The organism is Sphaerisporangium sp. NBC_01403, from assembly GCF_045040145.1.
GTDB lineage: Bacteria > Actinomycetota > Actinomycetes > Streptosporangiales > Streptosporangiaceae > Sphaerisporangium > Sphaerisporangium viridialbum.
This window is the reverse complement of sequence record NZ_CP109534.1, coordinates 1,325,462-1,440,804: the sequence shown is the minus strand read 5'-3', so window position 1 is coordinate 1,440,804 and position 115,343 is coordinate 1,325,462. Positions and strand designations below refer to the sequence as shown.

Annotated in this window: 94 protein-coding genes (2 of these 94 running past the window's edge); 49 read left to right on the top strand and 45 right to left on the bottom strand. The window is 71.5% G+C overall.

The window, feature by feature from the left end; translation table 11 throughout:
• From OG589_RS06150 to OG589_RS06125, 6 genes are all read left to right on the top strand, one after another.
• Positions 1-586, top strand: the final stretch of a protein-coding gene (locus OG589_RS06150) for a serine/threonine protein kinase (protein WP_405146967.1). 1,124 nt of this gene lie to the left of the window's left edge; the window shows 586 of its 1,710 coding nt (coding positions 1,125-1,710); its start codon lies off the left edge, out of view; its stop codon occupies positions 584-586.
• 206 nt (positions 587-792) lie between these two features.
• Entirely contained in the window at positions 793-2,325 is a 1,533-nt protein-coding gene (locus OG589_RS06145; RefSeq protein ID WP_405151971.1) for an acyl-CoA carboxylase subunit beta, read from the top strand.
• Between the two features lie 4 nt (positions 2,326-2,329).
• Positions 2,330-4,309, top strand: coding sequence for an acetyl/propionyl/methylcrotonyl-CoA carboxylase subunit alpha (locus OG589_RS06140; RefSeq protein ID WP_405146965.1), 1,980 nt, complete (start codon positions 2,330-2,332; stop codon positions 4,307-4,309).
• A complete protein-coding gene (locus tag OG589_RS06135) occupies positions 4,306-5,112 on the top strand; it encodes an enoyl-CoA hydratase-related protein (protein WP_405146963.1) in 807 nt (268 codons plus the stop codon). The genes OG589_RS06140 and OG589_RS06135 overlap by 4 nt, the downstream gene beginning before the upstream one ends.
• A gap of 74 nt (positions 5,113-5,186) precedes the next feature.
• Positions 5,187-6,845: an acyclic terpene utilization AtuA family protein gene (locus tag OG589_RS06130; RefSeq protein WP_405151970.1), complete on the top strand. Its 1,659-nt coding sequence runs from the start codon at positions 5,187-5,189 to the stop codon at positions 6,843-6,845.
• A 43-nt stretch (positions 6,846-6,888) separates the two neighbouring features.
• A complete protein-coding gene (locus OG589_RS06125) occupies positions 6,889-7,392 on the top strand; it encodes a DinB family protein (RefSeq protein ID WP_405146961.1) in 504 nt (167 codons plus the stop codon).
• Between the two features lie 104 nt (positions 7,393-7,496).
• On the opposite strand, the gene OG589_RS06120 is transcribed toward OG589_RS06125, so the two are convergent.
• On the bottom strand, positions 7,497-8,774 hold the full coding sequence (locus OG589_RS06120) for an RNA-guided endonuclease InsQ/TnpB family protein (RefSeq protein ID WP_405146960.1): 1,278 nt from the start codon (positions 8,772-8,774) through the stop codon (positions 7,497-7,499).
• A 32-nt stretch (positions 8,775-8,806) separates the two neighbouring features.
• On the opposite strand from OG589_RS06120, the gene tnpA reads away from it, so the two are divergent.
• From tnpA to OG589_RS06090, 6 genes are all read left to right on the top strand, one after another.
• On the top strand, positions 8,807-9,223 hold the full coding sequence (gene tnpA, locus OG589_RS06115; RefSeq protein WP_405146958.1) for an IS200/IS605 family transposase: 417 nt from the start codon (positions 8,807-8,809) through the stop codon (positions 9,221-9,223).
• A 113-nt stretch (positions 9,224-9,336) separates the two neighbouring features.
• Positions 9,337-10,665: an IS630 family transposase gene (locus OG589_RS06110; protein ID WP_405146956.1), complete on the top strand. Its 1,329-nt coding sequence runs from the start codon at positions 9,337-9,339 to the stop codon at positions 10,663-10,665.
• Between the two features lie 35 nt (positions 10,666-10,700).
• The gene (locus OG589_RS06105) at positions 10,701-11,018 is read left to right on the top strand and encodes a DUF397 domain-containing protein (RefSeq protein WP_405146954.1); all 318 of its coding nucleotides are present in this window, start codon (positions 10,701-10,703) and stop codon (positions 11,016-11,018) included.
• A gap of 93 nt (positions 11,019-11,111) precedes the next feature.
• On the top strand, positions 11,112-11,354 hold the full coding sequence (locus OG589_RS06100) for a hypothetical protein (protein WP_405146953.1): 243 nt from the start codon (positions 11,112-11,114) through the stop codon (positions 11,352-11,354).
• Positions 11,355-11,425: 71 nt separating this feature from the next.
• Positions 11,426-12,277 (top strand): helix-turn-helix domain-containing protein, encoded by an 852-nt coding sequence (locus OG589_RS06095; RefSeq protein ID WP_405146951.1) that lies wholly within the window; start codon positions 11,426-11,428, stop codon positions 12,275-12,277.
• Between the two features lie 74 nt (positions 12,278-12,351).
• Complete coding sequence (locus OG589_RS06090; protein ID WP_405146949.1) at positions 12,352-12,609, top strand: hypothetical protein; 258 nt, start codon at positions 12,352-12,354, stop codon at positions 12,607-12,609.
• 3 nt (positions 12,610-12,612) lie between these two features.
• Here OG589_RS06090 and OG589_RS06085 read toward each other — a convergent pair whose 3' ends face one another.
• From OG589_RS06085 to OG589_RS06075, 3 genes are read right to left on the bottom strand one after another with little or no spacing between them, the layout of a single operon-like run.
• Positions 12,613-13,998: an aspartate aminotransferase family protein gene (locus OG589_RS06085; protein ID WP_405146948.1), complete on the bottom strand. Its 1,386-nt coding sequence runs from the start codon at positions 13,996-13,998 to the stop codon at positions 12,613-12,615.
• Position 13,999: 1 nt separating this feature from the next.
• Positions 14,000-15,166, bottom strand: coding sequence for an SRPBCC family protein (locus tag OG589_RS06080; RefSeq protein ID WP_405146946.1), 1,167 nt, complete (start codon positions 15,164-15,166; stop codon positions 14,000-14,002).
• Positions 15,163-16,827 carry a phytoene desaturase family protein gene (locus tag OG589_RS06075; protein ID WP_405146944.1) on the bottom strand — a complete coding sequence of 555 codons (1,665 nt, stop codon included), beginning with the start codon at positions 16,825-16,827 and terminating at the stop codon, positions 15,163-15,165. The genes OG589_RS06080 and OG589_RS06075 overlap by 4 nt, the downstream gene beginning before the upstream one ends.
• A 190-nt stretch (positions 16,828-17,017) precedes the next feature.
• Between OG589_RS06075 and OG589_RS06070 the strand changes: the two genes are divergently transcribed.
• From OG589_RS06070 to OG589_RS06050, 5 genes are all read left to right on the top strand, one after another.
• Positions 17,018-18,208 (top strand): spermidine/putrescine ABC transporter substrate-binding protein, encoded by a 1,191-nt coding sequence (locus OG589_RS06070; protein WP_405146942.1) that lies wholly within the window; start codon positions 17,018-17,020, stop codon positions 18,206-18,208.
• Positions 18,205-19,092 (top strand): ABC transporter permease, encoded by an 888-nt coding sequence (locus OG589_RS06065; RefSeq protein WP_405146940.1) that lies wholly within the window; start codon positions 18,205-18,207, stop codon positions 19,090-19,092. Before OG589_RS06070 ends, OG589_RS06065 begins: the two co-directional genes overlap by 4 nt.
• Positions 19,089-19,922, top strand: coding sequence for an ABC transporter permease (locus OG589_RS06060; RefSeq protein WP_405146938.1), 834 nt, complete (start codon positions 19,089-19,091; stop codon positions 19,920-19,922). The genes OG589_RS06065 and OG589_RS06060 overlap by 4 nt, the downstream gene beginning before the upstream one ends.
• Before the next feature lie 76 nt (positions 19,923-19,998).
• Positions 19,999-20,646 carry a PadR family transcriptional regulator gene (locus tag OG589_RS06055; RefSeq protein ID WP_405146936.1) on the top strand — a complete coding sequence of 216 codons (648 nt, stop codon included), beginning with the start codon at positions 19,999-20,001 and terminating at the stop codon, positions 20,644-20,646.
• A gap of 170 nt (positions 20,647-20,816) precedes the next feature.
• Entirely contained in the window at positions 20,817-21,506 is a 690-nt protein-coding gene (locus OG589_RS06050) for a class I SAM-dependent methyltransferase (protein WP_405146935.1), read from the top strand.
• Between the two features lie 73 nt (positions 21,507-21,579).
• Here the strand turns inward: OG589_RS06050 and OG589_RS06045 are convergent, their stop codons facing one another.
• The 5 genes from OG589_RS06045 to OG589_RS06025 all read right to left on the bottom strand — a co-directional run bounded on the left by OG589_RS06045 (position 21,580) and on the right by OG589_RS06025 (position 29,467).
• Positions 21,580-22,677 (bottom strand): leucine-rich repeat domain-containing protein, encoded by a 1,098-nt coding sequence (locus tag OG589_RS06045; RefSeq protein WP_405151969.1) that lies wholly within the window; start codon positions 22,675-22,677, stop codon positions 21,580-21,582.
• A 68-nt stretch (positions 22,678-22,745) separates the two neighbouring features.
• Positions 22,746-23,912 (bottom strand): FAD-dependent monooxygenase, encoded by a 1,167-nt coding sequence (locus tag OG589_RS06040; RefSeq protein ID WP_405146933.1) that lies wholly within the window; start codon positions 23,910-23,912, stop codon positions 22,746-22,748.
• A gap of 174 nt (positions 23,913-24,086) precedes the next feature.
• Entirely contained in the window at positions 24,087-27,209 is a 3,123-nt protein-coding gene (locus OG589_RS06035; RefSeq protein WP_405146932.1) for a BTAD domain-containing putative transcriptional regulator, read from the bottom strand.
• A 79-nt stretch (positions 27,210-27,288) separates the two neighbouring features.
• Positions 27,289-28,458 (bottom strand): acyl-CoA dehydrogenase family protein, encoded by a 1,170-nt coding sequence (locus OG589_RS06030; protein ID WP_405146930.1) that lies wholly within the window; start codon positions 28,456-28,458, stop codon positions 27,289-27,291.
• Between the two features lie 358 nt (positions 28,459-28,816).
• Entirely contained in the window at positions 28,817-29,467 is a 651-nt protein-coding gene (locus OG589_RS06025; RefSeq protein WP_405146929.1) for a TetR/AcrR family transcriptional regulator, read from the bottom strand.
• A gap of 147 nt (positions 29,468-29,614) precedes the next feature.
• On the opposite strand from OG589_RS06025, the gene OG589_RS06020 reads away from it, so the two are divergent.
• Both OG589_RS06020 and OG589_RS06015 read left to right on the top strand, forming a co-directional pair.
• Entirely contained in the window at positions 29,615-32,158 is a 2,544-nt protein-coding gene (locus OG589_RS06020) for an acetate--CoA ligase family protein (protein ID WP_405146927.1), read from the top strand.
• Between the two features lie 184 nt (positions 32,159-32,342).
• Positions 32,343-33,011, top strand: coding sequence for a hypothetical protein (locus OG589_RS06015; RefSeq protein WP_405146925.1), 669 nt, complete (start codon positions 32,343-32,345; stop codon positions 33,009-33,011).
• A 145-nt stretch (positions 33,012-33,156) separates the two neighbouring features.
• On the opposite strand, the gene OG589_RS06010 is transcribed toward OG589_RS06015, so the two are convergent.
• The 6 genes from OG589_RS06010 to OG589_RS05985 form a co-directional block, all read right to left on the bottom strand.
• The gene (locus OG589_RS06010) at positions 33,157-33,573 is read right to left on the bottom strand and encodes a ferritin-like domain-containing protein (protein ID WP_363919921.1); all 417 of its coding nucleotides are present in this window, start codon (positions 33,571-33,573) and stop codon (positions 33,157-33,159) included.
• Positions 33,574-33,693: 120 nt separating this feature from the next.
• The gene (locus OG589_RS06005; RefSeq protein ID WP_405146923.1) at positions 33,694-36,000 is read right to left on the bottom strand and encodes a glycosyltransferase family 39 protein; all 2,307 of its coding nucleotides are present in this window, start codon (positions 35,998-36,000) and stop codon (positions 33,694-33,696) included.
• Positions 35,997-37,214, bottom strand: a complete 1,218-nt coding sequence (locus tag OG589_RS06000) for a glycosyltransferase (RefSeq protein ID WP_405146921.1) — start codon at positions 37,212-37,214, stop codon at positions 35,997-35,999. The genes OG589_RS06005 and OG589_RS06000 overlap by 4 nt, the downstream gene beginning before the upstream one ends.
• A 63-nt stretch (positions 37,215-37,277) precedes the next feature.
• The gene (locus OG589_RS05995; protein WP_405146919.1) at positions 37,278-38,660 is read right to left on the bottom strand and encodes an ATP-binding protein; all 1,383 of its coding nucleotides are present in this window, start codon (positions 38,658-38,660) and stop codon (positions 37,278-37,280) included.
• Positions 38,660-39,376: a response regulator transcription factor gene (locus OG589_RS05990; RefSeq protein ID WP_405146917.1), complete on the bottom strand. Its 717-nt coding sequence runs from the start codon at positions 39,374-39,376 to the stop codon at positions 38,660-38,662. The genes OG589_RS05995 and OG589_RS05990 overlap by 1 nt, the downstream gene beginning before the upstream one ends.
• Before the next feature lie 34 nt (positions 39,377-39,410).
• The gene (locus tag OG589_RS05985; RefSeq protein WP_405146916.1) at positions 39,411-40,949 is read right to left on the bottom strand and encodes a phytoene desaturase family protein; all 1,539 of its coding nucleotides are present in this window, start codon (positions 40,947-40,949) and stop codon (positions 39,411-39,413) included.
• A 93-nt stretch (positions 40,950-41,042) separates the two neighbouring features.
• Between OG589_RS05985 and OG589_RS05980 the strand changes: the two genes are divergently transcribed.
• From OG589_RS05980 to OG589_RS05970, 3 genes are all read left to right on the top strand, one after another.
• Entirely contained in the window at positions 41,043-41,990 is a 948-nt protein-coding gene (locus tag OG589_RS05980; RefSeq protein ID WP_405146914.1) for a pseudouridine-5'-phosphate glycosidase, read from the top strand.
• Positions 41,991-42,914 carry a carbohydrate kinase family protein gene (locus OG589_RS05975; protein ID WP_405146912.1) on the top strand — a complete coding sequence of 308 codons (924 nt, stop codon included), beginning with the start codon at positions 41,991-41,993 and terminating at the stop codon, positions 42,912-42,914.
• 120 nt (positions 42,915-43,034) lie between these two features.
• Positions 43,035-44,825, top strand: coding sequence for a hypothetical protein (locus OG589_RS05970; protein WP_405146911.1), 1,791 nt, complete (start codon positions 43,035-43,037; stop codon positions 44,823-44,825).
• Between the two features lie 58 nt (positions 44,826-44,883).
• Here OG589_RS05970 and OG589_RS05965 read toward each other — a convergent pair whose 3' ends face one another.
• From OG589_RS05965 to OG589_RS05940, 6 genes are all read right to left on the bottom strand, one after another.
• The gene (locus OG589_RS05965; RefSeq protein WP_405146909.1) at positions 44,884-45,342 is read right to left on the bottom strand and encodes a GNAT family N-acetyltransferase; all 459 of its coding nucleotides are present in this window, start codon (positions 45,340-45,342) and stop codon (positions 44,884-44,886) included.
• A gap of 10 nt (positions 45,343-45,352) precedes the next feature.
• Positions 45,353-45,634 carry a hypothetical protein gene (locus OG589_RS05960; protein WP_405146907.1) on the bottom strand — a complete coding sequence of 94 codons (282 nt, stop codon included), beginning with the start codon at positions 45,632-45,634 and terminating at the stop codon, positions 45,353-45,355.
• A gap of 82 nt (positions 45,635-45,716) precedes the next feature.
• Positions 45,717-46,889 carry an acyl-CoA dehydrogenase family protein gene (locus OG589_RS05955; protein WP_405146905.1) on the bottom strand — a complete coding sequence of 391 codons (1,173 nt, stop codon included), beginning with the start codon at positions 46,887-46,889 and terminating at the stop codon, positions 45,717-45,719.
• Between the two features lie 5 nt (positions 46,890-46,894).
• The gene (locus OG589_RS05950) at positions 46,895-47,923 is read right to left on the bottom strand and encodes a hydroxymethylglutaryl-CoA lyase (RefSeq protein WP_405146903.1); all 1,029 of its coding nucleotides are present in this window, start codon (positions 47,921-47,923) and stop codon (positions 46,895-46,897) included.
• Positions 47,920-49,947 (bottom strand): acetyl/propionyl/methylcrotonyl-CoA carboxylase subunit alpha, encoded by a 2,028-nt coding sequence (locus OG589_RS05945; RefSeq protein ID WP_405146901.1) that lies wholly within the window; start codon positions 49,945-49,947, stop codon positions 47,920-47,922. Before OG589_RS05945 ends, OG589_RS05950 begins: the two co-directional genes overlap by 4 nt.
• A gap of 2 nt (positions 49,948-49,949) precedes the next feature.
• On the bottom strand, positions 49,950-51,530 hold the full coding sequence (locus tag OG589_RS05940) for a carboxyl transferase domain-containing protein (protein ID WP_405146899.1): 1,581 nt from the start codon (positions 51,528-51,530) through the stop codon (positions 49,950-49,952).
• A gap of 85 nt (positions 51,531-51,615) precedes the next feature.
• Here OG589_RS05940 and OG589_RS05935 point away from each other — a divergent pair, with 85 nt between their 5' ends.
• From OG589_RS05935 to OG589_RS05925, 3 genes are all read left to right on the top strand, one after another.
• A complete protein-coding gene (locus tag OG589_RS05935) occupies positions 51,616-52,212 on the top strand; it encodes a TetR/AcrR family transcriptional regulator (protein ID WP_405146897.1) in 597 nt (198 codons plus the stop codon).
• A 178-nt stretch (positions 52,213-52,390) separates the two neighbouring features.
• On the top strand, positions 52,391-53,374 hold the full coding sequence (locus OG589_RS05930) for an ATP-binding cassette domain-containing protein (RefSeq protein WP_405146896.1): 984 nt from the start codon (positions 52,391-52,393) through the stop codon (positions 53,372-53,374).
• 3 nt (positions 53,375-53,377) lie between these two features.
• Positions 53,378-54,250, top strand: coding sequence for an ABC transporter permease (locus tag OG589_RS05925; protein ID WP_405146894.1), 873 nt, complete (start codon positions 53,378-53,380; stop codon positions 54,248-54,250).
• A 195-nt stretch (positions 54,251-54,445) separates the two neighbouring features.
• Here OG589_RS05925 and OG589_RS05920 read toward each other — a convergent pair whose 3' ends face one another.
• The gene (locus OG589_RS05920; RefSeq protein ID WP_405146892.1) at positions 54,446-55,822 is read right to left on the bottom strand and encodes a hypothetical protein; all 1,377 of its coding nucleotides are present in this window, start codon (positions 55,820-55,822) and stop codon (positions 54,446-54,448) included.
• 205 nt (positions 55,823-56,027) lie between these two features.
• Here OG589_RS05920 and OG589_RS05915 point away from each other — a divergent pair, with 205 nt between their 5' ends.
• Entirely contained in the window at positions 56,028-58,241 is a 2,214-nt protein-coding gene (locus tag OG589_RS05915) for a thiamine pyrophosphate-dependent enzyme (RefSeq protein ID WP_405146891.1), read from the top strand.
• A gap of 90 nt (positions 58,242-58,331) precedes the next feature.
• Here OG589_RS05915 and OG589_RS05910 read toward each other — a convergent pair whose 3' ends face one another.
• From OG589_RS05910 to OG589_RS05890, 5 genes are all read right to left on the bottom strand, one after another.
• A complete protein-coding gene (locus tag OG589_RS05910; RefSeq protein ID WP_405146889.1) occupies positions 58,332-58,901 on the bottom strand; it encodes a TIGR03086 family metal-binding protein in 570 nt (189 codons plus the stop codon).
• 28 nt (positions 58,902-58,929) lie between these two features.
• Positions 58,930-60,075, bottom strand: coding sequence for a magnesium and cobalt transport protein CorA (locus tag OG589_RS05905; protein ID WP_405146887.1), 1,146 nt, complete (start codon positions 60,073-60,075; stop codon positions 58,930-58,932).
• A gap of 67 nt (positions 60,076-60,142) precedes the next feature.
• Positions 60,143-60,613 (bottom strand): nuclear transport factor 2 family protein, encoded by a 471-nt coding sequence (locus OG589_RS05900; RefSeq protein ID WP_405146885.1) that lies wholly within the window; start codon positions 60,611-60,613, stop codon positions 60,143-60,145.
• A gap of 57 nt (positions 60,614-60,670) precedes the next feature.
• The gene (locus OG589_RS05895; protein WP_405151968.1) at positions 60,671-61,102 is read right to left on the bottom strand and encodes an amidohydrolase family protein; all 432 of its coding nucleotides are present in this window, start codon (positions 61,100-61,102) and stop codon (positions 60,671-60,673) included.
• 6 nt (positions 61,103-61,108) lie between these two features.
• The gene (locus OG589_RS05890) at positions 61,109-61,552 is read right to left on the bottom strand and encodes a hypothetical protein (protein WP_405146884.1); all 444 of its coding nucleotides are present in this window, start codon (positions 61,550-61,552) and stop codon (positions 61,109-61,111) included.
• Positions 61,553-61,756: 204 nt separating this feature from the next.
• Between OG589_RS05890 and OG589_RS05885 the strand changes: the two genes are divergently transcribed.
• Positions 61,757-62,434, top strand: a complete 678-nt coding sequence (locus OG589_RS05885) for a M50 family metallopeptidase (protein WP_405151967.1) — start codon at positions 61,757-61,759, stop codon at positions 62,432-62,434.
• A gap of 57 nt (positions 62,435-62,491) precedes the next feature.
• Here OG589_RS05885 and OG589_RS05880 read toward each other — a convergent pair whose 3' ends face one another.
• The 4 genes from OG589_RS05880 to OG589_RS05865 all read right to left on the bottom strand — a co-directional run bounded on the left by OG589_RS05880 (position 62,492) and on the right by OG589_RS05865 (position 71,059).
• The gene (locus tag OG589_RS05880; RefSeq protein WP_405146882.1) at positions 62,492-65,056 is read right to left on the bottom strand and encodes an AAA family ATPase; all 2,565 of its coding nucleotides are present in this window, start codon (positions 65,054-65,056) and stop codon (positions 62,492-62,494) included.
• 15 nt (positions 65,057-65,071) lie between these two features.
• Positions 65,072-65,575: a fibronectin type III domain-containing protein gene (locus OG589_RS05875; protein WP_405146881.1), complete on the bottom strand. Its 504-nt coding sequence runs from the start codon at positions 65,573-65,575 to the stop codon at positions 65,072-65,074.
• A gap of 121 nt (positions 65,576-65,696) precedes the next feature.
• Entirely contained in the window at positions 65,697-69,878 is a 4,182-nt protein-coding gene (locus OG589_RS05870) for an AAA family ATPase (RefSeq protein ID WP_405146879.1), read from the bottom strand.
• A gap of 53 nt (positions 69,879-69,931) precedes the next feature.
• Positions 69,932-71,059: an exonuclease SbcCD subunit D gene (locus OG589_RS05865; protein WP_405146877.1), complete on the bottom strand. Its 1,128-nt coding sequence runs from the start codon at positions 71,057-71,059 to the stop codon at positions 69,932-69,934.
• A gap of 214 nt (positions 71,060-71,273) precedes the next feature.
• Here OG589_RS05865 and OG589_RS05860 point away from each other — a divergent pair, with 214 nt between their 5' ends.
• The 4 genes from OG589_RS05860 to OG589_RS05845 all read left to right on the top strand — a co-directional run bounded on the left by OG589_RS05860 (position 71,274) and on the right by OG589_RS05845 (position 76,479).
• A complete protein-coding gene (locus OG589_RS05860) occupies positions 71,274-72,770 on the top strand; it encodes an alpha/beta hydrolase family protein (protein WP_405146875.1) in 1,497 nt (498 codons plus the stop codon).
• A 124-nt stretch (positions 72,771-72,894) separates the two neighbouring features.
• Positions 72,895-74,340, top strand: a complete 1,446-nt coding sequence (locus tag OG589_RS05855) for an LCP family protein (RefSeq protein ID WP_405146873.1) — start codon at positions 72,895-72,897, stop codon at positions 74,338-74,340.
• 309 nt (positions 74,341-74,649) lie between these two features.
• The gene (locus tag OG589_RS05850; protein ID WP_405146871.1) at positions 74,650-76,239 is read left to right on the top strand and encodes an FAD-binding oxidoreductase; all 1,590 of its coding nucleotides are present in this window, start codon (positions 74,650-74,652) and stop codon (positions 76,237-76,239) included.
• 36 nt (positions 76,240-76,275) lie between these two features.
• Positions 76,276-76,479, top strand: coding sequence for a hypothetical protein (locus OG589_RS05845; RefSeq protein ID WP_405146869.1), 204 nt, complete (start codon positions 76,276-76,278; stop codon positions 76,477-76,479).
• 34 nt (positions 76,480-76,513) lie between these two features.
• Here OG589_RS05845 and OG589_RS05840 read toward each other — a convergent pair whose 3' ends face one another.
• The 7 genes from OG589_RS05840 to OG589_RS05810 all read right to left on the bottom strand — a co-directional run bounded on the left by OG589_RS05840 (position 76,514) and on the right by OG589_RS05810 (position 87,855).
• Positions 76,514-77,725, bottom strand: coding sequence for an enolase C-terminal domain-like protein (locus OG589_RS05840; RefSeq protein WP_405146867.1), 1,212 nt, complete (start codon positions 77,723-77,725; stop codon positions 76,514-76,516).
• A 187-nt stretch (positions 77,726-77,912) separates the two neighbouring features.
• On the bottom strand, positions 77,913-79,289 hold the full coding sequence (locus tag OG589_RS05835; RefSeq protein ID WP_405146865.1) for an MFS transporter: 1,377 nt from the start codon (positions 79,287-79,289) through the stop codon (positions 77,913-77,915).
• Between the two features lie 128 nt (positions 79,290-79,417).
• Positions 79,418-80,596: a VWA domain-containing protein gene (locus OG589_RS05830; protein ID WP_405146864.1), complete on the bottom strand. Its 1,179-nt coding sequence runs from the start codon at positions 80,594-80,596 to the stop codon at positions 79,418-79,420.
• 127 nt (positions 80,597-80,723) lie between these two features.
• Positions 80,724-83,222 carry a DUF5682 family protein gene (locus tag OG589_RS05825; protein WP_405146863.1) on the bottom strand — a complete coding sequence of 833 codons (2,499 nt, stop codon included), beginning with the start codon at positions 83,220-83,222 and terminating at the stop codon, positions 80,724-80,726.
• Positions 83,223-83,454: 232 nt separating this feature from the next.
• Positions 83,455-84,519, bottom strand: a complete 1,065-nt coding sequence (locus OG589_RS05820; protein WP_405146861.1) for an AAA family ATPase — start codon at positions 84,517-84,519, stop codon at positions 83,455-83,457.
• Between the two features lie 61 nt (positions 84,520-84,580).
• Entirely contained in the window at positions 84,581-86,314 is a 1,734-nt protein-coding gene (locus tag OG589_RS05815; protein WP_405146859.1) for a DUF5691 domain-containing protein, read from the bottom strand.
• The gene (locus OG589_RS05810; protein WP_405146858.1) at positions 86,311-87,855 is read right to left on the bottom strand and encodes an SWIM zinc finger family protein; all 1,545 of its coding nucleotides are present in this window, start codon (positions 87,853-87,855) and stop codon (positions 86,311-86,313) included. Before OG589_RS05810 ends, OG589_RS05815 begins: the two co-directional genes overlap by 4 nt.
• A gap of 430 nt (positions 87,856-88,285) precedes the next feature.
• Between OG589_RS05810 and OG589_RS05805 the strand changes: the two genes are divergently transcribed.
• A complete protein-coding gene (locus OG589_RS05805; protein ID WP_405146856.1) occupies positions 88,286-88,636 on the top strand; it encodes a VOC family protein in 351 nt (116 codons plus the stop codon).
• 173 nt (positions 88,637-88,809) lie between these two features.
• On the opposite strand, the gene OG589_RS05800 is transcribed toward OG589_RS05805, so the two are convergent.
• The gene (locus tag OG589_RS05800) at positions 88,810-89,676 is read right to left on the bottom strand and encodes a site-specific recombinase (RefSeq protein WP_405146854.1); all 867 of its coding nucleotides are present in this window, start codon (positions 89,674-89,676) and stop codon (positions 88,810-88,812) included.
• 280 nt (positions 89,677-89,956) lie between these two features.
• Here OG589_RS05800 and OG589_RS05795 point away from each other — a divergent pair, with 280 nt between their 5' ends.
• The 6 genes from OG589_RS05795 to OG589_RS05770 all read left to right on the top strand — a co-directional run bounded on the left by OG589_RS05795 (position 89,957) and on the right by OG589_RS05770 (position 95,433).
• Positions 89,957-91,273 carry an MFS transporter gene (locus tag OG589_RS05795; RefSeq protein WP_405146852.1) on the top strand — a complete coding sequence of 439 codons (1,317 nt, stop codon included), beginning with the start codon at positions 89,957-89,959 and terminating at the stop codon, positions 91,271-91,273.
• 37 nt (positions 91,274-91,310) lie between these two features.
• Positions 91,311-91,964: a cupin domain-containing protein gene (locus OG589_RS05790; RefSeq protein ID WP_405151966.1), complete on the top strand. Its 654-nt coding sequence runs from the start codon at positions 91,311-91,313 to the stop codon at positions 91,962-91,964.
• Positions 91,965-92,107: 143 nt separating this feature from the next.
• Entirely contained in the window at positions 92,108-93,208 is a 1,101-nt protein-coding gene (locus tag OG589_RS05785) for a HesA/MoeB/ThiF family protein (RefSeq protein WP_405151965.1), read from the top strand.
• A 61-nt stretch (positions 93,209-93,269) separates the two neighbouring features.
• The gene (locus OG589_RS05780; protein WP_405146851.1) at positions 93,270-93,398 is read left to right on the top strand and encodes a hypothetical protein; all 129 of its coding nucleotides are present in this window, start codon (positions 93,270-93,272) and stop codon (positions 93,396-93,398) included.
• A gap of 164 nt (positions 93,399-93,562) precedes the next feature.
• Complete coding sequence (locus OG589_RS05775) at positions 93,563-94,225, top strand: DUF6879 family protein (RefSeq protein ID WP_405146850.1); 663 nt, start codon at positions 93,563-93,565, stop codon at positions 94,223-94,225.
• On the top strand, positions 94,222-95,433 hold the full coding sequence (locus tag OG589_RS05770) for a hypothetical protein (protein WP_405146849.1): 1,212 nt from the start codon (positions 94,222-94,224) through the stop codon (positions 95,431-95,433). The genes OG589_RS05775 and OG589_RS05770 overlap by 4 nt, the downstream gene beginning before the upstream one ends.
• 72 nt (positions 95,434-95,505) lie before the next feature.
• Here OG589_RS05770 and OG589_RS05765 read toward each other — a convergent pair whose 3' ends face one another.
• On the bottom strand, positions 95,506-96,285 hold the full coding sequence (locus OG589_RS05765) for a TNT domain-containing protein (protein WP_405146848.1): 780 nt from the start codon (positions 96,283-96,285) through the stop codon (positions 95,506-95,508).
• 408 nt (positions 96,286-96,693) lie between these two features.
• Here OG589_RS05765 and OG589_RS05760 point away from each other — a divergent pair, with 408 nt between their 5' ends.
• Complete coding sequence (locus tag OG589_RS05760) at positions 96,694-98,235, top strand: aldehyde dehydrogenase family protein (RefSeq protein ID WP_405146846.1); 1,542 nt, start codon at positions 96,694-96,696, stop codon at positions 98,233-98,235.
• A gap of 78 nt (positions 98,236-98,313) precedes the next feature.
• Here the strand turns inward: OG589_RS05760 and OG589_RS05755 are convergent, their stop codons facing one another.
• The gene (locus OG589_RS05755) at positions 98,314-101,424 is read right to left on the bottom strand and encodes an AAA family ATPase (RefSeq protein ID WP_405146844.1); all 3,111 of its coding nucleotides are present in this window, start codon (positions 101,422-101,424) and stop codon (positions 98,314-98,316) included.
• A 17-nt stretch (positions 101,425-101,441) separates the two neighbouring features.
• Positions 101,442-102,128, bottom strand: coding sequence for a hypothetical protein (locus OG589_RS05750; protein ID WP_405146842.1), 687 nt, complete (start codon positions 102,126-102,128; stop codon positions 101,442-101,444).
• A gap of 272 nt (positions 102,129-102,400) precedes the next feature.
• Here OG589_RS05750 and OG589_RS05745 point away from each other — a divergent pair, with 272 nt between their 5' ends.
• Both OG589_RS05745 and OG589_RS05740 read left to right on the top strand, forming a co-directional pair.
• The gene (locus tag OG589_RS05745; RefSeq protein WP_405146840.1) at positions 102,401-103,393 is read left to right on the top strand and encodes a pirin family protein; all 993 of its coding nucleotides are present in this window, start codon (positions 102,401-102,403) and stop codon (positions 103,391-103,393) included.
• 36 nt (positions 103,394-103,429) lie between these two features.
• Positions 103,430-104,179 (top strand): SDR family NAD(P)-dependent oxidoreductase, encoded by a 750-nt coding sequence (locus OG589_RS05740; protein WP_405146839.1) that lies wholly within the window; start codon positions 103,430-103,432, stop codon positions 104,177-104,179.
• A gap of 60 nt (positions 104,180-104,239) precedes the next feature.
• Here OG589_RS05740 and OG589_RS05735 read toward each other — a convergent pair whose 3' ends face one another.
• Positions 104,240-105,499 (bottom strand): nucleotide sugar dehydrogenase, encoded by a 1,260-nt coding sequence (locus tag OG589_RS05735; RefSeq protein WP_405146838.1) that lies wholly within the window; start codon positions 105,497-105,499, stop codon positions 104,240-104,242.
• Positions 105,500-105,639: 140 nt separating this feature from the next.
• Positions 105,640-105,834 (bottom strand): hypothetical protein, encoded by a 195-nt coding sequence (locus tag OG589_RS05730; RefSeq protein WP_405146836.1) that lies wholly within the window; start codon positions 105,832-105,834, stop codon positions 105,640-105,642.
• 31 nt (positions 105,835-105,865) lie between these two features.
• On the opposite strand from OG589_RS05730, the gene OG589_RS05725 reads away from it, so the two are divergent.
• The 4 genes from OG589_RS05725 to OG589_RS05710 all read left to right on the top strand — a co-directional run bounded on the left by OG589_RS05725 (position 105,866) and on the right by OG589_RS05710 (position 111,266).
• Complete coding sequence (locus OG589_RS05725) at positions 105,866-106,825, top strand: ice-binding family protein (protein WP_405146834.1); 960 nt, start codon at positions 105,866-105,868, stop codon at positions 106,823-106,825.
• Between the two features lie 372 nt (positions 106,826-107,197).
• Complete coding sequence (locus OG589_RS05720; protein ID WP_405146832.1) at positions 107,198-109,231, top strand: DUF4082 domain-containing protein; 2,034 nt, start codon at positions 107,198-107,200, stop codon at positions 109,229-109,231.
• Between the two features lie 128 nt (positions 109,232-109,359).
• Positions 109,360-110,508, top strand: coding sequence for a dTDP-4-amino-4,6-dideoxygalactose transaminase (rffA, locus tag OG589_RS05715; RefSeq protein WP_405146830.1), 1,149 nt, complete (start codon positions 109,360-109,362; stop codon positions 110,506-110,508).
• Positions 110,509-110,510: 2 nt separating this feature from the next.
• Positions 110,511-111,266, top strand: coding sequence for a GNAT family N-acetyltransferase (locus OG589_RS05710; RefSeq protein ID WP_405146828.1), 756 nt, complete (start codon positions 110,511-110,513; stop codon positions 111,264-111,266).
• An 8-nt stretch (positions 111,267-111,274) separates the two neighbouring features.
• Here the strand turns inward: OG589_RS05710 and OG589_RS05705 are convergent, their stop codons facing one another.
• Positions 111,275-112,240, bottom strand: a complete 966-nt coding sequence (locus OG589_RS05705; RefSeq protein WP_405151964.1) for a glycosyltransferase family 2 protein — start codon at positions 112,238-112,240, stop codon at positions 111,275-111,277.
• A 213-nt stretch (positions 112,241-112,453) separates the two neighbouring features.
• On the opposite strand from OG589_RS05705, the gene OG589_RS05700 reads away from it, so the two are divergent.
• The 4 genes in view from OG589_RS05700 to OG589_RS05685 are tightly spaced (at most 15 nt apart) and all read left to right on the top strand, a layout consistent with a single transcriptional unit that may run on beyond the window.
• A complete protein-coding gene (locus OG589_RS05700; protein WP_405146826.1) occupies positions 112,454-113,521 on the top strand; it encodes a glucose-1-phosphate thymidylyltransferase in 1,068 nt (355 codons plus the stop codon).
• Entirely contained in the window at positions 113,518-114,495 is a 978-nt protein-coding gene (rfbB, locus tag OG589_RS05695; RefSeq protein ID WP_405146824.1) for a dTDP-glucose 4,6-dehydratase, read from the top strand. Before OG589_RS05700 ends, rfbB begins: the two co-directional genes overlap by 4 nt.
• Positions 114,496-114,510: 15 nt before the next feature.
• Positions 114,511-115,263, top strand: coding sequence for a class I SAM-dependent methyltransferase (locus OG589_RS05690; protein ID WP_405146822.1), 753 nt, complete (start codon positions 114,511-114,513; stop codon positions 115,261-115,263).
• On the top strand, positions 115,253-115,343 hold the 5' portion of the coding sequence (locus OG589_RS05685; RefSeq protein ID WP_405146820.1) for a fatty acid desaturase. It continues 902 nt past the right edge of the window; the window shows 91 of its 993 coding nt (coding positions 1-91); its start codon is at positions 115,253-115,255; its stop codon lies beyond the right edge, outside the window. Before OG589_RS05690 ends, OG589_RS05685 begins: the two co-directional genes overlap by 11 nt.

Here is a 115,343-nt window from a genome sequence, read left to right as displayed (position 1 = left end):
CGCGACGGCCGCCGAGGTGTCGCCCACCCCGCCTCCGAGCCACACCGGGAAGCCCACGACGCGGGCCAGGATCAGCCAGTCCCCGCCCCAGAGGCCCGCGTCCCCGGGGCCGTCCACCCGGGCGCCGTCCCCCACCCCGACGGCCAAGCCGACGCCGAAGCCGACGCCCACCCCGAAGCCGACGGTCTCGCCGACCGCGAAGCCGACACCGACGCCCACCAAGAAGCCCACGTCCACCCCCAAGCCGAGCGCTCCGGCGAAGGCGAACCCGAACACGCCGGCCGGGGTGTGCGGGGCGGGGTACAAGACCATCGAATCGCACGGCCTCGGCAGCGCCACGGTGTACCTGCTGTACAACGGCGCGGCGGGGAAGAACTGCGTCGTCACGATCTCGAAGTACATCATGACGCAGAAGATCAGGATGAGCGCCGTGCTGCAGGTCAAGGGCGGCGCCTCGGACGACGACACCGGCAGCTACGCGGAGTACGCGGGCCCGATCAGGCTGGCCGCCTCGAAGACCTGCGTGATCTGGGGCGGCGGGTACGGCACGGCCAACTGGAAGAGCGGCTGGTCGCACTGCGGCTGACGCCGGATCACCGCGGCTTGACGGCCCACCTGCCTCCGCCGAACCAGCCCGATTCCTCGCGACGCGCGCCACGAGCAGCCCTCCTGGCGAGCCGGAGCGCCCGCCCGATGTACTACCTTCTGGGGCACCGGCAACCACGGGAGTGATGCGTGATCGACAGCCGTCTCGACACCGCGAGCGCCGACTTCCAGGCGAGACGGGCCGCCATGCTCGCCAAGCTCCGCGACCTCGCGTCCGAGCAGGCCAAGGCGGTGGCGGGCGGTGGCCCCAAGTACGTCGAGCGCCACCACCGGCGCGGCAAGCTGCTCGCCAGGGAGCGTGTCGAGCTCCTGGTGGACCCCGACTCGCCCTTCCTGGAGCTCTCGCCGCTCGCCGCCTGGGGCACCGACTTCCCCGTGGGCGCGAGCGTGATCACCGGCATCGGGGTGGTCGAGGGGGTCGAATGCGTGATCGTCGCGAGCGACCCGACCGTACGGGGCGGGTCGTCGAACCCGTGGACGCTGCGCAAGACGCTGCGGGCGTCGGACATCGCGCTGGAGAACCGCCTGCCGCTGATCAACCTCGTCGAGTCGGGCGGCGCGGATCTGCCGACGCAGAAGGAGATCTTCATCCCCGGCGGCCGGATATTTCGTGATTTGACCCGGTTGTCGGCCGCCGGCATCCCGACCATCGCCCTGGTGTTCGGCAACTCGACGGCCGGGGGCGCGTACGTCCCGGGCATGAGCGACCACGTGGTCATGGTCAGGGAACGCGCCAAGGTCTTCCTGGGCGGGCCCCCGCTGGTCAAGATGGCCACGGGCGAGGAGTCCGACGACGAGTCGCTGGGCGGCGCCGAGATGCACGCCCGCGTCTCCGGGCTCGCCGACCACCTGGCCCTGGACGAGCACGACGCGCTCCGCATCGGCCGCCGCGTCGTCGGCCGCCTCAACCTGCGCAAGGCGGGCCGCACTTCGGGCGCACGGCCTCCGCTGTACGACGAGGAGGAGCTTCTCGGCATCGTCCCCGAGGACCTCAAGATCCCCTTCGACCCGCGCGAGGTGATCGCCCGCGTGGTCGACGGCAGCGAGTTCGACGAGTTCAAGCCGCTGTACGGGGCGAGCCTGGTGACGGGGTGGGCCAGCCTGCACGGGCACCCGATCGGCATCCTGGCCAACGCCCGAGGCGTGCTGTTCAGCGAGGAGGCCCAGAAGGCGGCGCAGTTCATCCAGCTCGCGAACCGGTCGCGCACTCCCCTGGTCTTCCTGCAGAACACCACCGGCTACATGGTCGGCAAGGACTACGAGCAGGGCGGCATCATCAAGCACGGCGCCATGATGATCAACGCGGTGTCCAACTCCACCGTCCCGCACCTCACCGTCGTCATGGGCGCCTCCTACGGGGCGGGCAACTACGGCATGTGCGGGCGGGCGTACGACCCGCGCTTCCTGTTCTCCTGGCCGAGCGCGAAGTCCGCGGTCATGGGCCCCGCGCAGCTCGCGGGAGTGCTGTCGATCGTCGGGCGCGCGTCGGCCGAGGCACGCGGCCAGGTGTACGACGAGGAGGCCGACGCGGCGATGCGGCAGATGGTCGAGGCCCAGATCGAGTCGGAGTCACTGCCCTTCTTCCTGTCCGGGCGCCTGTACGACGACGGGGTGATCGACCCGCGCGACACCCGCACCGTCCTCGGCCTGTGCCTGTCGGCCATCGGCGAGGTTCCCGGCGCCCCCGCCCCCGCCGGTTTCGGCGTCTTCCGGATGTGAGCGAATGATCAGACGACTGCTGGTGGCCAACCGGGCGGAGATCGCCCGCCGCGTCTTCCGCACCTGCCGCGACCTCGGCATCGAGACCGTGGCGGTGTTCTCCGACGCCGACGCCGGCTCACCGCACGCCGCCGAGGCCGACCACGCCGTACGGCTGCGCGGGGTCAGGCCCGCCGACACCTACCTCGACGTCGACGCGATCGTCTCGGCGGCGCTGAACGCCGGGGCGGACGCCGTCCATCCCGGCTACGGGTTCCTCTCGGAGAACGCCGCGTTCGCCAGGGCCGTGCTGGACGCGGGCCTGACCTGGATCGGCCCGAGCCCCGCGGCCATCGCCGCGATGGGCTCCAAGATCGAGGCCAAGGTCCTGATGGCCCAGGCCGGGGTGCCCGTGCCGGCCTCGGTGATCCCGGAGTCCCCCGAGGCCGGGGAGCTCGTGTTCCCTGTGCTGGTGAAGGCGTCGGCCGGCGGCGGCGGGCGCGGCATGCGCGTCGTGCGCGACCCGGCCGAGCTGGACGAGGCCGTGGCGGCGGCCCGGCGTGAGGCGCTGTCGGCGTTCGGGGACGGCACCGTCTTCGTCGAGCCGCTCCTGGAGGAGGCCAGGCACATCGAGGTCCAGATCCTGGCGGACGCCCACGGCACGGTGTGGACGCTCGGCGAGCGCGAGTGCTCGATCCAGCGCAGGCACCAGAAGGTCGTCGAGGAGACCCCTTCGCCCGGGGTGTCCCCCGGCGTGCGCGACACGCTCTTCGAGGCCGCCGAGAGGGCCGCCAAGGCGATCGGCTACGTCGGCGCGGGCACGGTCGAGTTCCTCGTCAAGGGGGACACCGTCGCGTTCCTGGAGATGAACACGCGGCTCCAGGTCGAGCACCCGGTGACCGAGTGCGTGTACGGCGTCGACCTGGTGCGCCTGCAACTGGAGGTCGCCGAGGGCGCCCGCCTGCCCGCCGAGCCGCCGGAGCCGCGCGGCCACGCCATCGAGGTGCGCCTCTACGCCGAGGACCCCGCGAGCGACTGGCGCCCGCAGAGCGGCACCCTCCGGCTGTTCGAGGTGCCGGGCGTCGACGCCCGCTTCCAGGTGCCGGGGCTCACGAGGGAGACCGGCGACGGCGGCCCGGCGGCGTACGGCCTGCGGCTGGACTCGGGGGTCGAGAGCGGGTCGGAGGTCGGCGTGCACTACGACCCGATGCTGGCCAAGGTCATCGCCTGCGGCCCGAACCGGGCCGGGGTGGCGCGGCGCCTCGCGAGCGCGCTCGCCTGCGCGCGCGTCCACGGCCTCATCACCAACCGCGACCTGCTGGTGGGCGTGCTCCGGCACGAGGCGTTCCTGGCGGGTGACACGCACACGGGCTTCCTCGACCGGTACGACGTCGCCACCCCGGCCGTGCCGCCCGTACCGCTGCTCGCCCTGGCCGCGGCTCTGGCGCTGGCCGCCGCCAACCGCGCGGCGGCGAGCGTGCTCGGCGGGCTGCCGAGCGGCTGGCGCAACGTGCCTTCCCAGCCGCAGCGCACCGCGTTCGACGGTCCCGGCGGCCGGGTCGAGATCGCCTACCGGCTCACCCGTGACGGGCTGGCGGCCGAGGGCTTCGACGACGTGACGCTGGTCTCCGCGACCCCCGGCGAGGTCGTCCTGGACGTGGCCGGGGTCGTGCGCCGGTTCGCCGTCGCGGGGTACGCCGACGCCGTCCAGGTGGACTCGCCGCTCGGCTCGGTGTGGCTCGTGCCCCTGCCGAGGCTGCCGGAGCCGGTCGTGTCGATCCCCCCGGGCTCCCTGCTCGCCCCCATGCCGGGTACCGTTCTGCGCGTCGAGATCACACCGGGAGCGGCGGTCACAGCCGGGCAGCCGATCCTCACCTTGGAGGCGATGAAGATGGAGCATCAGATCTCCGCTCCGGCGGCGGGCGTCGTCTCCGAGCTCAACGTGACGCCGGGCCGCCAGGTCGAGGCGGGAGCCGTGCTCGCCGTGATCGAGGAGTCCCGATGACGGCTCTGGTCCACCACGAAGCGCGCGGCGGCGTCGCCACGATCACGCTGGACTCGCCGCACAACCGCAACGCGCTGTCCGTGCGGCTCCTCGGCGAGCTGGAGCGCGCGCTGCACCACGCCATCGGCGACGAGGGCGTCCGCGTGATCGTGCTGACCGGCACCGGCCCGGTCTTCTGCTCGGGCGCCGACCTGAAGGAGCAGGCGCCCGCCCAGAACGGCAGGCCGCACGACGCGCCGGTGACCGCCTCGTTCCCGGAGATCATGAGCCTGGTCTGGGGCAGCCCCAAGCCGGTCATCTGCCGCCTGAACGGCACCGCCCGCGCCGGCGGCCTCGGGCTGGTGGCCGCGTGCGACTTCGCGATCGCCCCCGACTCGGCGACGTTCGCCTTCAGCGAGGTACGGCTCGGCGTGGTGCCCGCCATGATCTCGGTGACCGTGCTGCGCCGCCTCGACCCGCGCGCCGCCGCGGAGTACTTCCTCACCGGAGAGGTGTTCGGCGCCGCCCGCGCCGCGGAGATCGGGCTGCTGACCCGGGCCGTCCCCGCCGAGGAGCTCGACGCCACCGTCGCGCACTACGCCGGCATGCTGCTGCGCGGCGGCCCGGAGTCCCTCGCGATCACCAAGCAGCTCGTCCGCACCGTGCCCGGCATGTCGGTGGACGACGGCATGCGCGAGATGGCGAGGCTCTCCGCCCAGCGCTTCACCTCCCCGGAGGGCCAGGAGGGCATCCGCGCCTTCATGGAGAAGCGTCCCGCCTCCTGGATCCCTGAGCCCGGGTCCGAAGGGGACACGGCCCCGTGACGGGCGCCGCCGGCCCGCTGCGCATCGCCAACTGCAGCGGGTTCTACGGCGACAGGCTGTCGGCCGCCAGGGAGATGGTCGAGGGCGGGCCCATCGACGTACTGACCGGCGACTGGCTGGCCGAGCTGACCATGCTCATCCTCGCCGGCAACCGGCTCAAAGGCCGGCCAGGGTACGCGCGCACGTTCCTTACCCAGCTGGAGCAGGTGCTCGGCACGTGCGCCGACCGGGGCATCAAGATCGTGTCGAACGCCGGAGGGCTCGACCCCGCCGGGTGCGCGCGGGCGGTGAGCGAGCTGGCCGGCCGTCTCGGCGTCGCCGTGCGGGTGGCCCACGTGACCGGCGACGACCTCATCGGGCGCGACCTCGGCGTCCTGCTCGACCCCGGTGACCCGCCCGGCTCCGGCGAGAGTCCGGGGTCCGCGGCGCTCACCGCGAACGCCTACCTCGGCGGCGAGCCGATCGCCGCCGCGCTGGCGGGCGGCGCCGACGTGGTGGTGACCGGCAGGGTGACCGACGCGGCGCTGGTCACCGGCCCTGGCATGTGGCGCTACGGCTGGGGCCCTGGTGACCTCGACGCGCTCGCCGGGTCCGTGGTCGCCGGGCACATCATCGAGTGCGGCTGCCAGGCGACCGGCGGCAACTACGCGTTCTTCACCGAGGTGCCCGACCTCGCGCACTGCGGGTTCCCGATCGCCGAGCTGCACGCGGACGGCTCCAGCGTGATCACCAAGCACCCGGGCACGGGCGGGCGGGTGTCGGTGGGCACGGTGACCGCGCAGCTCCTCTACGAGATCGGCTCGCCCCGCTACCTCGGTCCCGACGTGACCGCGCGCTTCGACACGATCGAGCTGGCCCAGGCCGGGGACGACCGGGTCAGGGTGTCGGGCGTCAGGGGCGAGGCGCCGCCGGACACGCTGAAGGTCGCGCTGAACCACGTCGGCGGCTACCGCAACACGATGACGCTCGTGCTCACCGGCCTGGACATCGAGGCCAAGGCCCGCCTGGCCGAGGAGGCCGTCTTCGCGCGCGTCCCGAGGGAGGCATTCGACCAGGTGCACGTGGAGCTGACGCCGCTCGCGAGCCCTGCGGCCCCCGCGCCGGTGGCGCTGCTGCGCGTCACGGTGATGGACGCCGACCAGCGCCGGGCGGGGCGCGCGTTCTCCTCCGCGGTGGTCGAGACCGGGCTGGCGAGCTATCCCGGCTTCTACGGGCTCACTCCCCCGGGCGACGCCTCGGCGTACGGCGTCTACCGGCCCGCCGCGGTGCCCCGCGCCGCCGTACGGGCGGAGGTGTGGGAGGGCGGCGAGCGGGTCTGGCTCCAGCCCGCCCCCGTGAAGGCCGCCGGCGCGACGGTCCCGCCCCCGCCGGAGGACGGCGCGACGGATCGTACCGAGGGCGATCGGCCCACCGTGCGGCACGCGCCGCTCGGCACGGTCGCAGGAGCCCGGTCCGGCGACAAGGGGGGCGACGCCAACCTCGGCGTCTGGGTCCGCACGGCCGAGGAGTACGCCTGGCTGGAGGGGTTCCTCACGGCCGGCCGGCTCAGGAGCCTGCTCCCCGGCACGGCCGCGCTGGAGGTCGAGCGGCACCGCCTGCCCAACCTGCTCGCGCTGAACTTCGTCGTGCGCGGCCTGCTCGGCCGGGGGGTGGCGGCCAGCCCGCGCATGGACGCCCAGGCCAAGGCCCTCGGCGAGGAGCTGCGGGCCTGCGTGGTCCCGATGCCCTTCTGAATCGATTGGACACGGCTGCCCCGGGTCTAGCAGGCTCACGCGCATGACACGTACAGACGTGCCCGCGACCTGGGACGAACGCACCATGCTGACGACCTTTCTCGACTACACCCGGGCCACCGTCCACGCCAAGTGCGAGGGGCTGTCCGAGGAGCACGCCAGGAGCGCCCCCCTGCCCGGCTCGCCGCTGATGACCATCAGCGGCCTGGTCAACCACCTGCGGTGGGTGGAGTACTCCTGGATCCAGGTGCGGCTGCTCGGCGAGGAGGATCTCGGGCCCTGGACCGACGAGGACCCCGACCGCGAGATGCGCATCGCCGTCGAGACGCCGCTCGCGGAGATCCTCTCGGAGTACGAGGCGCAGTGCGCCCGCTACCGCGAGCTGGTGGCCTCGCTCGACCTGGACACGCCGGCGAAGGAGCCGATCAGGGACGGCACGCACGTCACGCTGCGCTGGATCCTGCACCACCTGATCGAGGAGACCGCCCGGCACAACGGCCACCTGGACATCCTGCGCGAGATGGCCGACGGCGTCACCGGAGACTGACCGCCCGTACGCTCCCGTCCGGCGCGCGCGTGCCCGCGAGCCTACTGTTTTGACCTCCTCCCCGGCCTGAAGTGGAGGCCGGGGATTCTCCCGTCGCGTCGCGGTTAAGCGGCGCGCGGGGGTTGACGCTTCACAGACCGGGTAACCCCGAGGTCTCCACGCCCTGACACCGCAAGCCCTGCGGTGTTGCTGATGTTGATCGCGGCGTTGGTGTCGGCATGGCCGACCCACCCGCACGCGGGATTCACGCAGGCGAACACGGTTCCGTTGCGGCTGGCCCGGTCGCGGTGACCGCACCGGTGGCAGGTCTGTGAGGTGCCCGGCGCGGGAACCTTCACGACCTGCCCGCCCCGGTCAGTGGTCTTATATTCGAGCAGGGTGACGGTCCGGCCCCACGCCTCACCGCTGATCGACCGGTTCAGCCCCGCCTTTTGGGCGACGTGCTTGCCCGGGGCCTCGACCGTGCCCTTGGCGGATTTGACCATGTTGAGGATGGCGAGTTTCTCCACCTTGATCACAGCGAACGTGCCGGCGAGTTCGGTGGTGGTCTGGTGCTGCCAGTCGACGGCTCTGCGCTTGGCTTTCGCGCGGAGCCGGGCGATCTGGTCGTAGGTGCGCTGTTCGCGTCCCGAGGGGCGGGTCTTGCTGGGCCGGGCCGCGCGCTGACGGGCCGACTTCTTCTCCAGGCGGCGCAGGTGTTCGGCCTCGCCGTCGGTGAGCCAGGGGCCGTGCTCGCGCATGGTCCCATCGGACAGGGCCACCGCGACCGTGATGCCCCGGTCGATCCCGACTGGCTCGCCCTGGTGCGGGGCAGCGGGTTCGACCAGGGTTTCGGTGCGGAACACGATGCTCCACCCGAACGCGTCTTTGACCAGGCGGGCTCCGGTCACCTTCCCTGCAGGGGAATTCTTTCCGACGCCGGGTAGGTTTCTGGTCCACCGGAACCGGACCCGGCCCACCATCGGGAGGGTGAGCTGTCCCCACTTGGCCGACAGGCGGACGATCCGCATGTTGCGGACCTGCGGCACGTCGACCGCCAACCGAGGCCGGTTCTTCTTGGACTTGAAGGTGGGCCGTTTGGCAGGGTGGTCGGGGTTGAAGAAGTTCTCCCACGCCTGCCGATACGTTTTCAGGACGGCTTGGGCTGCCTGGGCGGGCAGGGCCGCCAGGAACGGGAAATCCGTGCGGGCTTGGCGGATCGCCTGATCGGCCTGGGCCAGGGTCGGCCTTCTGCCGGGGAAATGTGTCCAGTAGGCGTGCAGGCAGTTCCATATGGTGATCGCGGCGGACGCCTGCTGGTCCAGGAGGGCGAACTGGTCGCAGGTCAGCTCCAGGCAGGCTTTATGCCCGCGCTGCCGCTTGACCGACTCCTGCCCGCTCATGACCATAATCCTACCCGATCTAGTATTGGGTTATGGCCGAATACAGCGACATAAGGACTGGCAGGCACTGTGTCTTCCTGCTGCACGCTCACTTGGTTTTCGTGACCAAATTCCGGCACCGGGTGTTCACCGACACCCACCTGACCCGCATGGAAGAGATCATGCGGGTCGTGTGCGCGGACTTCGAAACCGAACTGACCGAGTTCAACGGCGGGGACAACCACGTCCACCTGCTGGTCAACTTCCCGCCCAAGGTCGCCCTGTCCAAGCTGGTCAACTCACTGAAGGGGGTGGCGTCCCGGCGGATGCGCCAAGAGTTCCCCGACCTGGCCGCCCACTACTACCGGGCCAACAAGCTGTGGTCGGGGTCCTACTTCGCCGGGAGCGTCGGCGGTGCGCCGTTGTCGATCGTGCGCCAGTACATCGAGCAGCAAAACCGCCCGGCCTAGAGCACGCTCGGGCCTGGCGGCCCTCCCGCGCGGGCCTTCACCCTCGGCCTGAAGGCCGGAGCACTAGTGTCGTGCACCTGAAATCTGTCGGATAATTTCTTATCCTGATGTGTATGAGGCATCCAGGTCCGTCTGCGGTACCGATCGAGTTAACCGATGCTGAGCGTGCTTTGCTGTGCGGCCTGACGGCGCAGGCGTCGGAACTGGCGAGCCGCGCGAAGATCGTGCTGGCTTGCGCCGAGCCCGGGGCCAGCAACGCTGAGGTGGCACGGGAACTCGGTATGAGTGTGGCGACGGTCCGCCGGTGGCGAATCGCCTTTGCCGAAGGCGGGACACAGGCCCTGCTCGACAAGCCCCGGACGGGGCGGCCGAAGGCTGAGCTGACGGTGAGCGACGAGGAACGCGCGACGCTGCAGAGATGGGCACGCCGGGCGAAGTCCTCGCAGGTCCTGGCGATGCGCTCGCAGATCGTTCTGGCATGCGCGGCGGGAAAGGACAACAAGCAGATCGCCGCGGAGTTGCGGGTCCACCCCGACACGGTGTCCAAGTGGCGTACCCGGTTCCTGCGGCTGAGGTTGGAGGGGCTGATGGATGAGCAGCGGCCGGGCCGGCCGCCGTCCATCAGCCTGGACCAGGTCGAACAGGTCGTGGTGGCGACGCTGGAGCAGACCCCCAAGGACGCCACGCACTGGTCACGCACCTTGATGGCCCAGCGCAGCGGACTGAGCAAGTCGACGATCGGGCGGATCTGGCGGGACTTCGGCCTCAAGCCGCACCAGGCCGTTACCTTCAAGCTGTCGACCGACCCGCTGTTTGTGGAGAAGGTCGTCGATGTCGTAGGCCTGTATCACAACCCGCCCGAGCGGGCGGTGGTGCTGTGCGTGGATGAGAAGTCCCAGATCCAGGCCCTGGACCGGTCGCAGCCGGTGCTGCCGATGATGCCGGGCATGCCCGAGCGGCGGACCCACGACTACGTGCGCAACGGGATCACCAGCCTGTTCGCCGCGTTCAACATCGCCGACGGGACCGTCATCGGCGAGTTGCACCGCCAGCACCGGGCTGCCGAGTTCAAGAAGTTCCTCGCCACGATCGACAAGGCGGTGCCGACCGAGCTGGACATCCACCTGATCTGTGACAACTACGGCACCCACAAGACCCCGGCGATCAAGGCGTGGCTGGCCCGGCATCCCCGGTTCCACATGCATTTCACCCCGACCGGGTCCTCGTGGATCAATCAGGTCGAGCGGTGGTTCGGCTTCCTGACCGACCAGTTGATCAGGCGCGGAGTCCACAAAAGCGTCCAGCCTCTGGAGAAGGACATCCGCACCTGGATCGATCAGTGGAACGACAACCCACGCCCGTTCGTGTGGAAGAAGACCGCAGAGGAAATCCTCGAATCCCTCGCCCGATATTGCCGACGGATTTCTGGCGCGGGACACTAGCCCGCATTCCGGTAGCCACACCTCGTGGAGGACGAATGGACCTGTATCCAGCCGGTGGCGAGCGGCCCAGGGACGGCGGGAGCGGGGACGGCGTGTGGCGCGGGTCGAGTCACGGCTTCGAGGGCGGCCACCGCGTCGAGGTGACCGTCCTCGACCAGGCCGCCATCAGGGAGGCCGCCGAGCGGGGCGAGCTCGGGGCACTCGGCGGCGCGCACAAGGCCGGGTACGACAGGCTCTACGTCCTGCGCGACTCCAGGAATCCCGACGGCCCGAGGCTCTACTTCACCCCGGCCGAGTGGGAGGCGTTCCGCCTCGGCGTGCTCGACGGCGAGTTCGACGCACTGGGCGAGTGAGGACGTACCGCCCACCGCCTCCCACTCAATCCTCATGCTCTACAATTGCGCGCAATTGCGGCCATTTCTGGCGCTTCCGGGGAAGGGACATTCATGCGTCTGCGGTTTCTCGGCTCTACTTCGGAGGCAGGCGCCTGCCCGTCGCTGTACGAGACCGATCGGGGCACGATCGTCGTCCAGGGACTCACGCTCACCGACCCCGACGCACGGGCGGACCTGCGCCATGTGCTCGACGGGGAGTCCGCCGTCGAGGTACCGCGCGAGCTCCTCATGGAGATCGCGCGCGAGGTGCTCTTCCCGGCGGGGCCGGACCGGCGCGTAACTGATCACGAATAGCGAGATCCCTATGGCATGATCGCGTCCCCAGGTCTACCCTCATGCGAGTCCGATGCCGACTGGAGGTGGGCGTGAGCGGCTTTCAGCAGGCACGCATCGACCTTGGCGCCCAGCTCCGGCAGCTGCGCGAGGCGGCCCAGCTGTCCGGCAAGGATCTCGCCGCGCGCCTGGGCTGGCAGGCCTCCAAGGTCTCGCGCATCGAGAACGCCCGGCAGAGCGCCACCGAGGACGACGTGGTGGTGTGGTGCCAGGCCGCGCAGGCGCCCTCCGAGGTGGTCGACGGCCTGATCGCCCAGGCCGTGTCGCTGCTCGAACGCCAGGACTCCTGGCGCCAGCGGCACAAGAGCGGGCTGGCCGCGCTCCAGGAGGACATCCGCGACCTGGAGTCGCGCACCAAGCTGTTCCGGGTGTTCGAGCCGGGCGTGGTGATCGGCCTGCTGCAGACGGCGGAGTACGCCCGCAACATCTTCACCAAGGTCCGCCGCCTGTACGGGGCGTCCGACGACATCGACGCCGCGATCAGGGTCCGCATGCGCAGGCAGGACATTCTGTACGATCCGGCGAGGCGGTTCCGGTTCCTGCTGCCGGAGGCGGTGCTGCGCTACCGGCTCGCGCCCGACGACGTCATGCGCGGCCAACTCGACCGGCTGCTGGCCGTCACCACCCTGCCCAACGTGGAGTTCGGCGTCATCCCCTTCTCGGCTCAGTTGCCGTCCGCCCTGCTCAACGGCTTCTGGATCTACAACGAGGCCATGGTCGGCGTCCCGACCAGGACCAAGGACCTCGTGCTGCGCGACCCCGAGGACGTCGCCTTCTACGCGAGCGCGTTCGAGGATCTGTGCGAGGTGGCGGTGTTCAGGGAGGGCGCGCGCGAGGTGATCGTCCGGGTGCTCGTCGACTTCGCCCAACAATCTGCCCAGTAGCCCGACAATTGCTTGCCGATCACCGCAAGATCATGCAATCCTTACCAGCCATGGGTGACGTGGAGGTGAGGCACATGCTGGACACCATGTCCTGTCTCGAGCAGTTCGCCTTGGCGACCCGCCGGCACATCGACCTCTCCGTGCAGGTCCTCGGCGGCGCCCCCGGCGCGGTCCGCGTCCGCAACCGCTTCAGCGACACGCTGAAGGAGGTCGTCACCTGCACTCCTGAGGGCGCCTTCCTCACCTCGTGGGGCTACCGGCTCGGCACCGTCGACGGCATCGACGACGCCGCCGCCCGTCTCGCGTACCTCCTCGCCGCGCTGCCCGCCTGACCGTCAGCGGGGCCGCAGGCTCGCCGCCATCCGTTCGAGGTTCCCGACGAACCGCCGCACGTCGGCCTCGGAGTGCTGGACGGACACCGTCCACTGCTCGCACTTGCCCCACGGAGGCAGGAACACCCCGCCGTTGTGCTGGAAGAGCCAGTGCGCGTTGCCCCACTGGTCGGGGTACTCCGCGAAGTCCCGGTAGTCGAGCAGCGGCCGGTCGTGGAAGACGACCGCCCCCTTGGCCCCGTACGACCGGACGTAGCCGGGCAGGCCGTGACGGCGCAGCACGTCCTCGGCGCCCTCGGTCATGACGCGCCTGAGCCTGTCGAAGTGCCGGTACGCGTCGTCGGTCAGGATGCCGAGCAGCACGGCGCGGGCGGCGGCCATCGTCAGCGGGTTGCCGTTGAAGGTGCCGACCTGCTCGTACGTGCCGTCCGCGATCATGTTCATCAGCTCGGGGACCCCGCCGATCGCCCCGCACGGCACCCCGCCGCCGAGCGCCTTGGCCAGGCAGATCAGGTCGGGCACCACGCCGGACCACTGCGTCGCGCCGCCCGCCGAGACGGCGAGGCCGGTCTTCACCTCGTCGAACGCCAGGTAGGCGCCGTGCCGGTGCAGCAGGTGCCTGAGCCCGGCCAGGTAGCCGTCGGGCGGCGGGATGAGCCCGATGTTCATCATGATGGGCTCGATGATCATGCCGGCGATCTCGCCGGGGTTCTCCACCAGCAGGCGCTCGACCGCGGCGAGGTCGCCGAACGGCGCCACCAGCGTGAGCTGCGTGAGGGCGGGAGGGACGGCCCGGCCCACCGGCACGGAGTAGGGACGGCCGGCGGGACCGGCCTGCTCCGGGTCCGGGTACACCGACACCTGCACGCTGTCGTGGTGCCCGTGGTAGGTGCCCTCCACCTTGATGATCTTCATGCGGCCGGTGGCGGCCCGCATCAGGTGCACGGCGTCCATCGTCGCCTCGGTGCCGGAGTTCCCGAAGCGCCACAGCGGCAGCCCGAACCTGCGGGCCAGCTCGCGGGCCACCACGACGGCGTCCTCGGTGGGCTGGGCGAAGTGCGTGCCCCTGCGCACCCGGTCGGAGACGGCCTCGACGATCGCGGGGTGGGCGTGGCCGACGAGCCCGACCCCGAAGCCCCCGTGCAGGTCGACGTAGGAGGTGCCGTCCACGTCCACGACCCGGGAGCCGTCGCCGTGGGAGATCCACACCGCGCCGGGCGGCGCGTCCTGCCAGTTGGAGGCCACGCCTCCGGGAAGCACGTCGGCGCACTCCCTCCTGACGCGCTGGGACTCCGCCGTGCGTTCGAGGAAGACCGACTCCTCCTTGGCGATCAGACTGTCGAGCAGGACGAGATCCCGCTCGACCAACGACTCGCTTGCGACTGGCATTTCATTTCCTTTCGGCCGGCGAGAGCCGGCCCGTCAGATAGGCGGTCGCGACAGAGGTGATCCACTGGTGGGTGACCTCCTCCTCCGGCGCGAACGGCCCCGGCACGTAACCGCGCGAGGCCACCCCCCGCTGCACGCCCTCGCACGCGCCCCAGTCCTGACGGTTGGTCAGGTCCCAGAAGTCCACGGCGTACGACGGGTCGGCGCCCCCGGCCTCCGGGGGGAACAGCCACTGGCAGGTGACCTTCGTGCGGCCGGCGCCGACGGGGTCGAGCACGTGCGTCATCACGTAGTCGGGGTGCAGGCTGAGCAGCAGGTTCGGGAACAGGTGCAGGTACTCCACCTTGCGGCGGAGCGGTCCTGTGACGCCGGGCAGGAAGGCGCCGCCCGAGGCGCCCGTCATCGACATCGTCTCGGCGCCGTCGACCAGGGTCATGCTGCCGCCCGCCCACAGGCCCTCCGGCGCGTAGTTGTCGCCGCTGTCCGGCGGGGAGACCCGGCACAGCTCCGGGTGGATCGCCGGGCAGTGGTAGCACTCGTGGTAGTTCTCCACCGCGAGCTTCCAGTTGGCCGCGAGGTCGTACTCGTGCGAGGCGGCGACCGTCAGCCGTTCCATCTCGTACGGGGCGACGACCTCCTCCAGCCCGGCGAGGTACGCCCCGAGCGGGGGCGCGTCGCCCGAGGCGTTGACGAAGACGAAGCCGTGCCATTCCTCGACGCGCGCGGGGATGAGGCCGAGCCGGTCGAGCGCGTAGCCGTCGCCGTGCTCGCGGGGCACGCGGTCGAGGCGCCCCGTCAGGTCGTACACCCAGTTGTGGTACGGGCAGGCGATGAACCGGCCGGTCGCGCGGGAGCCGCAGGGCAGCAGCTCGTGGCCCCGGTGGCGGCACACGTTGTAGAAGCCGCGGAGCGTTCCCTCCTCGTCGCGCACCAGCAGCACGCTGTCGTCGCCCACGGCGACGGCCGTACGGGTGCGCGGGCCGAGGCCGGCGGCGCGCCCGGCGCACACCCATCCCCCGGCGAAGACCACCCGGCGCTCGAAGGCGAGCACGTCGTCGCTGAGGTAGGCCGCCGCGGGCAGCATCATGCCGGGCGGCGCCAGGCAGGCCCGCACCTGGTCGAGGTCCAGCGGCGCGGTGGCGCCGGTCGCAGGGGAAAGGCCGGTCATCGACGCCACCTCCGGTCGCGCAGGATTCGCTTGGAGCACAGGTACCCGGCGATGCCGGTGACCCCGCCGCCGCCGTGGGTGGCGGACGAGCACTGGTAGAGGCCTTTGATCGGCGTGGTGAAGTCGGCGTAGCCGGGGGCAGGGCGCAGGTGGAAGAGCTGGTCGGGCGAGAGCTCGCCGTGGAAGATGTTGCCGCCGACCAGCCCGTACTCCCGCTCCATCTGGTGCGGGCCGATGACCTGGCGGTGGATGACCGAGGCCTTGAACCCCGGGGCGAGCTGGTCGTACAGGTCGACCACCCGGTCGGCGTAGGCGTCGAGCTCCTCGGTGTGCGGCTCCGCGGACCAGGTGTGCGGCACCCACTGGGTGAACATCGACATGATGTGCGTGCCCTCGGGGCACAGGGTGGGGTCCAGCGTCGAGGGGATCACGCTGTCGGAGAAGGGGGCCGCCGCGGGCCGTCCCTCGCGGGCGTCCTGGAAGGCCCGCTCGATGTACTCAAGGGAGTGGCACAGCTCGACGGACCCGCTGAGCTGCTGTGGTGATAAATCGGGATTCGAGGTGAACCTCGGGAGCGCGGAGAGCGCCACGTTGATCTTGACGACGCCGCTGCGCGAGCGCCACCGCTCGATGTCACGGGCGAAGTCCGGCGGCAGCTCCGAGCGCTCGATCTGGTCGAGGAACGTGATCTTGGGATGCGTCGCGGCGACCACGATGGGAGCCGTGAACTCCCGGCCGTCCCTCAGCGCCACCCCGCGCGCCCGGCCGCCGGTGACGATGATGCGCTCGACCGCCGCCCCGGTGAGCACGTGCGCGCCGAACGACTCGGCCGAGGCGCGGATCGCCGCGGAGACCGCGCCCATGCCGCCGATCGGGTAGCCCCAGCTCCCCATCTTGCCGTCGCCGACGTCTCCGATGGTGTGGTGCATCATCACGTACGCCGTGCCGGGCTCGGCGGGGCCCGCCCAGGTGCCGATGACGCCGTTGATCGCCATGGTGCCCTTGACCTCGGGGGACTCGAACCACTCGTCGAGCAGGTCCGCCACCGACATCGTGAAGAGCCGCACGGCGTCGGCCGTGCCCCGGGTGGAGAGCCCCCGCATGCCCCAGGCCAGCCGGAGCTGGCCGATCAGGTCGCGGGGCCGCGTCGAGCCGACCTTCGGGGGCGTCTTGAGCAGCATCGGGGCGAGCACGTCGCCGATGCCCTTCAGCCAGGCCTCGTACCGGGGCATGTTCTCGGCGTCCCTGCGGGAGAACGCCGAGAGCTGCGCGCGGTCGTGGGCCTCGTCGCCGGTCAGCAGCAGCGACCGGCCGTCCGGGAACGGCATGAAGTCGGGGCCCATCGGGACCACGCGGTAGCCGTGCTCCGCGAGCCGGAGCCCGTTGACGATGGTGGGCGGCATGAGGCTCATGACGTAGGACAGCGCGGTGACCTTGAACTCCGGCCCCCACGGGGTCTCGGTGGTGGCCGCGCCGCCCGTGGTGGCGCGGGCCTCGACCACGAGCGGCCTCAGGCCCGCGCGGGCGAGGTATGCGGCGGAGACGAGGCCGTTGTGGCCGCCGCCGACGATGATGGCGTCGTAGGTCGTGTGCGGATCTGTCTTCGTGACGCTCTTCGGGTCGCCGCTCGCGGCGCCTCGCGAAACTCCGTGCCGGTCCACTCGCCGGAACCTTTCCTGCCGCGTCCTGGCGGACGCCTTCCGTTCGCCCGTAACGACCCGGAAAACTTGGCCTGAGAGCCTTGTGGCCGCAGACCCTCCTCACCAGACTAACTGGTTAACCAGTCAGTCTGGCAAGAGGTGACCTGACGTAAGAAAAGAGCCGCGCATGCCCCCCCATCCTCGTGAGCCCTTGGATCGCCGCCGATTCCTGCTGGCCGGTGGCCTGCTGGGCCTCACCGCGGCGTGCGGCGCCGACCGGTCGAGACGACCCTCCGCCGCCGCCTCCGTGCCCCTCAGCCGCCCGAGCGCGCCCGCGCGGCTGCCCCTGCACGCCGACCTCCCCGCGGTGGCGAGCGGGCGCTCCCCCGAGAGCGGCGGCAGGCTGAAACTCCTCAACTACGCCGAGTACATCTCCCCGGACGTGTGCAAGAGGTTCGGCAAGGAGCACGGCGTCGAGGTCGAGGTCACGACGTTCACGACGATGGACGAGATGGTCGCCAAGCTGCGGACGGCCGGGGAGTCCTTCGACGTCTGCTTCCCCACGCCCGACGTGACCTCCAAGATCACCGTGGGGAAGCTGCTCCAGCCGCTCAACCACGACTATCTGCCGAACCTCGCCAACGTCTGGCCGCAGCTCCAGGACCCGTTCTACGACCAGGGCTCGCGCTACACCGTGGCGTACAACGCCTACACCACGGGGGTCGGCTACCGCGCCGACCGGGTCGCCTCGGTCCCCGACAACGGGTACGACCTGCTGTGGGACCCCGCGTACAAGGGCAAGGCGTACGTCCTCGACGACGCGCGCGAGGGGCTGGCGATGGCGATGCTCCGCAACGGCGTCACCGACGTCAACACCGAGGACCCGGCCAAGATAAAGCAGGCGGGCGCCTGGCTCGCCGAACTGATCGGCGCGATGAACATCAAGATCGGCATCAGCGCGTACCAGCTCGTCCCCGAGGGCCAGGCGACGGTCCATCACTGCTGGTCCGGTGACATGGTGAACGCCCAGTCCTACCTGCCGAAGGGCCTGGACGCCGAATCCCTCGGCTACTGGTTCCCCTCCGGCGCCACCGGCGTCGTCGGCACCGACACGCTCGCGATCCCGCGCACCGCGTCCAAGCCCGTGCTCGCGCACATGTTCATCGACCACCTGCTCGACCCGGCCGTGGCGCGGGACAACTTCTCCTTCACCGGCTACCAGCCCGCGATCTCCGCGATCTCGCCGGAGAAGATGGTCGCGGACGGCTTCGTCACCGAGCGGCTGAAGCCGGCGATCGTCACCCCCGAGGTCTACGCGCACAGCCTCCAGCTCCTCCAGATCAGCCCGAGTGCCGAAGCGCTGTGGAACGACGCCTGGGCCGCCTTCAAGGCCGGCCGATGAGCCGTGGCTCCCGGCTCTGGCCCGCGCTGGCCGCGCCGGGCACCCTGTGGATCCTCGCCCTGTTCGCGGTGCCGTTCTACGCGGTCGCGGCCGTGGCCTTCGGATACACCGACCCGGTCTTCAACGCGCCCGTCCCCGAGTGGGACCCGCGCTACTGGGACCTCACCGCGTTCGGCGAGATCCTCCAGCGGAGCCTGAGCGGCGACCTTCAGCCGGTGTTCCTGCGCACGCTGCTGTACGTCGGCACGGCGCTGGCCCTGTGCGTGCTGATCGGCTACCCGGTGGCGTACTACCTGGCCAGGCACGCGGGCAGGCGGCGCGGCCTGCTGCTCGCGCTGGTGCTCGCGCCGTGGTGGATCAACTACATCACCCGCATGCTGGCCTGGCTGAACCTGTTACAGGACGACGGGTACGTCAACGACCTGCTGCTGGTGACACACCTGGTCAGCGAACCGGTGCGATGGCTGTCCGGCAACCCGTACACGGTGGTGCTCGCGCTGGTCTACGGGTACATCCCGTTCTTCATCGTGCCGCTGTTCTCGACGCTCGACCGCGTCGACGAGCGCCTGCTGGAGGCCGCGCGCGACCTCGGATGCTCGGGCCGGCGCGCGTTCTGGCACGTCACGCTGCCGCTGTCGCGCCACGGCCTGATGACGGCCTCGGCGGTGACCGCCCTGCCGATGTTCGGCGACTACTACACCAACACACTGGTCTCCGGCTCGCCGACGACCACGATGGTGGGCAACCAGATCGAGTTCTACCTGCTCGGCGGCAGCCGCAAGGAGCTCGGAGCCTCGCTGGTGCTCCTGCTGTCCGCGCTGCTCATGGCGCTCATGGCCTACTACCTCGTCGCGTCGCGCCGGGCGGAGGAGGAGCTCGCATGACCGTGCGCCGCCGTCCGATCGTGCTCGCCACGCTGACCTGGCTGTACGTCCTGTGGTCGCTGGTCCCCGTGCTGGTCGCCATCCAGTTCTCGTTCAACGCCGGCAAGTCGCGCAGCTCGTGGCAGGGGTTCTCCCTGCGCTGGTACGCCGGGGACCCTGGCTCGGTGGCCGCCGACCCGAGCCTGCGGCTCGCGCTGGTCAACAGCCTGGTGCTCGCGGGCCTGACGACGCTCGTGGCCACGCCGCTCGGCGTCGCGCTGGCGCTCGGGCTGGCGCGGTGGCGGGGCCGCGCCGCCAGGGCGTCGAACGGCCTCATGCTGCTGCCGCTCGCCACGCCCGAGATCGTCATGGGCAGCGCCCTCTACCTGGTCTTCACGAACCTGTACCTGTTCATCCCGCTCGGCAGGCCGGCCCAGTTGCTCGGCCACGTGACGTTCTCGATCTCGTACGTCGTGGTCATCGTGCGCTCGCGGCTCGCGTCCATCGGCGAGGAGTACGAGACGGCCGCCCGCGATCTCGGTGCGAGCCGGCTGACGGCCCTGCGCCTGATCGTGCTCCCACTGCTCGTCCCGGCCGTGTTCGCGAGCGCCATGATCGTGTTCGCGTCCTCGATGGACGACTTCGTGATCTCCTCGTTCCTCTCCCCCGACGCATCGTCCGTGACGGTCCCCATCAAGCTGTACAGCGCGGTCCGCAACGCCCCCTCCCCGGCGCTGAACGCGCTCGCGACCCTGCTGCTCGCCGGCTCGGCCCTCGCCCTGGTCCTGGCCTGGCTCGTCCTGCGCCGCCGCGGCTCCTCCGACGCCCTGAAGGAGATGGCCTCCTTCTGATGGCTTCAAGGTGCTTGTCCGGTGATACTCGCGCCCGTATACTCGTAGACGAGTAATCGTCTGCGAGGGAGTGCCGGTGGCGAAACGGCGCAGGGTCGCGAACCTGCTGGCGCTAGCCGTGCTTTCGGCGGTCATCCTGCGGCCGATGCACCCCTACGAGATGGCCTCGGTGCTCCGCGAGCGCGGCAAGGAGCACGACATGGACATCAAGTGGGGCTCGCTGTACACCGTCGTGCGCAACCTGGAGAAGCACGGCCTGCTCGAAGCCGCGGAGAGCACGCGGCAGGGTGGCCGTCCAGAGCGCACGGTCTACCGCATCACCGACGCCGGTCGCGAGGAGCTCGCCGACTGGGTGCGCGAGTTGCTCTCCACCCCCGAACGCGAGCACCCGAGGTTCGAGGCCGGCCTGTCGGTGTGGGGAGTCCTTCCGCCCGACGAGGTGACGAGCCTGCTCCAGCGGCGGCTCGGCCTGCTGGAGGCGGAGATCGCCGCGCAGCGGGAGTCACTGGCTCAATACGCGCGGGAAGTCCCAAGGCTGTTCCTCGTCGAGGTGGAGTACGACCTGGCGGTCCGCGAGGCGGAGGCGACCTGGGTCCGCTCGCTGCTCGACGAGCTGACGACGGGCTCGTTCCCGGGTCTCGCGCAGTGGCGCGACTGGCACCGGACGGGCGTGATACCGCCGGATATAGCGGAGCTCGCCGAAAGGGGCGGCACGAAGGACTGAAACCTGTGAAACGACCCCGGCGGGGGTGCGGGAACACCGCCGCCGGGGTCGACCTCGAACCGACGCCCGCGGAACGGAACCCGGCCACGAGGTGGCAACCGCAAGAATAGCCGGGCTCCTACCTCTCCACGGGCCGGTTCGGACCCTCAAGATCCGGAACCGGAGGAACCATGAAGGACACCAAGGACGTTCGGCGCGGGCGGTCGCAGGCGCCGATGATGGAAGGACGGATGGCCCGGTGGTACGCCAGGCAGCGGGGCTCGGCCCCCCAGATGGCGGAGGTCCGTGACTCGGCGGCGCGGCTCACCGCCGATCTGCCGAGCGGGGCCCGCATACTCGAAGTGGCGCCGGGCCCCGGGTACCACGCCATCGAGATGGCGCGGCCCGGGCGATTCCAGGTGACCGGGCTGGACGTCAGCCGCACGTTCGTGGAGATCGCCGGCGAGAACGCCCGCCAGGCGGGCGTCGACGTCGACTTCCGGCTCGGCGAGGCATCCCGCCTGCCGTTCGACGCCGGCTCGTTCGACCTGATCGTGTGCCAGGCCGCCTTCAAGAACTTCGGCCGGCCGCTCGGCGCCCTGGACGAGATGCACCGGGTCCTGCGCGGCGGCGGGACGGCGGTGATCCACGACATGAACCGCGAGATCACTCGGGCCGACATCGACCACGCGGTGAAGGGGATGGGCCTCAGCCGGTTGAACTCCTTCCTGACGAAGGTGCCGCTGACGGCGCTCCGGCGCCGCGCCTACTCACCGGGCGAGTTCCGCCGCCTCGCCGCCGAGAGCGCCTTCCGCGCGTGCGAGATCACGACGGAGGGGATCGGCCTTGAGGTGCGGCTGACCAAGCAGGCCGCGGCCTGACACCCCGCTCACCGCGGAACGCCGGGGCGGTGGGGCCGAAGCGCCCCATCGCCCCCGGTGAGCACCGGTCCTGTCACAGCAGCACCGTGCAGCCCCGGTGCCGCAGGGTGTCCAGGATCGCGGGGTCGTCGTACAGCTTGTTCCAGCGCAGGTCGAGCTTCTCCAGGCGGGGCAGGGCGGCGAGGGACGGGGGCAGCTCGCGGAGGCGGTTGTTCCTGAGGTCCAGGTGCGTGAGCGCGGCGAGGTTCCCGAGCGAGTCCGGCAGCCGGGTGAGCCGGTTGTCCCTGAGGTCGAGGAGCCGGAGCTCCCCGAGGTCGCCCAGCGCGGCGGGCAGCTCGGAGATCCGGTTGCCGCGCAGGTGCAGCTCACGCAGGGCGGACAACCGCCCGAAGGTCGCGGGCACGCCGGTCAGGTGGTTGTTGTAGAGCCTGAGCTCGGTGAGCGCGGCCAGGCCGCCCAGGCTCTCCGGCAGCTCGTCCAGCCGGTTGTCGGTGAGGTTCAGGTACGCCAGCCGGTCGAGCCTTCCGAGCGAGGACGGCACCGAGGTGAGGCCGTTGTCGCTCAGGTACAGCTGGCCGGTGAGGTTGGGCAGGTCGCCGAGCGCGCCGGGCACCGAGGTCAGGGAGTTGTGACCAAGGTCGAGCATGCGCAGCTCCCGCAGGCGGCCGATGTCCTCCGGGATCTCGCCGATCGCGTTCTCGGCGAGGTTCAGCGAGTGGAGACCGGTCAGCCGCCAGAGCGCGCCGGGCACCGAGGTCAGCGCGTTGCCGCCGAGCGCCAGGTGCCGCAGGCCCGCCAACCTGTCCAGGTCGGCGGGCAGCTCGGCCAGGCGGTTGCCGTACAGGAAGAGGCCGGACAGTCCCGCCACCTCCAGCACCGCCCGGGGGAACGCCTCCAGCGCGTTGCCGTCCAGGTGCAGCTCGCGGAGCGCGCCGAGCCGGCCGATCTCCTCGGGGAGTCCGGTGAGCCGGTTGGCGTCGAGCCGCAGCTCGGCCAGGCGCGTGAGGCCGCCGATCGAGGGCGGGATCTCGGTGAGCCGGTTCCAGGCCAGGTCGAGGCGGCGCAGCTCCGGCAGTTCGCCGACGCCCTCGGGCAGGGCGTCCAGCCCGAGCCCGGGGGCCCGCAGCTCCACCACCACACCGTCTTCACGGACCAGCATCTCGGGCGGCATTGTTCGCACCGACAGCACCGTACTCCCTCACCACTCCCTCGCCGCCCCGCGCCCGCTCGCCCGAACGGTCAGCTCACGCGGGAAGCCTCGATGAGCGAGGGGTAGTCCTTGAGCTCGATGTCCGTGGCGAACCAGTCCGTCATCCTCATCATCGCCCGGAACAGGAGCCTGCGCTTGAAGAGCAAATTACGCATCCTGATGCGCCTCGACGTCGAGGGCGCGAGGAAGGGCCCCGCGCTCCCCTGCCTGGCGACCTTGGCGTAGCCGCGGAACGCCTCCTCGTACTTCCTGAACGCCACCCGGTGGTCGCCGCCGGCCGCCGCCAGCTCCCCCGCCAGCACGTACGCGCCCACGACGGCCAGCCCGGTGCCGAAGCCGCCGAGAGTGTTGCCGTAGGCGGCGTCACCGAGCAGCACCACCCGGCCCTCGGAGTAGTGGCCGAGCTCCACGCGGCTGATGGAGTCGAGGTAGAAGTCTCTCGCCTCCGGCACCTTGGCGATGAGCTCGGGAACCCTCCACCCGGCACCCTGGTAGGCCTCCACCAGGATGCGCTTCTGCCGGTCGATGTCGTCGCGGTCGTAGTCGAGCCGCTCGGAGGCGAAGACGAAGAAGGCGGGCGCCTTGGGACCGCCGAGCGCCGCCATCCTGCCGGGCTCGTTGTACATCACCCCGCCCGCTTCTGCGTCGATCTCCGCCAGCGCGTAGTAGTGCCCGAGGAAGCGCACGTACCGCGACTCGGGTCCGAAGGCCAGCCTGCGCACGTTGGAGTGGATGCCGTCCGCGCCCACCACGAGGTCGAAGGTGCGCGGCGCGGCGCGCTGGAAGGTGACGTGCACACCGCCCGCCGTCTGGGTCAGCGAGGTGATGGAGTCGCCGAAGACGTACTCGGTGCTCCCCGAGGTCTCCTCGAACAGCAGGGCGGCGAGGTCGCCGCGGCGGATCTCGATGTCGCCACCGGCGAAGTCGGCCGGCATGACCGCCAGCCGCCTGCCTTCGGCGTCCACCATGACCTGGTCGGTGCCGCCGGTCTGGCGCCGCCGTACCGCCTCCAGGATTCCCATGCGCTCCAGCACGGTGCGGTGGGTCGTGCCCTTGAAGTCGACGGCCTGGCCGCCCGCGCGCAGTGCGGGCGCCTTCTCGACGACGGTGACGGTGCAGCCGTAGCGGTTCAGCCAGTAGGCGAGGGCGGGGCCCGCGATGCTCGCCCCGGAGATGAGGACGGTGGTGTTCTTCATGGCCAGAAGCCTCGCGAGGCCCGCTGACAGCCTGCCTACCACCGGCTGACACCCACACCACCAAACCGCCCGCCACCGTCAGCACCCGTCGGACCTCGCCGCCGCCCACCGTCAGCGCCCACCGAACATCGGCGACGTCCGCTGTCAGCACCCGTCGAGCACCGTCGTCCGCTGTCAGCGGCCGTCGAGCAGAGACCGCGCGTCGTCCCGGCTCATCGCGGCGGCGCGGGCGAAGGACGACGCGAACGCCTCGGCGCCGATGAGCTCTCGCGCGCCCGCGGCGGTGCGGGCGACGTGGCGGTCGCCGGTCACGGACGTCCCGCGCAGTGCCACCGCCGCGCCGAGCAGCAGCGCCGCCTCCTCCCCCGCCCCGTCCAGCAGGGCGGCCCCGGCCTGACCTTCCGCGGCGTCGGCGAGGTCCGTCCTCAGCGGCGACCTCCGCGCGGACGCCAGCGCCCGGCGATACAGGAGCCTGGCCTCTCCGGCGTCCCCCTCGGCTTCGGTCAGCCGGGCCAGGGCGGTGAGGACGGCGGCCCGCGTCCCCTCGGACCAGACGGTGCCGGAGTCCCGAAGCGCCATGTCGAGCCGCCGGCGCGCCTCGGCGTGGTCGCCTTCGAGCCGGGCGATCTCGCTGAGGCCCAGATGCACGGGGGCCGGGGCGCTCGGCAGGCCGGCCCTGCGGGCCAGCTCGCCCGCCCGCCGGTAGTCGGTAGCGGCGCCGGCCAGGTCGCCCTCGCGTACGAGAGCCTCGGCCCGGCGGGCGAGCACGTCCACGATCTCCTCGGCGGCGCCCAGCTCTTCGAGCAGCTCCAGCGCCTCCCGCCGCAGGTCACGGGCGCGCGCCCACTCCCCGCGCCAGCTCGCGACCAGGGCCAGCCAGTCGAGCCCCTGAGCCGTTCCCCAGCGCTCCCCCAGGGAACGGAACCGGGCCGCCACCTCCACGAGCTCCGGCTCGGCCTCGGCCGGGCCGCCGTCGAACAACGTCAGCAGGGCCAGGCTCAGCCGTATCAGGGTGCGGCTCCACGGATCGGGCCCGAGCCGCCGGTCGGCCCCGGGGTCCATCGCGCCCGGCGGCCCGGGCGGCCCCGCGACCATGCCCCACAGGGCCGCGGTGAAGGGATGCCGGAGCGGCCGGTCCAGCGACCGCATGATCGCCCCGGCCCGTTCCCAGTGCTCGGGCAGCGCTCGCGGCACGGCGTGCGCGACGCACATGACGTACTCCTCCTCCAGGCCTTCGGGAGGGCCGGCCATCTCCTTGAGGAGCTCCGCCGCCGCCTCTCTGGCGTGGCCGCGCCGCCCGCTCAGCCACCAGTACGCCGCCAGGGCCGCGATCAGGCGCAGTGCCGTCTCCGCGTCGTTCCGCACGCTCCAGCGGAGCGCGGCCGTCAGGTTGTCGTGCTCGGCGGACAGCCGGGCCAGCCATCGCAGCTGCTCGGCGCGGCGCAGGTGGGGGTCCGCGCGCCGCGCGAGGTCGAGGAAGTGGCGGGCGTGGGCGGCGCGCAGGCGCTCCCGCTCTCCGGCCTCGGCAAGCCGTTCGGCGCAGAACAGCTGGATGGTGTTCAGCATGCGGTAGCGGTCGCCGTCCGTCTCGACCAGCGACTTGTCCACCAGGTCGGCCAGCAGCCCCGCGGCGTCCTCTCCCTCGCAGACCGCCTCGACCGCCGCGAGGGACGCGCCTCCGGTGAACACCGCGAACCGCCTGGCCAGCGCCCGCTCGTCCGGCGTGAGAAGGTCCCAGCTCCACTCCACCACCGCGCGCAGGGTCTGGTGCCGGGCGGCGGCCGTACGGTCGCCGCGTGACAGCAGCCGGAACCGGCCGTGCTCGGCCAGCCGCGTGGCGATCTCCTCGACGGTGAACGACCGCAGCCGCGCCGCCGCCAGCTCGATGGCGAGGGGCAGCCCGTCGAGCGCGGCGCAGATGCGGGTGACCGCGTCCACGTTGCCCGGCCGTACCTCGAAGTCCGGCCGCACGGCCGCCGCCCGGTCGGCGAACAGCCGTACGGCCGGGTAGTCGGGCGCGGCGGACGCGAGGGAGCCCGGTGGCGGGGTCGCCAGCGGTGACAGGGGCACCAGCGTCTCCCCTGCGATGCCGAGGGGCTCGCGGCTGGTGGCCATGACGGCCAGCCCGGGACACTCGCCGAGCAGCCTGCGGGCCAGCACGGCGGCGGCGGTGATCACGTGCTCGCAGTTGTCGAGGACGAGCAGCAGCTCCTGCCCGGCGAGCGCGGACACCAGGCGTTCGACCGGGTCGGACGTGGCGTGCGGCCGGAACCCGGTCTCGCGGAGCCCGAGCGCGCCGAGCACCGCCTGGGGCACCTGGTCGCCACCGCCGGGCGGGGAGTCGAGCGAGGAGAGGTCGGCGGACGGGGAGTCGAGCGGGGAGAGGTCGGCGAAGCACACCTCGCGCCGCCCGCGTGCGGCCGCCTCGACCGCCAGCCGGGTCTTGCCGGTGCCGCCAGAGCCGATGATCGTGATCAGCCGGGCGTCGCGCAGCGCGTCGATGCGCGCGAGCTCGGGCTCGCGCCCGACGAAGCTGGTGAGCTGGGCCGCAAGCCCCCTGCGCGGCACGGGCACGGGCGTCTCGGCGCGCAGGATGGCCAGGTGGATCTCGGCGAGCTCGGGCGAGGGGTCGGCGCCGAGCTCCTCGGCGAGCAGGCGCCGCGTCTCGGCGAAGACCGCCAGCGCCTCGGCCCGCCGCCCCGCCGCGTGCAGGGCGCGCATCAGCTGCCCTCTGAACCGTTCGCGCAGGGGATGCGCGGCCACCAGCCGCTGGACCTCGGCCACCTGCGTGCCCTGGGGAAGGGCCAGCTCGGCCTCGACGAGGTCTTCCGCTGCGGACAGCCGGAGCTCCTCCAGCCGCGCGGCCTGTGCCCGCCCGAAGGACAGGTCGGCCAGGGCGGGCCCCCGCCAGAGGGCGAGCGCCTCCCGCAGCGGGCCTGCGGCGGCCATGGGGTGGCCCGACACCAGCAGCCGCCGCCCCACGCGGGCGAGCCGCTCGAACCGGTGGGCGTCGACGTCCTCGGGGTCGATCGCCAGCCGGTATCCGGACCCGTGGAACTCGATCAGCCCGGCGGGCAGGTTGCGGCGGAGCCGGGACACCTGGGCCTGCACGGCGTTGGCGGCGCCCGCTGGAGGGGCGTCGCCGTACTGCCCGTCGATCAGCCGCTCCACGCCGACCACCCGGCCCGCCTCCAGCAGCAGCATCATGAGCAGGGCGCGCGGCCGGGGGCCGCCCACGAAGAGCGCCTCACCGGCAGGCGACCGCACGTCCAGGGGCCCGAGGATGCCGAACTGCATGACCTCGATTGTCCCCCTTCACGCCGACCGGCCGGGCCGGAGAGCGCCGCGAGCCGCGACCTCCGGTTGCGGGGGGACGTCAGGCGATCACGGTGCGGACGCCCCGGCGTACCAGGGAGCGGGACACGATCAGGCGCTGGATCTCACTGGTGCCCTCCCAGATGCGGTCGACCCGCAGCTCGCGCAGGAACCGCTCGGCGACGTTGGTGCGCATGTAGCCGCGCCCGCCGAAGGTCTGCACGGCCCGGTCGGCACAGCGGTAGGCCGCCTCGCTGGAGAACAGCTTCGCCAGGGACGCCTTCGCGTGCACGATCTTGCGGTCGGCGCCGGAGTCGGCGAGCTGGGCGACCTCGTAGACCAGCAGCCTCGCGGCGGCGGCGTCGGCGGCCGAGTCGGCGAGCGGGAACGCCACGCCCTGGTGGTCGATGAGCCGCGCGCCGCCCTGCTCGCGGCCCGCCGCCCACGCGACCGCCTCCTCCAGCAGGCGGCCCATGGCGGCCACGCAGTGCGCGGCGATGCCGAGCCGCTCCTCCACGAACCAGCCCTGCTGGAGCGCCTCGGCCGCGCCCGGCTCGCCGAGCACGGCCTCGGGCCCCACCCGCACGCCGGTCAAGCGCAGCGTCGGGTGCCCGTGCGGGAAGGTGTGGGTGAACGGGGGCTCGTCGACGAACTCAAGGCCCTCGGCGCCGGCGTCGACGATGAACAGCGTGGGCCCGTACCCCGCACAGATCGCCACGACGATGTGCGCGGCGGCGACGTCCCCGCTGGTCACGAACCACTTCTCGCCGTCGAGGAGCCAGCCGCCCGCGCCGTCGGGCGTGGCGGTCGTGCGGATGCCCGAGGGGTCGGAACCGGCGTGCTCCTCGGTCACGGCGTACGAGATCCATCCCTCCCCCCGCAGCGCGGGCCGGAGGTAGCGGTCGACCTGCTCGGGCGTGCCGGCGGCGAGCACGTTGTAGGCGTCGGGCACCCACCACCACAGGCCGTTGGTGTTACGGCCGAGCTGCTCGTGCGCCACGACGTAGTCGACCGTGGACCACCCCTGCCCGCCGTGCTCGGGTGCGTGCCGGCCGCCGTGCAGGCGCGCGGCGATCGCGGCCTTGACGATGCCGTCCACCACATCCCCGGGCAGCCGGCCGCCCGCGCGCTCGGCGGCCTCCTCATGCGGGACCAGCTCCTCGTCGACGAACCGCCTCGCCCGTTCCTGGAGCCCGGCCTGCTGCGGCGTGAGCCGTACCAGCGACGTCATGTCACCACCCGGATCGCTCTATCCTGACTGGTCACCCAGTCAACTCACCGGGACCGCCCGCTGTCAATAGCCGGCGGCGCCCAGCGAGCGACGCCGGCTTCGCCAGGGACGAGGGCCCGTACAAGATCTATGCCGGCCTGCGTCCCTGAACTCAGGCACCTCAGGTGGCGGTGCACCTACGCACGGTGCACGATCACGGCTTCGCCTGCGACATCGTGGCCGACACGCGGCCGCGCTCGGCACCTGTCTGGGGACGCCATAGCGCCTGACGGCGAGTTCATAGGCGGTGCGCGCAGGCCCGTCATCACATCGGCCGGCGCGTCCATCGGATCTTCCGTCGTCACCGACGGGCGCCTCACTAGGAGCCGGGGAAGGCGGAGCGGTCGACGCCGACCTCGCGGGCGGCGGCGATGCGCGCGTGCTCCAGGAGCCGCTTGCGCGACAGCACGGAGGGGTGCAGTGTGTAGCGGATGATCAGCCCGTCGAGCATGCTGTCGAGGCGCTCGGCGGCGCCGTGCGGGTCGTCGCAGGTGAACTCGCCCGAGTCGACCCCGGCCTGGATGACCTGCTCGACCGAGCCGATCCACGCCGTCTCCAGCTCCAGCAGGATGTGCTGGACGACGGCCTCGCGCAGGCCGGCCGCGAAGGCGTCGATCCACAGGATCCAGCTCTGGTCGGTGCGCGATCGCGGGATGTAGAAGCGCAGGACCCGGTCGAGACGGTCGACGGCCGGGCCCGAGCCCCGCACCAGCTCCTTGAGCCGGGCGACCTCGGTGTCGATGGTCGTCCGGAGCATCGCCGTGATCAGCTCGTCCTTGGTGGCGAAGTGGTAGTGGATCAGCCCGCCACTGACGTTCGTCGCCTTGGCGATGTCGGCGACCCTGGTGCTGGAGATGCCTCGCTCAAGCACCACCCGCCGCGCGGCCTCCAGCAGCTCGGCCCGGCGATGATCCGCCTGGTCGGCCCGGCTCCCGCGTGTCCCCTCGGCTGTACCCTCAGCACTGCGCACGGCCTGAATCCTACCCGAGCGCCCCGGCCTTCCCGCTGCTTACTGGCGGTTCAGTCAGGCCGGTGTTCCCTGCCGGCCCCCCATGCCGCTCGTACGGCGCGGCAGGGGGTTGACGTTTGACTGGCCAGCCAGTCAGTCTCTGATGGTGTGAAGCTGACGCGCCTGCTCGCCCCCGAGTCCGTCGCCGTCGTCGGGGCCTCCACCCGCCCCGGTTCGTACGGCAACCTCGCCGTGGCCAACCTCGTCGCCGCCGGCTTTCCCGGCCCCGTTTTCGGGGTCCACCCGACCGCCGGCGAGGTGCACGGCGTGCGCTGCTACCCGAGGATCAGGGACCTGCCGGTCGTGCCGGACGCCGTCGTCATCGCGACCCCGGCCGCGACCGTTCCCGCGCTGGTCGCCGAGGCCGGAGAGCACGGGTGCGGCGGAGCCGTCGTGTTCGCGGCGGGCTTCGCCGAGGTGCCCGGCGACGCGGGCCGGTCGCTGGAGGGCGCGCTGGCGGCGGCGGCAGCGGCGTACGACATGCCGGTGTGCGGCCCGAACGGCAACGGGATCGTCGCGGTCGCGGGACGGGCGCCTTTGTGGGGCGACGCCTACACGCCCCGGCGCGCCGGACCGATCGCCCTGATCTCCCAGAGCGGGAACGTCGCCGTCAACGCCCTGCTCAGCACCCGCGCCCTCCGGCTGCACACGGTCGTGTCGTGCGGCAACCAGGCGGTGGTCGACGCCGCCGGCTACCTCGCCGCCCTCGCCGAGACCGGCGGCGTCCGGTCGGTCGCGCTCTACCTGGAGGACGAGGGCGACGGCGCCCGCCTCGCCGGTGCGCTGGCCACCTGCGCGGACGCCGGCATCGGCGTGGCCGTCCTCAAGGCCGGCACGAGCGAGCTCGGCGCCTCCGCCGCCGCCGCGCACACCGGGGCGGTGGCCGGGGACGCGCGGGTGCTGAGGGCGCTGGTCGAGGAGGCCGGAGGCGCCTGGGCCCGCAACCCCCACGAGCTCCTCGAACTAGCCAAGACCCTCGCATACGGCTCCCGCCCCGCCCGCCCGAACGGCGACCGACACGGGAAGGGCACGCCGGACGGGAAGAGCACGCTGCACAGGCCGGGCGCGCCGGACGAAATCGACATTCAGGAACAGCCAGGCGAGCCGGACCACCAGGGCACACACGACCGGAAGGACTCACAACAGGGGCACGGCGCACCCCACGGAATCGACATGCAGAAACAGCGAGGCGTCCCGGACCACCAGGACACGGGGGACGGGAGGGGCGTGCTGATCGTGACGTGCTCGGGGGGTGACGCGGCGGTCGGCGCGGACGAGGCCGCGCGCCTCGGAGTGCCCCTGCCGCCGCTGTCCCCGCCTACGCGGTCCGCGCTCCTCCCCGTGCTGCCCCCGACGGCGACCCCGGGCAACCCGCTCGACTACACGGCGGTGATCTTCGGGGACACGCGGCGTACCGCCGGCCTCATCACGGTCGCGGCGGCCGACGAGGCGCTCGGGCCGGTGCTCGTCTACTACGACCGGCCTGCGCGGATGAGCGACGACGCGGCGGTGGAGTGGGACGGAGCGCTCGCGGGCGTCATCGAGGCGGCCTCAGGACTCGAAGGCCGCGTGATCGTCGCCTCGACGCTGCCGGAGCTCATGCCGGAGGAGACGGCCGAGCGCTTGGCCGACCACGGGATCATCCCGATCTCCGGCCTGTCCGAGGGCATCGTGTGCGCCGGAGCGCTCCTCACCCCCCTCGGCGACGGCGACCGGTTGCGCGAGATCGCCTCCGCCGCCCGGACGAGCCCCCGCGCCCGCGACCCCTACGACACGGACGGCACACTCCGCACCGACCGTACTGACGTCACTGACGGCGGTGATCACACTGACGGTACCGACGGCAGAGACGAGGCCGGCTGGCTCGCCGAGCACGAGGCCAAGGCGCTGCTGAGGGAGCACGGGATCCCCGTCCCGGCGGGCTTCGTGGTTCACACGCCCGAGGAGGCCGTCGAGGCGTCCGCCACGCTCGGCACGGCGGTCGCGCTGAAGCTCAGCGGCAGGCACCTGCGGCACAAGACCGACCTCGGAGCGCTCCTTCTCGGAGTCAGTGGCGCGGAGGCGGTGCGGCAGGGAGTCACCACGCTCCTGACCTCGCCGGCAGCCGCACCCGGCACCACCATCACCCCCGAGCGGGCCGCGCCTGGCACCACCATCACCACCGAGCAGACCCCACCCGGCAAGGCCGTCGCCGCCGAGCGGGCCGCGCCCGGCATGGCCGTGCTCGTCGAGGAGATGGTGGCGCAGGGGGTGGAGCTGCTGGTCGCGGTCCGGCGGGACGGGGTCGTGCCGGTCCTGGTCCTCGCCCTGGGCGGGACGTGGGTGGAGGTGCTGGACGACGTCGTCCTGCTGCCCCTTCCCGCTACTCCCCGCAGGGTGGTGGAGGCCCTGGGACGGCTGCGCGGGGCGTCGCTGCTGACCGGTGCGCGCGGACGCCCCCCGGTCGACCTGGCGGCGCTCGGAGAGCTCGCGTCCCGTACCGGCGACCTGGCCCTCGCGAAGAACCTCACCCTGGTGGAGCTGAACCCGGTGATCGCCACCCCGGAGGGCGCGACCGCGGTGGACGCCCTGATCCAGACCGGACGACGCCTGATCCCTGATCCGGACCGGACGACGGGTCCAGACCGGACGACGCCTGATCCGACGCCCTGATCCGAACCTGACGACGCCCCTCTCCGCGGTCAGGCTCTGATCCGATCTCGACGATGCCCGGCTCTTGCGGGGCGGATCCGTCGGCCGGGGGAACGGCCCGGTGGCAGGAAATCCGGTTGGCCACGGTGCCCGCGGCGGGTGACACTGCGGTGTGCGATCTCAAGAGCGGATGGAGCGGGCCGCCATGGAGATGGAGCGGGCCATCAAGGAACTGGGCGGCGTGATCTACACGGCGTTGCGTGACGACGACCTGAGCGCCGATCCCGCGCGGCGCGGGGAGGGCCTGGGTCCGCGGCCTGGCGACGTGATCGAGCTGGCCTGCCTGCTGGAGGAAATCGGCCGGTCGAGCCCGGCCGTAAGGGAACTCCTCGAACGCCCCACCGCGGAGCTGACGCCCGAGGACGTGGCCCGGCTGGGGCGCCGGCTTCTCCAGGAGATCCACTATCAGCCGTCCTTCGACGACGAACCGGGCCTGTGGGCGACGCTCGCGCAGGCGCTGCTCGTGGTGGAACGCGACGTCCGCGCCACGGGGATCTCCGGGCCGCTACGGCTGACCGTCCCCGACTGGGACATCGGCGGCCACGCCCGGGTGGAGTTCAGGAACGCCTTCCAGGGCAACGGCATCCCGCCCGGCATCGGAGCGGACGACCTGGACGCGCTCGTGAGCGTCGCCGACGCCACCCAGGAGGTCGTCATGGAGATGATCTGGGCCGCCTGGCCCACCTGTCCCGAGCACCGCCTGGGCCTGTACGCGGGGTCGGAGCGCGGGACGGCCATCTGGCGATGCGGCGGCACGGGCACCGGCATGCACACGGTGGCGCCGGTGGGCCGGCTCACCATCGAGCACCGCTAGCGGACCACTCCCAGGGACCTCGAACGACCGGTTCCCTACCCCCTGTGGCGCCGTGGCCCTCCGCCCACCCTTCTCGTTCCCGGTGGGGGGACGGCCTGGGTGGGCGGCGCGGCCGGGCGAGGGCTACAGCCGGTTGATTGATCCCCTACTTGCCCAGGGCGCCTTGGAGATCCATGACGTGGTCCTGGGTCTGCTGGAGCAGGGGGCGCAGGGCTTCGGCGACGTCCGGGAGCCCCAGCTCCACGGCCTGGCTGACCCGCTCACGGTAGCGCTGGAGCTGGGTCTCTTCGAGCTCCAGGTCGAGCTGGAGCGCGGCGGCGCCGTCGGGCACGCTCGGGATCTCGGGCACCGAGACGGACGGGATGCCGCCGAGGAACGCGATCTGCCCGGCCAGCGTCGTCGCGTGCTCCAGCTCCTGACCCAGGTGGGCCTTGAGCTCCTCGATGATGCTCTGGTACTCGGGGCCCTTGACCGTGGCGGTGTGCTGCGCGTACTGCACGATCGAGCGGTACTCGCTCTCCAGGTCCTCGTTGAGGAGGGCGATGAAACTGTGCTGGTCCACGCTTGATCATCCTTCCGTTCGCTGTAGACCTGCCCTCCTACCCCCTATCGCGGCGACAATGCGGCTCCACCTCGCCACACCCGCTCAGCCAATCTCGTAGAGCGACAGGACGACGTACGTTCAGCCGAGCTTGTAGAGCGACTGGGCGGAGTCCGATCCCCCGTACTCGGTGGGGTCCACGAGGGTCCCGTTGGCCTTCACCCACGCGGTGACCTCGTCGTTTCCTCGCTCGGGACCGCCCATGCCCCCGCCGAGCATGAGGTACTTCAGCCGCCCGCTGCTGACGTACTCCTGCAGCTTGGCCACGGTCATGGCGGCGTCGCTTCCGGTGAAGCCGCCCATCGCGATGACCGGCTCGCCGCCGGTGGACAGGATGATCGACGAGGCGCTCTGGGCGCTGCTGACCGCGAGCAGCCAGGTGGCGCCGCCCCGGTTCCTCTCCAGGTAGGAGATCATCGCGGCGCTGACGTCCCCTCCCCGGCCGCCGCCGAAGCCGCCTGGTGCCCGCGTCCCCGCGCCGGAAGGCGCGCCCGGTGGCACGGCCGTCCCGGAGGGCCGCTGGGCGCCGGCCGGCGGGTTGCCCAGGGAGCCGGGAGCCCGGCCGCGCATCCCGGTAGGTCCTCCAGAGCCCCCCATGCCGCCGAACCCGCCGCTTCCCGCCGGTCCAGCCGTGGGGTTGGTGCCGTTCACGGCCGAGGACAGCGGGGTCAGCGCGTAGGCGGTGGGGCCCGCGAGACCACCCGCGAGACCGAGGACCAGGGCGACGGCGGCGAGCCGTGCCCTCCCCCGCCCGCCGAGCCGCAGGACGAGCAGCCCGATCGCCGCGACCGCGCACAGGCCGGCGACGGCGTACGCGAGCCACGGGGCCCACTCGGGAGTACGGCGGAGCACGGCGAACGCCCAGGCGCCGGTGACCGCGATGCCCAGCGGCAGCGCCCAGGCCCACGCCCGCGTCCGCAGGTACGCCTGCCACATCAGCACTCCACCGAGCCCGGCCAGAGCGGACACGGCGGGAGCGAGCGCCGTGGAGTAGTACGGGTGGAAGGTCCCCGCCGAGAAGCTGAAGACCGCGTAGTGGACCACCAGCCATCCACCCCAGAGGAGCAGGGCCGCCCGCAGCCCGGAACGGCGCTCCGGGAGGACCCGCCCGAGACCGCGACCGGAGCGGTCATCGGTACGGACGTGGCCCGATCCATCACCCGTGACGACAGGACCGGAGCGGTGATCTATAAGGACGGGGCCGGAGCGGTCACCCGTGAGAGCCGGCTTCCTGCTGGAACGACGGCTCGTGAGCACGAGCCCGGCGACCAGCGCGAGTGCGGCGAAGGGGATCAGCCAGGAGATCTGACCGGCCATGACGTCGTTGAACAGCCGTCCCGCGCCAGACGCCCCGCCGAAGCCGCCACCACCGCCGCCTCGCCCGGCCGCCCCCTCGCCGCCGAAGATCCGGCCGAGGCCGTTGTAGCCGATGACCAGGTCCCACACCGTGTTGTCGGTGCTGCCGCCGATGTACGGCCGGTCGGCGGCGGGCCACAGGTCTACGACGACCATCCACCAGGCACTGGACGCCACCAGGACGGCGCCCGCGGCCAGCAGGCGGCCGAGGCGTGCCAGGATCCTGCCGGGCGCGGCGTACAGGTAGACCAGGGCGAACGCGGGGAGCACCAGGTAGGCCTGCAGCATCTTGGTGGTGAAGGCCATGCCGACGAGCAGGCCGCAGAGCACCAGGGTCCGCGTCCGCCCGGTCCTGATCGCCTCGGCGCAGAACCAGGCCGCCGCGACCAGGAGCAGCACGAGGATGGTGTCGGGGTTGTTGTCCCTGTTGATCGCCACGGTGATCGGCGTCAGCGTCATCACCAGCGCCGCGACCAGCCCCGCCACGTGCCCCCACACCCCGCCGGGCGCGGGCCGTACGTCATGGCGCGGGGTCTCGCCCACCGCACGCCCGTCACCGTCGGACACGCCCGTCCCGCCGGACACGGAGCCGTCGGACACGCCCGTCCCGCCGAAGGCGCGGCGTACGGCCGAGTGGACGAGGGCGACGGACGCGACCCCCGCCAGGGCCTGCGGCAGCAGCATGCTCCAGGTGCCGAAGCCGAAGATCCGCGCCGACAGCCCCATCATCCACAGCGCGAACGGCGGCTTGTCGACGGTGATGAACGACCCCGCGTCGACCGCGCCGAAGAAGAAGGCCTTCCAGCTCCGGGTGCCCGACAGGATGGCGGCGGAGTAGTAGTCGTTGGCGTACCCGTTGCGGCCGAGCGCCCAGGTGTACAGCACCGCCGCGAGCGCGAGCACACCGAGCAGCGCGGGCCGCGCCCAGCGGGGATCCTCCGGGCGGCCGAGCACCACCCGGGCGAGGCGGCCACGCCCGGCGGGACGGTGCCGTCCCCCGGCGGCCGGGGGCCGTTCGACGTCCACGGTCATCGGGAGCCCTCCTTCCGGCGGCCCGGGCTGAACACCCAGGCGCGCAGCAGCACGAAGCGGACCAGGGTGGCGGCGCCGTTGGCGACGACGACCCCGGCGAGCTCGACCGACCTCGGCGCGGTCGCGGGCAGCAGCGCCAGCGTCCCGGTCGTCAGCGCGAGGCCGACGAAGAACGCGACCAGGCCCTCCACCTGGTGCCGGAGGGCCCCGGCCGAGCCGGTCACCCCGAAGGTGAAGCGCCGGTTGGCGGCGGTGTTGGCGACGGCGGTGACCAGCAGCGCGACGGCGTTGGCCACCACGGCAGGGGTGACGCCGCGAAGCACCCAGAACAGGGCCAGGTAGGCGAGGGTGCTGACCACCCCGACGACCACGAAGCGGGGGAGCTGGCGCACCATCCCCGACGGCAGCCGGGCGGCGGCCACCTGGTCGGGAACCGGGATGCGCGCCGCGCCGGACAGTGTCCTGCGTGCCACCCTGGCCATCCCCCTGAGGTCGTCGAGCGCGGTCCGGAGGACGTCGACCCTGCTGTCCGGGTCGTCCACCCAGTCGACGGGGACCTCGTGGATGCGAAGGCCGTGGCGTTCGGCCAGCAGCAGCAGCTCGGTGTCGAAGAACCACTCCTCGTCCTCGACGGCCGGCAGCAGGGCCTGGGCGATCTCGGTACGTACCGCCTTGAAGCCGCACTGGGCGTCGGAGAAGCGGGCGCCCATGGCCGAGCGCAGCAGCAGGTTGTAGGCCCGGGAGATGATCTCCCGCTTGGGCCCGCGCTCGACCCGGGCCGCCCTGGACAGGCGGGTGCCGATCGCGAGGTCGCTGTGGCCCGACAGGAGCGGGGCGATCAGCGGCAGGAACGCGGTCAGGTCCGTGGACAGGTCGACGTCCATGTAGCTGACGACGTCGGCGTCGCTCTCGGCCCAGACCTGGCGAAGCGCCCGTCCCCGGCCCTTCTTGTCCAGGTGGACGGCCCGCACATGGGGCAGGTCGCGGGCGAGCCCGGTGGCGATGTCCCAGGTGCCGTCGGTGCTGGCGTTGTCGGCGACCGTGATGCGGAAGCCGTACGGGAAGGTGCGGGTCAGGTAGTCGTGGAGGCGGCGGACGCTCTGCGCGAGCACCCGCTGCTCGTTGTACACCGGGACGACCACCTCGACGAGGCGGGTCCCGGTCTCCGGGGCGAGGGACGCCTGTGCGGGCGCCGGTGCGAGGGAGGAGGTCATGCGCGATGACCGGGGATCGGCTGGCTCATGGCTCCACCGTCGGGGAGCGGGATTGAACCACCCTTAGGCGTTGATTAACCCTGTCTGAGAATGCGCCCGGCCGGGCAGCCTCAGGCTGGCGCGGGCGCCGCCCCCGGGTGCGTTGGAGAGGGCCGCCTCGCCCCCCGCGTCCCGTACGGCCTGCGCCACGATGGCGAGGCCGAGGCCGGAGCCGGGCATGCTCCTGGCCGTGGACGAGCGCCAGAAGCGGTCGAAGACGTGCGGAAGCTCGTCCTCGGGGATGCCGGGGCCGTGGTCGCGCACGGTCAGCTCTCCCCCTTCGAGCCGGACGGTCACCGTGCCCGCGGCGGGGCTGAACTTCACGGCGTTGTCGAGCAGGTTGACCACGGCGCGTTCCAGCGCGCCCTCGCGGCCGTGGACGAACCACTCGCCCAGCTCGGCGTCGATGCGCACGTCGTGGGCGCGCAGGCGGGCGCGGGCGACGGCGGCCTCCACCACCTCGTGGAACGGCAGGTCCGCCGTGGGCTCCTCGCCCCCGGACACGCGCGACAGCTCCAGCAGGTCGCCGACGAGGGCGGACAGCTCGGCCATCTGGGCCTTCACGCTCGCGAGCAGGCGCCTTCTGGCCCGCGGGTCGAGCTGCCTGCCGGTGTTCTCGCTGTGCAGCAGCAGGTCGATGTTGGTGCGCAGGCTGGTGAGCGGGGTGCGCAGCTCGTGCCCGGCGTCGGCGATGAGCTGCCGCTGGCGCTCGCGGGAGTTTGCGAGGGCGGCCGTCATCGCGTTGAAGGACGTGCTCAGCCGCGCGATCTCGTCCTCGCCGTCGACCGGGATGCGCGTGAGCAGGTCCTCGGTCCTCGCGATGTGCTCGACGGCGCCGGTCAGGCGGGTGACGGGGCGCAGCGCCGTACGGGAGACGAACCGGCCCGCCGTGGCCGCGCCGAGGACGCCGAGCGCCGCGACCCCCGCGAGCAGCAGCGCGAGGCCGCGCAGCGTCGCGTCGGTGCCCGCCAGCGACCGCGAGACGCTGACGGCCACGCCGGGGCCGACGTTCGCGGTCAGCACGCGGACGGTGTCGCCGCTGTCGGTGACGCCGTCCCGCAGCATCCGGGCCCCGGGCAGCCGCGCCATGCGCTGGTCGGCCGGCTCCACCTTGACGGCGTCCCAGCCCTGGGCGCAGCGGGTGCCGTCGGCGAGGACGATCTGCTGGAGGCGCAGGAACGGTCCCGGCTCCTCGGTGCCGCTCGGGTGCTCGGAGCAGTTCCGCTGGATCATCTCGACCGTCCTGCCGCCCAGCGGGGGCTGGTCCAGCGAGGTGTCGAGCTGCCGCGACAGCTCGTTGCGCACGAGGAACCAGCAGGCCGCCGCGCAGACGGCGATCGCCACGGCGACGACCGTCGCGACCAGCACGGTCAGCCGCGACCTCATCGACCGGCGCCCGCGCCGCATCAGGAAGGCGTCCTCAGCACGTATCCCACGCCGCGCACGGTGTGGATCAGGCGGGGCGCGCCACCGGCCTCGGTCTTGCGGCGCAGGTACATGATGTACACGTCGAGCGAGTTGGACGAGGGCTCGAAGTCGAACCCCCACACGTCGCTGAGGATCTGCTCGCGGGTGAGCACCTGCCTGGGATGGGCGAGGAACAGCTCCAGCAGCAGATACTCCGTGCGCGTGAGCTCCAGCGGGCGGTCGTCCCTGGTGACCTCGCGGCTGGTCGTGTCCATGCGCAGGCCGGCGTGGCTCAGCACCCCGTCGGGCACGGCGGCCGGGGCCTGCCTGGCGCCGCGCCGCAGCAGGGCGCGCACCCGGGCGAACAGCTCGTCCAGCTCGAACGGCTTGACCAGGTAGTCGTCGGCCCCGGCGTCCAGCCCGGACACGCGGTCGCCGACGGCGTCCCTGGCGGTGAGCATGAGCACGGGGATCTGGTCGCCCGCCGCCCGCAGGCGCCTGCACGCGGTCAGCCCGTCCACGCGCGGCATCATGACGTCGAGCAGCACCAGGTCGTACCGCTCGCGCCCGAGCGCGTCGAGGGCCTCGGCGCCGTCCTCGGCGAGGCCGACCTTGTACCCCTCGAACTCCAGGCTGCTCTGCAGCGCCTCCCGCAGCGCGGGCTCGTCGTCGACCACGAGCAGCCGCGCGACGTCCCTGTCTCCCGTTGTGCTCACCGGCTCACGGTAGCCGGACATTGTGAGAAGCCCATTAAGAGTTTCCTGCGAGGACCGCCATGGCCGCGTTGTGGCCGGGGATGCCGCTCACGCCTCCCCCGCGCCGGGCGCCCGCGCCGCACAGCAGGATGCGCTCGTGCTCGGTCTCCACGCCCCACCTGCCGGTCTCGGCGGGGTCCTCGGCGAACGGCCAGGACAGGTCCCTGTGGAAGATGTGGCCGCCGGGGAGCCCGGCCTCGTTCTCCAGGTCCACGGGGGTCTTCGCCTCCAGGCAGTACGACCCGTCGGGGGCGCGCAGGAGGCAGTCCTCGATGGGCTCGGCCAGCACGCTGTTGATGGAGGCGAGGGTGGCGGCCAGCGCCTCACTCCTCGCCTTTTCCGGATTTTTCCGGAAAAGGCGGGCGGGCATGTGCAGGCCGAACAGCGTCATCGTCTGGGCCCCGGCCTCCCGCAGCGAAGGACCGAGGATCGAGGAGTCGGTCAGCGAATGGCAGTACACCTCCGCCGGGGGCAGCTCGGGGATCAACCCGGCGACCGCCTGCTCGTACGCTAGCGCGAGCTGGTCGCGCCCCTCGTTGATGTGGAACGTGCCGCTGAACGCCTCCACCGGGTCCACCGACCCGTCCTTCAGGCGGGGCAGGCGCGACAGCACCATGTTGACCTTGAGCTGGGCGCCCTCCGGCGGCTCCTGCGCCCCGCCGAGCAGCCTCGCCATGACGGCGGGCGGGGTGTTGACCAGCAGGTGGTCGCCGGTGACGGTGTGCTCGGCGCCCTCGGCGTCACGGAACACGACCTCGCCGCCCGGGTCGATCGACAGCACCTCCATGCCGGTGCGGATCTCCGCGCCGCCGCTCCGCGCCGCCTCGGCGAGCGCCCCGCTGACCGCGCCCATGCCCCCGACCGGCACGTTCCAGTCCCCCGTGCCGTCGCCGACGACGTGGTAGAGGAAGCAGCGGTTGGCCAGCAGGTCCTTGTCGGGGTCGGCGAAGGTGCCGATCAGGGCGTCCGTCAGCACCACGCCGCGCACGGTGTCGTCGCCGAACCGCTCGCGGGCCACCTCGCCGATCGGCCGCTCGAACAGGTCGCGCCAGGCCTCGGCGTCCCCGACCACCTCGCGCAGCGCCGTACGGTCGCGCAGGGGTTCGAGCAGGGTGGGCGCCACCCGCTCGGCGACCCGCGCCGTCTGCCCGTAGAACCGGTGCCAGGCCGCGAGGTCGCCCGGCCCGCCGGTCACGGCGGCGAAGGAGGCGGCGGTCCGGTCCGCGTCGCCGTTGTCCACGAGCAGCCCGGTGCCGCCCACCGGGGTGTACGAGGCGTAGCGCCTGCGCCGCAGCTCCAGCTTGAGCCCGAGATCGGAGACCACCTTGCCCGGCAGCAGGCTGACCAGGTAGGAGTAGCGCGAGAGCCGCGCGTCGACCCCGGGGAAGGCCTGCGCGGAGACCGCGAGGCCGCCCACGTGGGAGAGTCGCTCCAGCACCAGTACGCGGCGCCCCGCTCGCGCGAGGTAGGCGGCGGCGACCAGGCCGTTGTGCCCGGCACCGGCGATGACGGCGTCGTAGTGCGAACGGGGCATGACAAAGTCTCCTAACCCGGACAGTACGGTGAGACGGCACATCAGGGGAACAATCCCCCTGGAGCGTACATACGGAGAGGACCGAGAGCGAGCATGCACATGACCGGCCACGGCGAGGCGATCATCCAGACATCCGAGGAAGTCACCGAGGCCCTTGCCACGGGGGCGCCCGTGGTCGCGCTCGAAACGACGATCATCTCGCACGGCCTGCCGCAGCCCCGCAACCTGCAGGTCGCGATCGAGCTCGAAGAGCTGGTCCGGGAGGCGGGAGCCGTGCCCGCGACCATCGCCGTGCTCGACGGAGTGGCCCGCGTGGGCCTCGACAAGGGCATGCTGGAGCGCGTCGCCACCGAGCCCGGCCTGCGCAAGCTGGGCTTCCGCGACCTGCCGGCCGCCGCCGCGCTGTCGGCCAGCGGCGCCACGACCGTCTCGGCCACCGCGTTCCTCGCGGCCCGCGCGGGGATCCGGGTGTTCGCCACCGGCGGCCTCGGCGGCGTGCACCGCGGGTGGACGGCCGACCAGGACGAGTCCGCCGACCTCGACATGCTCTCGAGGACGCGGATCACCATCGTCTGCGCGGGCGTGAAGTCGATCCTGGACGTGCCCGCCACCCTCCAGCGGCTGGAGACGCGGAGCGTGAGCGTGGCCGGGTACCGCACGGATGAGTTCCCCGGCTTCTACCTCCACACCTCCGGGCTGGCCGTCGACTGGCGCCTTGAGACCCCCGCCGAGGCCGCCGCCGTCATGCGGGCGCAGGACGGCCTGGGCGGCCCCGAGACGGCGCTGATCGTGGCCAACCCGGTGCCGGAGACCGAGCAGCTCGACCCCGGGCTCCACGACCGCGTGCTGGCCGAGGCCCTCGCCGCCGCCGACGCCGAGGGGATCACCGGCCAGGCGATCACCCCGTTCCTGCTCGACTTCCTGGTCAGGGGCACCGGCGGCGCCTCGCTGGAGGCCAACCTGGCCGCCGTGCGGGGCAACACCCGCCTGGCCGCGCGGATCGCCGCCTCGTGGGCCTCGTCGCCGTCGGCGGAGAGCTGAGTGGGCGGTCTGCTCGTCATCGGCGACGTCGTCACCGATGTGGTCGCGCTCCATCACGCGCCGGTCGCGACCGGCACCGACACCGCCGCCGACATCGTCGTGCGACCGGGCGGCTCGGGGGCGAACACCGCCTCCTGGGCCGCCCACCTGGGCGCGGACACGCGCATCCTGACGCGCGTCGGGTACGACACCGGCCCCTGGCACATCGCGGAGCTGCGCGGGGCGGGCGTCCACCCGCACGTGCGGGTGGACCCCGCGCACCCGACCGCCGTCGTGATCGCGATGGTCGACGTGACCGGTGAGCGCTCGATGCTGACCAACCGGGGCGCGGGCGGGCGCATCGGCCCGGGCGACTGGGACGACGGCCTGCTCGACGGCGTGAGCCACCTGCACATCTCCGGGTACACGCTGTTCGCCGAGCCTGGCCTCGAACTGGTCCGGCTGGCCGTACGGGCCGCCCTGGCGCGGGACGTGCGGATCAGCGTGGATCCTGCCTCGACCGGCTTCCTGCGGGATTTCGGCCCGGACAGATTCCTCGCGGAGACGGCCGCCGCGACGATCATCATCCCGAACCGGGACGAGGCCCTGCTCCTGACCGGCGAGACCGACGTCGCGGACGCGGCGGCGGCGCTCAGCGCGCGGTACGGCATGGCCGCGGTGAAGCTCGGGGCCGGCGGGGCGTTGCTGGCGGTGGCGGGCCGGGTGGTCCACCGGGCGCCCGCCGTGACCGCCCGCGCGGTGGACTCCACGGGCGCCGGGGACGCCTTCGCCGCGGGATTCCTCAGCGCTCTGCTACCGGGTGACTCTCCGGAGTCGGCGCTGGAAGCGGGGTGTCTGGCGGGCGCCGAGGCCGTCACCCGGCTGGGCGGAAGGCCGGGGTCTGCGAGCGGTGTCCACTCGGTTACAGGCTCGGGGATCGGCTAGCGGCTATGTTCTCCCTAGATGGCGCTAATTGATAGCCTCCGGCGTAAGCTGCACCATTAGCAACATGCGTCACACTCGGGAGGATGCGGTCAGCCGATGGACGCCGATTCAATGATCTGCTTGAGCGATCTGGTCCCGGCCCTGCGCTGGAGCCGCCCTCAGCAGATCGCCGAAGTGCTCGCCGACCCCCGGCTTCCGGGCGGCTGGTGGGCTTCGGTCGCTCTCAGCCGTGCCCTCGGCACGACCGGTGTCGACTGGCTCTGCGACAGGCTCTCGCGGCTGGCCGTCAGCCGCTGGGACCACCTGGCGCTGATGGACGTGCTGCCCGCACTCCAGGTCCACATGGTGGACCCAGGGCTTCCCGGCTGGCCCGAGCCCGCGCGCTCGGCGATCACCGGGATGGGCGGATGGCAGCGCCTGCGCAGGCTCACCGCCGCCGACCTGCGGGTCCCGGCGGTCCCAGCGTCACCCGAAGTGATCATCACCGCCATCTTCCGTGAGGTGCTCGGCCGGGTTCCCGCCATCGCGCCGCAGGTACCCGGGCCGATCTCACCGCAGATCGCCCCGGTGGCGGGCCCACCCCAGCTCGCCCTGCCGCCGATCGCCCCGCCCGCCACGGCGCACACGGGGCCCCACCCGGCGCAGCAGGCCGGCCCCCGCGCCGCGCAGCCGACCGGCCCCCATCCCACGCAGCCCGGCGCGTCCCGCACGGGCCCGCATCCGACGCAGCCCGGCGCCTCCCGCACGGGCCCACATCCCACGCAGTCCCCCGACGCCGCGGTTCCCCCGGGGAACGGCGTGCCGCAGGCGCCCCCGTACCGCGAGGCGCCGGCCGCCGCCACCCCGCCGCCCCCGGTTTCGGACAACCCCCTCGTGCGGCTCGTGGACGCGGTATTCCGCGAGTGGACGCCGCTGGAGCGGGCCGTCGCCATCGAACGGCTGTTCGCCGAGGAGCCGATCAGCCTCCGCACGCTCGCCCACGAGCTGCACGTCGACCGCGACGTGCTCTCGCAGGCGCAGCGGGCGGCCGAGGAGCGCGTGCTGCACTGGCTGCGCTCTCCGGAGTCCACCGCGGTGACCGGGCACCTGTTCCGCCTCACCGAGTGGCTGGGCGTCGCCGCCACCGAGGACCAGCTCATCGGGGCCGACCCCGCGCACCCCATCGAGGTGCCCTCACTCGGCACGCCCCTGTGGCGGGTGCTGGTCGCGCTCATGCGCGACCGCCGCCTCCAGGACGGCTGGCTCGTCGTCGGCGACCTCGGCAGGCTGCGCGAGCGGACGGCCCAGCTGCTGGGCGACAAGACCTCGGGAGAGGACGCCGCGGAGCTGCTGGCCCAGGTCGGCATCCGCGCCCACTCGGCCCGGGCCTGGATCGACGCCCTGCCCCGGGCGATGACCCGGCAGCCCGAGCCGCCGGCCACGAACGGCTTCAGCCCGCTCCCCCGCCGCACGCCCGGGGCCAACGGCCACCAGATGCGCGGGGGGCTGCCGGTCCCGTCCGTGGCGGAGAACCTGCCCGACGCCCAGACGGCCCTGGCGGCGCTCACCGCGCTGTCCGGGCCCATCCGGCCGCACCTGGTGCCGGAGCCGCGCGCCGCGACGCACGCGCCGCCGCTGCCCAGTCCCGCCTCCGACCCGCGCCGCTGGCAGCGGATCGACGTGACGAGCGAGCATCTGCGCGGCGAGCCGGTGCCCGTGCCCGAGGGGTACGCCACGCAGCTCGGCATGCGCCCGGGCACGCTGCTGTCGGTCACCGGGCCGGGGGACAACGCGGTCGTCCTGGTCTGGCGTGACCGCCAGCCGGTGTTCGACTCGCTCCAGCCGGTGCTGATGCGGCTCAACGCCCGGCCGGGCGACGCGGTCTACGTCACCGTGGACGGCTACCGCCTGGACGCCCAGCTCACGTCCTGAGGCGTCCGGGCGCCGTCACGGGTCACGGGTCACGGGTCACGGTCACGGGGTCACGGGGTCACGGGGTCGCGCCAGGCTGCTCCGGCTTGAGCACCTTGCGGTAGTACGTTCCAGCGGACTCGTACTTGAGCGCCGCGTAGAACTCCGGGGCGCGCCGGGTCGCCAGCGCGATGTACCCGGCGTCCATGGACCGCGCCCACACCTCGAACTCCTCGAGCAGCGCCCGGCCCAGCCCGCGCCTGCGGAAGCCGTGCTGGGTCATCGCCTCCTCGACCCAGGCGACGTGGCCGTTCGCGAACAGGGTCAGGTGCACGTAACCGAGCAGGTACCCGCGTACGTCACCGTCCACGACGGCGACGAGGACGAGGGCGTCGGGGTTCTCCAGCAGGAGCGGAAAGGCCGCGTCGAACGCCGCCCGCTGCGGGCGGAACGACAGGGCGAACTCGCGGGCCAGCCCGAAGATCTCCTCGGTGTCGCTCTTCTCGGCCCTTCGCACCAGGAGATCATCAGATGTCATGAAAAGGACTTTAGGTAGTGGATGGCCTGTTCGTCCATTCGCCGTCGGGGCCAACATCGCAGTTCGCCATGCCGAAGCAGAGGTTGCCCCCGAGCTGGGTGGCCAGCTCCAGCTGGTCGTAGTAGATGCGATGGCTGGCGATGAGGCCGTCCGCCACGATCGAGACGCTGCACGCGCCGACGGTGATCGGGCGTCCGGTCGCCTGGAACACCCCTCCTCCCGGCACCAGGAAGGGCAACGGCGTACGGATCAGGCATGACGCGGCCGACTCAGCGAGCCGGCCGCGCCTCATCCACTTTTCACGATAGCGCAGGTCAAAGCGCCCTTCGCTGAGCCGTAAGCCGGATTCGCGAGCCCTGCTCGCGCATGCGCGGCTAGGCGGGCATGCCGAGCTGGCGGGCGATCAGCATGCGCTGGACCTCGCTGGTGCCCTCGCCGATCTCCAGGATCTTGGCGTCGCGGTAGAAGCGCCCGACCGGGTACTCGTTCATGAAGCCGTAGCCGCCGAAGATCTGGGTGGCGTCGCGGGCGTTGTCCATCGCCGCGTTGGAGCTCACCAGCTTCGCGATGGCCGCCTCCTTCTTGAACGGCTCGCCGGCGAGCATCTTCTCGGCCGCGTGGTAGTAGGCCAGGCGCGCCGTGTGGGCCCGCACCTCCATGTCGGCGACCTTGAACTGGATCGCCTGGTAGCGCCCGATCGGCAGCCCGAACGCCTGCCGCTCCTGGACGTACCGCAGGCTCTCGTCGACGCAGCCTTGCGCGAGGCCCACCGACAGCGCCGCGATGGCGATGCGGCCCTCGTCGAGGGTCTGGAGGAACTGCGCGTACCCCCTGCCCCGCTCGCCGAGCAGGTTGGCGGCGGGCACCCGGCAGTCGGTGAACGACAGCTCCCGCGTGTCCGAGGCCGACCAGCCGACCTTGGAGTACTTCTTGGAGACCGTGAACCCGGGCGTGCCCGACGGGACCAGGATCGTCGTGATCTCCGGGGAGACCCGCCCCGCGCCCTCGGTCCGCTCGCGCTGACCGGTGATGGCGGCGACGGCGACGAATCCGGTGATGTCGGTGCCCGAGTTGGTGATGAACGCCTTGGATCCGTTGATCACCCACTCGTCCCCGTCCAGCACGGCCGTGGTCCGCATGCCGCCCGGCACGTCGGAGCCGCCGCCCGGCTCGGTCAGCCCGAAGGCGCCGAGCGTCTCGCCGGAGGTCAGCCGGGGAAGCCATTCGGCCTTCTGCTCGGCGGTGCCGAACCGGTAGACCGGCATGGCGCCGAGAGAGACCGCGGCCTCCAGGGTGATGGCCACCGAGGAGTCCACGCGGGCGAGCTCCTCCAGCGCCAGGCACAGGGCGAAGTAGTCGCCGCCCATACCGCCGTACTCCTCGGGGATCGGCAGCCCGAACAGTCCCATACGCCCCATCTGAGAGACGATGTCGTACGGGAACGCGCAGCGCTCGTAGTAGTCGCCGATCACCGGCGCGACCACGTCCCTGGAGAAGTCCTCGACGGTCTTGCGCAGCGCCTCGTACTCGTCGTTGAGCCGGTGCATGCTCTTCACTCCTCTACTCGGGCCGGGGCTTCGTCGGCCTGGGCTTCGCCCGACGGGGATCGGCCCGCCGGGCGTTCACCGGCCGGTGCTTCTTCGGCCGGGTCCTCCTTGGCCAGGGCCTGGACGACGCGGGAGGGGCTCGGACGGCCCAGCTCCCCCGCCAGCCAGACGCTGGTCGCGACCAGGGATCCGAGGTCGACGCCCGTCTCGACGCCGAGCCCGGAGAGCATCCAGACCAGGTCCTCGGTGGCGAGGTTGCCCGTGGCGCTCTTGGCGTACGGGCAGCCGCCGATCCCTCCGGTCGAGGCGTCCACGACCGTCACCCCGGCCCGCAGGGCGCTGAGGGTGTTGGCAAGTGCCTGGCCGTAGGTGTCGTGGAAGTGCACGGCGAGCCGCTCGGGCCCCACGCCGGCCCGCGCGAAGGCGTCCAGCAGGGCGGTGACGTGACCGGGCGTGCCGACGCCGATGGTGTCGCCGAGGGACAACCGCGAGCAGCCGAGGTCGAGCAGCCGCTTGCCCTGCCTGACGACCTGGGCGATCGGCACCGGGCCCTCCCAGGGGTCGCCGAAGCACATCGACAGGTACGCCCGGACGTCCAGCCCGTTCTCGCGGGCCCGCCCGACGACCGGGGTGAACATCTCGATCGAGCCGTCCAGGCTCCGGTTCAGGTTCCGCCTGGCGAAGGTCTCGGTGGCGCTGCCGAAGATCGCGATGTCGGTGACGCCCAGGTCGAGCGCCCGGTCCAGGCCCCGCTCGTTGGGGACCAGCACCGGGTAGCGGACCCCGGGCGCCCGTTCCATGCGGCTCAGCAGTTCCTCGGCGTCCGCGAGCTGGGGCACCCATTTCGGGTGGACGAAGCTGGTCGCCTCGATGGTGGTCAGCCCCGCCTCGGCCAGCCGCGCGACGAACCGCGCCTTGACCTCGACGGGGACGATCGCCGACTCGTTCTGCAGGCCGTCCCTGGGCCCGACCTCGTAGATCGTCACCCGGTCCGGCAGCCCGTCCATCCGGGCCTCGAACGGCATGCGCATCATGCCCCTCCCGTCCCTGAGTCCGTGTCCGTCACCGTGTCCGTGTCGGGGATCTCGTCGCGGACGACGGCCAGCACCGCGTCCATGTCGACCGGCTGGCCGGCGCGCGCGGGAAGCTCCGCGACGACCCCGTCCGAGGGGGCGGTGACGGTGTGCTCCATCTTCATCGCCTCGACGATCAGCAGCGGCTGCCCCTCGGTGACCCGCTCGCCGGGGACCACCTTGACCAGCAGCACCGTGCCGGGCATCGGACTGCGGACCACCCCGTCGCCCGCACCGCCCGCTCCCGCGCGGTCGCCGCGTTCTCCTGGCTCGTGCGGCGTGATCGCCCAGGACCGCCCGTCCCTGCCGAGCCAGACGGTGCCGCCGTCCATGGCGTGGGTGAAGCGGGAGGTCAGGCCGCCCAGCGTCACGAAGATCTCGCCGTCCTTCCCGTGGGCGAGCCGGGCCTCGGCCGGAGGCGCGCCGCCCACGGCCACCTCGGCGCCCGTCCGGGGAAGGCCGCGGACGCCGACCTCGGCGGTCTCGCCCCGCGCCGTCAGGAGCCAGGGGGTCCAGGCGGGCTCGCCGACCCGCCACCCGTCCGGCACGTCCCACGGGTCGTCGCCGGCGGCCGAGAGGAGCCGGTCCTGCAGGACCAGCGCCGCCGCGGCCGGCACCTCGTCCGGCAGGGCTCCCGGACCGTAGGCGGCGGCGAGCAGCGCGGGAAGGCGCCGGTCGATCAGGCCGGTGCCGAGGTTCCCCGCCGCCACGTCCTGGTCGGCGAGCAGCGCCCGCAGGAACGCGATGTTGGTCGTCACGCCGAGGACGGTCGTCGCCCGCAGCGCCGCGTCCAGCCGCCGCAGCGCGGTCTCCCTGTCCGGGCCCCATGCGATCACCTTGGACAGCATCGGGTCGTAGTCGCTGCCGACGACCGTGCCCGCCTGGAGCCCCGAGTCCATCCGGACTCCGTCGCCCTCCGGCTCCGCGAGCGCGAGCACCCGTCCGCCCGTGGGCAGGAAGTCCCGGGAGGGGTCCTCGGCGTAGACGCGGGCCTCGACGGCGTGGCCGCTCAGCCGTACGTCGTCCTGCGTCAGCGGCAGCGGCTCCCCCGCCGCGACCCGGAGCTGGAGCTCCACGAGGTCGAGGCCGGTGACCAGCTCGGTGACCGGGTGCTCGACCTGGAGCCGGGTGTTCATCTCGATGAAGTAGCCCGGGTGCCCCGGCTGCTCGCCGGAGACGATGAACTCGACGGTGCCCGCGCCCACGTACCCGACGGACCTGGCGGCCCGCACCGCGTCCGCGCCCATGCTCCGCCGCGTGTCCTCGTCCAGCAGCGGCGAGGGCGCCTCCTCGACGATCTTCTGGTGGCGGCGCTGGAGGCTGCACTCGCGCTCGCCGAGGTGGACGACGTTGCCGTGGGCGTCGGCCAGCACCTGGATCTCGATGTGCCGGGGGTCGGCGACGAACCGCTCGACCAGCAGCGTGGCGTCCCCGAACGCGGCGGCGGCCGTGCGGCGCGCCGACTCGATGGCCTGGGGCATCTCCTCTGGCGAGCGCACGACCAGCATGCCCTTGCCGCCGCCGCCCGCCGAGGGCTTGATCAGCACGGGGTAGCCGATGCGGCCGGCCGCCTCGGTGAGGTCGTCGGCGGGCTCCGCTCCGCCGGGGACGACGGGCACGCCCGCCGCCGCCACGGTGGCCTTGGCGCGGATCTTGTCGCCCATCTCCTCGACGGCCTCGGGCGGCGGGCCGACGAAGACCAGGCCCTCCTCGGCGCAGCGCCGCGCGAACGCGGTGTTCTCGGCCAGGAACCCGTACCCGGGGTGCACGGCCCCGGCCCCGCTGAGCTTCGCGGCCGCGATCACCTGGCCGATGTCGAGGTAGCCGGAGGCCAGCCGTACGGCCGTGTCGGCCTCGCGGACGTGCCGGGCGCCCGCGTCCGCGTCGCTGTACACGGCGACGGACCGGACGCCGAGCCGGCGCAGGGTCCTGATGACGCGGAGCGCGATCTCGCCCCGGTTGGCGACAAGAACGGTGTCGAACATGATCACATCCGGAAGACGCCGTAGCCGATGGGGTCGAGGGGGGCGTTGGCCGCGGCGGACAGGGCCAGCCCGAGTACAGTGCGGGTGTCGAGGGGGTCGATCACGCCGTCGTCCCACAGCCGCGCGGTGGAGTAGTACGGGTTGCCCTGCTCCTCGTACCGCTCGCGGATCGCGCGCTTGAACTCCGCGTCGTCCTCGCCGCCGGGACGCACGGTGGCCAGGACGTTGGCGGCCTGCTCGCCGCCCATGACCGAGATGCGGGCGTTGGGCCACATCCACAGGAAGCGCGGTGAGTACGCCCGTCCGGCCATCGCGTAGTTGCCCGCCCCGAACGATCCGCCGACGACCACGGTGAGCTTGGGCACGCGGGCGCAGGAGACGGCGGTGACCATCTTGGCGCCGTGCTTGGCGATGCCCCCGGCCTCGTACGCGCGGCCCACCATGAACCCGCTGATGTTCTGCAGGAACACCAGCGGGATCTTCCGCTGGTCGCACAGCTCGATGAAGTGCGCGCCCTTCAGCGCGGACTCGCTGAACAGGATGCCGTTGTTGGCGACGATCCCCACCGGATGCCCGTGGATGTGGGCGAAGCCGGTCACCAGCGTGTGGCCGTACTCCGCCTTGAACTCCAGGAAGCGGCTGCCGTCGACGACGCGGCCGATGACCTCGCGCACGTCGTACGGGGTGCGGGTGTCGGCGGGCACGATGCCGTACAGGTCGCGGGGGTCGTGCAGCGGCTCCTCCGGACGGGCGCGCTCCCAGGGTGAGGGGTGTCTCGGCGCGAGCGTCGAGACGATGTCGCGCACCATGGACAGGGCGTGGGCGTCGTCGTCGGCGAGGTGGTCGGTGACCCCGCTGACGCGGGCGTGCACGTCGCCGCCGCCGAGCTCCTCGGCCGTGACCTCCTCGCCGGTCGCGGCCTTCACCAGCGGCGGGCCGCCCAGGAAGATCGTGCCCTGGTTCCTCACGATGACCGCCTCGTCGCTCATGGCGGGCACGTACGCGCCTCCGGCCGTGCAGGAGCCGAGCACGGCTGCGATCTGCGGGATGCCGCGCGACGACATGGTGGCCTGGTTGTAGAAGATGCGCCCGAAATGCTCCCGGTCGGGGAAGACCTCGTCCTGCAGGGGCAGGAACGCGCCGCCGGAGTCGACCAGGTAGACGCACGGCAGGTGGTTGTGGAGGGCGACCTCCTGGGCGCGCAGGTGCTTCTTGACCGTGAGCGGGTAGTAGGTGCCGCCCTTCACGGTCGCGTCGTTGGCGACGATCACGCATTCCCTGCCGCTGACCCGGCCGACTCCGGTGATGATCCCGGCGGCGGGGGCCTCGTCGCCGTACAGCCCGATGGCGGCCAGCGGGGAGAGCTCCAGGAAGCGGGAACCGGGGTCGAGCAGCGTGCCGACGCGGTCGCGGGGCAGGAGCTTGCCGCGCTCGACGTGCCGCGCACGGGACCGCTCGGGGCCGCCGAGGGCCGCGACCGCCAGGCGTTCGCGCAGGTCGGCGGCTAGACGCTCGTTGACCTCCGCGTTGCGCTTGAACTCCTCGCCGACCGGGCTCGCCGCCGTCCGGAGCACAGGGCCCATGACGCACACCTCCCAGTGGTTAACGCTCGCTAACAACGCCCTGGATGTTAGTCACCATTAACGGATTCGTCTACCATTGCCGGTCATGACCGTTGTGCGGAGTCCTACCCGCGTTCCGAGTCCTCGCCGCAGGGAGATCCTGGACGCCGCCGCCACGCTGTTCGCGGCCAAGGGCTTCCACGGGGTGTCGATCGAGGAGATCGGCGGCGCGGTCGGCATATCCGGGCCCGCGCTCTACCGCCACTTCAGCGGCAAGGACTCCCTGCTGTCGGAGATGCTGCTGGACATCAGCGAGCGCCTGCGCACCTCGGCGGTCGAGCGGGTCACCCGGGCCGCGGACGGCGGCGAGGCCCTCGACGCGCTGATCACCGGGCAGATCGAGTTCGCGCTCGACCATCCCGCGCTGATCACCGTGCACGACCGTGAGCTGGGCAACGTGCCCGAACCCGCCCGGCGGCAGATCAGGCGGCTCCAGCGGCTGTACGTCGAGGAATGGGTCACCGTCCTGACCGAGCTGTACCCGGGGGTACGGCCGCCGGTGCTGCGCGCCGCCACCCACGCGGTCTTCGGGCTGCTGAACTCCACCCCGCACAGCGCCGGCGAACTGGCCCGCGACGCCATGTCCGACCTCCTGCGCCGCATGGCCCGCGTCGCCCTGGCCAGCCTCGTTAACGAACGCTAACTCGCGGGCCTTCGCCCGGACTCGGCCTTCCCATGCCCGGACACAGGCCTTGTTCTGCGTACTATCTCGATATATCTTTCACCTATCTAGATAGTTCAGAGCAACCGTGCGTACCGGCGAAGCGTGCCCGAGGAGATGATGGAGCTACGCGTGCGGGGAACCAGGAGGAAGGGGAGAAGTGACGACAAGTGAGGCGCCCGCCGTCGCCGTACGGGGGCTGAAGAAGAGTTATGGCAACGTCGAGGCCGTCAAGGGCATCGACTTCGAGGTGCTGCCGGGCGAGGTCTTCGGCTTCCTCGGGCCCAACGGCGCGGGCAAGACGACCACGATCAGCATGCTCTGCACGCTCGTGGGCCCGACGGGCGGCTCGGCCGAGGTGGCCGGGCACGACGTGGTCAAGCAGCGGGACGAGGTACGGCGCAACATCGGCCTGGTGTTCCAGGATCCGACCCTGGACGGCTACCTGTCGGCCGAGCAGAACCTCCGCTTCCACGCCGAGCTGTACGGGGTGCAGAGGGAGGTCGTCAACGAGCGGATCAGGCAGGTCATGGAGATGGTCGCGCTCTGGGACCGCAAGGACGCCAAGGTCAACACATTCTCCGGCGGCATGAAACGCCGGCTGGAGATCGCGCGGGGCCTGCTCCACTCACCGCGCGTGCTTTTCCTGGACGAGCCCACGGTAGGCCTGGATCCCCAGACTCGATCGGCCATCTGGGGATATATCGATAAGCTGCGGCACACCGAGGACATCACCATCTTCATGACCACGCATTACATGGAGGAGGCGGAGTACTGCGACCGCATCGCCATCATCGATCATGGCGAGATCGTGGTCATCGACTCCCCCGAGGCCCTGAAGGCCGGCATCGGCGAAGACCGCGTGCAGATCCAGACCGGTGACGACGAGACCGCCATCGCCGCGCTCAAGGAGCGTTTCGACCTCGACGCGGCCGTCCGCGAGGGCGTGGTCACCTTCGCCGTCCCCTCCGGGGAGGAGTTCGTCCCCCGGCTGTTCGCCGAACTCGGGGTGCCGATCCGCTCGGTCAGCGTGTCGCGGCCCTCGCTCGACGACGTCTTCATGAACTACACCGGCTCCACGATCCGCGACGCCGAGGGCGAGAGCGGCGCGTCGGGGTGGATGCGCGCCATGGCGAGGAGGTAACCGATGGCAACCGGCGTCACCGCGCCCGGAGTCGTCCGGGTCCACGTACCCGGGCGCAGCGTCAGGCACGACATCCGGGCGATCAAGATCGTTCTTCACCGTGAGCTGCTGCGGTTCGTCAACGACCGCACGCGCATGGTGTCCACGCTGGTGCAGCCCGTGCTGTGGCTGTTCGTGATGGGCACCGGCCTGAGCACGCTGGTCTCACGGGGGCCGAGCCAAGGGGTGGACTTCCGCACCTTCATCTACCCCGGTGTGATCGCCATGACGGTGATCACGACGGCGATGTTCTCGGCGGGCTCGATCGTGTGGGACCGCGAGTTCGGGTTCCTGCGCGAGATGCTGGTCGCCCCGGTCAGCCGGGCCGCCATCGTGATCGGCAAGTGCCTGGGCGGCGGCATCGTGGCGACCGTGCAGGGCATCATCATCCTGGCCCTCGCTGGGCTGGTCCACGTGCCCTACTCCCCGACGCTGATCCTGACCCTGCTCGGCGAGATGTTCCTCGCGTCGGTCACGATCACCGCCTTCGGCGTGAGCCTCGCCGCCCGCATGAAGAACATGCAGTCCTTTTTCGGGATCATGCAGATGGCGATCATGCCCATGATCTTCCTTTCGGGGGCGATGTTCCCCCTGGCCAACCTGCCCGGGTGGCTGGCCTTCCTGACGAAGATCAACCCCCTGACGTACGCCGTCGACCCGATGCGCCACGCGGTCTTCAGCCACCTCGACGTGGACCCGAGGGTCGTGGACGCGCTCAACCCCGGCGTCCACTGGTTCGGCTGGCACGTCCCGGTCCTGGTCGAGCTCGGGATCGTCGCCCTCATGGGACTGGCCCTGCTCGGCATCGCCATCGCCCAGTTCCGCCGCACCGACTAGCCGGCCGAGCGGCTCACCCCCACGCGCGTGGGGAGGCCAGGGCGGGCACGACATCCCATCAGCGATCAACTCACCCGGTTACCGGCCGGGGCACGGTCTTTCCTCAGGACTCTGGTCTGGGTCCAGATCACTGACGGGCAAGCGAACGGCCCGGGGGCTCGTGGGCTCCCGGGCCGTCGTGTCGCCTGAGGGCCGCTACTTCTTCACCCTCACGTAGTCGCTCCTGCTGGACGAGGCCGTGGCCTCGCCGTTGCCCTTGAAGCGGATCTTCCAGTAGCCGGAGTTCCAGGCCTTGACCTGGGTCCAGAACTTCCCGGAGCCGTTGGTGCTGACCGTCTTGACGTACTCCCACTTGGAGTGGCCGGCCTGCTTGAAGTACAGGGCCACCTTCACGTGGTCGTAGGCGACCCAGTGGTCGCCGTCCCAGATCTGCAGCGTGCCCCTGTTCTTGACGTACTTGCCGTACTTCACCGGCTCGGGGTACGCGTTGAACTTGATGATCCGGGTGTCGGCGGGCGGCTCCGGCTCGCTGACCGTGACGTACACGGACCGGCTGCTCGTGCCCTTCACGCCCCGGGCGCCGTCGAACGCAGCCCGGAACCAGCCGGACCGCTCAGCCTGGGCGCCGATCGAGAACCGGCCGCCACGGTCGGTCCAGTCGTGCCCCACGACCTGCCACGAGCGCGAACCGTCGGGCTTGAACAGCAGGTCGACCTTCTGCCCCCGGTAGCCCTCCCAGCCGTGCGAGGTGTCCAGTTCGAGACGCCCGCGCGCGGACAGCCTGTCGCCCTGGTCGGCGGGGTCGGGGTTCACATCGAACCCGGTGATCCGGCTACCGGTGGACTTCTGGCGCACGTCGACCTGGTCGCTGTCGCTGGTGGACTTGTGCGCGACCGCCGAGCCGTCGTACTCCGCCCGCCACCAGCCCGTGCGGTCGGCCTTGACGCCGGCCGAGAACCGGCCCTTCCAGTCGGTGTAGTCGTAGGCGACCCGGTCATAACCGGCGCTGCCCTCGGCGCGGAAGGCGATGTAGACCTTCTGCCCCTTGTACGGCCCGTACCCGCCGGTGCCGTTGAGCAGCAGCCGGCCCTGGAGGGTGAGCGTGTCGCCCTGGTCGACGGGCTCGGGTGAGGCGCCGAACCCGGCGAGGTCGGTCTCCCAGACCTGCTTGACCTGGAAGTCCTTGCTCGCCTGCCCGGTGCCGACGACGCTGGTCGCCTTGGCGGTGACCTTCCACTCGCCGGGGGCGTCGGAGCGGCCGAAGGTGCGGGTGCCCTGCCACTTCTGCTTGCCGCCGGCCTCGTCGACCTTCTTGGCCTCGACGTCGAGCGTCGAGCCGTTCGGACGCTTCAGCGTGAAGCCCCCGCTGGTCGCGCCGTCGACCAGGAAGCTGAAGGTGACCGCCTTGCCGTCCTTGCTCTCGACGACGACCGGGCTGGGGCCCACCTCCACCGAGGAGACGTCGGGGGCCGCGAGTCTCCCTGCCGACGCCGACGCCGATGGGGTCACCAGAGCGAGGGCTCCGGCGCCCATGGCCATCGCCACGACGACGGCACGGATGCGTTTTAACACGGGTTGTCCCTTCTTCCCGTTGCTTTAACGCGGCTTTGAGGGTGCCACGTCATTCCTTAGTAGTAGACGGCCGCATTGTGGAAACGGTTGTGCCATCTGACAAACCGTCATTAATCACAGTCAAATAGAGCGGTCCACTCGGACAGTGAGCCAGTTCCGGCAAGCCTCGGGACGCGACCCGGTTCATCGCGACATAATCGGCCTTGTGGGCCGCGACGCAGTTGAGACGCACTTCATCGAGTCGGTTGCCGCGCTCTCCCCGGGCAGCCGCCGTGATCCCGGGCTGCCCGTGCGGCCCGGCACGACGCTCACGGGCGCCCGATGTCGCGAGCTCTTCGAGGTCCAGCTCGCCAGCCGGCTGCTCGACATCGCCGCCCGCTGGCTGCGCGAGCAGGGCGAGGGCTTCTACACGATCGGCTCGGCCGGCCACGAGGGCAACGCCGCGGTGGGCGCGGTCACCCGCGTCACCGACCCCGCGCTCCTGCACTACCGCTCGGGCGCCTTCTACCTCGCCCGCTCGGCGCAGGCCGGGCGGCTCGCCGAGGAAGGGCTGCGCGACGTGCTGCTCGGCCTCGCCGCCGCGGCCGAGGAGCCCATCGCCGGCGGGCGTCACAAGGTCTTCGGCCATCCCGACCTCGCGATCATCCCGCAGACCTCCACGATCGCCAGCCACCTGCCGCGCGCCGTGGGTGTGGCCTTCGCCATCGAACGGGCGCGCAAGCTCGGCGTCGCCGGCGCGGCCTGGCCGGCGGGGGCGATCGCGGTGTGCGGCTTCGGGGACGCCTCGATCAACCACGCCAGTGCCCTGACCGGCTTCAACACCGCGGCCTACTGCGCCTACCAGGGGCTTCCGCTGCCGATCCTGTTCGTCTGCGAGGACAACGGCATCGGCATCAGCGTGCGCACCCCGCCCGGGTGGGTCGAGGCGTCCGGCCACCCTCTCATCCCGCGCTTCCAGGCCGACGGCTGCGACCTCGCCGAGACGTACGACGTGACGTGCCAGGCGGTCGAGCACGTGCGCACCCGCAGGTCACCGGCGTTCCTGCACCTGCGCATGGTCCGCCTGATGGGCCACGCGGGCTCCGACGTCGAGTCGTCGTACCGCACTCCGCGTGAGATCGCCGCCGACCTTGAGCGCGATCCCCTGCTCGCCACGGCGAAGCTCCTGGTGGACGCCGGGCTGGCGGTGCCCGACGAGCTGCTCGGGCGCTACGAGACGATCCGCGAGCACGTGCTCAAGCTGGCGCTGGAGTCCACGCGCAGGCCACGGCTGCGGTCGGCGGACGAGGTCATGGCGCCGCTCGCCCCCCGCCGCCCCGCCCAGGTCGCGGCGCAGGCCGCGCGCCAGGCGGGCGACCGTGCCGCGCTGTTCGGCGACACCCCGCCCGAGCGCGAGGGTCCGCTCACCCTGGCGCAGTCGATCAACCGCACGCTGGCCGACATCATGGGCGCCTGCCCCGAGGTCATGCTCTTCGGGGAGGACGTCGCCCGCAAGGGCGGGGTGTACGGCGTGACGCGCGGGCTGCTGAAGCGCTTCGGCGCCGCCCGGGTGTTCGACACCCTCCTGGACGAGCAGGCCGTGCTCGGCCTGGCCCTCGGCTCGGGCACCTCCGGCCTGCTGCCGATCCCCGAGATCCAGTACCTCGCCTACCTGCACAACGCCCTCGACCAGCTGCGCGGGGAGGCGGCGACGCTGCGGTTCTTCTCCCAGGGCGCCTACCGGAACCCCATGGTCGTGCGGGTGGCCGCGTACGCCTATCAGAAGGGCTTCGGCGGGCACTTCCACAACGACAACTCCGTCGCCGCCCTGCGCGACATCCCCGGACTGGTCGTCGCCTCGCCCGCCAGGCCCGACGACGCCGCCGCGATGCTGCGCACCTGCGTCGCCGCCGCCAGGGCCGACGGCGACGTCTGCGTGTTCCTGGAGCCGATCGCGCTCTACAACACCCGCGACCTGATGGACGAGGGGGACAACGGCTGGCTAACCGCGTACGCGCCGCCCTCGCGGTGGGCGGAGACCCACGTGCCCATCGGCAGCGGCCGCGCCTACGGCGACGGACGCGACCTGACCATCGTGACGTTCGGCAACGGCGTGCGCATGAGCCTGCGGGCCGCGATCCGGCTCACCTCGGAGGGGTACGGCTGCCGCGTGCTCGACCTGCGCTGGTTGTCCCCGCTCCCCGTGGACGACCTGCTGCGCGCCGCCGACCTCACCGGCAAGGTGCTCATCGCCGACGAGACGCGCGGCTCCGGCGGGGTGTCGGAGGGGGTGCTCGCGGCGCTCACCGACGGCGGGTTCACCGGGCCGGTGGCCCGGGTGACCTCCATGGACAGCTTCATCCCGCTCGGCGACGCCGCCGCCCACGTGCTGCTGTCGGAGGCCCACATCGAACAGGCCGCCCGCAAGCTACTGGCCTGATCCGACCCTGGTGAACAGCGTGGCCCGAGCCGGTGCATCCGTACCGAGGTGAACGCCGCCCCGGCGGCGAGGGCGAGCCGCGTGTGATCGTCAGGGCCGGCGGCCGGTCAGGGCGAGGGTACGGGCCTGCGCGTCGGCGTCGCCGGGCACGGGGACGGGCTCGCCGAACATGCCGCTTCCCGCGAGCGCCCCGGCCATCGGGGAGAGGTAGCGGTAGACCTCGGCCATGAGGTCGGGGTCCACGCGGTCGTCGACCCCGAGGCCGCGGGCGAGGTCCCAGGCGTGGACGGCGAGGTCGCTGGCCATCTCCATGCAGTAGCGCCGGGCGTCCACCGTCCCGTAGGAGAGGTGGACCTCCCGGTCGAGCGCTCCCGGCTCGGCCAGCGCGCGCTGCGCCGCGACGCTGGCGTCCGTCCACCGGCCCACGGGGTCCTCGCCGAGCTGGTCGCCGTCGAACCGGTCGCCCACGTCGGCCACAGTCTTGCCCGCGAGCAGCGGCGGCACCCAGAGCTGCTCGACCACGAGGTGGTTCACCAGGTCGCGGACGGTCCACTCGGAACAGGGCGTCGGGGAGTTCCAGGCGTCGTCATTGATCATCGCCACCCGCAGACCGAACTCGTCCATCGCGATGGCGTGCAGTTCCAGCACACGATCCTCCATACGCCGGACCTACCCGAAATGTCGGATTTCACAGCCAATTGCGGCGTTTGAAGACCAGGTAGAGGGTGCCGCACACCGCCCCCATCAGCGCGACGGCGAAGGGGTAGCCGTAGACCCAGGCGAGCTCGGGCATGTGGGTGAAGTTCATGCCGTAGATCGTGCCGACGAGGGTGGGGGCGAAGAGGATGGCCGCCCAGGAGGAGATCTTCTTGACCTCCTCGCTCTGGGCGTAGCTCGCCTGGGTGACGTTCTTCATCTCCTCGTTCTGCGCCTGGCTGACCAGGGTCGAGTTGACGATGAGGATGTCCTGGAGCATCTGGCGGAAGTTGTCCACCCGCTCCACGACCGTGATCGCGTGGTCGGCCACGTCGCGCAGGTAACGCTGCAGCTCCTCGTCGACGCCGTACTTCGGGGAACCGGCGATCAGGCCGGTGAGCATGTCGAGCAGCGGCCGGGTGGCCCGCTGGAACTCGATCACCTCGCGCGACAGGGCGTAGATGCGCCTCGGCGCCGCGGGGTCGCCGCCGAAGACCTGGACCTCGATCTCGTCGATGTCCTTCTGCAGGCCCGCGACGACCGGCGCATACCCGTCGACGACCGCGTCCAGGATCGCGTAGAGGACGGCCTGCGGGCCCTGCCGCAGCAGGTGGGGGTCGTTCTCCATGCGGCGGCGGACCTTGCTGAGGTCGGGGGCCTCGCTGTGGCGGACGGTCAGCACGAAGTCCGGCCCGACGAAGACGTGGAGCTCGCCGAACTCCACCTTCTCCGGCGAGTCCAGATATTGGGCGGCGCGCAGGACCAGGAAGAGCGTGTCGCCGTACCGGTCGGCCTTCGGACGCTGGTGGGCGACGATGGCGTCCTCGACGGCCAGCTCGTGCAGGCCGAACTCCTCGGCGACCTTGAGGATCTCGCCGTCCGACGGGCGGTAGAGGCCGATCCACGCCATGCTCCCCGGCCGCATGCGCAGGGCCGCCACCGCCTCGGCCAGCGACGGCGGGGTGTCGGCGCGCCGGCCGTCCACGTACACGGCGTTGTCGATGACGCTCTGCTGTGCCGGGGCGTCGATCTCCTTGGAGCGGGGATCCATGGAGTGCTCGGGCGCCACCTCGTGATCGGCACCACGGGTCTGCACTCGCATCAGGTCTCTCAGCCCTCGCACACGACGCTCCGGCACGGCACACCTCCCTGGGGACTGTGGGGACGGCGAGCCCGGCTCCGGTGCGTTCCGCCCGTGTCAGACCCTAGCCTGATATAGGCGTATCGCTCCGCAGGTACTCGTCCAGCTGGCCGCGTGCCCGGTCCCGTACCTTGCGGCGCAGCATCGGCGTCCAGCCGAGCAGCACCCCCGTGGGCAGGCCGAGCGCCATCCTGCTCCAGTGGCGGAAGTCGAACTGGTCGTGGTGACGCACGATCAGCCCCTCCTCGAAGCGGAACTGGGCGTCGATCTCGTTGACCACGCGCCTGCCGGTCTGCGAGAAGACGTACTTCGCCGTCCAGTGGGCCGTGCCCGAATAGTTGTCGGCCTCGATGTCGCGGGCGGAGACCTCGGTGCCGCGATTGCGCTCTATGAGCATGCGCCACATGCCCATGACCCGGTCACGGCCTTCCAGTTCGAGGAAGACGGGGTCGCCGAAGCTGACGTCCGGGTGGTAACACCGGCCCATGGCGTCGATGTCACGGTTCGCGAAGGCGTCGTAGAACTTGCGAATCACTTTTCGATGCTCGTCGCCCCGTGACGCCGGTGTACGGGAGTTTGGCATTCACCCAGCTTAGAGGGGTTCTCCGAGAACCTGGATCCCATTGTGCCAGCAAACCGCGCGAAGCCACTCGTCCCCGAGATCCAGCCTTTCCAGTGAGTGCAACTGGTGGGCGTAAGGATAGGGGATGGTGGGCAGATCGGAGCCGAGCACGACCTTTCCCGCGAGCCCGAGATCGCGGAGCGGCGGCCTCAGCCGTGCGGGAAAGGGCGCCGTGGCCTCGGCGAAGTCCGTGAACGCCATCGTCGTGTCGAGCCGCACGTTCCGGTAGCGCGCGGCGAGGCCGAGGAACTCGTCGTACTCCGGCATGCCGAGATGGGCCACCACCACGGCCAGCGCCGGATGGGCCGCGAGGACGCCGGCGATCGGGCCGGGGCCGGTGCACCTGCCCGGCACCGGCATCGAGGAGGCGTGCACGACCACCGGGATCCCGGCCTCGGCCAGCAGCCCCTACACGTCGTCGAGCTCCGTGTCGCGCGGGTCGAACGCCCCCACCTGCAGGTGCACCTTGAACACCCGCGCGCCGGCGTCCACCGCCAGCCGTACGTAGCCGAGGACGCCGGGCTCGGGGAAGAACGTCGCCGTGGGGACGCAACCGGGGGTTCTACGGGCGAAGTCCAGCGTCCACTCGTTGAGGCTGGACGCCATGCCGGGCCGGTGGGCGTACGCGAGGGCGGTGAAGCGGCGCACACCGAGGGCGCGCAGGCGGGCCACGCGTTCCTCCGGCGGGACGCGGTAGTGGATGTCCCAGCCCTCCCCGACCAGCGGGCCACCATGCTCGAAGTGGTGCCAGACGCGCCGCTCCATGCGCTCAGGCAGAAAATGGACGTGCACGTCGGCCAGACCGGGCAACCCCAGCCCGCCCCACCACCCGGGCACATCCGCGTCCAACACCCTCGGCACCGTACCCGACCGCTGTCGCACGCGCCTTCACGAAGGTTGTTCTAGTGGTACGGGGAAGACCTTGGGCGGCTGACCATGCGACGCTATGTCCGCGCGTCCTCGGCCGTGCGGACATAGCTTTTCCAGTGGAGGTGGACCCTGCAGACTCTCAGCGGTTTCTGGGCGCGGCTGACCGCCGTGCAGCCCGGCCCGCCCATGTGGATCACGGCTCTGGCCGCGTTCGTGGCCCTGGGCGTGGTCGTCTACCCCACCTCCTGGCACATCTCCAGAGGCCTGATCACGGTCGCGCACGAGGGAGGCCACGCGCTCGTGGCCCTGCTCACCCGGCGCAAGCTCCAGGGCATCCGTCTCCACTCCGACACCTCCGGCGTCACCCTGACCCGGGGACGGCCGACGGGCCCCGGCATGATCTTCACCGCCGGAGCCGGGTACGTCGCGCCCTCGCTGCTCGGGCTGGGCGCCGCCTGGCTGACCGCCGCCGGATACATCACGATCCTCCTGTGGACGGTCCTGGTCCTGCTCGCCTGCATGCTGCTGATGATCCGCAACGTGTTCGGCGTGGTGGCGCTGCTCACCATCGGCGGCGCGGTGTTCGCGCTGTCCTGGTTCGCCCCGGCCGACGTGCAGTCCGTCGGCGCGCAGCTGGCCGCCTGGTTCCTCCTCATCGGGGGCATCCGGCCGATTCTCGAGCTGCGGAGCAAGCGGCGGCACGGCAGGGCACCGGACTCCGACGCCGACCAACTCGCCCGGCTCACCCCGTTTCCCGGCGGGTTCTTCGTCTTCCTGTTCCTGCTGATCTCCGCTGCGGCGCTGATCGTCGGCGCCTACCTCCTCACCCCGACCGACCTGCTGAACCGCCTGAACCCCCTGTGACACCGCGCACCGCCGGGATGAGGTCCTCCGGGGGGACGGACGCGCGTGCGTGCGGTGTCAGACCGCGGCGAGCGTCTGGGGGCCGGGGGTCGCCATCAGCGTCTCGGCGATGACGGCCGTGGCGGTGCGGTCGCGCAGCTCCGCCTCGGGGGTGAGGATGAGCCGGTGGGCGAGCACGGGAGCGGCGAGCGCCTTGATGTCCTCGGGGATCACGAAGTGCCGCCCGGCCGCCGCCGCCTTGACCCTGCACGCGCGGAGCAGTGCCAGGCTGGCCCGGGGACTCGCGCCCAGCCGCACCTCGGGCGACCGCCTCGTGGCACTGACCACGGCGACCAGGTACTCGTAGATCGAGTCGGCGACGTGGATGCGGGTGGCGAAGTCGATCATCCCGGCGACGTCGGCGGCACGCGCGATCAGGGGCAGGCGCTCCACCTGCGGGCCGGTGGGCATCCCCTTGAGCATTTCGAGCTCCGACGCGTGGTCGGGATACCCGACGGACACGCACATCAAGAAACGGTCGAGCTGCGCCTCCGGCAGAGGATAGGTGCCGTCCATGTCCACCGGGTTCTGGGTGGCCACGACCATGAAGGGCCGGGGCACCGGATGAGGCTCGGCGTCGACGGTGACGCGCCGCTCCTCCATGACCTCCAGCAGCGCGGCCTGGGTCTTGGGCGAGGCACGGTTGATCTCGTCGGCGAGCACGATGTGGGCGAACACCGGCCCCTGGTGGAACTCGAACTTCTGGTTCGCCTGGTTGAAGATCGAGACACCGGTGATGTCGGAGGGAAGCAGGTCAGGCGTGAACTGAATCCTGCGCAGCTCGGCCTCGATGCTGGCCGCCAGGCTCCGGGCCAGCGTCGTCTTGCCCGTGCCCGGCACGTCCTCGATGAGCAGATGCCCTTCGGAGAACAGCGTGATCAGAGCGAGCTCGATGGTCTCTCGCTTGCCGCGGATCACCTGCTCGATGTTGCCCGCCAGGGCATGGAAGCGCTGCTGGAACTGCACCGCGAGCGCCGCCACGTCCCCATGAGCCGCGGCCACCCGGCCGGCGGCCGATTGCCCCGCCACCCCCGCACCCGCACCCAAGCCCGTCCCCGCACCTGAGCTCGCCCCCGCACCCAGGCCCGTCCCCGCACCGGCACCCGCACCCGGGCCCGTCCCTGCGCCGGCACCCGCACTCAAGCCCGTCGCTGTACCGGCACCCGCGCCCGCGAAGTCACCCGCACCGTATTGAGGAACGCCGTACTGAGGAACGCCGTACTGACCGGTGCCGTACGCCGAACCACCGGTCCCCCCACCATCCTGCTCCCGCCGATCCCCGTACACAGAACCGGCGGCATTCACACCATTCTGTCCGCTCGCCCCGTACCCAGAACCCGCCGTATCCGCGCCGCCCAGCTCCGGCCCGGAGCCATACCGCGCGTCCCCGTTCGACTCCTGCCCAGCCACGTACCGGCCGTCGCCATACCCGGAACCGGCGGCATTCGCACCGCCCTGGCCCGCAGCCCCGTATGCGGAACCCGCGGCATCCGCGCCGTTCTGCCCGCTCGCCCCGTACGCGGAACCCGCGGCATCCACACCGTTCGGGTCCGCGGGTTTGTACTGCCCGGTGCCGTACGGACCCCCGCCGTACCCCAGACCGGACACGGCGCCGTTCTGGTCCGCGGATCTGTTCTGTCCGGTGCTGTACGGCGAGCCATTGGGCTCCGTGCCTTGCCCGACCGCCGGGGTGTACTGCCCCGTGCCGTACGGCGCACCGCTGTAGCCGGCATCACCGGCGTCCGCGCTGACCGGCCCCCCAGGCTGGTACTGGCCCGTTCCATACGAGATCCCGCCGTACCCCGCACCGCCGGCTTCCGCACCCGGCTGGTCCGCGGGCTTGTACTGCCCGCTCGCATGTGGCCCGCCGCCATACCCACCGGCGCCGGCCTCCGAGCCGTTCTGATCGGCGGGCTTGTACTGCCCGGTGCCGTACGGACCCCCGCCGTACCCGGGGCTGGTGATCTCCGTGCCGGATTGCTCCGCGGGGCTGCGCTTTCCGGCCGGGAGTTCTCTGCCGGACTCCGTGTCACCGGCTTCCGAGCCGTTCGGTTCCGCCGGTTTGTACTCCCCTGTGCTGTATGACGCCCCGCCGTACCCCCCACTGGCAGCATCCGCCGTGCCCGATCGCTCCACCGGTTTATACTGCCCGGTCCCATGAGCCGGGCCGCCGGGTTCTGAGCCGTCCTGCTCCGCGGGCTTGTACTGGCCGGTGCCGTACGGACCGCCCCCGTAGGCCGGTGCGCCGGCCTCCGCGCCCGGTTGCTCCGGGGAGCTGTACGAAGGCCCGGTGTACTCGGGGACGTAAGGCCGGCCGTGCTCCGTACCCCCGTACTGCGAGCCGCCGTGACCGGAGTTCTGCTCGGCACCCGACTGCCGCGTGTCCCCGTACCGCTTGCCGGTGTACGGCTGGTCAGCGGGCCGGGGGTCGTCGTACTTCTGACTCCCGAGCGGCGGCTGACCGCTGTCGTACCGCACGCTGCCGAGCTGGGCGGTAGTGCCGTGCGGCACGGTGCCCAGGTGGGCGCTTCCGTGCTGGGCGGTGCTGTGCTGTGAATGGTTTTGGTGCGGACTGTTCTTCACGACATGGCCCCCTGATCAGTCGTCGCATTGGAACAACGGCGCGGCGGGGAAGCCGCCACGCGGAGTCTTCATCAGCGTGTCGCTCAGATAGCCGACCCCGCCGTTCCACTCGATCCGGTCCCAGACGGCACTGGTATCGCCCGACTCCGACTCGGTGACCGAGTCCCCCTTGAGCTGGCAGATCACGGTGATGGACCGGTACTGTCCCTTCGGAATCCTCCCGACCTCCCCGGTCTTGGTGGTGCCGGGTCTGATGATCGTGTCGGTCTGGTTGTTGTTGGCGTTCTGGTACGCCTGCCGCGGGTAGGCGAGGTCGGCCGTGGCCGACGCCGTGCTCTGCCCCTCGCCCGCGGCGTTCTTCGCCTTGAGCACGAAGTCGTACCTCTGGTTGTTCTTCAGCCCCTCGACGCTGAACGAGGTGTCAACGCCGACGACGACCGCCACGACGCCGAGCACGGCGACGACGCCCGTCGCCACCATCGCCGTGAGCCGGTCACCACGCGGCATTGGGATCTTCACCCCGCGACTCTCCCCTTTGCCCCTGATCCCGGTGGATCACCCTAGCGCTCCGCATCTCGCGCTGAGATGGATCCGTTGAGCCCATCCGTCCATCCGTCCATTCGTCGCCCGCCCAACGCGCCTACCCGGGGACGGCCACGGAAAGGCTGGAGCCGAAGCGGTTCTTGACCACCTTGAGCTGGGCAGGGACCCGCGTGCGCAGCTCGCCGACGTGGCTGACGATGCCGACGGCCCGGCCGCCGTCCCTCAGCTCGTCGAGGATGTCCAGAACGCCGTCGAGGCTCTCCTCATCGAGCGTGCCGAACCCCTCGTCGATGAAGAGCGTGCCGAGCTCGACCCCACCGGCCTCGGCGGTCACCACGTCGGCGAGCGCGAGCGCGAGGGCCAGGGACGTCATGAAGGCCTCACCGCCGGACAAGGTGGCGGGATCGCGGTCGGACCCGGTCCAGCCGTCGAGAACGCGAAGACCCAGTCCGCCCCCGGACCGCCTGCGGTCGGCGGCGGACTTGCGCACGTCGTACAGCAGGAGGTAGCGACCACCGGACATATGGTCGAGCCGCTGGTTGGCGGCGTCCACGACCTGCCGCAACCGCTCTCCGAGCACGTACGACGACAGGCGCATGTCGAGCGTGTTGTCGGGAGAGGTGCCGACGGCCAGCTCCGCGAGCCGCTTCGCGAGGCGATGGCGCTCCTCGGCGGGCCGCCACTCGGCCAGAGCGCGTTCGAGGGTCTCGGCGAGCCCGGCGAGCTGGTCGTGCCGGGCGACGGCCTGGTCGCGGGCTGAGGCGTGCGTGCCGTGCTCCCGCTCGGCCCTGTCGAACGCCTCGGCCAGCGCGGCGAGGTCGGGAGCGGGCATGGCGGCCGCCGCGACCAGCTCCGGATCGGCCAGCAGCTTGGTCACGGCCGCGCGCTCGGCGTCGAGCTCGCGCAGCCGCTCGGCCATGGACTCGCGGGCCGCGGCCGACCTCGTGGCCGCCCTGGCGTCCGCGACGCTCGGGAACCCCGCGTCGGTCGCCGCGCTCTCTGCCCTGGTGTGCGCGGTGTCCCGCTCCGTGCCGGCCGAGCGGGCCAGCCACCCGGCCTCCGCCGCGTCCCGTAGCAGTTCGGCCTGGTCGGTCAGCCGTTCCAGGCGCGCGGCGAGCGTGGCGTCCTCGCCCCTGGCGGCGTCCAGCCGTACGGCGAGCCGCTCGGCGTCGGCGGCGAGGCCCTTCTCCCTGGCACGCTCGGCGGCGGTCTCCAGGCCGATGCGCGTGGCACGCTCGGTCAGCTCGGCGAGCTCCTCCTCGATGCGCCGCACGGCCTCCGCGAGCGCGGTCTCGCCCCCGGCGACCTCGCGCAACCCCGCCAGCGCCGCCTCCGCCGCCGCCAGCCCCCGCTCCGCCTCCCCAACCCCCGGCTCCTCGAACCCTCCGGCGCCCTCCGGCCCTGGCTCGGATGACCAGATCCCGCCCGCTGTCTCGGCCTGCGACTCGGACGACCAAGATCGACTCGCCGCGTCTTCGGCTGTGTTCCGCACGGTTGGAGTGTCGGCGTCTTGCGGGATGGGGTGCCGGGTCGGCCGCGGGACGCCGCGCCGTACGGCCGCTCGTGCCTCTTCGTACGTCGCCGCGGCCTCGCCGACGCGGGTGGCCGCCCGGATGGCGACGACGAGCAGCCGCGCCTGCCCGTCCACGCGGTCGCGCCGGGCTGCCACGCTCTCGTCGCCGTCGCGGGCCGCGTCAAGTACGGCCGTGAGGCGGCCGAGCTCCTCACGAAGCCCTGACTGGTGGGCGCGGTGCCCCGCCACGAGCAGGTCGAGCTCCTGAGCCCGGGTGCGCGCGGTGTCCAGCTCGTGCTGGACGCGCTCCGCCTCTGCCGCGAGGCCGGGCTCCTGCTCCGCCAGCGTGCCGAGACGGGTCAGCTCGGCCACCGCCTCCTCACGCGCGGCCAGCGCCGCCTCCGGTGAGAGCCCCTCGGCCCGGGCGGTCGCCTCGTCGAGCTGGGAGGAGAGCACGGCGACCCTGCCCTCGGCCGCCTGACGGGCCTCCTGCGCCGCGTCGGACAGCGCCTGGGCGGCCTGCTCGTCGTCGACCGTGGGGGTCGCCTCGGCGGGGGACGCGGGCGCCGGATGGTCGGCCGAGCCGCATACGACGCACGCCTCCCCGGGGACGAGCCCTCGGGCCAGCTCGGCCGCCATGCCGTCGATGCGAGACTGCCTGATCGACTGGAGACGGTCGCGCAGCTCCTGCGCCTCGTCGGTGGCCAGCCGCCGCTCGCCCTCGGCCGCCTCCAGCTCCGCCGCCAGCGAGTCTCGGCGCCCGGCCTGCTCCAAGAGGGCATCGGCCGCCTGACAGGCGGCCTCCGCCGCCGGGATGCGGGCCATCTCGGCCCTCACCGCCGCCAGCCGCGCGTCGATCTCCTCCAGACGCCCGGGCAGCTCGGCCTGGGCGCCAGCGAGGGCGGCCTCCCGGTCGGCCAGCCCGGCGAGCTCGTCGTCCAGGTCGGCGAGCTTCTCGATGATCTCGGCGAACCGCTCCTCGTCGGCCCGGCGAAGCTCCAGCCCGGCCAGCTCGTCGCGGTGGGCACGCTCGATCGCGCCGAGCCGCTCGCCCACCTGCCTCGCGGCCTCCTTGACCCCGGCCCCCGGCAGGACATCGGTGCCCGGCAGGACGTCGGTGCCCGGCAGGACGTCGGTGCCCGGGAGGACATCGGTGCCCGGGAGGACGGCGATCAGAGGGGCGGGCAGGTCACGGAGGGCTTGGAGCAGGTCGCGCCAGGTGGCGGCCAGCTCACCCGCGAGCGCGTCGCGGCGCCGGACGGCGTCGAGGTCGCGAACGGCGCTCTCCACGGCGGCGCGGGCGGGAGGAAGGCCGGAGGCGGCGAGGCGTGCGCGAGTGAGGGCCTCGCCCGTCTCACGGCGGAGCTCCGGCAGCACGGCCAGCCGCCCGGCCGTCTCGGCCTCCTGCTCCGCGAGCGCCACCAGGCGCTTCCCGGCCAGCGCGAGCTCCTCGCGGACCCCCGCCAGCCGTACCTCCTCGGGACGGAGCTGCTCCAGCCGGGCGATCTCGTCACGGCGGCCGCGTTCGAGCTCCGCCAGCCGCTCGGGCCCCATCCCCTCCACTCCACGGGCCCCCAGCGACCAGACCGGCTCGGAGCCCACCTCTGATCGTGCGGTGCCGCCGGGTGAGTGGGGTAGGAGGGGCAGGGCGCGGGCCATGGCGTCGGCGGCGAGTCGCTCGGCCTTGGCGGCGGCCTCCGCTCGCTGCTCGGCCTGCTGGACGAGCGGCAGCACCCGGTCGGCGCGGACCGCCTCCGCGAGGATGGTCTCCAGGTCGGACCGCTCGTCGGCGGTCCTGTCGAGCTCGTCGCGGCGGGCGACCGCCTCGGCGTGGCCGCGCTGCCGCTGGACCAGCTCGCGGGAACTTTCGAGCTCGACCCTGGCCGATCTCAGCGCCGCCTCGCTCACCTCCCGCGCCTCCGCCCGCCCGGCGAGCGACTCCCGCGCCACGAAGAGCAGAGCCCTCGCCCATTCGAGCGGCTCGGCCTGCGGTTCAGGACCGGTGTACGCCTCAGGACGGCCCTGCGACTGAAGGTCGGAAGATATGTCGATGTCGGGCTGTGAGCCCGGGGCGGTGAGGGCAGAAAGGAGGGCCGGGCCCGCCGCGCCGCGCATGTGGTCGATGACGGAGTCGACCCGCTGGCGCAGCTCCTGCCGCTCCTGACCGGTGCGGGTGCGGTGGTCGGCCAGCCAGTGCTCGACCTCGCTGAAGATCTTGACCGAGAAGAGCTTCTCCAGGAGCTTGCGGCGGTCGTCGCCGTCGGCCCGTAGGAAACGGGCGAAGTCGCCCTGGGGAAGCATCGCCACCTGGCAGAACTGGTCGGCGTTCATGCCGAGCAGCCCGCCCACCAGCTCTCCGGTCTCGTCGGCGCGGCTGGACAGGAACATCCACTCGCCGGATGGACGCAGCTCCTCCAGCAGGACCTTGGCCTTCTCCTCGATCAGCCCCTCGCCCCTGAGCTTGGGCCGCTGCCAGACGGGCGAACGGGTGAGGCGCAGCCGCCGGCCGCGCACGGTGACCTCCAGCACGACCTTCGGACCGCGGTCGGCAGGGGCGTGGTCGCAGCGCAGGCGGCGGGCGCTGTTGCGCTGGCCCGGCACCTGGCCGTACAGGGCATAGCACACGGCGTCGAGCACGGTGGTCTTCCCGGCCCCCGTCGGGCCGTGGACCAGGAACAGCCCCGCCTCGCCGAGCGCGTCGAAGTCGATCTCCTCGTCTCCGGGGAAGGAGCCGAACGCGGTCAGCCGCAACCGGTGCAGCCTCATCTCAGGCGCCCTCCACGCGTCACAAGATCACGACCACCAGCCTGGCACGCCATTCAGACCAGAGCCTCCTTCGCCCGGCACGCCTGGACAGCCTCCTGCAGGAGCCGCCTCTCGTCGTCGTCGGCAGGCTCGCCGCGCACCTCGCGGACGAAGTCGAGCACGACGTCGATCTCCGGGCGGCCCGCGAGCCGGGGAGCCCTGGCCGCGGCCGGCGCGGCGCCCTCCGGCTCGAAGGCGAGGGCGAGCGTGTGCGGGAAGCGCTGACGCAGCCGCTCCATGGCGCCCTTGGGCCGTACTGGATCGGTGAGCGTCACCTGGAGCCAGTGATCCTCGAACCGGGTCCACTCGGCCGACGCCAGAAGGTCGGCCAGGTGCCCGCTGACCCGGGCGATCGGACGTGGCACGGGGGCGGGCACGAACTCGGCGCCGGTGAACCCGTGCGGGCCGATGTCGACCAGCCAGGACCCCTTGACGTGCCGCTCCTCGGAGAACGAGTAGGCGATCGGCGAGCCGGAGTAGCGCACGGACTCGCTCATGCGCTGGCGGCCGTGCAGGTGGCCTAGGGCGACGTAGTCGGCGCCCTCGAAGGCGCTGACCGGCACGTGCGCGACGCCGCCCACGCTGATGTCGCGCTCGCTGTCGCTGCTCGCGCCGCCGGTGACGAACGCGTGGGCCAGCACGACCGACCTCGTGCCCCGAGTGGCCAGGTCGCCGCGGATGAGGGTCATGGCGTGCTCGATCGCCGCCGTGTGGCTGCGCTCCGCGAGCTGCCAGGGGGCGCGGACGACCTCCGGCTCAAGATAGGGAATGCCATAGAAGGCGACGTCGCCGATCACGACCGGCTCGCCCACGCGGACGGGGTCGGTGCGCAGGTGCACCCCCGCCGCGTCGATCAGGTCGGCGCCAAAGCCGAGCCTGCGGGCGGAGTCGTGGTTGCCGCTGATCATCACCGTGCGGACCCCCTCGGCGACCAGCCGCCGCAGCGTCTCGTTGCACAGCGCCACCGCATCGACCGAGGGAAGGGCGCGATCGTAGACGTCACCGGCGACGACCACCACGTCGACGCCCTCCGAGCGGATCGTCTCCACGATGTGGTCGACGAAGGCGCCCTGGGCGTCGATCAGGCTCTCACGGTGGAAGGCCCGGCCCAGGTGCCAGTCGGAGGTGTGCAGCACACGCATGTCGCAGGAAGCTAACAGGTCCCACTGACAAATGAGGTACCAGCCGCACCATCGTTCCCCCCGCGTGACTTAACCTGATGATCGGAGGTCATATTTAGGGCGGAAAGCCCTCGTACGTAGGGACGCGTTCGATCGGGGAGCGGAGTCCTCCAGGACACGACCACGATCATCGGATGGACACGGCCTGCGGCGAGCCGCCCGACGAGGAGGTGGCGTGAGCGACCGTAGCCGGTTGAGCGTGGCGACCGCTGTGCTTCTGGCGATCCTGGCGACGGTGGGCTACATGCTGTCCCCGCCGTCCTTCGATCCCCCGCGGCTGAGCGCGAGCGAGAGCTTCCAGCCCCTGCCGCCACAGCCCGCTCAGGAGTACCGCCCGGTCCCGCACAACGCCGCCATCGCCAGCCAGGAAATCTCCATCCCGGTCCAGGGCACCACGCTCACCGCCACGATCAGGTCGCCGCGCACCCCCGGCCGCCACCCCGCGATGGTCTTCGTCCAGGGCTCGGGACGCGGTGACCGGGGCGAGTTCACCTCCCAGGCCACCTGGCTCGCGAAGGCCGGGGTGGTGACGCTGACCTACGACAAGCGCACCGTGGGCTACGACTTCCGGCACCGCGACTTCGGGCTGCTCGCCGACGACGCGCTCCGCATGATCGAGGTGCTGCGGCAGCGTTCCGACGTCGACCCGGTGCGCGCGGGCCTGTGGGGCGTCAGCGAGGGCAGCTGGGTGATCCCGATCGCGGCGGCCAGGAGCCTTGACGTCGGCTTCAGCGTGTTGGTCTCCTCCCCGAACGTCTCGCCCGTACGGCAGGTCGCGTGGGCGCTGAACGAGCAGCTCGAACGCCTGCACGCGCCCGCCGGCGTACGCGAGCTGCTGGCCAAGGCGATGGGCGGCGTCGGGTTCAACTTCCTGCGCTACGACAGCGTCCCTGCGCTGAGCCGGCTGAAACAGCCGGTACTGGCCCTGTACGGCACGATGGACCCGTCGATCCCGTTCGTGGAGAGCACCCAGAAGCTCACCTCGGCGCTGAGCGCCGCGGGCAACTCCGACTACACCATCCGGTTCCTCGGAGGGGCGGACCACGCCATGCGGGTGAACGGCGGCCCGTTCACCAACGGCTATCTGGACACGCTGGCCAACTGGGTACTCGGGCTTCCCGGCACGGCACAGCCGCCCACGGGGGCCCAGATCGCGGGCGCGACCCCCGTGCAGCGCTACGAGGCCACCGACGTCCCAAGGGCCCCCTGGTACGCGGGCACCGCCATCCTCGGCCTCGCGCTCACCCTCACCGTCGTGGGCTACGTCGCGGCCCCGGTAACCGAGATGGTCGTACGGCTGCGCGGACGCGACCTGCTTCCCACGGCCCACTCGGAGTCCTGGCCCGCGATCCGCCGCCGCCTGCGCCGGATGGCCTGGACGGGCGTGGGCCTGCTCGCCGCGGTCACGGCCTTCATCACGCTGATCGTGCTCTTCTCGGTGAACCAGGCGGGGGCGTGGCCGGCGGTCCTGTCCGGATGGCTGGTGGTCCGGGTGCTGGCCGTCGTCATGCTCGCGCAGGAGGTCACCACGGTCGCCGCCGTGGCCACCGCGCTGCGCGAGGGATGGGAGCCGGGGCGCTGGCAGCGCTTCACGGTCGCCACCATGCTGGGCGGCACGGGCCTGCTTCTGGTGACCGCCGCCTACTATGGCCTGTTCGGCATTCCCTGGTAACCGTAGGCGCCCGATCTGACCCTACGTATCCGCATATATCGTGATCTGTTCCTGGCGTGTTCACGCGCCCGTAGGCTCGCCTGGCTACATTTTCCCCTCCTGGTCCAAGGGGGATGGGACAGCGTTGCCTGACACAAGGAAGCCACGGGGAACCGCCTCGGTCATCGGATGGACGGCGCTCTCCGCCTTCCTTCCGGGCTCGGCCCACCTGCGCGCCGGTCACCGCCGTACCGGCTTCGCCCTGCTCGGGGCCTTCGTCCTGGCGGTGGCCGTCCTCGGCGTGGTCGCCTTCACGGCGGACGCCGACCTGGCGGGCCGCCTCCTCGACCCCGGGTGGCTGCGTGCGATCATCGCCCTGGCGATGGTCGCGGCCGTGGGCTGGTTCGCCCTGCTGGTCCGCTCGTACGTGATCCTTCGGCCGGGCGAGCTCTCACAGGCCGGTCAGATCATCTCGGGCGTCCTCACCGGGGCGCTCGCGGTCGCCGTGACGCTGCCGTTCGCCGTCGTCGCCCAGTACGTGATGGTGTCGGAGGAGACGCTGAACACCGTCTTCGACGCCCCCGTGACCGTGGCGGTGGCCCCCACGGGAAGCCCCAAGCCAGAGGACCCGTGGAGCGGCAGGACCCGGGTGAACATCCTGCTCCTCGGGGGCGACTGGCAGCCCGACCGCGTCGGCGTGCGCACCGACAGCATCAACCTCGCCAGCGTGGACGTGCGCACCGGCAACACCGTGCTGCTCAGCCTGCCCCGCAACCTGGAGAACGTCCGCTTCCCCCCGGGCAGCCCGATGCACCAGCGGTTCCCCGCCGGGTTCCGCCTCCCCGCCAACCCCGACGGGTCCCGTGAGGACCTGCTCTTCGCCGTCTGGGAGTACGCCGAGGCCCATCCCGAGCTGTTCGGCGGGCGCACGGGCATGGGCCCCGAGACGCTGAAGGAGACCATCGGGTACACCCTCGGCGTGGACGTCGACTGGTACGCGTTGGTCAACATGTGGGGACTGGCCCGCATCATCGACGCCCTGGGCGGTCTGACCCTCACCGTCCCCACCGACGTCGTCTTCGGGAAGTACAACGAGGGCCTGGTCAAGGCCGGCACCCGCAAGCTGCGCGGCGCGGACGCGATGTGGTTCGCCCGCTCGCGTACCTTCAGCGACGACTACACCCGCATGGGCCGCCAGCGGTGCGTGCTCGACGCCCTGCTCCACCAGGCCGACCCCGCCACCGTGCTGCTGAGGTTCAACCAGCTCGCCAAGGCGTCCAAGGGCATGTTCCGCACCGACATCCCGCGCCCGATGCTGGGACACCTCGTGCCGCTCGCGCTGAAGGTCAGGGACGCCCGCGTCACGGGGGTGCAGTTCGTGCCGCCGCTGATCAGCACCGGGAGCCCGGACTGGGCGCGGATCCGCAAGCTGAGCGCCAAGGCCATCCGCGACTCGGTCGCCGATGAGGCGACGCCCTCCCCGTCGGCCATCCCGGGCGCCGCGACGACGCCGTCCTCCCCCGGCACCCCGTCCGCGACGCCCTCCGCGACGAAGACCCCCAAGCAGACCGCGGACATCTGCGGCGCCTGAGCCCGGCGCCGTGCTCACGGTTCTGTAACGGTGCCACTTCAGTCACATGACGTAGCCTTGTGACTACGATAAGTCTTTCTCGTGTGTCCGCCCCCCGTGACGCGGTCTCGCTGAGAGCGACCTATGACCTTGCGTCCTGCCCGTTCCCTCCTCCGCGCTCCGGGGGGCCTGTTCCGAGCGTTGTTCCGGCAGCCGGCCGGGAGCCCCGCGACGGCCGTCACCGGGCCCGCGGCGAGCCCGCCCGCTCCGTCCGGCCGTCCTCAGGCGGAGCGCCTCGCCATGCCCGAAAAACCCGACAAGGAGAGCGCAGTGTCCAATGTGGAAGCCGGTTCGGGCATCACCGTGACCGGGATCGACGACAGGTACGGCGCGCTGTGCCAGGGGTTCAACCAGCGCTGGAGTTCCCATCCCGACTACATCAAGGTCGTGCGGTCGACCGACGATGTCGTGGGAGCCCTGGACGAGGCACTGAACAGCGGCCGTACACGGATCACCGTCCGCTCGGGCGGCCACTGCTATGAGAACTTCGTGGCCAATCCCGGTGTCCAGGTGATCATCGACATGGGCCAGATGGACCGCGTCCACTACGACCCCGGCATGGGGGCGTACTGCGTGGAGTCCGGGTCGACCAACTGGCACAACTACACCCAGCTGTACCGCGAGACGGGTCTGACCCTGCCCGCCGGGTCGTGTTACTCGGTCGGCGCGGGCGGCCACATCAGCGGCGGCGGGTACGGCCTGCTCTCCCGCCGGCACGGCCTCACGGTCGACTACCTGTACGCCGTGGAGGTCGTCGTGGTGCGCCGCGAGCCGCACGGCGACTACCAGGCGGAGGCCGTGATCGCCCGCAGGGACGACGAGGGCGACCTGAACGACCTCTGGTGGGCGCACACCGGGGGCGGCGGCGGCAACTTCGGCGTGATCACCCGCTACTGGTTCAAGGACCTACCCCGGCCTCCCATCAACGTCTGGCTCAGCGCCGTCGCCTGGAGCTGGGAGGGCGGCATCACGTACGACCGCTTCGCCCGGCTCGTGGCGAACTTCGGGCGGTTCTGCGCGGAGAACAGCGAGCCCGGCGACGAGTACGCCGACCTGTTCTCCATCCTGAAGCTCACCCACAGGAAGGCCGGCAAGATCGGCCTGATCACCCAGGTCGACGCGACGAACCCCGCGGCCGGGCGCGACCGGCTGGACTCCTTCCTCGCCCAGATCGAGGACGGGGTCGGCCTCCAGCGCGCCGAGTTCGACGTGGACATGGGCGAGCACTCCCCCATTCCGGGGCTGCACGAGGAGCCGCGACTCATGCCGTGGATCCAGGCGACGCAGGCCCTCAACGGCTCGGGCGACAACCGGCGGGGCAAGTACAAGTCGGCGCACATGCGCAAGCCGTTCCCCGACGACCAGATCGAGGTCATCTGGAACTTCCTGTCCAGCACGCGGGACGATCCCGACGACGACTACGACAACACGCAGTACGCCAACCCTGACGCGCTGATCCAGGTCGACACCTATGGATGCATGATCAACACCATCGGCGCCCGCGAGACGGCCGTGGCCCAGCGTGACTCGATCATGAAGCTCCAGTACCAGACCTACTGGACCGATCCGGCGGAGGACTCCGTACACGAGCGCTGGATCCGTGAGCTCTACCGCAGGGTGTACCGAACCTCCGGCGGCGTCCCCCTCCCCGCGACGGCCGGCGGAGAGGCCGATCCGGACGCGGTGACGGACGGTTGCTACATCAACTACCCCGACCGCGACCTGAGCAGTGACGAGTGGAACACCTCGGACGTGCCCTGGTACCGCCTGTACTACGGCGACAACTACGAGCGCCTGCTCAGGGCCAAGCGCACGTGGGATCCACACGACATCTTCCGGCACGACCAGTCGATCAGGTGAGATGCTGTCACTCCGCTCGCCGGAGGAGGATTCCCCGTGAAGAACTGGCTTCTCATCGCAGCAGGCGCGGTGCTGGTCCTGGTGGGCGTCCTCTGGGCGCTCCAGGGTCTCGGGTACGTCGGGGGCAGCTTCATGAGCGGGGCCAAGGAGTGGTTCGTGATCGGCCTCGTAGCCGTGATCGCGGGCCTCGGCCTCGGCGTCCCCGCCCTACGCCGGCAGATCCGGAGCCCCAGGCGATAGTCTCCGCCGGGGCGGTCAGAGGGGCGAGGGCCGGTCAGAGCTTGAAGGAGTCGCCGGCGAGCCTGCGCACCCGGTCCTCGTCGACGAGGTGACCGAGGCCGGGCTGGGTGAGCGGCACCGCGACCACGCCGCCGGACGCCCCGACGGGCGGGGTGACGATCTGGGCGCTGCGCGGCGGCTCGGTCACATCGCTGGGCAGCGTGCATCCCGGCAGGCTCGCCACGGCGACGGTGGCCGCCCGGGCGAGGCCCGTGCCCCTGCCCCCGGCCGCCGTGATGTCCCATCCCGCCGCCATCGCGCGATCGTGCGCGAGCCGTACGGCACGAAGCGACCCGAACCTGGACGGGCGCAGCAGGAGCGCGCTTCCCGCCCGCGCCGCGATGGCCTCCTCCAGTGCCGCCACCGAATGCACCTCGATCGCGACCAGCGAGGAGACCCGCTCCTGAAGCTCGGCGTGGAGATCGAGGTCGGCGTCGGCGTCCGGACCTCCGAAGGGCCGTTCGATCGCCGTCACGCCGTACGCCTCCAGCGCCTCGAGGGCCGTGCTTTCGGTGTAACCGCCACGCCCGTCCACGGCGAGGGCCAGGGCGGGATACGCCTGGCGTACGGCCCGAACCGGCTCGACATCCCACCCGGGGTGCACGTCAAGGGTCACATGGGCATAGCCGGCGCATACGTGGCGGTTCACCCGGGCGACCATGGCGTCCAGCGACCGCTCGGCCCGGAGCCGCACGGTCGCCATCACGGACGTACGGGTGCCACCGAGGGCGTGCGCCAGCGGGACTCCCCGCATCCGGGCCCACAGGTCCCAGCAGGCGAGGTCGACGGCGGTGCCGCCGGGGACGATGCCCAGCTCGTCGGGGTGCTCCCAGTCGACGCCCAGCAGGGCGGGGGCGAGCGACTCCTCCAGCGTGGTCCAGGTCTTCGCGAGCGACTGGTCACGCTCGCCCTCAGCCCTGGCACGAACGGCCTCCGCGTGAGCGACCCCCTCGTGGGCGCCCTCGGGAGCGGACCCTTCCTGAACAGCCCTCTGGGCGGTCTCCTCCGCGGTCGCCCGCGCGTCGGCGCCACCGTGGGCAGCCGTTCCGGGAGCTCCCGAGCGGGATGGCCGGTGGTCCGGGGACTGCACGACCTCGCCCCATCCCGTCATGCCCCCGTAGTCCGTGAGCTTGACCAGGATGCTCTCCGGACGCCTGCCGTAGGGCAGTACGAGCCGGAAGACCTCTAGCTCACGGACACGTGGCATGGAACCCCCTCGTCGAACACCTGCCCTTCCATGGTGCCCGTTCCGTGGATCTGTACCAAACCCGGCCGGTGAACGCGGGATTGCACCTTCGCCCGATACGGCCTCGGACCCAAGTCGGTACAGGGGATTCGACCCGCACCCGGCACTCCGGATCCAGTCACGATTCGCCCCTCACAGGGCACAGGCGTCAGCGCTGGACGCGGCCGGCGATCAGGGGGCCGAGGGTGGCCTGGGCGACGATCAGGCCGAAGCAGGCCAGGTAGACCCACCAGGCGGTGTCGAGCCCCGCGAAGACGGCGCCGGTCACGGCGATGACCACGACCGAGAACACCGACTCCCCGATCTGCAGCGAGGAGCTGTTCCTGCCCTCCTCCCCCGGCTCTGAGAGCTCCAGCGTGAGCACCGACAGCGTCGGATAGACCAGGCCGATGCCGAATCCGGCCATGAGCCACGCCACGAGCCCGACCAGAATGGGGACCGCGTCGAAGACCAGCAGCGCGGTGCCCGCGATGCCGAGGGCCAGCAGTGCGGTGCCGCACCGCAGCAGCGCCTTCCGGTCGTACCGCCCGCGACCCTGGATCCACGACGCGAGCGACCAGCTCAGCGCCGATCCGGTGAGGAAGAGTCCCGCCTGGGTGGGGCTGAGCCCGCGTTCACCGATCAGCATGAGGGGGACGAACACGTCGGCGGCGAAGGACGCGCCCGCGGCGAGGCCCCGCAGGAGCACCACGGTGGGAAACCCCCGCGCCGCGCGCATCGTGCCGGGGGGCAGCAGCCGCGGGAGGGCGAACGCGAGAACGGCCAGGCCCGCGACCAGCAGGACGAGCCCACGCCCGCCCAGCCCGCTGCCGTACTGGAGGAGCGCGGCGCCGACGGCCACCACCCCGCCCCACGCGAGCCGCGCCCCGAATCCGGCCCGGGAAGGAGCGGGTTCCGCGCGGCCCTCCTGCGGTACGACGGTGGCCCGCCCGGCGAGCCCTCTCCACAGCATGACGGCGGCTGGAGCGACGAAGATCGGAATGCCCAGGAAGATCCACCGCCAGCCGATGTGCTCCACCACGGCACCGGTGATCGCAGGGCCCACGATGGACGGAAGCACCCATGCCGCCGCCAGCAGCGAGAACACCCTCGGGTGCATCGCCGGCGGGTACACCTGCGCCACCAGGACGTACAGCGCCACCGAGAAGAGGCCGCCACCGATGCCCTGGACGAACCGGCCGATGATCAGCACGTGCATGGTGGGCGCGAATCCCGCGATGAGCAGCCCCGCCACGAAACCGGCGACCCCCGTCCACAGCGGCGCCACCGGCCCGCGCGCATCGCTCCACCGGCCTCCCGCGACCGTGGCGATCACGCTGGCCGCCATCGACCCGCTGAAGGCCAGCCCGTACAGGGAGAGCCCGCCCAGCAACCGGGCCACCACGGGCATGGCCGTCGCCACGGCCAGGTATTCGAACGCGAGGAGGAGGACGAGGGCGACCATGCCCACGCTCAACGCCCGATACGGACGGCTGAGCACGCTGGGAGGTGCGGTGGGAGAAGAATCGATCACTGCTGAGGACACCTGCCCCAAGCTACGGCCCCGCCTCACTGCCGACATCAGCCCCCCACCTCGGACTTTGGTCCTAGGCACAACCAAGGACGCCTTACCCGGAACCATCACAACCCGACTCGGGTCGGGCCGGTCGTGTTCTATGTGGCGCGGATCGACAGGGTGCGTTCGGCCCACTGGGCGATGTCGCGGCGTTCGATCGCGGCGGCCATGAGATCGGGGAAGGCGTCGGGGGTGCAGGCGAACGCCGGGACGCCCAGAGCGGCGAGCGCCTCGGCGTTGTCGCGGTCGTAGTGGGGCTGGCCCTCGTCGGACAGGGCGAGCAGCACGATGACCTGCACTCCGGCCGCCGTCATCGCGGCCACCCTGCGCAGCATCTCCTCCCGTACGCCCCCCTCGTACAGGTCGCTGATCAGGATGAAGATGGAGTTCGCCGGGCGGGTGATCAGCCCCTGGCAGTAGGCGATGGCGCGGTTGATGTCCGTGCCGCCGCCGAGCTGGGTGCCGAACAACAGCTCCACCGGGTCGTGCAGCTGGTCGGTGAGGTCGACCACGCTCGTGTCGAAGACCACCAGCGAGGTGCGGAGCGCGCGCATCGAGGCCAGCACGGCCCCGAAGACGCTGGAGTACACCACCGAGGCCGCCATCGAGCCGCTCTGGTCGATGCAGAGCGTGACCTCACGGATCACCGCCTGCTGCCTGCGGGCATAGCCGACCAGCTTGGAGGGGACGATGGTGTTCCTCTCCGGCAGGTAGTTCTTGAGATTCGCACGGATCGTGCGGTCCCAGTCGATATCGGCGACCCTGCGCGGGCGGCTGGTGCGGGCCGACCGGTCGAGCGCCCCGGTGATGGCGGTCCTGGTGCGCTGCGCCAGCCGGCGTTCGAGGTCGGCAACGACCTTCGCGACGACGGCCCGCGCCGACCGCCTGGCGGTCTCCGGCATCACCCGGTTGAGCGAGAGCAGCGTGCCCACCAGGTGGACGTCGGGCTCCACGGCTTCGAGCATCTCGGGTTCGAGCAGCAGGCGGGTGAGGTTCAGGCGTTCGATGGCGTCCTTCTGCATCACCTGGACGACCGTCGACGGGAAGTAGGAGCGGATGTCCCCGAGCCACCGCGCGACCCGTGGGGCCGAGGCGCCGAGCCCCGCGCCACGCTGGGTGTCACCGCCTCCGCCCTGCCCCTCGCCCGATCCGCGCCCGCTGTTGTACAGCGCGGCGAGGGCCGCGTCCATCTGGGCGTCGTCGCCGCCCAGCGCGCAACCCGTGCCGTCGGCGTCGCCCCCCAGCACCAACCGCCATCTCCGCAAACGCTCATCCATCAGACACTCCCCTCCACAACCCACCAACCCCGATCTGTGCGAACGCTCGCCCGCCGGATGCCCTCACCACGCCCCACCGACCCCGTCGCACCCGACACAGCCCACCCACCAGGAGTGTTCCGGTGCATCAGGGGCTTCCAAGGATGGTGAGTACGGTCCGGACGGCCGGGGCCGCGCGGGCGGGGTCGGCTTCGGGGGCGGTGGGCCTTCCCGCCTCGCCGGAGGACACGCGCCCGCCGATGGCCCGGCGCTCGGGCGGGGCGAAGGCCCCGAAGGTGCGCCGGAGCAGGGGGAGCACGTCGACGAACGCGTCAGCCGTCAGCCCCGTCAGCCAGGTGTCGATCAGGCCGAGCAATCCCGCGTCGTGGACGAGGAGCAGGCCACTGCCGGAGAGGAACCCCTCCACCCAGGCCGCCGCCTGCGCGGGAGGGTTGCCCGCCGACATCGACCGGGACATGCGCCTCGCGACCTCCTCGGCCGGGATCGTGCCGGCGTCGAGCAGGATGCGGGTCAGCCTGCCGCCGATCAGCCCGTGCAGATCGCGACGTTCGGCGACGCCTCGCAGGGATTCGAGCCAGCCTTCCCTGCCCGACTCCAGCAGGCCCACCGAGGCGTGCACCGCGTCGACGTGGCCCAGCATCTCCCTGGCCGAGTCGTCGTCCAGCCCCGTGACCGCCGCCGGGAGCCCCGCGCGGATGCGGCTGAGCAGCGACTCCACGATGACCGACAGCCCCTGGGCGGGAGTGCCGCGCACGTCGCCGTACCGCTGGGTGCGCACAAGCGCGGGAAGGGCCGCCATCAGGTGGGTGACGTCGCTGTCGAGGGCGGCCCTGGTGGAGATCGAGGACAGGACATGAGGCAGGGCCTCCGGCAGGTCGGCGAGCAGGCACCGCTCCGCCACCCCGGTGAGCTCGGCGAGCGTCCTCGGTGACGCGGGACCGGCCGGCCCGGGCCCCGCGTGCCGGGCCGAACGTCCGGATCCGAGGTCGACGAGCTCCCGCACCCGCGCGGTCGCGGCGGCCGGGACCGTGGTGCCGTACGCGCTCGCCTCGATCAGGTCGATGTCGAACTCAGGGCGCCACTCCAAGGTCCAGGATTCGCGGAACGTGCCCTTGCCGCGCGCCTCGCGGGGCGAACCCCACGCCACGCCGATCAGGCCGAGCCGGTGAAGCAGCCGGCTGCGGTCGAGGTCGAGGGGCTTGCGCAGGTCGAGGTCGACGTCGCGTTCGAGTGCCTCGGGGCGGAGCTTGAGCCGTCGCTGCCGGTCGCGCAGGTCACGCTGGAGCGGGACCATCGGCGTGCTGTCGGGGACACGGCCGAGCCGCTCCCCCACGACCATGCGCCGCTGGATGAGCTCGACCGGCAGCTCGTCGCCCTCGCACAGCACCGCCCGCACGGCCTCGGTGACCTCGCCCAGCCCCGCCAGGGGACGGCCGCGCACCACCGCGAGGCTGTGCGCGAGCCGCACGGCCTCGATGACATGGGCCGAGGAGACCGGCAGATCCTCCTCCCTCAGCACCCTCGCCGCCGCCGCGAGCCAGCGCTCGATCGGACGGTCGGGCGCGGCGAACAGGTGGTCGTACCAGCCCGGCGAGGTGATGCCCGCCCCGTAACCGCTCAAGGACGCGAGCCTGCCGTACGTCCACGGCACCCAGGTCAGCTCCACCTTGACCTTGGGGAGCCCCTTGAGCAGGCGGTCGTCGGGCGCGGCCGGGCCGAGCTCGCGCAGCGCAGGGACGTGCCATGCGCCGCACACCACCGCGACGCGCCGGTAACCGTCCTTGAAGGCCGTGCGCATGGTCCTGCGCATGTACGCCTCGCGCCGTGCCTCGTGCTCGTGCGGCGTGTACCCCTCCCTGACGGCCGCCATGGCCTCGGCGATCACCTCGAACGGCGTGTCGCCGCGATGCTCGACGGCGTCATCCCACCACCTTTCGGGATCGTCGTACCCGGCCGCCTTGGCGAGCTCCCCGATCGGATCACGGTGCACCACAGGAACTTCTGCCTCGGCGACCCGCGCCTCCGGCTCCACAGACCGCGGCACCCCATCGGGCTCCCCGCCCCCGGCCTCCGGCTCGCCGGATCGCGGCGGTCCGTCGCGCTCGGCGCCCCCGGCCTCCGGCTCCACAGACCGCGGTGCCCCATCGGGCTCCGCGCCCCCGGCCTCCGGCTTGCCGGATCGCGGCGGTCCGTCGGGCTCGGCGCCCCCGGCGTCCGGCCCGTCCGGTCGCGGATTGGCGGGTTGGGCGTCGACGGCGGGGAGGGCATCGCCCGGCACTGGGGAGGCGGCGGCTCTCTCCGCGAGGCTGTGGGTCGCCGGCAGGTCGCAGAAGCGGACGGGGACACCCGCGCGGATGGCATAGCGAATCGCCTGCCACTCGGGAGAGAACGCCGCGAACGGCCAGAACGCCGCTCTCGACGGCTCTCCCGGCACGTGGGCCAGTAACGCGACGGGGGGCTCCATGCCGGGATCGCCCGCCAGCCCGACCAGCCCGTCGGCCTCGGGCGGCCCCTCGATGAGCACGACGTCAGGCCGCAACCGCTCCAGCTCGGCCACCACGGCCCGTGCGGACCCCGGCCCGTGATGCCGCACCCCAAGCACCACGGACACCGGAGCCTCACTCATCCCACCGCCTGCCGAACCCATGCCACCGCCTGCCGAACCCACCCCAACCGCCGAACCCACCCCACCGCCCGCCGAACCCACCCCACCGCCCGCCGAACCCATCCCACCGCCTGCCGACCCGCCGAATCCGGCCACGCCCGCTTGCCCGACCGTGGATGTCGCGCCCGTCTCTCTGGTGAGGGGCGAGGCGGGTTCGGGTGGCTCCATGCCTGTCAGCCGGCTCTGCGGGTTCTCAGGAGGCATCGCGGCAGGCCCGGTAGAAGTCGCGCCAGTCGGGACGCTCGCGGACCACGGTCTCCAGGTACTCCTGCCAGACGACGCGGTCGGACACGGGATCCTGGATCACCGCGCCGACGATGCCGGCCGCGACGTCACCGGCCCGGAGCACTCCGTCGCCGAAGTGGGCGGCGAGCGCGATGCCGCTGGTCACCACCGAGATCGCCTCGGCGGTGCTGAGCGTGCCGCTCGGCGACTTCACCGTCGTACGCCCGTCGGCCGTCACCCCGGAACGCAGCTCGCGGAAGACCGTGACGACCCGCCGGATCTCCTCCATGCCGGTCGGCGTGGCGGGCAGCTCCAGGGAACGGCCGAGCTGGACGACACGCCGCGAGACGATGTCGACCTCCTCCTCGGCACTTGCGGGAACCGGCAGGACGACCGTGTTGAACCGCCGCCGCAGGGCGCTCGAGAGCTCGTTGACGCCCCGGTCACGGTCGTTGGCCGTGGCGATGACGTTGAACCCCCGGGCCGCCTGGACCTCCTGGTTGAGCTCGGGGATCGGGAGCGTCTTCTCTGAGAGCACCGTGATCAGCGCGTCCTGCACGTCGGACGGCATGCGGGTGAGCTCCTCCACACGGGCGAGCCGTCCCTCGGCCATGGCGCGCATCACCGGGCTCGGTGTCATCGCGTCACGCGAAGGGCCCTCGGCGAGCAGCCGGGCGTAGTTCCACCCGTAGCGGATGGCCTCCTCGGCCGTGCCCGCCGTGCCCTGCACCAGCAGTGTCGAGTCGCCACTGATCGCCGCGGCGAGGTGCTCGGACAGCCAGGTCTTGGCCGTGCCGGGCACGCCGAGCAGGAGCAGCGCCCGGTCGGTCGCGAGCGTGGCGACGGCCACCTCGACGATGCGGCGAGGGCCGATGTACTTCGGAGTGATCTGCCGGCCGTCGCCCAGGAGGTAGGTGGTCACGGCCCAGGGCGACATCTTCCAGCCGGGGGGCCTCGGCCGGTCGTCGGACTTGGCCAGGATCGCCAGCTCTTCGGCGTACTGGTCTTCCGCGTGCGGACGCAGAACGGTCATATCGGCTTCAGCTCGCTCTCGCGTAGTCGGCCCGGAGGATGGAGTTCGAGAAGTTGGATGCTCACGGGCGGGGCTCCAGCTCCGCGAGCATGTCGAAGCGGAACCGCAGCGTGGCGGCCACTTCCTGGACGGGCGGCTCGGGTGAGAGCCGCGCCGCGACCTCGTGCATGGCCGGATCGACACGCTCGCTCGCGAGGCGCACCAGCTCGCCGAGGTTCCACGGCTGGCGCCCGGCCGTGTCGAGGATCTTCGCCAGCACGGCCTCGGCCAGCGCCGCTCCCCAGGGGGCGGGAACCCCGCCGAGCATCATGATCAGTTGACCGTCGACGGGCTGGTCGTGCACCAGCTCGGCCGCCTTGTCGGCGCGCTCCGCCGGGGGGAGGACGGCGAGCAGGTCGGTGAGCGGCTCGACGGCGAACAGGGCCCGCGCCCAGGTCGGATCGTTCTGCAGGACGGCCGCGCGCTCCCAGCCGAGCCTCACCTCCCGCGACCACTCGCCGATGTTGAGCGCGACGATCTGCTTGGCCGTGCGGCCGAAGTGATGCGTCCAGAACGACAGCGGCGTGTGGGCGACGAGCTGCTGCAGCCACCAGCTGCGCTGACCCGTGCCGCCGGGGGCGCGGGAACGGACGCCGTCGCGTTCCATCGCACTGTCGCAGGCCTGCGGGGGGTCGGCCTGGAGCCGGTTGCCGGCCAGGGTGAGGCACCGCGCCGCCCGCTCGGCCATCCGCCGGCCGAGCCGCGACTCCGGGAGCCTGGTGAGCAGGTCGGCGGCCTGGCTTCTGACCTCGCGCCTGCGGTCGTCGAGCGCGGCCTCCAGGAACGGCTCGTCCGCCATCGAGAGACCGTCGGCCATGGCATGGATGAACGCCGCCCGGTCTTCGGGCCCCTCCTGCTCCCAGCCTCGTCGCAGCAGAGCCCGCGCCCTGGCCGGATCGGCAGACCTCAGCCCCCGGAGATAGGAGAGGCGGTCACCTCTGGTGCCGAACTCCCAAAGCTGATGCGTCTCGACCTCTCCCTCCTCCGCGGAGCCCCCAGAACCCAGAGATTCCTCTGATCCCCCCGAACCATCCGAATCCGACGAACCCCTGGCCCCCGCGGAACCGCCTGAGCTCGTAGGACCATCCCCTCCCCCAGAGCCAGAGCCGTCCGAACCAGCGGAAGCGCCGGAGCCTGCGGAACCCTCGGAACTCGCCGAATCGTCCGAATCCGCGGAGCCGTCGGCGTCCGCCGAACCGCTTGGGCTGCCGGAGTCGTTCGGGTCGGTGGCGTCGTTCGGAGCGGGAGGTCTTGGGAGGCCGGGGGGACCGGTGGGGGCGGCTGAGGTGTTCGAGGCATTCGAGGTGGAGAAGACGGTGCCCATATGGGCGGTCGCCTCCTCCAGTAGGTAGGCCCAGGCGGGGTTGAGTGCGGCGAGCCAGCGGCCCCTCGCGCCCGCCAGCACCCCGATGGGACCCCGCAGCGACCGGTCGCGCACGCCGTGGTCGAGCACCCTGGGCACGAGCTTCGGCGGCAGCCGGTACCCCCGGACGGCGGCGGCCTCCAGCCACTCGGGCAGCAGGCGCGGCTGCTCGCCGTCGAGGATGCGGCTCACCCGCTCACCCGCGGCACGGGGGACCAGCGGCTGCTCCTCGGGAGGCGCGGCAGGCAGCGGCTCGCCCCTATGGAGCCGCTGCCCGGCCCGCGCCCCGACGGTGTGCGCCGCGGCCTGCCCCAGAAGGTCGGGCACGGGACGCCGGTCTGTGCCGACCAGCGCCGCCGACACCAGTCGCTCCCACTCGTCGACCGTGATCACAGCACCACCACCTGGCCCTCCTCGTCCCAAGTCGTGAGCGGGCGCAAGCCCCGAGGCGTCCACTCGGCGGCCACGGTCACCCCGTGACCTCCTGAAACGGCCAGCAGCCGCCACGGGAGACCGGCCGACGGGTGCAGCGGCATCCCCTCCACCACCGGCGGATCACCACAAGACCCCCTAGACGAGGCGGCGTCGCCGGAAGCCCCCGGAGAGGGGGTTGTGTCGGTGGAAGACTCTGGAGGGGAGATCGCGTCACCCAAGGGCCCCGGAGGCGCTGCCGCGTTGCCGGAGGGCCCCGGAGGCGCTGCCGCGTCGATGGAAGGCCCCTGGGGCGAGGCCGCGTCGGCGAGGAGCCATAGATCTCCGCGCTTGGCGGGGACGACCGGGCCCAGCACCACGGGCCAGGACTCCAGCCACGGGTCTCCTTCGAGCGCGGCGGCCACCTCCGCCAGCGCCGCGCGCACCCCGCCGCCCCCCGGGGGGCCGGCCGGCACTCCGCCGTGCCGGGCGGCCACCAGCGCGCGCAACGGGGACCCACCGGGATAGAAGGCCAGGTCGGCGTCCAGCGAGGTGCCGGTGACCAGCGAGGCGTCGAGGGCCTGGCCGACCGGCGCGAAGGAGAGCAGCAGGGCGGACCTGCCGCTGCTACGCCCGCGCAGCCAGACGCGGCGAGAGACCAACCGGTCCTGCTCCTCGTCGCGCTGGCCGAGCACATCCCAGTGATCGCGCAGGGTGTGGCCCGCGAGCACCTCGTCACGTGACGTCGGGAAGCCCACGCGCGACCGGATCGTGTCGCGAAGAGGCGCGGGCAGCTCGCTAGCACGGCGGTAGCCGACGGCGAGCAGGTTGAGCAGGCCGTACTCCCCGAGCAGGCGGGCAGGCCAGTCTTCCTCGGCCAGCACGCGGGGCAGCCGGGAGACGGCCGCCGCGGCGCCGGGCGCCTGGGCGTCCACCAGGCGCCTGGTCAGCTCCTGCCACTGGGCGGGCGCGCTCTGCCGCGCTCCGGCGAGGCCCTGCCCGACCTGGTCGGCCAGCCAGCGCTCCAGCTCGGACAGGCCCGTGGCGACCCGCTCCTCGCGCTGTGCCGCGCGCCGGTCGGCTGCGGCGCCGTCACCGGAACCGGCCTCGCGCCGCTCGGCCGCGCCCGGCTCGGAAGGCGACGGAGCGTCGCCCTGGGCCGTGGCGGTGGTGGCGGAGGCTTTGGCGGCGCGCACGCGGCGCTGATCGAGCCACTCGGCGACCCAGGCGGGTGGAGCCTCGGCCGGTGACACACCGTCGGCCGACCAGAGGAGCAGCAGGCCGAGCGCATGTTTGCAGGGGAACTTCCGGCTCGGGCAGCTGCAACGGTAGGCGGGCTCGCCGAGGTCGACGCAGGCGCGGTAAGGCGATGACCCGCTGCCCTTGCACTCTCCCCAGAGCACGTCGGGCACGCTGCCCAGAGCCGACCACTTGGCCGGCGTGCCCACGCTCTGCGCCCCCTTCTGGGAAGAGGCGTCGGGGGCGAGCGCGAGCACCTGATCACGGCTCCAACGTTCGATCACGAGCGGCACACTATCGACGCCCTCTGACAAAAATCGCCCCTCACGCAGGCTCATGAACCGCCCGTCGCATCGGGAAGGATCGAACACGACTCGGACGGGCGGGAGGACTCCCGATCACCTCACAAATCCCCACAAACCACCACAATCAAGATCACGTTCGAACCCGGTCAGCCGAAGACCACCACCAACTCAGACCACCTCGCCCACCCAGGCGGAAAGCCAGGAGCCGCTCCCCACGCAGCGGAAGCACGCTGCCCCGGCCATCGGGCTGAAGGCGAGAAGCACCTTTCCCGCCGGTGGAAGGACGGAGCCGGAACCGGCCACCGGACGAAAGGCAGAGATCGCCTCTTCCACCGGGAAAGCAGGAAGCCGCGTCGGCCGTATGGGCGGAAAGCAGGAATACGGGCGTGTCGATGGGTACGGGGCCTCTATGAATCTCATCTGGGAGCAAGTAGTGGTCGACGCGGCCGATCCGGTCGCGCTCGGGGAGTGGTGGACCAAGGCGCTCGGCTGGGTGGTCGTCAACGACGCCGCGGACGAGTACGAGATCCGCCTGGCCCCGGACGTCCTGCCCGGCATCCTCTTCACTCCCGTGAGCGACGAGAAGAAGGGCAAGAACCGGCTGCATCTCGACTTCCGCCCCAAGGATCAGCAGGCCGAGGTCGACCGCCTCCTCGCGCTAGGGGCACGCTCGGCCGACGTCGGCCAGGGCGCCGAGCCCTGGGTCGTGCTCGCCGACCCGGAGGGCAACGAGTTCTGCGTACTCAGCTCCCGTAAGTGACCCGGCCCCCGCTGACCAACAGCGGCAACTCGTACGCCACCCCCGCGGACGCAACCCGACGCGCCCCTCGGCGGGTGTGGTCGGTTCGGCCGGCCGACTCAGCGCCCGGCGAGTCTGGTCGGCTCAGTGGTCAACGAGGCCCGTGTGCTCAGCGCTCGGCGAGTCTGGTCGGCTCAGTGGTCGACGGGGCCGGGTGGTGAAGGTGGGCCGCTGAGGGGTTGGCGCGGGGAGTTGGGTTCGTGGTGGGTGAGGCCGGTGGAGCGGAGGTGGCGGAGTGTCCAGCCTTGCCCGCCGGGAGCGATCGGGGCTGTGGCGGTGGTGAAGAGCTCGGCGGCGCGCCGGTAGGAGAGCCTGCCCCGGCCGGTCACGGGGCAGCGGTCGCGGGCGGGCGTGCTGGGCGTGGCCCTGCGTTCCGTCAGGAGCACCGGCCCACCCGTACGGCCGAGCAGAAGCAGGGGCAGGAGCCGGGCCGTGCCCGCGCGCCAGCGGATCGCCGGGGCCCCGCGCACACGCCTACGCACCAGGTCGAGGTCTTCGACGTTCAGAGCGAGGATGCGCTCGATGGGCGCGGCGGTCTCGTAGAGCAGGCGCCAGCAGGCCTGCTCCCGCAGGCCGACCGGCAGGTCGAAGATCATCGCCAGCTGTTCCCGAGAGAGCACCGAGGGTCCCGCGACCGGTGTCGCCGGCGGCCGTAGCCGCCGCAGTGGGTCGGCGTCGATCCAGCCGCGCATGCGCCACCAGGCGATCGCGCCGCGCAGGATGGAGAGCTCCCGGCCGACGGTACGCGGGTCGGCGGTCGCGGCACGCTCGCTCAGAGCGGCGTGCAGGCGCTCCGTCATATCGGGGGCGTCGAGCAGCGCCAGCGGCACGATGGGCGGGCGGGCGCCGCGCCGGGCCTTCCCCTGTGGCGGAGTCCTGCCCACCAGGGGCCAGGCCCACGTCGCCAGGGCGATGCGATAGACGCGGCGCGACGCGTCCCCCAGCCGGAGGGTTTCCAGGTAGTGATCGATCGCGACGGCGTACTCGACGGGGGCTGTCATCGCTCACTCTCGCGGTGGTGGCCAAGTGTCGACCGAACTCGACCGGGGCTGTCGTCGGGCGCTCTCATGGTCGTCTGTATCGGTCAGGGGGCATCGGGGCTCTCGTAGCTGGTAACCGCAGTAAATGCCGTCGGCCGGAGGAGGGGATTCGAGTCTAACGCCACGGAAAACAGCAGATAGGGCGCTCGGCCCGCTCGATAGCGCTCCTGCAGTAAAGGGACTCAAGTTTTCTCAGTCGGGGCATTGAAAGCGGGTCGGTCGGCTCCCAAGGTGAGGGGGCATGGCTTGGAAGTGGATTCGACGGCGTCTGGGCGCTCTGTCCCATCGGGACCTGCGGCTGTTCTTCATCGGCGAGGCGACCTCGCTGCTCGGTTCGTCGATGGCGTCGCTGGCGGTGGCGTTCGCGGTGCTGGACGGCGGCGGCACCCAGTCCGACCTCGGTTACGTCATGGCGGCGCGCATCGTGCCCATGATCGCGTTCCTGCTCGCAGGGGGCGTGGTCGCCGACCGGCTGGGCCCCCGGCGCGTCATGATCTCCGCCGACGTCGTCCGCTGTGCCACCCAGGCGGTCCTCGCCGGGCTGCTGCTCTCCGGGCATCCGCCGATCTGGACGTTCATGGTGCTCGTCGCGATCTGGGGTGCGGGCGAGGCGTTCTACGCGCCGGCCCGTGGCGCCCTGATCCCGGCGGTCGCGGCCGGGGGCACCTCGTACGAGGGCAAGCTCCGGGACGCCAACGCGCTCGCGGGGCTGGCGCAGTCGATGGCGTCCGTGGGCGGCCCCGCGATCGCCGGAGTCCTCGTGGCCGTGGCCGGGTCCGGCGTGGTGGTCGCGCTGGACGCGGGGACGTACGCGGTGAGCCTGCTCGCCCTCACCCTGCTGCGCGTCTCCGCGCGGGTGGCCTCCGCGCCGAAGGCGGGGGCGGTGCGGGAGGGGTGGGAGCAGTTCCGTTCCAGGACCTGGCTCTGGGTGACCACGCTGCAGTTCACCCTGTTCAACCTGCTGGTGTGGGCGCCGTTCCTCGTACTTGGGCCGGTGGTGGCGCAGGAGCGTCTCGGCGGTGCGCGCGACTGGGGTCTGATCATGGCCCTGTACGGCGCGGGAGCCGTCGCGGGCGGGCTTTCGATGATGGGGGGCCGCATGCCGCGCCGTCCGCTCGTGGTCGCGACGGTGGCCACGTTCGGATGGGCGCTTCCATCCGGCGCCATCGCCGCGGGCCTGCCCACCGCCCTCATCGCGGGCGCCGCGCTGGTCGCCGGCGCCGGCTCGGCGGTCAGCGGCGCCCTCTACGCGACCACGAGCCAGCGGCACGTGCCTCCCGGAGTCCTCGCGCGGATCACCTCGCTCACCACCATGGGAGCGTTCGCCCTCGGCCCGATCGGCCTGGCCGCCGCAGGGCCGGTGGCCTCCGCCGCCGGAGTCGCGGCCCTGCTGGGGTTCGGCGCGATCTGGCAGGTCGCGGCCGGGACCATCGTGCTCGGCGTACCGGCCGTGCGGCGTCTCACCGCGGGCGGGGACCACGACGCGAGCGAGGCGCGGGGGGACGATCCGAGTGAGCCCCGGGACGAAGCCTCGGCGTCCGGCCGTCCACGGCCGTGAGCCGCCCCGGTGCCATAAGATCGGCGGCGTGCTGCTCATGACGCTCGGCGACTACCCGGACGGCCCCTCGGTGTTCGCCTCCGACGACGCCGAGGCGTTGCGCGTCGCGAGCCAGACCCTGACCGGGCCGGACGCGGTCGTGGCCGTGGGCGACGACGGGCGGGTCAGGTTCCTGCGGCGCGACGTGACCGGGGCGTTCACCGCCGTCCAGGAGCGTCCCGCGGTCGCCGAGGCGCTGGGGCTGCTCCCCCACCCGGAGGGTGGGTGGTACCGCGAGACGTGGAGGACCTCCGCCGGCTTCGAGCCTCCCGGGTACGGCGGGGTGCGGCAGAGCGCCACCGGCATCTACTTCCTTCTCCAGCCCGGCGAGGAGTCCGTCTGGCACGTGGTCCGCTCCGACGAGGTGTGGTTCTGGCACAGAGGCGGCCCGCTGACCCTCCTGCTCGGCGGCACGGGCGACCGTCCGGAAGGCACGGGCGACCGTCCGGGAGGCACAGGTGATCCGGCGGGCCGGCGGGAGAGCACGGCCGAGACCATCACGCTCGGTCCCGACGTGGAGAACGGGCAGGTCCCCCAGGCGCTCGTGCCGGCCGGCACCTGGCAGGCCGCGTACCCCGCGGGGCCAGAGGGCGTCCTGGTGAGCTGCGTGGTGTCCCCCGGTTTCGATTTCGCCGACTTCAAAGCCATTTGACGCCGGGCTGAACGCGTTTTCCGTTCCACTCGTCAGCCGGATCAAGTTCACGTGAACACCATTGACGCCGGCGATTCACTCACCCACTATCTCTGTGTCAGATAATCCTCTGATTACCCGAGGTGGCCGTGCGGTTGCCACGAGTGAAAGCCGAGCACCGGCCCCACAGGGCCGGAGACGGCAGGGTTCGCATCGGCGGGTCCATTTACGGGGTCGCCGCCGAGATCGCCGATCCGGACGGCTTCGCATGGGCCGCGCTGGTCGCCATGGACGGCACGCGCACGCAGGAGGAAATAGCGGCCCTGCTGCGCGGCGCGTTCCCCGCGCTCACGCGGGCGGGCGCGACCGCGATCGTGGAGCTCCTGGTCAATTCCGGCTATGTCGAGGACGCCTCGGCCAGGCCGCCCGACGAGCTGAGCCCGGCCGAGCAGGAGCGGTACGAAAGGAACATGGCGTTCTTCCGCCGGGTCGACCTGACCCCGCGCGCGCACGGCTGGGAGGCGCAGGTCCGCCTCAAGCGCTCACGGGTGCTCGTCCTCGGGCTCGGAGGTACGGGCAGCCACGCGGCCTGGGCGCTGGCGGCCTGCGGCGTCGGCGGCATCCACTGCGTCGACCGCGACGTGGTCGAGCTGTCCAACCTCACGCGGCAGGTCCTCTACCGCGAGGCGGACATCGGGAGCCCCAAGGCCGAGGTCACGGTCGCGAGGCTCTCCGAGGTCAACTCCTGCCTCGACATCACCGGAGAGAGCCGCTCGATCGAGTGCGAGCGCGAGCTGGCCGAGCTCGTCGCCGGGTTCGACGCGCTCGCCCTGTGCGCGGACGAGCCTCGCGGTCGCGCGGGCATCCGCGTGTGGGCGAACCGGGTGTGCCTGGCGGCGGGCGTGCCGTGGGCGGTAGGCGGCTACAACGGGCCCCTGGTCAGCGTGGGCGCGTTCAGCCCCGGCGGGCCCTGCTACGAGTGCCTGAACGCGCATGTCGAGGCGAGCCTGCCACCCGGCGCCCCCGTCGACCTGGGCGGGCGCGGGGTGATCGCCCCGTCCGCCGGGGTGTCGGGTCACCTGACCGCCCAGGCGATCATCTCGCTGCTCACCGGCGTCCCCGCCCTGCCCGGGGGCTACGTCACCGGGGTCAATCTGGTCGCCCCCGACCAGCACGTCTACGCGCGCCATCCGGCCGCGCCCGACTGCCCCGCCTGCGGGACTCTCCGGCCGAGAGCGGAGCCCGCCGTCACGGCCACATCCTGACGGCGGGGGCCGCTCGCACCGTTGAAGGCACACCAGATCGCCACGTCGAGAAAGGGAAGCCATGGAGAACGCCGAGCCCGTGACGCAGGAACCGCCCGCCGAGATCGATCCCCCGGCCGCCAAGATATCGATCCGCCTGCTGGACAAGGTGGAGACCACCAACACCTACAGCGGGAACTCCAACAGCTAGCGCGAGGCCCGGGCCGCTCCAGCGAGAGCGCGGGCGGAAGACCAGCACCACCGCACGGAAGAACCGCCGCCCGCTCACCGGGTGACGCACCGATGTGAGCGGGCGGCGACAGGAAGGCCCGGGCGGGACGGCCGTCGAGTGCCCCCGGGTCACCGTCTATTTCAGTGGGGATACCGGTGAACAGACAATTACCACGGATTTACACCGTCCCAGGCCGCCTCCTGGCGACAAAAGAGTACGCGTCCGACTTTTTCGGCATTTTTCACGATATAGAAGGCGTGATCTGGAAGCTCGAACGCGCCCAGACCTTCGACGAGGGCTCCGACCCGAGCTGGAACGCCATGCGACGCGGCGACTGGCACCGCTCGCTGGCCATGCTGGAGGAGGCCAGGGACACGATCGCCGCCGACCTGCCCGCCCGCGCACGGCTGCGGCGCCTGCGCGTCGTCCAGTGGCCGCTCACGCCGTACCTGCAGTGGGAGCTCCACCTGCTGGCCCTCCGGGCGCGGCTCGGCGAGCAGGGCCGGGTCGCCGACTCCGCGGAGGTGTCCGCGCTGGAGACCCGCGCCCCGCTTCCCGAGCTGGTGATCTTCCCGGGGGTCCGCATGTACCACGTCCTGTACGACGCGCGAGGCGCCTGCACGGGGGCCCGCAGGATCGACGACGGCGCGGTGGTGGAGTCGTGGACCTCGGTGGTCGCCTCGCTGTACGAGGAGGCGCACGACCTTTCGGACTACGTGGAGCGCAGGATCCTGCCGCTGCCGCCGCCGAGACCTGGCCCCGCCCTGCCGCAGCCCCTGCCGAGGCTCCACCCCGCCCTGCCGTGACGGCGGTACGGCTCCACGCTCTCGGCGTCCGCGAGGACCGCGGCGAGTGGATCGTGGGAAGGGCCGACACCGGCGTGTGCGTCGCGGTGCCGTACGAGGGGGTGCGCGCCATCCAGCTGCTCCAGGAGGGCATGACCGTCCGGGTCGTCCAGCGCCGGCTGCGCACGGAGACGGGCGCGAACCTCGACGTGGGCGACTTCGTCGCCGGGATGGCGGCCGTGGGCCTGGTGGCCTCGATCGGCGACCGGGTGCTCGACGCCCCGCCCGTCCCCCGGCCGTCGCTCCCGTGGCTGCCGGCGAGGCTGGTGCGCTGGACCCTGAGCCCGGTACTCCACGCCCTGCTGGCCGCGCTGGTCCTCGGCGGGCTCGCCGCCGCGCTCCTGCGCCCTGAGGTGGTCCCCCGCTGGGACGCCTTGATGTGGAGCGAGCACGGCACGCTGGTGCTGCTCGGCGAGGTGGTCGTGGTGACCGTGCTCGTCTCGCTCCACGAGCTGGCGCATCTGTGCACCGCCAGGGCCGCCGGGGTGCCGGGACGCATCCGGCTGGACACCCGGCTGCAGTTCCTGGCCGTGCAGACCGACGTGTCGGGCATCTGGCTGGCCGGCCGGCGCGCGCGCCTCACTGTCTACCTGGCCGGGATGGCCGTGGACGCCGCCCTCCTCGGCGGGTGCCTAGCGGCGATGGCGCTCTTCGGCACGCATCCGCTCCCGTCCGTCGTCGCCCTGACCGAGATGACGGCGCTCGCCCTGCAGTTCCTCGTCTTCATGCGCACCGACCTGTACTTCGTGATCCAGGACCTCACCGGCTGCCGCAACCTCTACGCCGGCGCCACGGCGTACCTGCTGTACGCGGTTCGCCGCGCCGCGCGCCGGCCGGCCGCGGACCCGCTCGCGGGCATCGATCGGCGCGAGCGCCGGGCGACCCGGCTCTACAGCGGGTTCCTCGTCGCCGGAACCGCCCTGTGCCTCGGGCTCTTCCTCGCCATCTCGCTGCCCTTCGTCGCCGCCCTGGCCGGCCGGTCCCTCGCGACCCTGACGCGGAACGACGGCGTCCTCCAGGCCGGCGACGCGGTCGCCACCCTCGCCGGTGTCATCGGGTACCAGCTCGCCTGGGCGGGCGCCTGGGCGCGCAGGCACGGACCGCGCGTACGGCGGCTCGTCGCCCGCGCCGTCGCGCGCCGCCGGGGGGCCCGCTCGTCTCCGGCCTGACCCGGCCACGGTACGTCCGCTCGGCGGCAGGGGGCGCCGTGCCCGCGAAGGCCCCCTGCCGCCCGAGCTCGCTCAGTTCAGCCGTTCCAGGTAACCGTTCTCCACCAGCCAGCTCACGGACACCTCGTCGCGCATCTGGGGCGACTCGGGGATGAGCCTGCTCACCAGGTGGTACTGGTCGCCGCCGCCCGGCTGCTGGAACGCCGAGGCGATCGGACCGGAGTCGACCGCGAACTCCCTGCTCACCCGGTAGGTGTGGTAGTTGCACGGGTACTGCGGCGCACCGGGGAAGGTCTCCAGGTTGGTCGGGGGAATGCCGCGCTGGGAGAACGGCGTGCCGATCGGCGCCAGGAAGGCCCCGCCCTCGCCCCCGAAGCGATCGAGTTTCTCGCCGACGAGCAACGTCATCGCGGTAATGAGCGGACGACCGTTGGAGTATCCCCCCGAATGGGCGAAACCGAAGTCGGGCGGATAGCGGTAGGAGGACGCCGCCCAGATCCAGTAGCGGTTGAGGAACTTCTGCGGCGGGAGTCCGCCGAGCGGCACATAACCGCTGAGAATCTTCCCCAGATCCCCGTTCTTCGGCAGGTTCTTCGGCCCGAGCCTCTGGTCCTCATTGATGTACGGCGCGGTGCAGACGGTCTCGTCCGGGTCCTTCGTCGCGGCGGGCGCCCGTCCGGTCAAGGAGGCGGACGCGGGCACGGCGAGAGGGCCGGGAGCCGTCACCCAGCCGGAACCGGCCCGCGAAGCAGTGGAGACCAGGGTGCCCGCCTGGGCGGGGACACCGCAGAGAGAGATGGCGACGATGCCGAGGGCGGCGGCCAGCGACGCGCGTCGGCGAAAATTTCGCAATGGATCCTCCTGATGGTAGAAAGCCGGATCACGGCAATGTCTGCTCGATGTGCGAATCGAGAGAAACGGCGGGATACGCCCTTTTCATCTGGACGGCCGGCGCCGGTTTCCACGGCCGTCCCGAAACCGGCGGCCCGGGAATTCGGGCCGTTTCCGAGATGAGCGGAGCGATTGATCCCTGCGTACCCGCTTCTTGATCAGGAGTCCTGCGAGCGAAGCAATGAAACCACAAAAAAGAAACGCCAAAAGGCGCAATCAACGGGAAATGTCAATCACAGCTGGAATATGCCCGCCAGTGGATCGATCACCGCGGCCGCGGCCGGGAGCGCCGGAACCGGGCCCGCGATGTTGGGTGAACCGTGCTCAGGCGGAAGAATGCAGGCAAGCGCCCATGCGAGGAGGTCAACGGTGACCCGACAGATCGTCTCCGTCGTCGGTGGCAAGGCCGCCGACGACCCCAACGCCAAGACCTACGACTCGATCAGCCCAGCCAGGACCGCCGAGACCGTGGCCCGGGTCCAGCTCGCCGGTCACGCCGCCTTCGCCTGGGCCTGCAGCGTGGCCGCCGCCGCGCAGCGCGAGTGGGCCCGGGTGCCCGCTCCGGTCCGCGGCCGGGTGGTCGCCTCGATCGGCCGGCTGGTCGAGGCCAACGCCGAGTCCCTGGCGAGGCTGGTCACCGACGAGATCGGCAAGCCGTACGCCGAGGCGCTCGGCGAGGTCAGGGAGATCGTGGACACCTGCGACTTCTTCCTCGGCGAGGGCCGGCGGATGTACGGCCAGACCATCCCGTCGGAGATGCCCGACAAGAACCTCTTCACCTTCCGGGTGCCCGTCGGGGTGGCCGCGGTGATCACGGCGGGCAACTTCCCCGTCGCGGTGCCGAGCTGGTATCTCGTCCCGGCCCTGCTGTGCGGCAACGCCGTGGTCTGGAAGCCCGCCGAGTACGCCTCGGCCTCCGCGCACGCGCTCTACCGGCTGTTCGCGGCCGCCGGGCTGCCCGACGGGGTGCTGAACCTCGTGTTCGCCGACGGCCCCTCGACCTTCGCCGGGCTCGACGCGGCGCTCGCGGAGGGCACCGTGCAGAAGGTCGGCTTCACCGGTTCGACCGCCGTCGGGCGCCGTATCGGCGAGCTGTGCGGGCGGCACCTGCAGTCGCCCTGCCTGGAGCTGGGCGGCAAGAACCCCATGGTCGTCATGCCGGACGCCGACCTCGACCTGGCCGTGGAGGGCGCGCTGTTCTCGGGGTTCGGCACCGCGGGGCAGCGCTGCACCTCGCTCGGCACCGTGCTGGTGCACCGGTCGGTGCACGACGAGTTCGTCGGCCGGTACGTCCGGGCCGTACAGGACGCCACGGTCGGTGATCCCGCCGGCGAGGTGCTCTACGGCCCGATGCTCGACCACCGCTTCGCCGAGCGCTACGAGGAGTACCTCGGCTGGATCCAGCCGCACCACAAGGTGGTCACCGGCCCGGCCGGGCGGATCACGGCGGACAACCCGCGCGGCGGCTTCGACGGCGCCGGAGGCCTCTACTACCACCCGGTGGTCGTGGACGGCCTGCGCCACGGCGACCGCCTGTTCCTGGAGGAGACCTTCGGGCCCATCGTCGGCGTCGCGTCGTTCGGCAGCCTGGACGAGGCGATCGAGCTGGCCAACCGCCCCGGCTACGGGCTCTCGTCCTCGATCTACACCACCGACCCGAAGGCGGCGTTCCGGTTCCGCGCGGGCATCGGGGCGGGGATGGTCAGCGTCAACAACTCCACCTCCGGCGCCGAGGCCCACCTACCCTTCGGCGGCAACGGCAAGTCGGGCAACGGCAGCCGCCAGTCGGGCGTGTGGGTGCTCGACCAGTTCACCCGCTGGCAGGCGATGAACTGGGACTACTCGGGCCGCCTCCAGAAGGCCCAGATGGACGTCGCCGAGATCATCCCCGACCTGGAGTTCCGGCTCTAGCGAGCGGCGGCCTCCGTTCCGGCCGCCGCGGCCGCCGTGACGTCAGCCTCCGTTCCGGCCGCCGCGGCCGTCGGGACGTCAGGCTCCGTTCTGGCCGTTGCGGCCGTCGTAGCCGAGAAGGCGCATCGCGGTCTCGGGCTCCATGGCGGCCGCGAGCAGTTGCGCCCGCTCGACGGCGCGGTCCCTGGACTGCTCGGCCCTGATCCGCCCTGCCTGCTGGCCACGGATCATGATGGCGGCGACGCCCGCCCCGGCGAGCAGCAGCACCCCCACGAGGATCAGCGCCACGATGCCGCCCGTCGAGGAGGCCGTCGCCGTGCCGTCCGCGCCCGGAACCGGGCCGCCGGCGAACAGGACGAGCCCGAGGAGCACGAAGACCACGAGCGCCGCGGCGGACGCCAGGGCGATGAGAACCGGCCGTCGCGACCGGCGCACGGCCGGGGCCGGGGCGGGCGGCGGCTGGGCGGCGGCACCTGGCGGGATGACATCCGCCGGGACGGCCGGGGGCCGGTCGGGGCTCCACGGGATGAACTCCGGCGAGGTGCCCCCGTTGGCCGAGGGAGCCACGGCGGCGGGGTGCCCGTTGCCGGGCGGCGCGAACCACGGGCCGTCGGCGACCTCGGAGCCGGGCGCGTGGTCGTACGGCCCTGACTGCGGGACTCCGTACGAACCCGGCTGCGACGCGCCGTACGGACCAGGCTGCGGCGCGCCGTACAGGCCTGACTGTGGCGCGCCGTACGGGCCGGGCTGCGGGGCCCCGTACGGACCGGGCTGCGGCACGACCTGACCGGCGATGACCGGCTGGGGAAGCCGGGCCGGTCGCGGCCGGGGCAGCGGTGAGGTCACGTGGCTGTGCGTGCGGTGGGCGGCGGCGGCCACCTCGTGGTAGGCCTCCAGCTCCTCGTCGAACTCCTCCGAGGTGTAGAGCGAGCCGTCGACCAGCGGGCCGCGGGTGCCCTCGATCACCGCGATCACGTCGTCGCCGTTGAGCGTCTTGTGCTGCTCCAGCGCGTGCGCGACGCGCAGCACCTCGCGGCGGTTCTCCTTCAGCAGGTCCTCGGTCTTCTTCAGGATCCTGGCGAGGTTGAACTCGATGCGCTCGGCCAGCATGTCGGGGGTGAGGTGGTCGCGGCGCCCGCCGGGCTCCTGGGTGTACCCGATGCCGCCGGTGCCGCCTGGCCGGGGGGCCGCCTTGCCGTCCCTGATGCCGAGCTGCTGCAGCGCCGCCAGCGAGGCGACGCCGACGCCCATGCCCCAGTAGGCCTCCATGAGGCCGGTGACCATGGTCGCGCTTTCGAGGTCGCCGGAGACGCCGGAGGAGTTGTCCTCCCCGAAGAACATGCGCTCGCCGGCGAGGGAGGCGAGCGACACGATGATGTCGGACTCGTACTCGCTGCGCCAGCGGGTGAACTGGTCCTCGGGCTTGATGCTGGAGACCATGCCGAGGTAGTCGGCGCCCTTCTCGATCGTGGCGATGTCGATCTCGAGGTGCTGGCGGGTGCGGTAGGCGGCGACGGCGTGGCAGGCCTCGTGCACGGCCACCGCGTGGCGCTCGCGCTCGATGTACTCGACGTCCTCGGGCGGGCCGAGCTGCTTCAGCCGCTTGGCGGTCGTGACGTCCGCCCAGGTGATGACCTCGCGCCCGCCTCGGATGGCCGTGATGAGCGACTCGTTCACCAGGTCCTTGATGGTGGCGCCCGTGGCGTACGGCGTGATCGTGGCCAGCTTGTCCATCTGCTCGGGGGTGAGCTCGTGGCGCACCTTGTCGAAGTAGCCCTGGTAGGTGCGGACACGCCCGGCCTTGGAGGGGTATCCCACCTTGTAGATGCGGTCGATGCGGCCTGGCCGCAGCAGCGCCTCGTCGAGCGAGTTCGGCATGTTGGTGGCCATCATGACGAGGATGCGGTACTTCGGCGGCGGCTTGGGCCGCATGCCGAGCAGCCGCCTGACGTAGCGGTTGATGAACCCGCGCGGCTTCTTCAGGCCCGAGAGCTCGGTCAGCAGCGCCTGCAGCGTGCCCTGGTCGCCGCCGCCGCCCATCATGCCCATCGGGGAGACGACGCGGTCGCGGCCGGGCTCGGGCGCCACCGGGCCGAGCGCGTGCCTGGTGAGCACGTTCCTGGTCTCGTCCGACAGGTACGTGAACCCGTGGCAGCCGTCGGTCCGGAACGGGGCGCCCACCGCGTAGCCGCCGCCTCCGGGCGGCCCCTGCTGGGCGAGCGCGCCGCGCCGGCCGAGCGAGTCGGCCTCGTCGAAGAAGACGATCACGCCGCCGTACCTGAGCGCGAGCTTGCGCAGCTTCCTGAACAGTGACTTCACCTTCAGGATGCCGATGCCCATGAACATGTTGACGAAGGCGCCGGGGTCCACGAAGACGTACGGCCGCCCGGTCTCGCCCGCGACCGCCTCGGCCATCAGCGTCTTGCCCGTGCCGGGCGGGCCCCACAGGAGCAGGCCGCTCGGCACGTACCCGCCCTTGTCCTCGATCTCGTCGGGCTTCTCCAGGAAGACGATGTTCTCCTTCACGCGCTCGACGACGTGGTCCTGGCCCCACACGTCGGAGAACCGGGTCTTGATGTCGTCGGGGAAGTAGGTCTCGACGCCGCCCCTGGACATGAACCAGAAGAGCCCGACGAACTGGATGATGACGAAGAAGAACCCGAAAGCGAGTTGCAGCCCGTACGGGAGCACCTGCCAGAGCAGGGCGGGCGCCTGGAAGAGCGCGAGCGCCGGGGAGACGTCGAGGATCTGGCCCAGCACCAGCGCGAGGAGCGCGATCCAGAACAGCCACTTCATGGCCCTGGCGATGCGGTAGCGGTTCCAGTCGCTGAACCGGCGCCGCGTCCACCCGTCGAAGCCCCCGAAGACCTTCGTGGTCCAGAAGCGGTGGTAGGACGCCGACCGCTCGCTCATCAGGAAGTGGAACTGCCGTACGAGCTCCGCGGCCATCAGCGCCATGATGATCGAACCGGCCCGGCTCGCCGCGATCGTCCGCGCGGCGTCGCCGAACGGCATGATCCCCTCGAACGAGGCCATGTCATGCCAGACGAGCACGAGGAACGCGAGCACCAGCACGAGCAGGATCTTGATCCGGTCCCAGAAGGCCATGGTGCGCCTGGTGGTGGAGTCGGGCCCGGAGTCGGGAGCGCGCAGCCCCGTGGGCTGCTCAGGCGCTGGGGCGTGTGTCATCGGGGCTCCTCACCCGGTCACCCGGGAATTCGCTTGACCTTGAAGGACTGCGCGATCTTGTCGAGCTCCTGCGTCCGGCTCTGGTAGCACGTGGCCGAGCAGCGGATGAGGAGGACGGATACGCGACTGCCGTCCGCGGCGAGGTAGGCGGTCTGGTCGAAGGTCTGAACCGGGCCTCCGAGCACCTTGAAGTTGTAGACCAGGTGGACGCCTCGCACGCCGTCCTGGGGTGGGAGCACCTCGTCGCTGAGGAGTTCGAAGTCCTTGAAGGGATAGGCGGGGGTGTCCTCCATCTGCTTGCGGAGGTCGTCGCTGACCACGACCGGCAGCATCGCCGCGTTGCGCATGACGTCCAGGGAGACCGCGTCCCGCTCCGACTCAGTGAGGTTCGACACCATCGCGAAGGCGAACGGCTCGTCGGAGCCCTCGGAGTCCAGCAGGTGGTCGGCCGACGGCCTGCTGAAGCCGTCGTAGGCGACCGTCCAGGAGAGCTGTTTTCGTACCTGGGCGGTGGCGGAGGCCATGTCGCCGAAGACCTTCCGGTCCAGCGCTTTCTGGTCTACCTTCTGCCACGTGGCGGGCACCTTGAAGTAGCTCTGCCCGTCGTTGCCCATGACATACGTGAAATCGGCACCACCACAACCGGCCAGCCCGGTGACCAGGACAGCAGCCGTCGCCGCCGACATGATCAACCGAGACCCCACCCGCGCTCTTTCCACAGGGGCCTTACCTCCGCCTTGCGGGTCAACATGGTTGTTGTGCCCGCTTTCCCGGCATCCTCCCCTGCAAAGATTTTGGAAATCTTGACCAAATCTTTCCGGAAAGTTAGCTCGTCTTGTTACACAGCCCGGCCCTAGAGTCGCGGGAATAGTTGAAACATCAACTTCTGTTGTGCGGAGTATCCTCGTCCACGAGGCGCGACGCCGTACCGGGAAGGTGTGGCGGCGCACGTCACAGCCAAGGAAGAAGGGCTCCCATGCCTGCCGTCACCGCTGACACCCTGACCCTCCCGAGGCTCCCGCGTCTGCCCGAGGCCACCACGGCCTGGCGTCCGGTCGCGAGGGTCATCACCGCGGAGCACCACTTGGAGGGGGAGGGCTTCGCCGTGCGCCGCCCCTTCCCGGGCGTCGACCTCTCGCTGGCCGACCCCTTCCTCCTGCTCGACCACATGGGCGCGGTGGAGTACGCGCCGGGCGAGGCCATGGGCACGCCCTGGCATCCCCACCGCGGCTTCGAGACGGTGACCTACATCATCGACGGCGCCTTCCAGCACCGGGACACCACGGGCGGCGGCGGCCTGATCTCCGACGGCGACACGCAGTGGATGACCGCGGGAAGCGGACTGCAGCACATCGAGCAGCCGCCGCCGGAGCTGGTCGCCTCGGGCGGTCTCTTCCACGGCGTGCAGCTGTGGGTCAACCTGCCCCGCGCGCAGAAGTGGGTTGCGCCGCGCTACCAGGACATCAATCGGAGCGACGTGAAGCTCCTTTCGAGCGAGGACGGGTCCTCCCTGGTCCGGGTCATCGCGGGCTCGCTCGCCGGGCACGACGGTCCGGGCATCACCTACACGCCGATCACTTACCTGCACGCGACCGTCGCCCCCGGCGCACGGCTGGACCTGCCCTGGCCGGCGGACTTCAACGCCCTGGTGTACGTCCTCAGCGGCCGGGGCACCGTCGGCACCGCGAACACCGCGCTGGACGAGGGCCAGCTGGCCACCTTCGGCCCGCGCGGCGAGGCCTTGACACTGCGCGCGGCGGACTCCCAGCCGCTGGCCAGCGCGCAGGGATGGGAGATCCTCGTGCTCGGCGGGCTGCCGATCAAGGAGCCGATCGCCCGGTACGGCCCGTTCGTGATGAACACCCGGAACGAGATCGTCCAGGCCTTCGAGGACTTCCAGGCGGGCCGCATGGGCGTGGTCCCGGCCGAGAAGATCCCCCACCGCTCCACCCGGGACGAGACCCTCTAGGGAGTACACGAGACCTGTGGTCGCTAGTCTGCGTTCATGCCTACCGCACTGATCACGGGCGCGACCGCCGGCCTCGGCGCCGCCTTCGCACGCAGGCTCGCCGCCGACGGGTTCTCCCTCGTGCTGGTCGCCCGCGACGAGAAGCGACTCACCTCGGCTGCTTCCGAGCTGCACCGCCGGTACGGCGTGGCGGCCGAGGTGCTCGCCGCCGACCTCGCCACCGGCGAGGGGGTCACCGCGGTGGAGAAGCGGCTGCGCGAGGGGGTCGACCTGCTGGTCAACAACGCCGGTTTCGGCCACTCCGGCGCGGCCCTCGACGTGCCGGTGGCCGACGAGGTGACCATGCTGCGCGTGCACTGCGAGGCGGTGCTGCGGCTGACGATGGCCGCCCTGCCCGCCATCAGGGCGCGGGGCCGCGGCGGGGTGATCAACGTCGCCTCCGTGGCGGCGTTCTTCCCGCACGGCACGTACAGCGCCTCCAAGGCCTGGGTGGTCACCTTCAGCGAGTCGCTCGCCCTGCGGGTCCCGGAGCCTCGCGTGCGCGTCATGGCCCTTTGCCCGGGGTTCGTGCGGACCGAGTTCCACGAGCGGGCGGCGATCGACACCTCCGGCATTCCCGGGTTCCTCTGGCTCTCCGCCGATCGCGTGGTCGACGCCGCCATGCGCGACTTCGCCCGCGGCCTGCCCGTGAGCGTGCCGGACCCGAGGTACAAGGTGATCGCGGCGATCGCGAGGTACGTACCGCGTGGCGTGGTCAGCCGGGTCTCCGCGGGCATCGGCCGCTGACCGGCGCGAGCCACGGGCGCCCGGCCCCCGGGCGATCGCCCGGGGGCCGGGCATCCGGACTCACAGGCACTCGACGTTGGGGCCCCTGCAGCGGTTGCGCGCATCGAAGACGAAGGGGCTCGCCCGCTGCACGAGGCCGTAGTCGAAGCAGTCGTGGTCGGTGAGCACCAGGACCGCGTCCGCCTGGGCCAGCTCTGTCTCGGTGAGCCGCACCATGTCCATCTCAGCCGGAAGCAGGGAGCTGTCGACATACGGATCCACGACTCTCACATCCGCGCCGAGCTTGCACAGGGCCTTGGTCACCTCGATCGCGGGCGACTCGCGGCAGTCTCCCGCGTTCTTCTTGTAGGCGACTCCGAGCACGAGGACCCGGCTGCCGTTGATCGCCTTGCGCCTCTGGTTGAGCGCGAGGCTCAGCCGCTGCACGACGTTGTCCGGCATGTGGTCGTTGATGTCGTTCGCCAGCTCCACGAACCTGAAGTTGTGCCCCAGGCTGCGCTTGACCCTCCATGACAGATAGGACGGGTCGATCGGCAGGCAGTGACCGCCGACGCCGGGCCCGGGGGTGAAGCGCATGTAGCCGAACGGCTTGGTGGAGGCGGCGTCGATCGCTTCCCAGACGTCGATCCTGAGCTGCTGCGCGAAGATGGACAACTCGTTGACCAGGGCGATGTTGACATGCCTGAAGGTGTTCTCCAGAAGCTTGCAGAGCTCGGCGACCTGCAGTGAGGAGACGGGGACGACCTCCTGCACTATTCGCCGGTAGAACGCCTGAATCCGGTCCAGGGAAGCCTCGTCGATGCCGGACACGACCTTAGGCGTGTTGTCGAGCCGCCACCGGCCGTTCCCCGGGTCGATCCGCTCCGGGCTGTAACCGAGGAAGAAGTCCTCGGGCGTGCGCAGACCGGAGCCTGCCTCGAGCAGCGGACGCAGGTGCTCCTCGGTGGTGCCCGGATAGGTGGTGGACTCCAGGATCACCGTGGCACCCGGCCGCACCAGCGGCGCGATGGACTCGCCGGCCGAGCCGATGTGACGCAGGTCGGGAGCGCCGTCGCGGAGAGGCGTGGGCACGGTGATCACGCAGACGTCGAACCCCTCCGCGTCGGCGTAGTCCGTACTGGCGAGATAACGGCCGGAAGAATGCGCGGCGGCGAGCACGTAGCCGCTGATGTCCTCGACATAGGACTCGGCGGCGTTCAGCCGCTTGACACGCCACTCGTCCACGTCGATGCCCACGACGTCGAATCCGGTCTCGACCGCCCGCATCGCCAAAGGCAGGCCCACATAACCCTGCCCGACGACGACCAGCTTGTCTCCCATTTCAGATCCCCCCGGCGTTTCGAAAAGTACAGGAACGACTGTAAAAGGCGGGCCTTCTTATAACGTCGATCCCGCGGCGATCCGGGCGTGTCGTTCGGGCATGCGCCGCAAGACCGGCGATAGTGACGTGAGTCGCCGATTCAAATGGCATTGATACCGGAGAAGGAACGACAGATGATAAGTACCAGTTGCCCGCGTATTCTCGGCAGGAATACCCGTCGTTCCCGGTCGGCGGTGATCGTCTCGGTCATCGTCATGGCGGTCCCGTCCCTCGCTCCGCCGATCTCGGGCGCCGTGGCGATCGGCCCGGCCGCCCCGCGCTCTTCGAGCGCCACGGCGGGCGCGTCCCGCGGTCCGAGTGCCGGGGTGCCACGTGTCGATCTCGGCTATGCGATGGACTGCGCGGTCATGGGCGGGACGGCGGTGACCGGCACGAACAAGGTCACGGTGACCGGGGATCTCAACGTGACCCCGGGAACCTTCGTGAGCGGCTTCCCGCCCGGCCAGGTGCGGGGATCCATCGATCTGAACGACACCGAGGCGCGAAGGGAGATGGCCGCCGCGGTCGCCGCCTACAACGACGCCGCGAGCCGGACGCCGACGGCGACCGTGCCCGCGGTCCTCGGCAACGGCTCGACGATGACCCCCGGCGTCTACCGCACGCCGGGCGGCGCCTTCACCCTGAGCGGGACGCTCCACCTCGACGCCCAGGCGGACCCGGACGCCACCTTCATCTTCCAGGCGACATCCCTGGTCACGGACAGGGTCAGCAATATCGACCTGGTCAACGGCGCCCAGGCGGACAACGTCATCTGGCAGGTGGGCGACTCGGCGACCCTGGGAAGGTACGCCACCTTCCGGGGGAACCTCATGGCGAGGAACTCGATCGCGGTGACCACGGGCACGGCCATGTACGGCCGCACCATCGCCCTCCACAAGATGGTCACGATCGACGGCACCACCACCGGGCCGGCCACTCGCGTCACCACCCCGAACGACCCGCCGACCACCACGACCTTGACCTCCTCGCCGAACCCCTCCCAGCAGGGCGATCCCGTGACCTTCTCCGCCACGGTGCACGGGAACGTCGGTTCGTTCCTCCCCACCGGTGTGGTGAGCTTCAAGGACGGCGCCACCGTCATCGGCTCGGCGCCGCTCAACAGCTCGGCGGTCGCGACGTTCACGACCTCCGCACTTGCCGTCGGCCCACGCCAGATGACCGCCGTGTACGTCAGCGGGGGCACCGCCGTCAACGAGCAGTGGGTCCACTTCGCACCGAGCCAGTCGTCCGTGCTGGTCCAGCAGGTGCTCAACCGCGGGAGCTAGGCGCATACCAGGTGCCTCCCCACCGCCTCGCTTGACCGGGTCGAACGCCAAACTCCCTTAAATCACCATATAGAGCACGCGAAGCCTATTCGGGGCCCTGAAGTATTGGAGATAAGGCCATGCGGGAGTAACGGCAACAGAGCACGTCACCAGAAATCTCCAATGATCGAACGCAGGCCCGTAGTCGACACCATTAAAGGCGCAATTGTTACGTATCCGATGAATTATCCATCTGCGTAACAGACGTTTCTCCGCCATGCACGGCAGATATGACGACTCGGACACCTGCTCCGCCACGATCACGAGGCCGAGCCTCAGCACGCTTCAGGCCGGCCACTGACCAAGCACCACGTCGTCGAAAAGTTGATTGCCATGTCGAAGCCCAGCGCCAGCATCTCCTCCATCCGTCCACGCATCGGCAGGTCGTGCCTCGCCGCCGCCCTCTCCGCCCTCCTCGCGATGGTCATGGTCGTCACGACCCCATCCGGCGCGAGCGCGGCACAGTCACCGGTGAACCTCGGCAGCGCCGCGTCCTTCGGGGTGCTGGCCGGCACCGCGGTGACGAACACCGGCCTCACCTCGATCACCGGAGATCTCGGAGTCAGCCCCGGCACCTCGGTGACGGGCTTCCCGCCCGGCACCGTGAGCGGTGCGACGCACGCGGGTGACGCCACCGCCTCGGCGGCCAAGAGCGATCTGGTCGCCGCCTACAACGACGTCGCCGGGCGCACTCCCGTCGTCACCGTCGCCGCCGAACTCGGCGGGACCACCCAGACGCCTGGGGTCTACACCCCCACCGGCGGGAACTTCCAGATAACCGGGACGCTCACGCTCGACGCGCAGAGCAACCCGGATGCCGTCTTCATCTTCCGAGCCGCCACCCTCACCACCGCGAACGCCAGCAACATCAACCTCGTCAACGGCGCCCAAGCGAACAACGTGTTCTGGCAGCTCACCGATTCGGGCACCCTTGGCACGTTCTGCACCTTCCGGGGGAACGTGCTGGCCACGAACTCCGTCACGGTGAGCAGCGGTGCCGCCGTCTTCGGCCGGGTCTTCGCCCTCAACGGCACGGCGGCCCTCCAGGGCACCAGCAACCCTCCGAATACCCGCGTCACCGTCCCGAACGACCCTCCGACCACGACCACTCTGACCACGTCGGCCAACCCCGCCCAGAGGGGGCAGTCGATCACCTTGACCGCCACGGTCAGCGCGGTTTCCGGCTCGGTCGTGCCGCAAGGTCAGGTGGCCTTCAAGGACGGCGCGACCATCATCGGCTCCGCCAACCAGTCCGGCTCCGGACCGGCCGTGCTCACGATCTCGAGCCTCGCCGCGGGACAGCATCCGATCACCGCCGTCTACCTGGGCGGCGACACCCCCGACGGACAGGCGATCATCCACTTCGCCCCGAGCACGTCGGCCCAGGTGCTCCAGGTCGTCACGAGCACTCTCTGGGACGGCACGGCCGTGCCGGCCGCCGCGGCCAATCCCGACACCCTGCCCGTCGTGCTCGGCGTGAAGTTCAAGGCCACGGCCAACGGCACGATCACCGGCATCCGGTTCTACAAGGGCTCGCCGAACACGGGCACCCATATCGGCAGCCTGTGGACCAGCGGCGGCTCGCTGCTCGCCAGCGCGACCTTCACCGGCGAGACCGCGTCCGGCTGGCAGCAGGTGAACTTCGCCACCCCGGTGCCGATCACCGCCGGCACCACCTACATCGCGTCTTATCGCACGATGACCGGCCATTTCTCGTACACGCTGCAGTACTTCACCACGCAATACACGAATGACCCGCTGCTGGCACTCGCGGATGGCGCGGAGGGCGGCAACGGCGTCTACAACTACGGCTCGGCGAACGCCTTCCCGTCCAACACCTATCAGTCCACCAACTACTGGGTCGACGTCGTGTTCGTGCCGTCGAAAAGCTTGTGGGACAACTCGGCCACCCCGGCCGTGCCGTCCGTACCGGACTCCCGGCCCGTCGTGGTCGGCGTGAAATTCAGGGCCACCACGAACGGGACCATCGACGGCATCCGGTTCTACAAGGGGTCGATGAACACCGGCACCCACACCGGCAGCCTGTGGACCAGCGGCGGCTCGCTGCTCGCCGGCGCCACCTTCACCGGCGAGACCGCGTCCGGCTGGCAGCAGGTGAACTTCGCCACCCCCGTGCCGATCACCGCCAACACCACCTACATAGCCTCTTACCAGACCACATCAGGCTTCTTTTCGGCCACAGCCCCCTATTTCACTTCTCAATACACGAGCGGCTCCCTGTACGCGCTGGCGGACGGTGACCAGGGCGGAAACGGGGTCTATCTCTACAATGCGGCGAACACCTTGCCCACCAGCACCTACCAATCCGCGAACTACTGGGTGGACGTCGTGTTCACCACCAGCTAGCGGCGCACCGGGGTGAGCCGGGAGGGCGGCTCCGCGATGTAGGCGTAAGGCTTGGGTAAGAGCTTTCCACGTGATGCGGTCACCTCGCGTGTCGGCAAGTCCGGTCATTGTTCAATGCGATGGTGAGCATGACCGGTCTTGCGACCATTCCATTCAATCGACCGCATATCTCGAAGAACGAGCTCCCTTACCTCGCGGAGGTCCTGCGCCAGGGATCCACCTCCGGCGACGGGCCGTTCACCCGGCGGGCCGCCGAACTTCTGCGGGAGATGACGGGGTCGTGCAAGGTCCTGCTGACCACGTCCTGCACTCACGCGTTGGAGATGTCGGCGATCCTGCTAGATCTGCGACCCGGCGACGAGGTGATCGTGCCGTCGTTCACCTTCGTGTCGGCGGCCAACGCCTACGCCCTGCGCGGGGCGGTGCCGGTGTTCGTCGACTGCAGGCCCGACACCCTCAACCTCGACGAGAGGCTGGTCGAGGCCGCGATCAGCGACCGCACCCGAGCCATCGTGGTCGTCCACTACGCCGGTGTCGCCTGCGCGATGGAGGCCATGGGCGAGATCGCCGAACGGCACGGCCTCACTCTGATCGAGGACAACGCGCACGGGCTCGGCGGGTACTACCGGGGGCGGCCGCTCGGGTCGTTCGGCCGCATGGCCGCGCAGAGCTTCCACGAGACGAAGAACGTGCAGTGCGGCGAGGGCGGCGCGCTGCTCCTCAACGATGCCGCCCTGGTGGCCCCAGCCGAGATCATCCGGGAGAAGGGCACGGACCGCAGCCGGTTCTTCCGCGGCCAGGTGGACAAGTACCGGTGGATCGACATCGGCTCCAGCTATCTGCCGTCCGACGTGCTCGCCGCGCAACTGACCTCCCAGCTGGAGTGCTTCGATGACATCCAGTTCCGCCGCCACGCCATCTGGCGCCGGTACCACGAGGAACTGGCGGGCTGGGCGGCGAAGCACGAGGTCTCCCAGCCGGTGGTCCCGGATGGTTGCGAGCATCCGGCCCATCTGTACTACCTGCTCCTCCCTGACCTGCGGAACCGCCAGGCGCTCATCGACCACCTGGCCGGCAGGGGCGTACAGGCGGCGTTCCACTACCAGCCGCTGCACACCGCTCCCGCCGCCCTGCGGTACGGGCGCGTGGCCCCGGGCGGCTGCCCCGTCACCGAGCAGGTCGCCGACCGCCTGGTACGGCTGCCGCTGTTCGCCGATCTCGGCGAGGCCGGGGTGACACGGGTGATCGACGCCGTCCAGACCTACAAGATGCGCTGACGGTGGGGCGTGACGGGCTCGGCGCGCGGGCCGTGGCCTCGCCTCTGGAGTCCGCTCGTTTCGGGTGTTCGGTCGATCGCCTCACCGTCCACTCCGAGCATCCCTCCTCGTTCCCCACGGTCCGGGAAGCCGTGCTCGGGTCCGCGGCGGACGTCATCGTGCTCCGTTACCCGGCGGACCGGGTCGACTGGTTCGCGAAGCTCGCCATGCTCGGCCGCACCGCGATATTCGCCGACTCCCTTTCGTACTGGCGTCTGCGGGCGGGAGAGGGCCGCCGGCCCGAGCCGTCACAGGGCCTGCGGACGACCAGGATCACCGACGCGGCCGCCGTGGGCTCGCTCGTGTCCGAGATCTTCGCCGCTTACGGCAGTCACTACTCGGCCAATCCCCTGTTCGGCGCCACCGAGGCACTCGCCGGCTACCAGGACTGGGCGCTGAGGTCCGCCGCCGAGGGAAGATGCCTCGCGCTCGGGACCGCGGCCGCGGACGCCTACCTCGGACTCGCGACGCTGGATGAGCAGGGTCCGCGGACGGAGATCCTGCTCGCCGGGGTGGTGCCCGAGGCGCAGGGGCGCGGCCTGTACGCGCACCTGCTGAAGGGAATCGAGGACGGCACGCTGGCCCGCGGCGCCGATGAGATCCTCATCTCCACCCAGGGGCACAACACCCGGGTGCAGAAGGCGTGGGCGAGATACGGGTTCGAGCCCGTGCGGGCCGTCCTCACGGTTCACCTGGTCAAGAGCAGGCTCATCCCCTGAACGCCGTGCTACTTGACCCCGCCCGGCTGCCAGGGGACGTCGGCGGAGGCCGGTGAGCCGGCACGTTCACGCACCACATAGGTGGGCCGGCCCATGCCGTTGCCGTGAATCCGGCCGACGTACTCGCCGAGGACTCCGATGGACAGCAGCTGGGCGGAGGAGAAGATGGCGACCATCGAGGCGATCGTGGTGAATCCGGCCACCGTGGTGTCGCCCGCGAGGAAGCTCCACAGAACGGCGCAGCCGAGGAGCAGGCCCACGACACCGACGAGGAACCCGAGGCAGCTCGCCACCCGGAGGGGCGTGGTGCTGTAACCGAGGAGCATGTTAATCGCATGCCGGACGAGCAGGCGCGGCGTGTAGGCGGATCGCCCGTGGTGGCGCTCGCTCATATGGACCTTGACCGAGCCCACCCGCGTGGTCGCCCAGGACAGAGCCACATCGATGGACGCGTGTGGTCCCGACAGCTCCTCGAATCCGTCGCGCAGGCACGTACGGAAGGCACGGAAGGCGCTGATCGCGCGGGCGGCGCGCACTCCCAGCGCAACCGCCATGGCGCCCTTCACCGACCGGGACGCGAGGCTTCGCACGGACCCGTGCTCCTCCTCGTGCGGTACGCCGTACACCAGATCGAGCCGGTCGCCTTCGAGAGTGGCCAGCAGGAGCGGAATCTGCTCCGGCAGGTGCTGCAGGTCGTCGTCCATCGTGACGACGACGTCGAACACCGCCTCCCTGATGCCCGCCACGAGGGCGTTGTGCTGGCCGTAGTTGCGCGAGAGATGGATCGCACGGACGGCGCCGACCCGGGAGGCGAGCTCGGCGGCGGTCCTCCAGGTGTCGTCCGGGCTTCCGTCGACGACGAGGATCACCTCGTGACGGACGGAGAGCTGACGGAGAACCGGCATGAGCCTGCCCACCAGCGCCGGAAGAGTTCTCGCGGAGCGGTAACACGGTATAACGACCGACACCGACATTGATCCCCCGATCATCTCCCCGAAGCCGGCCACAATCCTCTCTCGTGGACCTTCCGCGGTCGCGGGAAGGCATGCCTGGTACCGGCAACCCGGCGCACATTCTTCGGCAAAGGCGGACGTCGTCCGGGAGCTCTGAATCCGGTCGGCCATAGATTCGGGCCGACAGCCGGCCCATCGTGGCCATGTGTTCCTCGGGGAAGGATGAGGTCAGCGATGAAGGCGCTCGTTCTGGCCGGCGGCAAGGGTACGAGGCTACGTCCGCTGACCCACACCTCGGCGAAGCAGCTCGTTCCCGTCGCCAACAAGCCGGTGCTCTACTACGGGCTGGAAGCGATCAGGAACGCCGGAATCACCCAGGTGGGCATCATCATCGGCAGCACCGGCCGGGAGGTTCGCGACGCCGTCGGCGACGGCTCGGCGTTCGGCCTCGACGTCACCTACATCCAGCAGGAGGCCCCCCTCGGGCTCGCCCACTGCGTGCTCATCGCACGGGAGTTCCTCGCCGACGAGCCCTTCGTGATGTACCTGGGCGACAACTTCCTGGTGGGCGGCATCACCGATCTGGTCGACGCCTTCCGCGAAGGCGACTACGACGCCCAGATCCTGGTCACCAAGGTCACGGAACCGCAGTTCTACGGGGTCGCCGAGCTCGGGCCGGGAGGCGAGATCCTCGCGCTCGCGGAGAAGCCGGACGATCCACGCAGTGACCTCGCGATCGTCGGCGTCTACACCTTCTCCCCCCGGATCCACGAAGCGGTCCGGGCGATCTCGCCGTCCGCGCGCGGCGAGCTGGAGATCACGGACGCGATCACGTGGCTCGTCGACAACGGCTTCCGGGTCCATTCGCACCTCGTCAGCGGCTACTGGAAGGACACCGGCCGCCTGCAGGACATGCTGGAATGCAACCGCATCGTCCTGGAGGCCATCGACCCGCGGACGCACGGAACCGTGGACGAGCTGTCGGACGTCACGGGGCGCGTCGTCATCGAGGCGGGGGCCTCGGTACGGAACTCGGTGATCCGCGGCCCCGCGCTCATCGGCGCCCACGCCCGGATCAGCGGCTCGTACGTCGGCCCCTACACCTCGATCGGGAACAGTTGCGTGGTGGAGGACGCGGAGGTGGAGTACGCCATCGTTCTGCAGGACTCCACCATCAGGGGGGTCTCACGGCTGACGTACTCCCTCATCGGCCGCAACGTCGAGGTCACCCGGTCCGAAGGCGTGCCCAACACGCTCCAGCTCATGGTCGGCGACCACAGCAGGGTGCAGGTGAGGGCATGAAGATCCTGGTCACCGGCGGGGCCGGCTTCATCGGCTCCCACTATGTGCGGTCACTGCTGTCCGGCGCCTACCCCGCCTGGGATGACGCCCACGTGACGGTGCTGGACAAACTCACGTACGCGGGCAACGAGGCGAATCTCCAGCCCGTCGCCGGACACCCGCGCTACGCCTTCACGAAGGGGGACATCGCCGACGCCCGGCTGCTCGGCGAGGTGGTGCCCGGCCATGACGCGATCGTGAACTTCGCGGCGGAGACACATGTCGACCGGTCGATAACCGGCGCCGCGGACTTCGTGGTGACCAACGTGCAGGGCACCCAGCGGCTCCTGCAGGCGGCGCTGGAGGCCGGCGTGTCCACCGTCGTCCACGTCTCCACGGACGAGGTGTACGGGTCCGTCGCCGTGGGGTCCTGGAGCGAGTCGGCGCCCCTGCTCCCCAACTCGCCCTACTCGGCGGCGAAGGCGGGAGCCGACCTTCTGTGCCGCGCCTACCACCAGACCTACGGACTCGATGTGCGGGTCACCCGCTGCTCCAACAACTACGGCCCCTACCAGCACCCCGAGAAGGTGATCCCGCTGTTCGTCACCAACCTGGTCGACGGGCTGCGGATCCCCCTGTACGGCGACGGCGGTCACGTGCGCGAGTGGCTCCACGTCGACGACCACTGCCAGGGCATCCAGCTCGTGCTGGAGAAGGGCCGGCCCGGCGAGATCTACAACATCGGCGGCGGGGTGGAACTCACCAACCGCGCGCTCGCCGAACGGCTGCTCGCCGCGTTCGGCGTGGGCCAGGAGAGGATCGCCCGCGTGCCGGACAGGCTCGGCCACGACCGGCGCTACTCCGTGGACAGCGCCAAGATCCGGGCGATGGGGTTCGAACCCCGGGTCGACTTCGAGCGGGGGCTGGCGGAGGTCGTGGCCTGGTACCGCGATCGTCTGGACTGGTGGCGCCCGCTGAAGACAACCGGTCACTGATCGTTTGGAGGGGACATGGAGGCCACAGAGATCCGCCGCACGTTCGAACTCGAGGACCGGCACTGGTGGTTCCGCGAGCGACGTGCCATCCTCGCCCGTGAGCTGCGCCGGCTCGGCAGGCCGGGCCGGGCGCTGGACATCGGTGCGGCCGGGGGTGGCAACACCCGCGTTCTCATCGAGCACGGGTGGGACGCGCTGGTCGCGGACTTCTCGGAGACCGCCGTGCAACTCGCGCGCACGCGCGGCCTGTCGGCGATCCACGCCGACGCGAGGCACCTGCCTCTCCCCGACGAGCACTTCGACCTCGTCCTGGCGTTCGACGTGCTGGAGCACATCGAGGAGGACGACAGGGCCGTCCGCGAGCTCGTACGCGTACTCCGGCCGGGAGGGACCGCGCTGATCACGGTGCCCTGCGACATGGCGCTCTGGTCGGCGCACGACGTCGCGTCCGGCCACTTCCGCCGCTACACCCGGGACGGGCTGCGCGCGCTGATGATCGGGGAATGCCTGGTCCTGGAGCGCATGTGGAGCTGGAACGTCCTGCTGAGGCCGATCGTCGCCCGCCGCAGGAAGCACATCTCCGGGTCCGACGTCATGGAGACGCCACCTCTCGTCAACATGGCCCTCTCCGCCGTGGTCGTCGCCGAGCGGTACCTGCCGGTCAGGTCGCTGCCGGGGGTCTCGCTGATCGCGAGAGCGCATCGCCCGTGCGACTCAGGGGCCTCCGGCCTCATGGCCTCCGACGCGGGAGAGTGGAATGCCGGCTGAGGTGACGGTCGCCGACATCGGCATGGTGCGGCCGTCCACCCTGGTCGACGCCTCGGGCCAGCGATACGTGGATTTCCGCC

Coding starts and splice junctions, on each gene's coding strand:
- tnpA (WP_405146958.1), top strand. CDS start 8,807: ATGGCCGAATACAGCGACATAAGGACTGGCAGGCACTGTGTCTTCCTG.
- OG589_RS06065 (WP_405146940.1), top strand. CDS start 18,205: ATGAGCCGTGGCTCCCGGCTCTGGCCCGCGCTGGCCGCGCCGGGCACC.
- OG589_RS06060 (WP_405146938.1), top strand. CDS start 19,089: ATGACCGTGCGCCGCCGTCCGATCGTGCTCGCCACGCTGACCTGGCTG.
- OG589_RS06000 (WP_405146921.1), bottom strand. CDS start 37,214: ATGACCTCCTCCCTCGCACCGGCGCCCGCACAGGCGTCCCTCGCCCCG.
- OG589_RS05980 (WP_405146914.1), top strand. CDS start 41,043: ATGCACATGACCGGCCACGGCGAGGCGATCATCCAGACATCCGAGGAA.
- OG589_RS06045 (WP_405151969.1), bottom strand. CDS start 22,677: ATGCCGCCCGAGATGCTGGTCCGTGAAGACGGTGTGGTGGTGGAGCTG.
- rfbB (WP_405146824.1), top strand. CDS start 113,518: ATGAAGATCCTGGTCACCGGCGGGGCCGGCTTCATCGGCTCCCACTAT.
- OG589_RS05755 (WP_405146844.1), bottom strand. CDS start 101,424: ATGACACACGCCCCAGCGCCTGAGCAGCCCACGGGGCTGCGCGCTCCC.
- OG589_RS06140 (WP_405146965.1), top strand. CDS start 2,330: ATGATCAGACGACTGCTGGTGGCCAACCGGGCGGAGATCGCCCGCCGC.
- OG589_RS06030 (WP_405146930.1), bottom strand. CDS start 28,458: ATGACGTCGCTGGTACGGCTCACGCCGCAGCAGGCCGGGCTCCAGGAA.
- OG589_RS05945 (WP_405146901.1), bottom strand. CDS start 49,947: ATGTTCGACACCGTTCTTGTCGCCAACCGGGGCGAGATCGCGCTCCGC.
- OG589_RS06080 (WP_405146946.1), bottom strand. CDS start 15,166: ATGACCGGCCTTTCCCCTGCGACCGGCGCCACCGCGCCGCTGGACCTC.
- OG589_RS05790 (WP_405151966.1), top strand. CDS start 91,311: ATGACGCTCGGCGACTACCCGGACGGCCCCTCGGTGTTCGCCTCCGAC.
- OG589_RS05800 (WP_405146854.1), bottom strand. CDS start 89,676: ATGACAGCCCCCGTCGAGTACGCCGTCGCGATCGATCACTACCTGGAA.
- OG589_RS06105 (WP_405146954.1), top strand. CDS start 10,701: ATGGACCTGTATCCAGCCGGTGGCGAGCGGCCCAGGGACGGCGGGAGC.
- OG589_RS06100 (WP_405146953.1), top strand. CDS start 11,112: ATGCGTCTGCGGTTTCTCGGCTCTACTTCGGAGGCAGGCGCCTGCCCG.
- OG589_RS05700 (WP_405146826.1), top strand. CDS start 112,454: ATGAAGGCGCTCGTTCTGGCCGGCGGCAAGGGTACGAGGCTACGTCCG.
- OG589_RS06125 (WP_405146961.1), top strand. CDS start 6,889: ATGACACGTACAGACGTGCCCGCGACCTGGGACGAACGCACCATGCTG.
- OG589_RS05950 (WP_405146903.1), bottom strand. CDS start 47,923: ATGATGCGCATGCCGTTCGAGGCCCGGATGGACGGGCTGCCGGACCGG.
- OG589_RS05885 (WP_405151967.1), top strand. CDS start 61,757: ATGTGGATCACGGCTCTGGCCGCGTTCGTGGCCCTGGGCGTGGTCGTC.
- OG589_RS05960 (WP_405146907.1), bottom strand. CDS start 45,634: ATGAGGCGCGGCCGGCTCGCTGAGTCGGCCGCGTCATGCCTGATCCGT.
- OG589_RS05955 (WP_405146905.1), bottom strand. CDS start 46,889: ATGCACCGGCTCAACGACGAGTACGAGGCGCTGCGCAAGACCGTCGAG.
- OG589_RS06085 (WP_405146948.1), bottom strand. CDS start 13,998: ATGCCAGTCGCAAGCGAGTCGTTGGTCGAGCGGGATCTCGTCCTGCTC.
- OG589_RS05745 (WP_405146840.1), top strand. CDS start 102,401: ATGCCTGCCGTCACCGCTGACACCCTGACCCTCCCGAGGCTCCCGCGT.
- OG589_RS05965 (WP_405146909.1), bottom strand. CDS start 45,342: ATGACATCTGATGATCTCCTGGTGCGAAGGGCCGAGAAGAGCGACACC.
- OG589_RS06145 (WP_405151971.1), top strand. CDS start 793: ATGCTCGCCAAGCTCCGCGACCTCGCGTCCGAGCAGGCCAAGGCGGTG.
- OG589_RS06050 (WP_405146935.1), top strand. CDS start 20,817: ATGAAGGACACCAAGGACGTTCGGCGCGGGCGGTCGCAGGCGCCGATG.
- OG589_RS05985 (WP_405146916.1), bottom strand. CDS start 40,949: ATGCCCCGTTCGCACTACGACGCCGTCATCGCCGGTGCCGGGCACAAC.
- OG589_RS06090 (WP_405146949.1), top strand. CDS start 12,352: ATGCTGGACACCATGTCCTGTCTCGAGCAGTTCGCCTTGGCGACCCGC.
- OG589_RS05795 (WP_405146852.1), top strand. CDS start 89,957: ATGGCTTGGAAGTGGATTCGACGGCGTCTGGGCGCTCTGTCCCATCGG.
- OG589_RS06015 (WP_405146925.1), top strand. CDS start 32,343: ATGGAGATGGAGCGGGCCATCAAGGAACTGGGCGGCGTGATCTACACG.
- OG589_RS06040 (WP_405146933.1), bottom strand. CDS start 23,912: ATGAAGAACACCACCGTCCTCATCTCCGGGGCGAGCATCGCGGGCCCC.
- OG589_RS05690 (WP_405146822.1), top strand. CDS start 114,511: ATGGAGGCCACAGAGATCCGCCGCACGTTCGAACTCGAGGACCGGCAC.
- OG589_RS05735 (WP_405146838.1), bottom strand. CDS start 105,499: ATGGGAGACAAGCTGGTCGTCGTCGGGCAGGGTTATGTGGGCCTGCCT.
- OG589_RS06130 (WP_405151970.1), top strand. CDS start 5,187: ATGGTCGAGGGCGGGCCCATCGACGTACTGACCGGCGACTGGCTGGCC.
- OG589_RS05935 (WP_405146897.1), top strand. CDS start 51,616: ATGACCGTTGTGCGGAGTCCTACCCGCGTTCCGAGTCCTCGCCGCAGG.
- OG589_RS05830 (WP_405146864.1), bottom strand. CDS start 80,596: ATGGATGAGCGTTTGCGGAGATGGCGGTTGGTGCTGGGGGGCGACGCC.
- OG589_RS05825 (WP_405146863.1), bottom strand. CDS start 83,222: ATGAGTGAGGCTCCGGTGTCCGTGGTGCTTGGGGTGCGGCATCACGGG.
- OG589_RS05840 (WP_405146867.1), bottom strand. CDS start 77,725: ATGCCACGTGTCCGTGAGCTAGAGGTCTTCCGGCTCGTACTGCCCTAC.
- OG589_RS06135 (WP_405146963.1), top strand. CDS start 4,306: ATGACGGCTCTGGTCCACCACGAAGCGCGCGGCGGCGTCGCCACGATC.
- OG589_RS06005 (WP_405146923.1), bottom strand. CDS start 36,000: ATGACCGTGGACGTCGAACGGCCCCCGGCCGCCGGGGGACGGCACCGT.
- OG589_RS05705 (WP_405151964.1), bottom strand. CDS start 112,240: ATGTCGGTGTCGGTCGTTATACCGTGTTACCGCTCCGCGAGAACTCTT.
- OG589_RS05865 (WP_405146877.1), bottom strand. CDS start 71,059: ATGCGTGTGCTGCACACCTCCGACTGGCACCTGGGCCGGGCCTTCCAC.
- OG589_RS05925 (WP_405146894.1), top strand. CDS start 53,378: ATGGCAACCGGCGTCACCGCGCCCGGAGTCGTCCGGGTCCACGTACCC.
- OG589_RS05740 (WP_405146839.1), top strand. CDS start 103,430: ATGCCTACCGCACTGATCACGGGCGCGACCGCCGGCCTCGGCGCCGCC.
- OG589_RS05805 (WP_405146856.1), top strand. CDS start 88,286: ATGAATCTCATCTGGGAGCAAGTAGTGGTCGACGCGGCCGATCCGGTC.
- OG589_RS06110 (WP_405146956.1), top strand. CDS start 9,337: ATGAGGCATCCAGGTCCGTCTGCGGTACCGATCGAGTTAACCGATGCT.
- OG589_RS06035 (WP_405146932.1), bottom strand. CDS start 27,209: ATGCAGTTCGGCATCCTCGGGCCCCTGGACGTGCGGTCGCCTGCCGGT.
- rffA (WP_405146830.1), top strand. CDS start 109,360: ATGACCGGTCTTGCGACCATTCCATTCAATCGACCGCATATCTCGAAG.
- OG589_RS05820 (WP_405146861.1), bottom strand. CDS start 84,519: ATGACCGTTCTGCGTCCGCACGCGGAAGACCAGTACGCCGAAGAGCTG.
- OG589_RS06120 (WP_405146960.1), bottom strand. CDS start 8,774: ATGAGCGGGCAGGAGTCGGTCAAGCGGCAGCGCGGGCATAAAGCCTGC.
- OG589_RS05940 (WP_405146899.1), bottom strand. CDS start 51,530: ATGGGCCCTGTGCTCCGGACGGCGGCGAGCCCGGTCGGCGAGGAGTTC.
- OG589_RS05780 (WP_405146851.1), top strand. CDS start 93,270: ATGGAGAACGCCGAGCCCGTGACGCAGGAACCGCCCGCCGAGATCGAT.
- OG589_RS05910 (WP_405146889.1), bottom strand. CDS start 58,901: ATGGAGGATCGTGTGCTGGAACTGCACGCCATCGCGATGGACGAGTTC.
- OG589_RS05995 (WP_405146919.1), bottom strand. CDS start 38,660: ATGCGGCGCGGGCGCCGGTCGATGAGGTCGCGGCTGACCGTGCTGGTC.
- OG589_RS05720 (WP_405146832.1), top strand. CDS start 107,198: ATGTCGAAGCCCAGCGCCAGCATCTCCTCCATCCGTCCACGCATCGGC.
- OG589_RS05870 (WP_405146879.1), bottom strand. CDS start 69,878: ATGAGGCTGCACCGGTTGCGGCTGACCGCGTTCGGCTCCTTCCCCGGA.